We start from the raw sequence: 95,286 nt of genomic DNA on the forward strand, positions 1-95,286 counted from the left end.
CAAAGAGCTTGCTAAGAAAAAAGCAAAAGTTATTGGTAAAACCTTAGCTAAACCTCCCATATTTGGGATTGAAAGAGTATTTGTTCTTTCATAGAATGAGCCAGTAACAAAAAACATAGCTGCAGCGATAAGTCCGTGACTAATCATCTGAAGCATTGCTCCGCTTATTCCTAGAGCATCTACCGCTCCAATTCCTAATAGAACAAAACCCATATGACTGACTGAGCTACATGCAATTCTTCTTTTAACATTATCTTGCGCAAATGCATTTAGTGCTCCGTAAATTATATTAATGATTCCAAGAATAATTAATGCAGGTGCAATTTGAAGATGTATTTCAGGCAGTATTTGAACATTGAATCTTAAGAGAGCGTAGCCCCCCATTTTTAAAAGTATTCCTGCAAGTAACATTGAAACTGGTGCATTAGCTTCTCCATGTGCATCTGGTAACCAGGTGTGTAATGGAAAAATGGGAAGTTTTACTCCAAAACCAATTAAAAATCCTAGATAAGATAATAAGGCTAGGCTGCCTGTTACATGTTTATTCGTTAAATCGGTAATATTTAGAGTAAAAGTATCACCATTCAAAGCAATTGCTAAACCACTTATGAGTATTAATAAAGAAGCTAAAGCTGTATAAAGAATAAATTTTGTGGCCGCATATAATTTCTTTTTTCCTCCCCAAATAGCAATAAGAAGATATACAGGAACAAGTTCAAGTTCCCATGCCAAGAAAAATAATAGGAAATCTTGAGAAAGGAAAACTAATGCTTGTGCTGATGCTTGGACTAATAATAGAGCAAAATATAGATTAGATTTTTTCTTAATTTTCCAACTTGCGGCAGCGGATAAAAATGTAATTAACCCACTCAAAGCTACTAAAGGAGCAGATAATCCATCCACGCCAAGAGACCACTCTAAGCCTATTGAGGGTAACCAAGAAGTTCTTTCTACCAGTTGCAAAGTACTTTCTGAAGGATTGAACTTTTGAAAAAGGACGCCGATTATTAGTAAAAAATCTACAAATAAAAAACTTAATGAGATATTTCTAGGAAGTGTATTATCTTCTCCTTCCTTTGAACTCAAGAAGGGCATTATTAATGCCCCAATTAAAGGTAACAAAACAATTGATGATAACCAAGGAAAAGATTCTAAATTCATTTATGTAATGAATAATTTTTTTATTCTAGTTGAAGATGTACTAGCTTGAGACTATAACATTAAAAATGCCTAAGTAAAACTACCTACCAGAGATGACGCTAAATTGGCTGCCTGTTGTTTGAACGTTTAAGAATGGAGCTCTGCTAGCTACGCCTGACTTTTCCCATGCTTTTACCATAGCTTGACTAACATTTTTACCATTTTCTTTTTTACATAAAGCTAAGATACTCGGTCCAGCGCCACTAATTGCGCATCCTAGAGCACCTGCTTGTAGTGCGGCATCTTTAACTTCAAGTCCACCCTTAATAAGTTTCCATCTGTAGGGTTCATGCAGCTTATCAAACATTCCCTCTTTTATAAGTTCTTCATTCCCAGCTTTTAAGCCATTTAATAACAAAGTAAGTGCGCCCATGTTTGTCACTGCATCAGATATAGGAATATTCTTGGGCATAACCTTTCTTGCTTCACTTGTGCTTAGACGAATTGCGGGTATTGCTACAACAGCTTTTATTGAATCGTGCCAATCACATCTAATGATTCGCCATCTTTGAGAAGAAGACCTAGCTGTCAAACAAAGCCCACCCAGGAGAGAGGGGACTACGTTATCTGGATGACCCTCTATATCAATGGCAAGTTCAAGTAGTTTTTCTTTGGACAATGGGGAATCCATTATTGCATTTGCTCCTATTAGTCCTGCAACTATTGCTGTAGCACTGCTTCCAAGTCCCCGAGCAGGAGGCACCGCTAACTTTACTCTTGCTTCAAGTGCAAAGGGGTTTATATTAGCGCTATCCCAAACTTTCTGAGCAGCTCTAAAAACTAAGTTTTCAGGTCCTCCTCTTAAATGATTACCATCTGTACTTTCCATTATTAAATCGAATCTATCTCCACCACCTTCAATTCTTGTGAAAATAAATTCATTATACAAATCTAATGCTGCACCAAGACAATCGAACCCAGGCCCTAAATTAGCAGTTGTGGAAGGTACTGTTACTTTTATTTTTTTACCTACTTCAGGAATAGCCATTTTTTGTTACGAAGTTTTTAAAAGCATTTTTGCTCTACAGGCGGCACTAAAAAGTCCAAACTCTTCATCTAAAATTATTTTTATGGGTATTGTTTTAAGAATATCTTTTAATCTTCCCTTGTCGAAAAATTGTTTCATAAATAAATCTGATTTAAAGTTTTTAAGATGTTTTGGTGCGGTTCCTCCAGAAATCCATAACCCGCCAAAGCATAATTCTTGAAGAGCAACATCTCCCAATAAAGAAGCATAAGCGCCTAACCAAATCCTTTCAACTTCAATCATAAGCTGATCCCCCTTATTCGAAAGAGTACAAATTTTTTCTGGTAGTTCTTTTCTTAAAGCATCAGAATTTTTAATTTCTTCTAAATATTTTTGTAGAGGATGGTTTTGGGCATCAGGTTTGCTTAGTATCCATTCGGCAATTCTTGATAAACCAGTGCCGCTAATAATTCTCTCACAAGATATCCTTTCAACTTTAAGGTGATTCTTAAGCCAAATCTTTAATTCCCATTCTAATTTTGACTTTGGCGAGTATTCAACATGACCACCTTCACTAGCTAAAACTCTTACCTTTTTCCCTGATATTATTCCTCTTGCGATACCTAAACCAGTTCCAGCTCCAACAATGGCATGCAAATCCTCGTTGGCACCTTTAGTGTTTGATCCATTTTGGATAGTAAAATATTGATTTTTTTTTAAATAAGGTATTCCGTAAATTTGCACTGCGAAATCATTTATTAGCTCGCAGTTTTTAAAATTAAATTTGTTTTGTAATTCATTTCCAGATATGTCCCATGATAAATTTACTATTTTTGCGTTGTTGTTAGATAAAGGACCAGCTACTGCGAAACATGCAGAATAAGGATGAGCAATATTTTTGCATTGATTTTCTAGAAAATCTTCTAGGATTAGTTCTAAAGAATCCCATTCAGAAGATAAATATTTCTTTTTGAATATTAATCTCGGTGAATCATCATTTATATCTGTTTTAAATATTCCTAATAGAATCTTGGTACCTCCTAAATCACAAGCCAGAAAATTCATATATTTAAAATTATTCAGTTCTACCTTTTTTTTCTATTAGTTCATCCATTAATTTGTATAGATTAGGTAAATCTAAAATCCCTAAATTTGTTCCATCTAAAGCTCTTAATGCTACCGAATCAATTTCCTCTTCTTTATCCCCAATAACTGCAATTAATGGCACTCTCCCAAGAGTTGCTTCTCTGATTTTATATCCTATTTTCTCATTTCTAATATCAACTTTTGAACGATAACCATTAATGTTTATAAGTTCATTAAACCTTAAACATTTTTCATTATTTCTATCGGTAATGCTCAATAAAATTATTTGATAAGGGGCAAGCCAAATTGGGAATTTTGCCTCATATTGTTCAATTAAGATTCCGATAAATCTTTCAAAGGATCCTAAAATTGCTCTATGAAGCATTACTGGATTTCTTTTTTCATTATCAATATCTACATATGTTGCATCCAATCTAATAGGCATTGAGAAATCAACCTGAATAGTTCCGCACTGCCAGACTCTATTAAGACAATCTTTTAAAGAGAATTCTATTTTTGGTCCATAAAAAGCACCTTCTCCAGGTTGTAGCTCCCATTTAAGGTTCTTATTATCGAGAGCTTTTGTTAGGGCTTCTTCTGATTTATCCCAAATCTCTTCACTACCTACCTTTTTTTCAGGACGAGTTGATAATTTAATAATGATTTCATTAAAACCAAAAGTTTTATAAACCTCGAAAACAAGATCAATAAAAGTGGATACCTCTTCTTGGATTTGCTCTTCTGTGCAAAATATGTGCGCATCATCTTGAGTAAAGTTTCTTACTCTCATCAATCCGTGCAGTGCTCCAGAGGGCTCATTTCTGTGACAAGAACCGAATTCAGCAAGACGAATAGGTAAATCCTTATAACTTTTTAACCCTTGATTAAATACTTGAATATGGCATGGACAATTCATTGGTTTAATTGCATAAGTTCTATTTTCTGATGCGGTAGTGAACATATCGTCTCTAAATTTTTCCCAATGACCTGATTTTTCCCAAAGAGATTTATCAACAGCTTGTGGGGTTTTAATTTCTAAATAATCATTTTTTTTAAGTATTCCTCTTATGTATTTTTCCAGGACCTGGTAGATTGTCCATCCTTTAGGATGCCAAAAAATCATGCCTGGAGATTCTTCTTGTATATGAAAAAGTGAATGTTTTTTTCCAAGTTTTCTATGATCTCTTTTTTCCGCCTCTTCAATTCTTGTTAAATAATCTTTGAGTTCTTTTTCTTTAGCCCATGCAGTTCCATATATTCTCTGTAATGATTCATTCTCGCTATTACCTCTCCAGTATGAACCTGATAATTTAAGTAACTTAAAGTGTCTCAAATGTCTTGTATTAGGTACATGAGGCCCTCTACACATGTCGATATATTCTTCGTGTTTATATAAATTGATGAGACCCTCCTCAGGAATTTCATCAATTATTCTTAATTTAAAAGTCTCATCTCTTTCTTTAAAAGTTTTAATTGCCTCTTTTTTGGAAACTTGTAAAATTTCAACATCATAGTCTTTTTTTATTAATTTATTAATTCTATTTTCGATTTTTATTAAATCTTCAGGAGTAAATCTGTATTCAGAAAAAATATCGTAATAAAAACCATCTTCAATTACCGGCCCAATAGCCATTTTAATATTAGGGTATATTTGTTTAACTGCATGACCAATAAGGTGAGCAAAGGAATGTCTTATTATTTCAATTCCTTCTTTATCTTTTGATGTTATGATTACAACTTTGGAATCTCTACTTATAGGAATAGTTGCATCAAGAAGAACATCATTTACTTTCCCAGCAATTGTTGCTTTAGCTAATCCAGCCCCTATACTCTGAGCAATTTCTAAAATAGTTACAGATCTTTCGAACCCCTTTTTTGAACCATCAGGCAAGGTAATTATTGGCATAATTTATTTCTCCATTTCAAAGAACCCCAATTTTGATTTAACTCTTTTTAAAGTTTGATTTGCTAAATCCTCAGCTTTTTCTTTCCCTTCTTCAAGGATTTTATTCAATTGATAGGGATCATTAATTAATAATTTATATTTTTTCTGAATAGGCTCTAGTGATTCAATAAGTTGTTCAGTAATTAATTTTTTAAATGTCCCCCATCCAGTTTCTGAGAATTCGTTCTCACATTGAGAAATTTCTTTGCCAGATAATATTGAATAAATCATCAAAAGATTTTTAGATTCTGGTCTCTCAGGGTTGTTAAATTCTATTCCAGTAGAACTGTCGCTTTTTGCTCTTTTTATTTTTTTTGCGATTATTTCAGGATCATCTAATAAGTTAATACGACTGCCCTCATTAGGATCACTTTTGCTCATCTTTTTTGAACCATCAATTAAACTCATTATTTTTGATCCATTCTTCATGATTATTGGTTGAGGGATTTTTAAAATATTTTTATCCTTACTAAATCTGGCATTAATTCTCTGTTGTGCAATATCTCTGGCCAATTCAAGATGTTGTTTTTGATCCTCACCTACTGGTACAAAGTCAGCATCATATAGAAGAATGTCTGCAGCCATTAGGATCGGATAGTCAAATAATCCAATGGATACATTATTTCCCTGTTGTATGGATTTTTCTTTGAATTGAATCATTCTTTCCATCCAATTTATAGGAGTCATACAATTTAATATCCAACAAAGTTCTGAATGTGCAGAAATCTGACTTTGGACAAAAATTGAGCATATATTGGGATCTATGCCACAAGCGACATACAAAGCTGCAGTAGAGATAGTGTTCTGAGATAATTCTTTGGGATTATATGAAGCTGTGATTGCGTGCAAATCAACTACACATAGAAATGTTTCATATTGCTCTTGAAGCGTAACCCAATTGTTTATGGCCCCTAGCCAATTCCCAATATGTAAATCACCAGTTGGTTGAACTCCCGAAAGAATTCTTTTTTTATTTGCCATCCTCTTCTACTTCGCTAGATTGGATCTCTTCAGTTGATGTATTTTTTACAGGTCTTGCAAAAGGGTCAGGTGCTGCTTTTGTCTTCTCTTCATAAGGATTTTGTGATTGTCTATTCGGTGAAGAGTTTTTATTATTTTTTGCATATTCTGTGATTGATTCAATCAATTTTTCGTCTTTGATCATTTCGCTAAGTGTTCTAACAGAGAAACCCAGAACTGCAACGGTAGATCTTAATTGAAAGGTCTCTTGTATTGATTTAACAGCTTTCATTTCGTTATCACTTAATCTTATTCGGAATCCTCCTCCATCTCTTCTGTCGCGCGATCTATCTCTGAAATTAGATCTTTCATTGTTAGAACGACCTCTGTAATTTTCTTGTTCAGGATTATTGCTGAAATTTGAATTAGACATCTTGATGTTTCTTAATTTATTTAAATAATCTAATAACTTAGCATCTTGTGATGCAATAAATCTTTTTAAAAGCCTTAATTTCTTATCTTTTGATTAAAGACTTATGAAATTTTGCTTTTCTCATTCAAAACTTGCATTAAAATAAAATTAGAAAAATAAAGTATTGTGTTTGATATTAGTAAAGACAACCTTTTAAAGGATTTCATAAGGTTTCCAAAAAAAAATCTTTTTTTTATTTTATTACTATTAGGTTTTGGGGAATGGTTTGTCAGTGACTTAATTCATTTCGCAGGCGGCTCAGTAGGATTTTTTGCGTTGTGTTTGGGGGGATTTTTTTACTTGAAGAATGATAAGCCTAAATTTAATGAGCCAAATAATTTAGATGGTTGGATAAATCTATGTAATGAAGATTTAAATTTTTTTGAAGAACTTGAAGCAACAAATGAATTGGAGAAACAGAATTTAAAAAGACAAAAAATACTTGAATCGATTCTTAAAAGATGTGAAAAAGAAAAAATAAGTTGTATTGGACAAAAGGATTATCAAAGTTGTCATTCTGTTTTGAAAAGTCATTTTAAAGCAGATAAGTTTGACTTTGATTTATTCGGAAAACTGCCTAAATACAATTCATCTCAAGTTATTCCAGAAGAAGCTTTGAGGAGTGATGCAATTTTGTATTTTATAAACTTGCCTATGTCGGCAAATGATTTTTTGTGGCTAGAAAAGTTTCCTAAAAATATGCCTCTCTGGTTAGTGGCTTTAACTTCCAACGAAATAGAAGCCAAAAATCAGATAGAAGACCTAAAGTCTCAAATTTCAATTGACTTTATAAATAAAATCATTACTTTTGATGTGAATAAGAATGAAATAACGAATATTCCTTTTTCATTAAGGAAGTTTTTCATAAGTTCATCTAAAAATATTGAAAATACAAAAAAGAGGCTCTTGAAAGAACTTCATGTTGCCTGGCAATCTGAAATTGAAGGGATAAGAAGAATGCAGTTAAAAGGTATACAAAGAAAAAATCAAATTCTTGTCGCGACAACTGTTTTCTTATCTCCTATCCCATCAATTGATGTTATGGCAATGACAGTACTAAATTCATTAATGATTAAAGAAATAAAGTCTATATGGGGATGTAATTGGTCTCCTGAAATTTTAGATAAAATATCTAAAGAGATTTTAAAGACTGCAATTGCTCAGGGAGTTATTGAATGGAGTGGACAGACTCTAATTGGCATTACAAAATTACATGGACCAAATTGGCTTATTTCTGGAACATTTCAGGCTGTTAGCGCCGCTTATTTAACAAGAGTAGTATCCAGTTCTTTGGCTGATTTTATGGCAATAACAAAAGGAGTAGAAGAACCTGATTTGGATTTTATAAAGAAAAATTCTGAGAAAATTGTTGAAAAAGCTTTTGAAAAAGAAAGAATAAATTGGCAAGGATTTATTTCTGAGCTTAGAAAACCACTTATGAAACTATCTTTTAGTTCATAATTTAAAGATGAAAATTAATTATGAAAAAAAATATTCTTTTTTTAAGTTTGTTACTTCTGCTCTCTCTTTCTTCAGGCTCATGTAAGAGAATATCAAACAAAAATGAAAGCAAAGAAGTAATACTGGCAAGCTTTACTGTTTTGGCAGACATAATTAGCAATGTTGCTAAAGATGAGTTTATTGTTAGATCAATAACGAAACCTGGAGTCGAAGTTCATGGCTACCAACCAACCCCAAGCGATTTGGTAAATGCCTCTAGTGCTTTTGTTTTTATTGATAATGGTTTTGGATTCGAATTATGGGCTGAAAAATTTGTTTCTAATTTAAAAGTTAAAAGAATTACTGTCGCGGAAGATTTAGTTCCTATTTTTATCAGTGAAGATTTTTATAAAGGGAAACCCAATCCTCATGCCTGGATTTCTCCAAAAAGAGGGATCCTATACGTAGATATTCTGGTGGATTCTTTATCAGAATTGAGGCCATCTAAAAGAACATTATTTGAAAAAAATGGAAAAATATATAAAGATAAACTCTCTAAATTAGATAAAGAATTCTCACTTTTTATTTATATCTTAAATAAAGACAGGAGGTATCTAGTAAGTTGTGAAGGTGCTTTTTCATATTTAACAAATGATTATGGATTAGAGGAAGTTTATTTGTGGCCTGTGAATGCTGAGAGTCAAATTACTCCAAAAAGAATGACAAGAACAATCTCACTAGTAAAAGAAAAAAAAGTCCCATCTGTATTTTGTGAAAGTACTGTAAGTAACGAATCTCAAATGGTTGTTGCAAACGAAACTGGGGCTAATTTTGGAGGAAATCTTTTTGTTGATTCATTATCTGATGAAAGTGGCCCTGCTAGTTCATATATAAAAATGCTTGAGCATAATTTGAATTTAATTAAAAAAGGGCTTTTTTGAATTATGGAATCAATCAATTTTCAAAACTTTAGGATTGATGCAGAGAATATTTGTGTGGATTACAACGGTAAGGTGGCTTTGTATGATGCCAATTTAAGATTGAAGCCTGGCCAGATTTGTGGGTTAGTAGGGATGAACGGGGCTGGTAAAACAACTTTTTTTAATGCTTTAACTGGCTTTGTAAATATTTCAAAGGGAAAAATTAGAATAAATGGAGAGTCTGTAAGATCTGCTCAAAAAGATCAGACAATTGCTTATGTTCCTCAGAATGAGGGAATTGATAGTCAATTTCCAATAAGTGTTTGGGATGTGGTGATGATGGGACGATATGGTTCGATGAATATTTTTAGGTCTCCTAGAGAATCTGATGTTCAGGCGGTCAAAGATGCTATTGAGAGAGTTGATCTTTCTGATCATTTGTCTACACCTATTGGAAACTTATCTGGAGGTCAGAGAAAAAGAACTTTTTTAGCTAGAGCAATAGCTCAAAGAGCATCAATATTACTTCTTGATGAGCCTTTTTCAGGTGTTGATATAAGAACTGAGAAACTTATCTCAGAATTATTTATTCAATTTAAAAATGAAGGCAAAACTATATTATTATCAACGCACGATATGATTCATGTCCGTGAATTTTGTGACTTAGTTCTTTTAATAAATAAAACTGTTGTAGCTTATGGCGAGACCTCTGAAGTATTTACCCCTGAAAATATTACAACCACTTTTGGTGGGATTTCACCTGATTTCTTGTTTGGACCTGAATCCTAACTTTTAAATTATATGGAGCTCTGTTCTTTTTTAACTTTAGATTCTTTCATATCAGATCCTTTGACTCATGACTTTATGAGAAAAGCACTTCTTATGAGTTCGTTAGTTGCAGCTGTTTGTGGTTTTCTATCAAGTTATTTGACTCTTAAAGGATGGGCTTTAATGGGGGATGCCGTATCACATTCGGTAATGCCTGGTGTTGTGGTGGCTTATGCATTAGGTCTTCCTTTCTCATTGGGGGCATTTATTTTCGGAGTTGGTTCTGTCGCATTGATAGGGTTTATTAAGCAGAAATCTAGAGTTAAGGAAGATACTGTTATTGGGTTGGTATTTACTGGATTTTTCGCTCTTGGAATCGTATTGGTTTCCAAGATTAAAAGTAATATTGATCTGCACTCTATTCTTTTTGGTAGTCCATTAGGAATATCACTTTCAGATGTAAAACAAACTATATTCATTTCTTTATTGGTAGTAATCCTTTTATCAATTTTTAGAAAAGATTTAATGCTTTATTGCTTTGACCCAAGGCATGCAAAAACAGTTGGGATTAACGTATTTTTTCTTCATTATTTACTCCTCACATGCTTATCTTTAGCAGCTGTTGTGGGCTTGCAGTCTGTTGGAATTATTTTGGTAGTTGCAATGTTGATTACACCAGGGGCTACAGCATATCTACTTACGGATAAGTTTGATAATATGACAGTAATTTCAATATTAAGTGCAATTATTTCAAGTCTGATAGGAATCTATGTTAGTTTTTGGTTTGATCTTGAAACAGGTGGATCAATTGTCTTAGCACAAACTTTTATATTTTTATTTGCTTTTTTATTCGCTCCAAGATACGGAATATTTAAGTTAAAGAAATTATTTGCTGGTTATAAATGAAAGTGGTGGAAGAAACTTTAAATAAAAAGTGGAATTGGTGGCCATTATTCCCTTTATATCCTTATGGAGATAAGAAAACAATTTTAAGAGAATTAATTCCTAATCAAATATGGTCTTTGGAACAAATACAGGGACTTTATTATGTTGCGGTTCCAATAAGAATGACGGTAATAAAGGTTGATAATGGATTGATGCTAATAAATCCACTGCCACCGACAAAAGAATTAATAAATGAGTTGGAAAAATTAATCGCTATTCACGGCAACGTAAAAACAATAATTCTACCGAGTGCCTCTGGACTAGAACATAAAATTGGACTGCCAGCTCTTTCAAGAATTTTTAAAGATGCAGAAATTTGGCTTTGTCCTGGACAATGGAGTTTTCCCATAAATCTACCGCTAGATTTTTTAGGAATTCCATCAAAAAGATCAAGAATACTGATTGAGGAAGGTACTCCACATACAAACTCCTTTAAATGGTCTTCATTAGGTCCACTGAATTTAGGACTTGGAAGATATCAGGAGATAAGCTGTTTCCATTATCCTACGAAAACTCTTCATGTAACTGACGCAATAGTTGGAATAGACTCCACACCACCTGAGATATTTGATTTTGATCCAACTCCACTTCTTTTTCATTCTAGAGAGAGAGGAGATGAACCTTTGATTGACTCCATAGAACAAAGAAAAAAAGGATGGAAAAGGTTAGTCTTGTTTTCATCTTTTTTGAAACCAGGTAAATTAAATATTCCACCTTTAAAAAAAATATTTAAGTATTCATTCAAAAAAGATCTTAGAAATTGGAGATCTCATTTCGGTATTTATCCCTTTCTATGGGACGAAGATTGGGAATCCTCTCTTATTGAAATAATGGGTAAAGATACTCCTAAGATTCAAATTGCACCAGTTTTAAAAAAATTAATTTTTCCGCGTTCAAAAGAAGTTTTACTTAAGTGGTTAGAAATTATAAAGTCTAATGAAGATATAGAGTATTTAATCCCAGCTCATTTTACGGCGCCTATAAAATTTACAACAGAAGATTGTCAAAAATTAATTGATGAAATTAATTCCCAAAAGTGGGACAAACTTCCTGAGGATAATAAATTCTTGATGGGTTTGTATAAAAAGTTGTTTGAACTAGGAATAATTCCTGAAGAAGTAAATATTTAGAAACTGTTATTCCTCTATAGACATGTTTTCATCATTTTTAAGAGTTTGTTCCAGCTCTTTTCTTTGCTCCATTTGTCTTAAGAAATATCCTGTCATCATTGCAGAAGATAATAAATTAGCAATGTTGTCTTTTGAAGATGTTATTTTTACATCAAATTGATCTGAAGGAAGCATTCCAAGAAGACCTTGAACATTATGCCTAATAATTTCTTGAATATCTTCACTAGCTGATTTTGCTACTCTTTGCAAAACTTCTGGAGATTGTTTTTGTAAATATTGTATTAAATCATTTTCATCGTTTGGATCATTATTTTCAGTAGCAAGAAATTCTGGATTAAACATTTCTACAACTTCAAGATATAAGAACCCTACAACATCACGTACCCATTAATCTAAATTATTAAGGGCAGGGAACCGAATAGGTCCAATTTTATTAAACGGCCAATATCTAAAAATAGCTTTACCAATAACCTTTTTATATGGTAAAAATCCCCAAATATGCGAGTCCATACTGTTATTTCTATTATCTCCCATCACCCATAATGACTCTTCTGGGACAATAAAAGGCCCTATAGAATAATTAATATTTTTGTCAAAATCGTAATTTTTTTGAGCTATATCATTTAAGTAAAGGTTACCGTCTCTTACTTCTATCTTGTCTCCAGGTATTCCAATGACTCTTTTTATTAGTGCAGTATCTGCTTCATAACCAGCATTAATTAATTGCTCGGGAACGTTAAAAACAACTATTTTATTTTTTAATGTTGAAAGATTTGATTTGGATGTGATTTTTGGGGTTACTTTCTCAACAAGAATTTTATCTTGTATTTGAAGAGTTGGAAGCATTGAACCGGATGGGATCCATCTTGGCTCAATTACTTGCCATCGTATAATTAAAGCTACAGATATCCAGATTAAAAGATTTTTTAAATCCTTTAATATTGAATTTCTTTTTTCTTGAGTTGTAGACATGTTTTATTTAATTCAGTAATAAGGAAAACCCCAAAGCATTTATATAAATTATGACATCATCTATTGAATGCAAAAATTTTCTTAGAAGTTTACAACTTTTGAATCTTCTTATAAAAATAGGAGTTCAAAATTTAATAGTTTGTCCTGGTAGTAGATCAGCACCTTTAGCTATAGCTGCGGGAGAATTAAATAAATTAGGACTTGTAAATATTTTTAATTCAATAGATGAGAGATCTGCTGGATTTCACTCTCTTGGGATTTCTGCTGCATCAGGTAATCTTTCTTTAGTTATTACCACTTCTGGAACTGCCGTAAGTAACTTATTGCCTGCAGCAGTTGAGGCAGACCGATCTTGTAAAGGTATTATATTTCTTACTGCTGATAGACCCTTAAGATTAAAAAATTGTGGCGCTAATCAAACAGTCAATCAAGAAGATTTTTTGAGTTCAGTCTGCAGAAGAGTTTTAAGTACAAATCTAATTGGACTTCATGAAACACAAGAAAATGAAATCTTGAATTTAGTTCGAATTACTGAGAAACAAATATCAACCTTCCCTGGCCCTATTCATTTAAATATTCCTATTGATAAGCCTTTAGGTATTTCATTTTTTAATAAAAAAAATGTTTTAGAGGTTTTTGAGAGAATCTATTTAAAGAAAAAATATATACTCCAGGAAGTTGAAATAAAGTCTGATAAAAACAAATTCTTAGAAATTTCAAAAAGTTTAAATTTAGATGAATCTGGTATTATTTTGGTAGGTCCCTATCAAGGTTCCATAAATGATTTAACTTCTTTCAATAAATCTTTAGAAAGATTACAAGAAATCACTGGTTGGCCAGTATTTGCTGATCCTGTTTCAGGAGTTTATTCTGATTTAAGGGGATTAGTTGTGAATTGGGAATTAGTCTTAAGAAAAAATAAAAATTCTATAAATTGTCATCAGCTTTTGAGGCTTGGCCCTATGTCCTCCTCAATTGACTTGGAGAAGTTTTTAATAAACTTCGAAGGGATACAAATTCTTATAAAAGAAAAAAACTATAGAAAATTGGACCCTATAAAAAAATCATTTGAATATGATTTTGGGTTATCAAATTTTACTACTCTATTGTTAAAAGAATTTTCAATTAACGAAAAAAACAAAAAGTCCCTTACTCCGATGGCTCAAGATCTAATAGATGAAGGCGAGCAGATTAAAAAAATTTTAAAGGAGAAAATAACCCAAGATAACCAAATTACTGAGTATATGCTTGCAAATCTTGTTCCAAAACTTTGGCCAGCTGAAAATCCTATAATGCTCTCTGCGAGTAGCCCGATTAGAGATTGGCTTACATTTTCTGAGAATGGTACTTTAACAAGAAATTGTTTCAGCTTCAGAGGGGCTTCTGGTATAGACGGTACTTTATCTCTTGCATTAGGTATTTCTAGAATTAAAAAACCTCTACTTCTTGTGACTGGAGATTTGGCTTTTATTCATGATATAAACGGTTGGCTGATTGAAAATTCAACCGACATGAATTTAACAATTCTTCTGATAGATAATAATGGCGGAAATATTTTTAATCGTATTTATAAAGAAAATTTAAAAGAAGATGAATTAAAAAAACTTTTTCTTATGCCAAAAGAAATAAACTGGCCAAAACTCGCAGAGGGCTATCAAGTAAACTTTAAAAGTGTGGGAAATTTTAAAAAATTACGAGAGGCATTCGATTGGAGCATTTCTATCCAGAAATCTGCAATAATTAAAGTTGAAATTGACCCAGAAAATGAAATTTGTGAAAAAAATGCTCTGCTAGAAAAAATAATTGGCAGTTAAATTTATCATTTTCTATCTTTGAATAATTAGGTTTCATGAAAGTATTACCTGGTAAAACAATTTTAAATTGGTCAGAATGCAAATCTTATGATGATATATTGTTTCACAAATCAGATGATGGAATTGCAAGAATTGCAATTAATCGGCCTGAAAAAAGAAATGCATTTAGGCCGCAAACTGTAGATGAACTAATTGATGCATTCGATATCGTAAGAACTGATGAAACTATTGGCGTAGTTCTTTTTACAGGTGCGGGACCTGACCAGAAAGGTATTTATTCTTTTTGTTCTGGAGGTGATCAGAGTGTAAGGGGTAAAAATGGGTATAAAAATGATGAAGGGAAGCAAAGATTAAATGTACTTGAACTTCAAAGATTAATAAGAAGTTTACCTAAAGTAGTTATTGCCTTAGTTCCTGGTTTTGCAATTGGAGGAGGCCAGGTACTTCATTTAATTTGTGATCTCAGTATTGCCTCTGAAAATGCAATATTTGGTCAAACAGGTCCAAGAGTTGGTAGTTTTGATGCGGGTTTTGGATCTAGTTATTTAGCAAGACTTGTTGGTCAAAGAAAAGCAAAAGAAATTTGGTTTTTATGTAGAAAATATAATTCCAAGGAAGCTCTTAAAATGGGCTTGATAAATGCAATTACAAAGATTGAAGAATTAGAAGCTGAGGGTGTAATCTGGGCAAGAGAGATTTTACGAAATAGTCCAACTGCTATTCGTATTCTTAAAGCTTCATTCAATGCGGAAAATGATGGGATTGCAGGTATTCAAGAATTATCTGGATACACAACTCAGTTATTCTATTCGACTGAAGAAGCTCAAGAAGGTAGAGATGCTTTTCTTGAAAAGCGTCCACCAGACTTTTCTGAGTATAAGTGGACACCCTAGTTTATTTTTCAAAAGAACCTTTTTAAATAATTATCAATGAGAATTCTTCTTGCCGCTGCTGAATGTGCTCCAATGATCAAAGTTGGAGGTATGGGAGATGTGGTTGGTTCGTTGCCTCCATCTTTGATAAAACTTGGTCACGATGTAAGGGTAATAATTCCAGGATATGGAAAATTGTGGAGTCTTTTAGAGGTATCCAATGAACCAGTTTTTAGAGCAAATACAATGGGCACTGATTTTGCTGTATATGAAGCAAAACATCCCATTCATAATTATGTGATTTACCTAGTGGGTCATCCAACATTCGACTCTGACCAAATATATGGAGGTGAAAATGAGGACTGGCGCTTTACATTTTTTGCTAGTGCTACTGCAGAATTTGCCTGGAATTGTTGGAAACCTCAAGTTCTCCATTGCCATGATTGGCACACTGGAATGATCCCTGTGTGGATGCATCAGGATCCCGAAATTAGTACTGTCTTCACAATTCATAATTTAAAATACCAAGGACCTTGGAGGTGGAAACTTGAAAAAATGACTTGGTGTCCTTGGTATATGCATGGAGACCACACAATGGCTGCGGCAATGTTGTATGCAGATAGGGTCAATGCTGTTTCTCCGACTTATGCAGATGAGATTAAAACCCATGAATACGGGGAAAGCCTAGAAGGATTACTTAATTACATATCAGGTAAATTAAGGGGAATTCTTAATGGCATAGATCTTGATGAATGGAATCCAGCCAAAGATCCAGTTTTACCTGCAAAATTCAGTATTAAGAATTTAGAAAATAGGCTAGAAAATAAAAAAATTCTGCAGAGAGAAATGGGTCTAGAAGTTAATTCTAAAAAATATCTTTTAGGTATGGTAAGTAGGTTAGTTGATCAGAAAGGGGTTGACTTACTTTTACAAGTTTCAAGAAGACTATTGGCCTATACAGATTCTCAAATCGCTGTTTTAGGGACTGGAGATAGATATTTAGAGTCTGGATTATGGCAACTAGCATTAGATTACCCAGGAAGATTCTCAGTATTTCTTACCTATGATGATTCTTTATCAAGGCTTATCTATGGTGGCTCAGATGCATTCTTAATGCCAAGTAGATTTGAACCTTGTGGTATTAGTCAGCTCCTCGCCATGAGATATGGCTCTATTCCAATAGTAAGGCGAGTTGGAGGTTTGGTCGATACAGTTTTACCTCATGACCCAGAAAATAATAATGGCACTGGATTTTGCTTTGATCGCTTTGAACCTATAGATTTCTATACTTCTTTAGTAAGGTCATGGGAAGCATTTAGGCATAAAGATAGTTGGGAATTACTGCAAAAAAGAGCCATGAGTCAAGAGTTTAGTTGGCAAAGATCAGCTCTTGAATACGAAGTTATGTATAAGGATGTTTGCGGAATAAAAGAACCATCGCCAGATTTTGCTGAAGTTGAAAAATTTTCTTACGGTCAATCAGCTGATCCATCTTTAAAAAAAAGTATGACTTAATTTTTCAATGGAATTCTCTTTATCAGAATTAAACGATGTTTTGGGGGAAATTAAAAATCTGAGCGAGGTGAAAAGAGATTTTTTGAATTTTAAGAATATAAGTATTGATAGTAGAACTTTATTAAAAAACGATCTTTTTATAGCTATTAAGGGTAAAAATTTTGACGGACATAGTTTTCTTCCAGAGGTTTTAAATAAAGGAGTTAAATCTGTTGTAATTAAAAAAGGTATGCAGAGATTACTTCCTAGTAATTTTCCTTATTGGGTTGTAAATGACACAACAGAGGCATTTCAAAAATTAGCATTGCTAAAAAGAAAAAAATTAAATATTCCTATAGTTGCAATAACTGGCTCAGTGGGTAAAACAACAACAAAAGAAATGATTGGTGGGGTTTTAAATAAACTTGGAAGAATTAAATTATCTCATGCAAATTTCAATAATGAAATAGGAGTTGGCCTTACTATTCTTGCTGCAGATATAGAAGATAAAGTTTTAGTTCTTGAGATGGGAATGAGAGGTCCTGGACAGATCGAGAATTTATCTAAATATAGTAAACCCGATATTGCAGTTATTACTAACATTGGGACAGCTCATATTGGATTATTAGGCTCAAAAAAAAATATTACTTATGCAAAATGTGAAATTAGTAAGTTCTTAAATCCAGAAGGAGTTGTAATAATTCCAGCAGATGATCCATTCCTAGAAAAAGCTTTAAAAGAATTTTGGAAAGGTAGAGTAATAAAAGTAAAACTATTAAATATAGATAAGCAAAAAGAGAGTTTCAAGAAAGATGATAATTTGCGAGGATTTTATAATACTTCGAAAAAAACAATTTTAATTGAAGAAAATACCTTTGAAATTTCATTTGAGGGATTTCACAATGCTTCGAATTTCTTATTTGCTTATGCTGTTGCTAAAGAGCTAGGCATTGATTTTGCAAGTTTTAATAAATTTGATTTTGTAAGTTTAGGTGGAAGGAATAAAATTCTTAAATCAGTAAAAACAACAATATATGATGAATCATATAATGCTTCGCCAGAGTCAGTTAAAGCGTGCATTAAAAACCTGATCGAAAAACCGAGAAATAAATTTTTCATTTTTGGAAGTATGCAAGAATTGGGAAAAGAATCTGAAAAATATCACAAAGAAATATTCAACTTAATAAATAATTCAGATATAGAAAAATGTTTATTTATTTGCGAAAAAGAAAATGAAAAAATTTATACCAATTATCTAAAAGATAAAAAAAAATTCTTAGTTTTAAATAATATTAAAGATGTACCTAAAGAGATAAACAAATCTACAAAAATAGGTGATTCTATTCTTATAAAAGGGAGCAGATATTGGCAACTTGAAAAAATTATTGAATTAATTAACTAGATCAGGATTTCTTTTTTTTCCAATTCTCTATATTTACTTGCTTAGTTCTTGAGATCGCTAATGAATTATCTTTAGAATCTTTTGTGATCACTGAACCAGCGCCTGTTGTTACTGATTGCCCTAGATTTATTGGAGCTACAAAAACTGTGTTTGCTCCAATACTGGAATTTTTACCAATTTTTGTTTGATATTTTTTCTGTCCATCAAAATTTGCAGTAATAGTGCCTGCTCCAATATTTGTAGATCTTCCAATAATAGAATCACCAATATAACTTAGATGATTTACTTTAGATTCTTCCTCTAGCCGACTATTTTTGATCTCAACAAAATTGCCTATTTTGCTGTATGAAGATATTTTGGAATTAGGTCTTATATGACTATAAGGGCCAATTTTTATATGATCCATTATCTGAGAATCATAAATAGTAGAGTTTGAAATTTTACATTGTAATCCCACATTAGAATTCTCAATAAAAGTATTTGGACCGATAATGCAATGACTATTTATTTTCGTATTACCTCTTATATGTGTATTCGCCTCTATGATTACATCCTTACCAATTTCAGCTTCTTCACTAATTGAACAACTTGCTTTATTTATGAAAGTTACACCATTAAGCATATGCTTTTCTTTAATTGAATTCTGAATACATTCCTCGCACTCTGATAGTTGAATTCTGTTATTAATTCCTTGAAGCTCTCCATTATCTTCTACCTCGAGACTTAAGGAATTTTTTAGCAAGGATATTGTATCTGTTAAGTAAATCTCTTTTTGATTATTATTGCTTTGCAAAGTATTAATTATTTCTGACAAGTTACTCCAGTTAAAACAGTAAATACCTGCATTGATTAATGGGTTTTCTCTTTCAAGATCATTGCAATCTTTTTCTTCAACAATTCTCTCTATAAAATTCCCATTCAAAAAAACTCTGCCATATCCATGAGGATTTGTTTTCTTTGTCGTAATTAAAGAAACATCAGCATTTTCTGAATCGTGTAAAAACAAAAGTTTTTTTAGAGTACTTGGCCTAATGAGGGGGACATCGCCATTAAGCACTAAAAGTTTTCCTTCATGTTTCTTTACTTCTTTACAAAGTACTTGGATAGCATGACCGGTTCCTGATTGAGGTTCTTGAACAACAACCTGGATTTTTTTATCGTTTGGGATTGACTTTTGTACTTCTTTTGATTTGTGTCCAGTAATTATGAAAATTTTATCAGGTTTTAATTCGACACATGAATCAATTACTCTTTGTAGAAGACTTTTGCCAGAAATTTTATGTAAAACTTTTGGCAATGAGCTTTCCATCCTAGTGCCCTTTCCTGCCGCTAATATCGCAACACTTAACATGTTAATTTGAAATCCTAATTTAAATCTAACTCTTAACGGATAACTTCGTCATTCCCCACTTTTCTCTCCATTTATTTGTAGATAATAGATTTGAGAATAATTGTTCATCTAATCTTCTCCTGATTATGTCGCCTTTACTTGAGTTCAAATCTTGATCTCTATATGGAATACTAGCTTTAGTTAAGAGATGTTCTTCTTCCATTAAAGATAAATTTTCAAAATTGAAATTAGGTTTAAATTTATTCTTATCAAATTTTGATATTGCGACAGTTCCCTGACTCCAGGAAATTCTGTTTTTAAAAATTGGCTTAATAGTAAAAATTTCTAATCCAAGATTTCTTAATGTTTTTCTTACTGCCGCTGATGAAGAATAAGTTATTAAATAACCCTGAGGACTAAGATATTCTCTGACTTTAGATAAAAATTCAATTGTCCAAACTTGTGGGCATTTTTGAGGAGAAAAACCATCTAAATAAATCAGATCGAATTTAATAGAGGAAGGAATAATGTTGATTTTTTCTCTAGCGTCACCCCAAAAAATATTGCATTTAAAAAATTGATCCTCAAAATAATCTTTTCTATAAAGTGATGCAAATATTTTTTTGACTTTTGGATCCCATAATTTAAGGAAAGATTCATTTTTATGCGAATATTCAAGAGGCTTTTTATCAATCTCCAATGCATACAAATTTAAATAGGATTTTTGTTTAATTAATTCATCGCATAAAGAAGCGGAATTGTATCCTAAACCAAAACATATATCCAAAACATTAAGAGATTTGCCCTTAAATCTTTGCAAATTAGAAGTAGCTGTAAACTTTGACTTTGTTTCACCCAATGCGCCCAATAAACTATGGAAGTTCTCTTGAAAAAACACACTTCTTAAAGAGTAACTACCATCTTTAGTTAAAACTTCTATTAATTCAGACAAAAACTTTTTAGGCTAGTTAGTTAGTTTGGCCAGCTCTTCCCAAAAAGTGGGATACGAGACGCTAGCAGCATCAGACCTCATGATTTTTGAGGTACCTTTAGCAAGAAGAGAAGCAATAGCAAGACTCATTGCTACTCGATGATCTGTCTCACTATCTACCTCTGCAGAATGAAATTTTGATTGCCCGTTAATAATTAACCCATCCTCTTTTTCTGTTATTTCAGCGCCGAATTTTTGTAACTGCCGTGCCATGACTTTTAATCGATCTGTCTCCTTAACTCTTAGTTCTTGTGCATCCTTAATTTCAGAAACCCCATTACAAAAACAGGCAGCCACGGTAAGAATAGGAATTTCATCTATAAGTTTTGGAAGAATATCTCCTTCAATAGTGAATGATCTCAAATCATTTGCAGTCTTTACTTTAATAGATCCAATAGGTTCGCCTGCAATAATCGATTTATCTAAAATCTCATAATTGCACCCCATTGAATCCATTACATTTAAGATTCCAGTTCTAGTAGGATTTAATCCGACATTCTTAATTAAAACCTCTGAATTTGGAACAATAGATGCAGCAATCATCCAAAAAGAAGCAGAGCTTATGTCTCCAGGAATCAATATTCTCTGGCCAATTAAGTTACCCCCTGACTTGATAACTACATTCCTTCCTAATTCTCCTCTGATACTGATGTCTGCTCCAAATGCTTTTAACATTCTTTCAGTATGATCTCTTGAAGATGCTGGTTCAATAACAGAAGTAGTTCCAGAAGCATTGAGGCCTGCCAATAATATAGCTGATTTCACTTGAGCACTTGCCACTGGCGTTCCAATAACACATCCCTTAAGTTTCTTTCCATCAATTGAGATTGGAGCTTTGTTACCGCCTTCTCTTCCAGAAATTTTGCCACCCATCAAAGATAACGGTTTGCCAACTCTCCCCATTGGCCTTTCGTTAAGAGAAGCGTCTCCGGTTAAGATGAAATTCTTACCTTCTTGTGCGGCTAATAAACCCATTAATAATCTCATGGTGGTCCCCGAATTCCCACAATTTAGAATTTCTTTGGGCTCTTTTAATTCATCAAGACCCAATCCTGAAATAGTAAAAGGCTCATTTTCTTTTATTTCTGGTATATTTACACCTAATTTTCTAAGACAATCAGCAGTTGAAAGTGGATCTTCAGAATGTAAAAACCCCTCAATAGTCGTCTCACCCTTAGCAATACTTCCTATTATTAAAGCTCTATGAGAAATAGATTTGTCTCCAGGTACTTTTACTTTTCCTTTTAAATTAACTCCACCTTTTATTGTGCGGATATTGTTCATTTTCAAATTAAATACTTGATAAGATTTCTGTAAAAACAAATTAGTTATATATTATCAATAAGTTTGTTTTAAAAAAAAAATAATCAAATTAAGTAACTGTTTTCTATAATAGTGTAAGAAAAGGGACTTGATTATTAATCTTACCTATTATCACGTTGCAAAGGAAGTTCCGGAAATAAGTCCAGACATTGCAGTGGTCATTGATGTTTTAAGAGCTACGACCACAATTTCTTGGGCTTTAAAAAATGGAGCTGATTCAATACAAGTTTTTGCAGATTTAGATTTATTAAAAGAATCTGCAATTAAGTGGCAAACTGAAAAGAGACTAATGCTTGGAGAGAGAGGCGGAAAGAAAATTGAGGGCTTTGACTTAGGAAATTCTCCTTTATCAGTTACAAAAAAAGTTGTTGATGGTAAAAGACTTTTTATGAGTACGACTAATGGGACTAAATCATTACGAAAAGTTCAAAATGCTAAGCATTTATTTGCTATGGGTCTTCCAAATAGGAAAGCAGTTGCCGAAAAAATCATTTCATTAAAAAGTGAGAATGTTTTAATACTAGGTAGCGGTTGGGAAGGCTCTTATTCACTTGAGGATTCTTTAGCTGCTGGAGCTTTGGCCTCATACCTAAAAGAGAACTGTGATTTCGAAGTTAACATTCTAAATGATGAATTACAGGCAGCTTTGGCACTTTGGGATTTTTGGAAAAATGATATTTTAAAATGTTTAAAGACAGCAACTCATGGCAAAAGATTGACAAGTCTTGGAGATTATGAGGATGATTTTAAATGTTGCTCTGAACTTGATTGCTTAGATATTGTTCCAGCTCAAGTTGAAAGAGGTGTGATTCGTGCCTCATGATTTACGAATTGGTTCATTAGGAGTAAGGCCTTGACTGATTTTTTGGTAGCCGCATTGCAAATTACTAGTACTTCAAATGTTGAAGCAAATTTTACTGAAGCTGAAGAGCAAATCGAATTAGCATCCAGAAGAGGTGCTGAGTTAATAGGATTGCCTGAGAATTTTGCCTTTTTAGGAGGAGATGATGAAAAACTTAGATTAGCTTCTGAATTGTCGGAGAAGTGTGCAAATTTTCTAAAAACTATGTCACAAAGATATCAAGTATTTCTTTTGGGAGGAGGCTATCCTGTCCCTGCTGGTGATGATAGCCATACTTTTAATAGGTCCGCCTTATTTGGGAAAGATGGACAGATTTTAGCAAAATACGACAAGATTCATTTGTTTGATGTTGATTTGCCAGATGGAAATTTATACAAGGAATCATCAACTATTTTATCTGGGGCAGAGTATCCCCCTGTTGTAGATGTTCCAGGATTATGCAAAATAGGATTATCGATATGTTACGACGTTAGATTTCCTGAACTCTATAGATATTTGTCTTCTAATGGTGCAGAGCTAATTATGATTCCCGCAGCTTTTACAGCATTTACTGGAAAAGATCATTGGCAAATCCTTTTACAAGCAAGAGCAATCGAGAATACCGCATATGTAGTTGCTCCAGCTCAAACTGGGATTCATTATGGGAGAAGACAAAGTCATGGTCACGCAATGGTAATTGATCCTTGGGGTACAGTTTTATCTGATGCTGGGAAAACTCAGGGAGCTGCGATAGCACCAGCTGATAAAGAAAGAGTAAAGAAAATTAGGGAGCAGATGCCAAGCCTTAAACATAGGAAAAACAAATTGTTTTCAAACTAATGATAAAGTTTTTAGATAATAAACTTTTTCTTTGTTTATCCGTTTTTTTATTTTTAAATTCTTCAATACTCCCAGTTAAATCTTCTAGCGCTCTGGCGGCATGGGAGTTAAAAAAAAATGGTGTTTTAGAAATAAGAACTAAATCAAATACAAATTTAAAAGCATATTTTCAGAAAGCTAATCAAATATCTGGTGATAGATTCTGGATAGATTTCCCAGGAGAATTAAAAAATCCTAGAAATTTAAAAGGGAATGGTCCAATAAAAGAAATTAGATTAGGTAAACCAAATCAGGGGAAAACAAGACTTGTAATTGAATTTAAAGAAGAAACTTACTTGAATCCATTGACTTGGCGATTGGTTGGCTTAGACCAAAATAGGTGGAGAATAAAACTTTTTACACCAAAATATTCATTTGAAAAAATTGGTGAAGGTGTAGTTGCAAAAAGAGTAAGAAACTTAAATACAAAACCGAAGTCAAGTTATGTGAAGAAAAGTATGCATGATTACATGCAATTGCCAAATATAAAACAAAACAAATTTTCGGTCGTTCTTGATCCAGGTCACGGAGGACCTGATCCAGGAGCAATAGGAATAGGTGGTATGAGGGAGACGGATATTGTATTAGAGGTTTCGAAAATAGTAAAAAAGTTACTTTCTGAGAAAGGTGTCAAAGTATTCTTAACCAGAAAAAATGAAATTGATATGGACTTACCTCCTAGAGTTTCTTTCGCTAACAATACGGATGCTGATATCTTCGTAAGTATTCATGCTAATGCCTCTAGAGGAAAAAGAAAGGATATTAATGGTTTAGAAACCTTTTACTTTAGGGGCTGGAGAGGTAGATTACTTGCTAAAAGAATTCAAAAACAAATTCTAAGAGTTTCTCCTGGAAGTCCTGATCGAGGAGTTAAACAAGGTAGATTTTACGTAATTAAAAATACTAGGATGCCAGCAGTACTTGTTGAAATTGGTTTTTTAACAGGAAGATTAGATGCAAGAAGATTAGAAAAACCCGCCCATCGTAAAAGAATAGCTTATGCAATTGCAAAAGGTATCCTTGAATATCTTTCTAAAGTAGGGTGAAACTAAAAATAGGTATATTTGATAGCGGAATAGGTGGTTTTACTATCCTTAATCCTTTACTAAAAACTGTCAAAGAAGTTGAAGTTGTTTATTTGGCGGATACAAAAAGAATTCCTTTTGGAAATAAAAGTTCCAAAGAGATAAGAATCATTGCGAAAGAGATTTGTACTTTTTTTGAAGATAAGAATTTGGATGCACTATTAGTTGCTTGTAACACTACAAATGCATGTGCACTTGATATTTTAGAAAATAACTTAAAGATCCCTTGTTTTGATCTCATAAACTCAGTATCAGAGATAATTAATAAAAAAATAATTGGGGTCTTAGCAACAAAAACAACAGTTAGATCCTCTTATTACAAAATTGCTGTAAGTTCTAAAAAAGAGAATTTAAAAATATTTCAACAAGAATGTCCAGAATTTGTACCAGAAATCGAGAAAGAAAGGCTTGACTTTATTAAGTTAAATAATCTTTCTGAAATGTATTTAAAACCATTATTAAATGAAAATATTGAAGAATTAATACTAGGGTGTAGTCATTATCCTTTAATTTATAACTTTTTAAGAAAAAAAATAGATGCAAATATAAAAATTATTGATCCATCGGAAGCCTTAATAAAAAAATTTAGTGAATCTTTTAATATTCCAAAAACCGAGTACTACGAGAGTCTTTCTTTTGGTAATGTAGAATTCTTTGTTACTTCAGATAAAGAGGGATTTTTCAAAAAAGTAAAATTTTGGCTTGGAATTAATAAAGAAATTAGGTTGGTTAACCTCCGAACTAATGTTTGATTCCTTAATATAGAAAAGAGGTCAATCATGAATACAGTAACAGAGCTACTACAACCAGTTGAAAATGATCTTGATGATCTTATTCTCGAACTGAAAAATCTTATAGGTGCTGGTCATCCAATTCTTCAAGCTGCAGCAGAACACCTTTTTAGTGCTGGGGGAAAAAGGCTTAGACCTGGAATTGTTTTATTGATATCAAAAGCTATATCCCCTGACTTTAATCTTACAAATAAACATAAAAGGCTTGCCGAAATTACAGAAATGATTCATACAGCTTCATTAGTCCACGATGATGTTGTTGATGAAGCTTCTATAAGAAGAGGAGTCGATACAGTACATAGCAGATTCAATACCAGAGTGGCTGTTTTGGCAGGAGACTTTTTATTCGCACAAGCGAGTTGGCACCTAGCAAATCTTGATAATGTAAATGTAGTTAAATTACTTAGCAGAGTAATTATGGATTTAGCAGAAGGTGAAATTAAACAAAATTTAAATAGATTTGATTCGGCTCAATCTTTTTCCAAATACATCAATAAAAGCTATTGTAAAACAGCATCATTGATAGCAAATAGTACTAAAGCAGCTGGAGTTTTGAGTGATCTGTCTGATGAAAAATTAACCTCCTTGTACGATTTTGGCAAAAATATTGGTTTAGCTTTCCAAGTTGTGGATGACATTCTTGACTTTACAGGAAATGACAAACAACTTGGAAAACCTGCTGTTAGCGATCTTGCCAGTGGTTACCTTACTGCACCAGTTTTATATGCCCTAGAAGAAAATAAGAAATTGTCTGTTCTCATCAATAGAGAACTTGCTGAAAAAGATGATTTGGATGATGCCCTCGATATTATTATGAATTCTAAAGCCATCGAAAATTCCAGAAAACTAGCTGAGGATTTTGCAATGCTCTCTAAAGAAGCTATAGTTTGGCTTCCCGATTCAGACTACAAGAGAGCGTTAATGGCTCTCCCAGAATTTGTCCTAAGTCGTATTTATTAAACTTACAAAAAATAAATTATCCCAGCTAAATTAATATTAAAATTTTTGAAAACCTTAAATTTTTAGACTAAATTTATTAAGCATAAATTTAATTAATGTCATTAGATAAAAAAAATTCAATAAACAATATACTCAATGAAAAGAGAATATTCCCTCCATCAAAAGAATTTGCAGAAAACTCAAATATTAGTTCTCAAGAAGAATTACTGAGTCTAAAAAAACAAGCATCAGATAATCCTATTCAATTTTGGAAATCTTTTGCAAAATCTGAATTAGATTGGTTTGAGCCATTTCAAACTGTATTAGATAGCGAAAATGCGCCCTTTTTTAAATGGTTTAAAGAAGGGAAACTCAATATTACATATAATTGTTTAGATAGGCACATTAAAAGAGGGCTTGGAGGTAAGACTGCTCTTATATGGGAAGGTGAACCTGGAGATAGCAAAAAATATACCTATGAAGAACTTTTAAAAGAAGTATGCAAAGCTGCTAATGCATTAAAAGCGATTGGAGTAAAAAAAGGAGATTTGGTATGTATTTATATGCCAATGATTCCTGAGGCAATGTTTGCGATGTTAGCTTGTGCAAGAATTGGTGCACCTCATTCAGTTGTCTTTGGGGGATTTTCTTCAGAAGCTTTAAAAGATAGATTAATTGATGGCAATGCTAGATTTGTTGTTACTGCCGATGGTGGCTTTAGAAAAGATAAGGTAATTGAGCTTAAGCAAGCAGTCGATGCAGCAATTGAAAATGGTGCAGATAAAGTTGTTGAAAAAGTTGTTGTTGTTCAAAGAACTAAAAAAAATATTTCTATGGTTGATGATAGAGATTTTTGGTGGCACGAATTATTAAAAGATCAAAAAGATCAGTGTGAACCAGAAATAATGAACAGCGAAGATAGACTTTTTATTCTTTATACTTCAGGTTCTACTGGAAAACCAAAAGGTGTAGTTCACACTACAGGTGGTTATAATCTTTGGTCTCATCTGACATTTAAGTGGATTTTTGATTTAAAAGACGATGATATTTATTGGTGTACTGCCGATGTAGGCTGGATTACAGGCCATAGTTATATAGTTTATGGGCCTCTATCTAATGGAGCTACCACCTTAATGTATGAGGGGGTTCCAAGACCCTCAAACTTAGGTGCTTTTTGGGAAATTGTTCAGAAATATAAGGTCTCGATTTTTTACACTGCTCCAACAGCAATAAGAGCTTTTATGAAGTCTGGACGTGAAATACCTGACAAATATGATCTAGATAGTCTAAGACTTTTGGGAACTGTTGGAGAACCAATCAATCCTGAAGCATGGATGTGGTATAGAGATGTAATTGGAAAAAATACGTGCCCTATAGTGGATACTTGGTGGCAAACTGAAACTGGTGGTGTCATGATAAGTCCTTTGCCTGGAGTTGTTTCGACAAAGCCGGGATCGGCTACTTTCCCTCTGCCAGGTATCGAAGTTGAAATCGTCAATAAGAATGGAGATAAGGTTAAGGTGAACGAGGGTGGCTATTTAATTATTAAGAAACCATGGCCAGGAATGATGAGAACAATTCACGGAAACTCAGAGAGATATTTGGAGAGTTATTGGGAATATATTTCCTTTAAAGGAGAAAAAAATGTTTATTTTGCTGGAGATGGAGCACGCATTGATGAAGATGAATATATATGGATTATGGGAAGAGTTGATGATGTCATAAATGTTTCTGGCCATCGTTTAGGAACAATGGAAATAGAATCTGCTTTGGTAAGTCATAAATCAGTTGCAGAGTCTGCAGTCGTGGGCAGAAAAGATGATTTAAAAGGTGAAGTAATAGTTGCTTTTGTATCTCTAGAGAAAGAAGTGAACAGTTCTTTAGAATTAGTAGATAATTTAAAGAAACATGTTGTTAATGAAATTGGAATTATCGCAAAGCCCGAAAAAATTATAATTTCTGACTCTCTTCCGAAAACACGTAGTGGAAAAATTATGAGGCGAATTTTAAGATCTTTGGCTGCTGGAGAAAAAATAACTGGTGATATAAGCACTCTTGAAGATAGTTCTGTTTTGGAAAAGCTTAAAGAATTATCCTAATCAGATTCATCAATTAAATTGGAAATTTTTTTAATAGTATTCCTCTTGAATTCATCATCAGCCCAGTCTCCCAAAAAATTTTCTCTTAGACCTGCACTTGCGATTATAGTGTGTGTACCTTTTAACATGACTCCCTTAGAATTATCTTCTTTTCTTGCTTTCAGACAAGATAATAATTTATCTGTTTGATCTAATTCGTCTGAGTTGAATTTTATTAGGAAGTTATTTTTTTGATTATATGTTTTTTCAATTAATCGCAAAGTTCTTTCAGGGCTTGGACTGAATTCACTATTAAATTCTAATTTTTGAGAAATTTGTTTCAATAATGGAATTGATTTGTTAGCACTGAAGTTATTAAAACTAATTGATATGAATTTTTCGCAATTTCTTCCACCATCAGGCGAAATTAGATGAAGTTTACAGCCTAAACTATGACCAATTCTTATTGAAGGAATTGATGCTCCTATCCTCTTGGATAAAGATATTCGGCAATTTTTAAAATCCCTCCATGCTTTAATAGCAAGTTGTTGGTGATCAAATTGCGGAGTGTATTTGTATGCATGTACTGCATAGTTTTTATTAATTAAACTCTCTATGAATCTTCTATAGGTTAAATCTGGTTTAGAAGCCAGATAACTTCCACCAATAAATTCCACTATTTTTTTTGGACTAGAAGGCCAATAACAAAAATTGTTAAATTGATATTTTCTAAAAGTCATTTTTCGTGAACTAATAATGTTTCAAAAATATTTTCTAGTCATATTTCTAAATTTATATTAATTTAAGAGAAATTTTTATTAAATGCGTCAAGATAAATAAAAGTGTTTTCAGCTAATTGGAACTATTCAACAAAAAAGAATTAAATCAATTGGATATTCTTCAGGATCAAGTTATTAGTTATCCCTCTGGAGAGAGTGTTGCTAATCAAAATAAAAAAATTGAAAAAATTCTAATTCTCGATACTGAAACAACAGGCTTAGATGAAAATAAAGATGAAGTGATAGAGATAGGTTGTATTTTGTTTGATGTATCTTTTAAGTGCGTGCTTTCACAAGTTTCATTTTTATTCCCAGTTAATAATAATGAAGCCGAACATGTTAATGGTATATCTGCAGAAGTAACTAATATCTCTCAACCATGGGAAGATGGATTGAATTTCTTTCTGAAACTTGTTGATTGTTCGGATTTCATTGTTGCACATAATGTAGAGTTTGATAAGAAATGGTTTGGCAAAGGGAGATTGCCTAAGCTTAATAAAAAGTGGATATGTAGTTTAGAGGATATAAATTGGTCTTTTCAAAAATCACTAAAAACAAGACCCTCAGTAACTGATCTAGCCCTATCTTTTTCAATACCAGTTTGGAATTTACATAGAGCTTTGTCTGACTGTTTTTATATTTCTGAGGTATTTAAAAAATGCGATAATTTAGAGGAAGTTTTACTCAAAGCAACTGAACCACGGTTTTTATACAAGGCCTTAGTTAGTTACGAAGATAGATCTTTAGCTAAAAATGCTGGGTTCAGATGGAATAACCCTGTTCAAGGAGCTTGGGCAAGAAAATTAACTACTGACGAAGCAAAAAATCTTGATTTTGGAGTTGAGATCTTGAATTGATATTTAATGATTTTTTGACTAAGAAAATATTTAGTTCATTTTACAAGGCATCCATTTATTACCCATTTTATGAGCTCCATCACATCCATATTTTGAGGCGGCCTTTTCAGCTTCTTCTTTAGTTTTAAATAAATCTGATATCATATTTTCCTTATTTGAATTGGTAACATGTTTGGAATGATTATGATGATTGTTTTGAGAATTAGGTGAATACTCCCATATCCCCATAGTAGTAACCCCAGCAGAGATAATCCCCATGCCAACAACTGATAAATTCACTATTCCCATTGCTACAGCGCCAAAAGAGAATACACCCATTGGAACTACTCCAATACTTATTACTCCCATTGGCACTATTCCTACTGAAACTATACCAAGGGGTGCTATTCCAAAAGCAATTTTTTTTGGTTTTGTACCGCAATGTAGATTCTCTTTATTTTTATTAATTTCCAATAGTTTTTCTAAATGTTAAATTAAAATTGTCCCACAAAATAACCAATTAAAGATTAATTTCTACTTGAATTAAAAATTTTGAATTATTTTCTAGAACTTTGAATAACTTAAAAAATCTTAGAGGAACGGTAGATTTGCTGCCTGATCAATTAATAAAGTGGCAAAACGTTGAGAAAATTGTACTAGAACAGCTTGCAAGAGCATCTATCAATGAAATAAGAACACCAATACTCGAAATGACTGAATTATTTATAAGAGGAATTGGTGAAGAAACAGATGTTGTCAGTAAGGAAATGTATACATTTAAAGATAGAGGGGAGAGATCCTGCACTCTTAGGCCTGAAGGAACCGCCTCAGTTGCACGAGCGTTAATACAAAATGGCATGTTGTCTAATCATCCTCTTCAAAAACTTTGGTACATGGGGCCTATGTTTCGATATGAAAGACCTCAAGCAGGTAGGCAAAGACAGTTTCATCAGTTAGGTGTTGAGTTTATAGGATACGATTCAGTTAGAAGTGATGTTGAAATTATTGCTTTAGCTTGGGATATTTTAGGTAAATTAGGAATAAAAGAACTTAATCTTGAAATAAATACTTTGGGTGATCTTAATGATAGATTAAATTTTCAAAAATCCTTTTTAAAATGGCTAGAGATAAATAAAAATTCTCTAGATTTAGATTCTCAGAATAGGATTTGCAAAAATCCTTTAAGGATTTTGGACTCTAAGAATGTTCAAACACAAAAACTACTAGAGAATGCTCCAAAATTATTTAATTTTTTATCCGAAAAAAGTCGTAAAAGATATTCAAATTTAAAAAAAAATTTAGAGGTTTTAAAAATACCTTATGTCGAAAATTTTAAGCTTGTAAGAGGTTTAGATTACTATACCCATACAGCTTTTGAAATTACAAGTGGTTCTTTAGGCTCCCAAGCTACAGTTTGCGGAGGAGGAAGATACGACGATTTAATAAAACAAATGGGAGGGCCAAATACCCCTGCAATTGGATTCGCTATTGGTTTAGAAAGATTAATTTTACTCGCAGGAAGAGAGTTTGAAATTCCAAGAAATACTGATATCTATATCATTAATCAAGGCTTAATTGCTGAATCATTAGCAATGGATTTATCTAGAAAATTAAGAAATTATGATTTACTAGTTGAGTTAGATTTAAGTGGAGCTTCATTCTCTAAACAATTTAAGAAGGCAAATAAACTAAAACCCAAAAGTATTATTGTTATTGGTGATGATGAGGCAGTTAATGGAGAATTCATTATAAGACTCTTTGATCAATCAGGTAATAGAAATGAACAAGAAATTATATCTTTTGAAAATGATATTAAATTAGAAAACTGGATAAACAAAAACTTACTTTTAAATTAATGTTCTTGAAGATAGTGATAATTTTTATTTTCATATTTATTTTTTTTAATTTAAGAAACTTTCTTAAATTAAATAGAAAACAAAAAGTTTTCAATTCTAAAAAAATAACAACTTTCAATAAGAAGAATCTTAATAATTGGATGAATTTAACTAAAAAAGAAAGATATAACTTATCAAAACAAGATTCTGTAAAATACATGGATAAAAGAAAACTTTTATTAGACGAAATTAGAAAAGAATATAAAAAAATATCTAAAGAAAATTTTGAGGGTAACATTAAGAAAAAATAATTATGGAAAATTACTGGACTTCTATTAAACCTATAAATGGATTAAGACATTTTGTTTTGGTAAATGAGACTAAAGAAAAGGGAAATATTATTTTTTTGATGGTTTCTGTTCTTGATTCTGAGATTAATTTTAAAGTAACTTACGAAGAATTAATAAATGGTGGAAATTGGTACGAGGGATGGATCAATATTCCAAAGCTTCAATCGATTACTCAAGGATATTTTGATTATAAATCCAGCAAAAAAGAAGAAGGAATTGATGAGATATTTATTAATGAAGATTCTTTATTTAACATTTCATAATTTGATATAAATCTTTCAAATCTTTTTTCTTCATAAATACTGGGATTTTGTTACTTAATAATTATTTAAAAGTTTTACCCCTTTCAAAAAAATAAAATTAACGTTATCAAGGATTAATAATGTTTACTTAATTCAATGTTAGGGGTTAAATGGAGCTCATCTGAGTTGGCCGCTGAAAAATTAGGAATAACTGAAATTAAACTCTCTTCTTTCCGTGAAAATGGAATACTCAAGCCTGGAATTCATTGGAAGAGCTCCCCACTAGGTCAGAAAAAACCTTGGAACCCCAAAGCACTTTATAATATAAAAATGTGTAGGAAAATAATCAATAAATTTTATTTTGAAGAAAAATATAATATTGCTGCCTAATATCTTTTTTAAAAGTTATGTTAAAAATATTTAAAAACTCTACTCGATTAGATTCTCATCCTTGCAATCAATCAGAGTATTTTGCAAAGTTGGATATAAGTTGATCATATTGATATACTGTTTTGATTTTCTATAGGATTTTGCAGCCTTTTTGTAATGAACTTCCGATTTCATTTCTAGTGAAAATTTTCTAGAAGACTCTTGAGAAGTAGTCATAATATTAAATATCTTATTCCATATTTAATAATTGTTTGAAAATGAGGCAATAACCACAATGGTTTAATGAAACAAAACATCGTTATAATGTCAGCAAAATAAAATTTATCTAACTTATTTGAATATAAAAATACTGTTTTATTTGATAGAACTTATATCTCTAAGAATAATTTTTCTTCATTAAATCTACCTTTTTTGCTAATTGTTTGCCTTATGAAGATTTCTTGTTTAGTAATAGTTAGGATTACTAACCTTTACAATTTTGTTATGAATTCAACTGTTTGGTGAAATATAAAGTATTCTCAAAACGTTTAAGCTAATCAATTCCTAAATGCAAACCTATGGAAATCCAGATACTACCTATGGATGGTGGGCTGGTAATTCAGGTGTAGCAAATCGCTCGGGAAAATTTATTGCTGCTCACGTAGCTCATGCAGGATTAATTGTTTTCTGGGCGGGTGCATTCACCCTTTTTGAACTTTCACGATTTGACCCCAGCGTCCCAATGGGTCATCAACCTCTAATCGTTCTACCTCATTTAGCAACTCTTGGAATAGGGTTTGATGCTAATGGCGTTGCGATGGGAGATACTAAACCTGTTCTAGCGATAGCAATAGTTCACTTAGTTTCTTCTATGGTTTTAGCAGCAGGCGGACTTTTACACTCTTTACTTCTTCCTGGAAATCTAGAAGATTCTGAGGTAGCAAGAGCTAGAAAATTCAATATTGAATGGGATAATCCAGACAAATTGACATTTATTCTTGGTCACCATCTAATTATTCTAGGTTTTGCAGTTATCGCTTTTGTTGAATGGGCAAGGGTACATGGAATTTATGATCCAGCTATTGGTTCTGTAAGACAGGTTGAGTATGAATTAAATTTGGCCAAAATTTGGAATCACCAAACCGACTTTTTGACTATTGATAGTCTTGAAGAAGTAATGGGAGGTCATGCTTTCCTTGCTTTCGTTGAGATCACTGGTGGTGCTTGGCATATTGCTACTAAGCAAGTTGGTGAATTTACCAAGTTCAAAGGTAAAGGACTTCTTTCTGCAGAAGCTGTTTTATCATGGTCACTAGCTGGAATAGGCTGGATGGCTATTATCGCAGCTTTCTGGAGTGCTGCTAACACTACAGTTTATCCAACTGAATTCTTTGGTGAACCACTTGAATTGAAGTTTAGTATTTCTCCTTATTGGGTAGATACTGTTGATCTTCCTGATGGTGAGTACACTTCAAGAGCATGGTTAGCTAATGTTCATTACTATTTTGGATTCTTCTTTATTCAAGGTCATCTATGGCACGCTTTAAGAGCACTAGGCTTTGATTTCAAGAGAGTTACAAATGCTATCAGTAACATTGATAGTGCAACAGTTACTCTTAAAGATTAATTTTCAAATTTTATTATTAATATCAAAAGGCTCCTTTCATAGGGGCCTTTTTTATTTGAAAAATTTTGTTTATTAATTTAGATTTAGAATTAGATGTTTTTGAAATTATTGAATTTTTTTTCGATACAAAATAAAGATGTTTTTTCAAATTCTCTATTGATAAGTTTTTTGGGATTATTAATTATATTTTTTTTGTTGGTTTTTGGGAGGAAATTAAAACTTGCTGTTCAACTTGAGAGATTTGGATTGCCGATAGCAGTTATATCAGGAATTTTAGGTATATCTATAGGCCCTTTTGGAGCTATACACTTTTTGCCAAAAGAAACTATCAATGTTTGGAGTAATTTACCTACTCCTCTTTTATCATTAGTCTTCGCAACTTTAATGATGGGAAGACCTATCCCGAATATAAATGGTTTAGTTAAACCAATTTTTAATCAATTTTTATTAGCTCTTTCACTAGGTTTTGGACAATTTTTTGTGGGTGGCCTTGTTGTTAAATATTTTCTGCCTCCATCTATGGATGCAAATCCTCTAATGGGATGTTTAATAGAGGTAGGTTTTGAAGGTGGTCATGGAGCTGCATCAATAATCGGTGAAAGTTTTAATAAACTTGGTTTCCCAAATGGTTTAGATCTAGGTTTGGCTATGGCAACAATGGGTCTTTTATCCTCTTCACTATTGGGGAGCATATTTATTTTTCTTGGTAGAACTTTAGGTCTCTCAGATACTGAGGAAATTCTTGAACAAAAAGACACTCTAAAGGGAAAAAATAAGATAGGAATTTTTGCAGATTTAAGAATTTTTATAATAAATCTTGGATTCTCCGGTTTGGCAATTTCTTTTGGTGTTTTGCTACTTAAATTTTTAAGGTATATTTCAATTTCTTTTGGTGATTTTTCGAAGGAAATTATTTTTTCACTACCAGTATTCCCCTTTATTCTTATAGGTTCGCTCCTTATTAGATATGTATTAGAGAAAACCAAAAATACAGAATTTATTTCAAATATTCTGCAAAGGGAGATTGGTATTTTATCCACAGACTTATTGATTTTTACAGCTATGGCGAGTTTAGATATTGCAGTTGTCTTTGATAATTGGATACTTATTTTAGTGTTTACTATTTTCGGGTTATTTTGGAATTTAATCTGCATTGCTTTTTTTGCATACTTTATTTTTGATGATTATTGGTTTGAAAAAAGTTTGATAGAGTTTGGGAATTCTACAGGTGTAGTAGCTTCTGGGCTACTTCTTTTAAGGCTTGCAGATCCTAAAAATATTTCTAAGACTTTACCAATTTTTACGTCAAAACAGCTATTCGCTCAGTTAATTCTTTCTGGGGGACTATTCACAGTTCTCGCACCATTAATGATTTCTAAAATTGGGTTAGATTATTGGACAGAAATTTGTGCCCTAATTACATTCGCAATTCTTTTTATTGCATTGATTTTTAACAAAGTAGAGATGAAAAAGTTTCAATAATAACCCTAGAATGGTAAAAGCTTAAATTTTATTTTAATGTCATTTTCTCCCTACGATATTCCACCTCAAGAAAATAAAGGGAAGTGGTTTAGGAGTCATTTACTTGGAAGGGAAATCGAACTTGGTGAATTGTATAGTCTTGGATCAAATGATTTAGATTTGCTTATGGCGGAGACTGCAGAAATCAGGAGCGATCTTGATTTTAAGGAAAAAAATATAGGCAAATTTAGGACTGCAGGATATTTTTTGGAGTTAGCAAGAATAATTGAAAAAAGGAAGTTGTTAGAAAGTTAATTAGATGGGAAGTAATTTGCCTTAGAATATGGTCCCCATAATTCGTATTTATACATTAAGGATTTAAATTCTCTATTTTTCTCAAATGAATCTAACCAGTTTTTTATTGAGGATTCAAAATAATTTGTTCTTTTTTGACTTTCACAAGCGATTCTAAATTGTCTTACAAAAGGCCAAATAGACCAATCAGCGATTGTGGGGCTATCTCCAAAAAAGTATTTGTTTTCTGCAAGAAGTTGGTTCCATCTCTTTATAAATTTAATCGCATTTGTGAAATGAAATTCTTCATCATTATTCTTATATCTTGTGGCATATTTAAATCGATCTAAATGATATTTGAATTCGTTATCATTTTCATTAATTATTTCAAAAATTTCTTCCTTTTTGTTCTCAGGAAAATAAATTAATTTGATGTTTTCCTTTTTTGACTCTGAGAGAGCCCACAGAATGATTTCAAGACTCTCTTCAATAACTTCACTATTTTTTTTTATAAGTATTGGAACCGTTTTCGTTTTTGAATTATTTAAAAAATCTAGAGGTTTGTTTTTTAAATCAATTTCTCTTATCTCTACTTTTATTTCACAAATTAATATGGCCCATCTTGCACGAATTGCATATGGACATCTTCGAAATGAATATAAAATATCGTTTGTCATTTTGTAAAAACTTTTAATTTCCTTTACTCTTTTAGTATTATCTAAATAGGAATAATATTAATTTTACAACGCAAATGTCTGGATATGTTTACCTTATCAGAGTAGGAGACCTTTATAGAATTGGGAAAACGAATAATCTTGAAAAAAAAATTAAGAAATTAAAACCAGATGAATTATTAACATCAATTATGACAAAGGAGCCAGAAACTCTTGAAGCAAGATTACTAAGAAAATATAAGTCGCAAAGAATTCCTGAAACTGGTTATTTAAAACTTTCTAAAAGAGAAATTAGAGAATGCAAAAAGCAATTTGAATTAAAAGGAAGCTTACCTCATACTTTAGACGCTGAAGTTTCCATTACTCTATTTGCATCTTTTTTATTGTTTTCCTCAAGTTTCTTTATTTTAAATTATCTAAATTTTGGATTTGTAAAAGCTATAGCTTATTCTTTTGGCATGGCATCACTACCAATGGTTGTGTTATTTATTACGGGCAGTTTTGGTGGATATTTTTCTGAAGATTTATCTCTTTTTTCATTGTTAACTAATCGAATAAAAGGTTTATTTATAGCAATTGCAATGCTCTCAATGGCTTATTTAATTTTCAATTTAGGTTAAATTTCATAATTACAATTTAACGCAACTTCAAATGGTACTGATTGGGAAGGTAACTTCAGAATAGTTGAACATATTTCAGCAATATCTTCAGGCTGTGTCATGCTTAATTTGTCTAAGGAAGAGATATTTTGGGCCATTTCTGTATTAACCCAACTTGGGCAAATTGCTGAAATTCTAATATTTTTATCCCAACCTTTATTTTTCATTGTTTGGCATAATCCCATCAAAGCAAATTTTGAAGAAGAGTAAGCGGCTAAATCCCCTTTAGATCTTTTCCCACTCATTGAAACTAAAACAATAATCCTCCCCCTTCCTGAGGCGCATAAATGATCCCAAGAAAGCCTACACAAATTCCAAATTGCCAAAAAGTTGATATTTAGTGTATTTAAAATATCTTCTTCGTCACCATCATTGAATAAAAAAGGAACTTTCGATAATACTCCAGAACAATTTATAACTGAATCAAATCCTCCAAATTCATCTACAGTATTTTTTATCCAATTTTGGGCTGATATTTTGTTTAATGCATCATATTTGTTAATTATAATTCTCCCTTCAGGCCATTTTCTTGGATCAATAACACTCCCCTTTAGTGATTCTAGATTTCTAATGCCAACACTAATTCTGTTGCCTTCTTTTAATTCTTTATGTGCAATATTTAATCCAATACCTCTACTTGCTCCACTTATAAGTATTGTCCTCATTTTGAAACTATATATTTGGAAATATTATCCTAAGTAACATTTTAAACTCTCTACCATGCATAATCATCAGACCTTTCTTTACACTCCATGGAGCTTTTATAAACATTTTGAACATTGCATATACAATCTCTCTTAAGGAAAGAGTATCAGTTAGAAAACCATACCATTGATTTTTAGGTAGTTGGAAAAAACTGCCAAAAAATTCTCTCAAAAGTTTTTCGTCAAACCGCATGAGTTTTTCTAATCCAAATTGGTAAAGTGATTTCTTTCTAATTAATTCTTTTGACCATAAAGTTTCCCAACCTTTTCTTGCAATATGATAGGTACTCAGATTTTTGTTTTTAATTGCTTCTGATACTGCTTTTGCGACAAGTGGAGCTCTTCTTAAAACATTACCAATTAAGTATCCTGATGCAGGATGTACCATTGAAGCAGCACCACCATATCCAAGTATTTGTTGTTTGAAATCTGGTATTGGCATATTCATTGGTAGAAACAAACCCAGCTCTTCATGTTGCATGCTTGTAATAGATATATTTCGATAAGATAGCCTTTTCTCCAGTCTCTCTTTTAAATTTTCCATTGTTAGAGGATTTACTAAACCAAGAGATGTTTCCTCAAGAAAATATTTTCCATTTCCCATATCCATGGCATAAAGAAAAGTGGGCGGTTCTTTTCTTTGGTCTTCATTAAGGTGGTCATTTCTATAATCCATTAATACAAACTGCCCTTTTTTCAGCGGAGGTTTACTAAAATTACCCACTATTCCGTAACAAGTTTGTACTGCTAAAGGACCACAAGATTTTAATTTAAGAAAAACAGGATCATATCCTGTTGCATCTACTACTAATCTTGCAGAATAAGTATTGCCATCTTTTGTAGTTACTGTACTTTTATATTTTTCATAATGTATTTTGTTTGCAAAGCCTTGATGCCATTTAATAAATGACTTATTACATTCATTAAACCAAAAATTGTGGAGTTTCTTTTTATCAAATAGTCCATAATCTAGAAAATGCTCTGTGGCTTTGTTCTCATCGTCCTGTTCTTCTAAAGCGCCATGCCCAAAAAAACTTACAGTATTCTTCCATCTATATTCAAGCAAATCCTGAAGCCCAAGTTGATCAACTTCTTCCCCCCAAATACCATAAGTGTTAGGCCAAGGTTCATCTGGTCCATTTGGAGAAAGAACTTCAACATCTAATTTTTCCTTCCCCAAAGCTGATGCAATTGCCATGCCGGCAGGCCCTGCGCCCAAAACAAGAACATCTGGCATGCTTTCTTTTGACATTAAATATAAATTTTATGATTAAAGAAATTTATGGAACCAAATATAATTTCTCCTATTGTGTTTTTATATTCCATCCAGTACTTGTAACGAGAGTAGGTTAATAATAATCAAATTACTCAAATACTAGTGACTAAGTTTTCAGTGTTTTAACAATAATTTATAAGATTACAAAATAAAAAAAACTTTATTTATTTTTTTATTATAAAAAAAATATAGGAATTTAAATGATTAAAAATAAAAATATTTTAATTACTGGAGGTAATTCAGGTATAGGTTTTTTTGCCGTTATTAATTTACTGAAGACAAAAAATAATTTATATGTTGTAATAAAAAACGAATTAAGAAAGAATGAATTTCTCAAAAAAATTGAGAAGTTTTTTGATAAAAATTACCTTAGTAAATATTTGAATATTATTGAAAATTGTGATCTTTCAGATCTAGAGAATATTAAAAAAATTAAGGATTACTTTTTTAGTAGAAAGATTTTTTTAGATGTAGTTGTTTTAAATGCAGGATTGCAGTATACGGGTTCTTTTTACCCTAAAGTATCAAAACAAGGGATAGAACTAACTTTTGCGGTAAATCATCTTGCACATTTCTACTTGGTAAATATCCTAAAAGATTTTGTTAGAGATAAAGAAGAATCTAGAATCATTGTTACATCATCAGATGTTCACGACCCCAAAAGTTCAGGGGGCAATATAGGAAAGAAAGCCGGACTTAATAACCTTGTTGATTTCAGAAAAAAAGTAACTGGGCAATTTTTAAATTTTAATGCTGATGAAGCTTATAAAAATAGTAAGTTATGTAATATTTTGTTTGCTAAAGAACTTGAAAAAAAATTAAAAATGTCCTCCAGTAAAATTTCTGTAATTACTTGGGCTCCTGGTCTCGTAATACCAAATGATGATTCGGGTTTTTTTAGATACAGTAAACGTTTTAATCTCTTTGGATATTTAATTTTTTCTAAAGCTTCAAAAAATATTTTAGGAATTTCTGAAAGTATAGAAAATGCTGGAAAGATTCTTTCTAAGATTGTCCTTGATTTAAATTATAATAATATCGGTTTCATACATTTAAGTAATAAACTTATATCTTTTAAAAAACATAAATTAGTTGAAAGTAATGTTAGTTATGAAGCCAATAGTGCTGAATTGGCTTCAAAACTTTGGACTTTAAGTGAAGAGATTTGCGAATCATTTGGCTTTGTTACTTTCAATATTTAAGGTTTGTGTTGGGAATGCAAACTCAATATTATTAACTGCAAATTCCTCAATTATCTTTAAATTTATAGATTGTTGCGCTTCCATTGCGGCAAGATAATTATTGGTTGGTATGTAATAAACAAGTTCGAAATTAAGACTGAAGTCGCCAAAATCTGTGAAATGACATCTATCAAAAGACGCATTTTTTGTCTCTTCAACTATTTTCTTTATTATTATTGGAATCGACTTCATAAGTTTTGGAGAGGTTTCATAAACAACTCCTAATTTATGCACTAACCTTCTTTTTTCCATTTGTGCGTAATTTGAGATTATTCCATTTGTAAGTGCGCTATTGCTCATTACTATTACTTCTCCATTGATACTTCTTATCCTTGAGGATCTTACTCCGACTCTCTCAACCATTCCCAAGACAGCATCAGATTTTATAAACTCACCTTTTTGAAAAGGTTTATCAAGCAAAATTGTTATATATTCAAAAAACTCCTGAACTGGATCTTTCAAAGCTAATCCTGCTCCAATACCCCCTGCACTGAGTAAAGCCCAAATAGCAGTCATTTGAACACCTATATTTTGTAAGAAGAATATTGAACCAATAGTCCATGTCAACGCTTTTATTAAAGGAGTAAGTGAAGATATCATTGAACTGATTGAGGAATCATTAATTTTCGATGTCGATTCTGTCAAAGATCTGATTAAAACTTTGTTTAGAGCTTTTATGATGATTATCAATATAAATAATTTCAGAATATTCAATAAGACAGAGATAAAAGTTATTTCGTCAGCAAAACAAAAGTCAATTGAAAAATAAAATGATAGAAGAAAACCTATAGGTTTAATAATTCCAGAAACGACCTCAAAAATAAAATCATCAAAATTTGTTTTTGTACGTTTGGAGATCTTTTTGAAGAATATTTTTGAAAGTTTAGAAATTATTATCGACAATAAAATTCCAATAAAAAAAATAGATATTGCCAGAAGGAGGTTTTCAGTAACTAATTTCATATTCAAATAAAACTTAACAATTTATCTTTAATAAAATTTTAAATTATCTCTAGATAACAAGCCAGCCTTGATTTCCCTTTATCTAATTATTATATTTCTAATTTCTTTAAATTCTTTTCTATCCGCAGTTTTGCATAATTCAAAAATTATTGATTCTGTTGTTGTTAATATTGCTCCCTTCTGAGTCATTCTCTGTAATGCTATTTCATGATCTGCCCTATTTCGGCTGCTCATAGCATCTGATACGAGAACAACTTCAAATCCTTTTTGTAAACAATCTAAGACTGTTTGTTGAATACAAATATGCGTTTCGATACCACAAACTATCAAATTTTTAATTTCCTTATTTTTAAGTTCTTTTAAAAATTCTTGTATGTTAGCTAAGCTAAATTCCATTTTCTCAATTTTTTTAAATCCATTTTGGGGCAATAATTCAGGGATCGTTGCACCCAATTTGAATGGGTTCTGTTCAGATACAAAAATGTTTTCTTCTAAAATTTGGTAGGCATCTATTAGCTTTTTGATGTTTTTGATTATAGAGTCCTTATTAAATATTGCCCTTATAATTTTTTCTTGAACATCTATTATTAGTAAAGCATTCATTTTTGGTGGTAGTTTTTCAGAAAATTTTTCATGCCCTTCATCATTTGTATTTTAAGATATATTCAACATAGTATTTTGAAGAACTTTAGTAAACATTTTAAACCAAAAAGTTGTTTTACTCTCATCTAAAGTTATTATTGAGAATAGCCGTAGGTTAATTGTTGTCATTATCCTCTCAATACAATGTCATCACATCTCCTCTTGGCGATGGTTTACATAAAGATGGAAAGAGGTTAACTCCCCAAAGGCTTAAAGTTCTTAATTTATTTGAAAATATTGGTTCTGGAAAACATCTTAGTGCTGAAGAGGTTCATGAAAAGTTAGTTAAATCAAGTTCCAAAGTTTCACTCGCAACAATTTATAGAACTTTAAGACTTTTAGTACAAATGGGTTTGCTTCATGAATTAGAACTCAGTGAGGGCGGACACAGATATGAGTTGCTTAGCAACGAAACACCTGATCATCATCATTTAATTTGTATTAGGTGTGGAAGAACAGAAGAGTTCGAAAATGACGAAGTTTTAGAAGCAGGCAAAGTTGCAGCAAAAATTAATGGTTTTAAACTGATTGAATCCTCTTTAAACGTAAGAGCTATATGTCCTAATTGCATTTAGCAGATTTCAACTCAAAGTCTCTCCGCAACTTGTTCCATTCCTCTTTAAACGTAAGAGCTATATGACCTAAATGGATTTAGCAGATTTCAACTTAAAGTCCCTCCGCAACTTGATCCAGCTCCTGCAGTACAAGCAAAACAATGTTCTTTTACAGCCACCCTATAGTCAAAAGTTAATGAGTCATCTAATAGATCAAATAGTGTCTTTGGTCCTTTATTCTCTCGGAAATTTAGCTGTTGATTAAAGTCACAATCATAAATTTCTCCAAGCCAATTTACACTGATAGTTTTTTTACACATAAGATTTTCTAAATTATTTTTATTAAAATTTTCTTTTAGTAATTTGTAATAAGTATTTAGTTTCCCTTCTCTTCTTAGAAATTCTTCATATCTATTTATTGGCATATTAGTTATTGTATACAAGTTATTAAAAACAATATTATATTTTTCATATAGTATTTTTTTATAATCTTGTTCCAATTTTTTCTGAGAAGGAGGGAGAATTGGGCCTACAGGATTGTAAACAAGATTTAATTGCAATCCATTTTCTTTCTTTCCGTAGCCTAAATCATTAAGAATTTTTATAGCATTAATACTTTTTTCAAAAACCCCAAAACCCCTTTGAAAATCAACATTATTTTTTTCGTAACATGGTAGCGAAGCCGTAACTATTACTTTATTCTTTGCAAGAAATTGAGGAAGATCTTCATAACCTTCTTCAAAGAAAATCGTCAAATTACATCTGTCAATAATATCAAGTTGTTTTGTGCTCAAACTAGTTATTAGGTTTTTAAACTCTGGGTGAAGTTCTGGCGCTCCACCGGTAATATCTAAAGTCTTGATTTTATATTTTTCTATTATATTTGGAATAAGAGATATGATTTCATTTGACATCTTTTCTGTCCTTAGGGGACTTGAATTGACGTGACAATGCTTACAAGCCTGGTTGCATTTATAACCTATATTAATTTGCAATGTTTCTATAGGTTCTTTATATATTGAGGGGAATTTTTCTTTCATATATTATTTATAAATTGTCATTCGAAAATTAAAAAGTCAACTATTTTTTTTAAAGTTTGATCTCTTATTAGCAAGTTCAATAAACCAACTTATATATTCTTTAGGACCATTTTTAAAAACTATATCAAACTTTAAGTTGTCATAAATATCACTAATTCCTATTAAACCAGTTTTTTTTGTAGAAGGTCTTTCAACTTCACCAGAACTACTATCCACAAAAATTATTTTATTATTAATACCAAACTCATTACCTAATGTTTTTATAAATTCTAGAAAAGACCTATCACTTCCCCCTCTTAAATAACTTTTCTCATCATTATTTTTTTTTGATGTTACTGTGTCTCCAACTCCTACTATTAAAGGCATATCATCTATGTGAATAGACCTTTTGCATAAATCAATCTTTTCTCTTAAAGATTTTGGGGAATTTCTAAAATTAAAATTATCTCCAAAAGGAGCTTTGCCAGTTTTAGTCTCAATAAATTTATTTAATAGAAATAAAACTCCAGAATCTTTAACTGCTCCTTTTATAAGTAATTGTATGTCTGTTGATCCAATATCATCTTTAGAAGAAAGCTTAATTGTTTCTCTGCCATTTTTATTACCTAAATTTGGTGAAATATGAAGGAAAAATGAGTTTTTGAGTCCTTCGGATTCGGCTTTTAAGATGATTTTATTCATCATTTTTTCAAAACTAATTTGAATAAGCTTTCTTTTTTCAGAATCTTTGTTTACTAAATCAAATAGACTGTTGAAATTAATAGTTGGCGAGAAGCGTGTTTCACATATTGATTTTATTGCGTGAAAATTGATGTCTTCTTGGTTAAGTTCAGGGAAAATATTCTTTACTATTAAATCAAATTTTGGTTTTATTAAACTGGGTACTTTAGAAAGAAAATCCAGTTCTTTTTCTGAAACTCCTTCAAAACTTATTTCACCATCATTGTCTTGATACTCTACTCCACAGGCAGCTAAACCTCTTAAATATAGTTTTTGGTTTTTAGGCTCAGTAGCGCTACCTAAACTCCTTTCTATTATTCTGTTAACCCCTCTTTTACCTTCGTGTTCCCCACAAGTTAATACAAAGAATTCCTCAGCAAATTCTTTTACTGCATAGATATATTTAGATTCTAATTCTCTGGTCATTGGATCTTTAACTAAAGGGATACAAACCCCATCGATGTCTTGAATAAATAATATATTTTTAGAGGAAATTAATTGTTTTTGTACCTTTAAATTACTTGCCATATATTCCATATTTAAAATTCTTTCTTTTTTTATTTAATTATCTATATTTATAAAACTATAAAGTAAAAAATTCAATATATATAATAAATAATTTGCTATGGTCAAAAATTGCTTTAATGTGGAAAGATGTTGGTATTGGTAAGAAATTAAAAAAAATTATAAAGAATCTTCAAAATGCAGAATAATTTCATAGAAAATACAAATGATGAAAAATATTTTTATTCATTGATTGAAAATATAGAGAAGATCAAAGTTGGATTCTACAGTGTTGGTTTATATCCTGCATCATTAGCATACAATTGTGCTATGCATGGAAAATCAAATAATATTCTCTTAGCTCCTAGGGAAAATAGAGATTTGTTAGGTGCTTTCTCAAAAGATGTTCTTTCAGATATGAATAATGAGATTATTGAAAAGATTAAGAGAATGGGACATTATTCTACAGGGGGAAAAAGAAAGTCTTTTGATCTAGAATACCTTCTCTTGAAATGTGAGATAGTTATTCTTGCTTCAAACAGCAATCACATACAAGATGATGTAAAACATGCTTTAGAACTTAGAAAAACTTTAAAAAGAGAAAATGTGGTTCTTGGCTGTCTTGTTGGTTCCTTTTGTATTGATAATAAAAATAAAACCCCTTTTATTCTCTGTAATAAATATCCAAATTTAGCTTTTTTTACGGGATTTCATCGTCATGGAGCCCTAAGAAATCCTAATGATAGTTTTACTGCAAATTTCTGTCATCCTGATGCCCTAACTGCTTTAATAGGAGCGCGCATTTTAAATCAATTGTCGCCTAAGATTCAAGTTTCTCCAGGCGTCCATAATATTGAATGTCAATATATAAAATCAATAAAAAATATCTCATCTATATTTGCAGGTTTTGTAAATAACTTTCATTCCGATAAGCCAGGAATGTTACCTACAATTAATACGATTTTGTTAACTCAATGTTTAGATCAGGCCGCATCAGTTTCACTGCAAGTTAGAAAAGAAAATAAATTAGACAATAAATATCTTTCATTAAAAGAACTTGGATATGGTGAAGAAATAATTAGTGCAAAGGAAATAATTAATGATAAATTTTGTGAAAAAGGAGATTATACTTTTTCTCAATTAAATGCTGTTAAGGCTGATGTTTTAGGGAGCATGACCCTGCCAACTGAAGGAAAACCAACACGGAATTTTCAAGCAGGACAAGTTTTATCAGATATGCTTTTACAACTCAACAGATGTCCAAAAGATGTATCAGAATTCTTGAATTGGTGTGATAAATACTCTCTCAGCCAAGGAGGTTTAGAAGGTCTAAAATCTTTAAAATTTTGGCCAGACATTTATAAAGAATTCAAAATAAAAAATAATAATTGTTCTATGATAAATCTGATTTATTTATGCTTTAATGCAAATTCAGAAGAAAAAAAAGAAATTTATAAAGTTTTAATTAGCTCAGAAGAAATTACTAATTTTTGCCAAGAATCTGTGAAATCTGAATCATCTTTAGAACTAAATGAAAAATTAAAAGGAGATTATATTTTTAATGATATTGAAAACCTTTACAAGAAACTGTTTCTTGACAAAGAGGAAAAAGATCTTAAAAAAAATGAATATAGTAATCAAATTTCAAAAAAAAATCCAAGTTATATCAATGTATTGAAAATTATTAATAATTATTTTAAAAATTGATTATTTATTTAATTTAATAAAAAGCTAAGTTGTTCATTTATTTACTAATCTTGGTTGCGGGGTTAGAATTATTATGGTTTTAAAAGGTTTTTTTGAAAAAGGAATTATCACATCGTTCTCCTGAACTGAAAGCTCTTGGTTGGAATCAAGAAGACTTAACAAGATACGAAGATTTATGGGACTATAGTCAAAGATGGGGATTAATAAATTTAGAAAGAGAAGACAGACAGTTTTTAAAAAAAGCAGAAAAGTTACTCCCAAAGATCCAAAATAAAAAGATATCAATTAAAAAAACTATTGAAGAAAAATCATATTATTTATGGTTAAAATTTTACCTCGATGAAATTAATATTTTTAGTAATTCTAATCTTCCAAAAAATAAACATGGTGTTTGGACACTCTTAATTGAAGAGGAAATAAAACTTCTTAAGGAATTACAACCAGTTATGGGACTTCCAGATACTTTAAAAGCCAAAAATCTATTCGAAAATAGAAAGGAGCTCATAAATAAGGCTTTTAGCGAATTTGACGCTTTAAATAATCATAAGGCCTTCAATTTTGATGAGGTCTTAAATAACTCTGAAAAAGATGTTGGTAAGAATTGGAAATCAATTACTGAAAAAGATCCTGAGGCTAATAAAACTTTTCCAATAATTGAATCTGCAAATATTGAGAAACTGAGATCTGTGATAAAAGAGGATTTGAGTTTATATATGAAAGATAATTACCCCTCATTAAAAAAGGATTTATAAATATTTATCTTTTTTTTGTTTTTTTTTTGGACTTTTCTAAGTTAAATAGATAATAGGATTATTTAAAAAATTTTGAGCAACCAAAAGTTCGAGACACTTCAGTTACATGCAGGCCAAGTTCCTGATCCAACTACAAATTCTAGAGCAGTACCCATTTATCAAACTAGTTCCTATGTCTTTGATAATGCAGAGCATGGAGCGAACCTTTTTGGGTTAAAAGAATTTGGAAATATTTATACTCGACTTATGAACCCCACCACAGATGTCTTCGAAAAAAGAATGGCAGCTTTAGAGGGAGGAATGGCAGCACTTGCAACATCCTCAGGACAAGCTGCTCAATTCTTGGCAATCGTGAACTGCATGACAGCAGGGGATAATTTTGTCTCTACATCTTTTCTATATGGTGGTACCTATAATCAATTTAAAGTACAATTTCCAAGATTAGGAATAGAAGTTAAATTTGCAGACGGTGATAGTATCGATAGTTTTAGAAATAAAATTGATGATAAAACCAAAGCAATATATGTCGAATCAATGGGGAATCCTCGGTTCAACATTCCAGATTTTGATGGACTTTCTGCTTTGGCGAAGGAAAATGGAATTCCTTTAATAGTTGATAATACTCTTGGGGCTGGAGGTGCTTTAATAAGACCAATTGATTTTGGAGCCGATGTTGTTGTAGAAAGTGCAACGAAATGGATCGGTGGACATGGAACAAGTATAGGAGGGGTTATTGTTGATGCCGGAACGTTTGATTGGGGAAATGGCAAATTCCCACTAATGAGTGAGCCAAGCGCTGCTTATCATGGACTCGTTCATTGGGATGCTTTTGGTTTCGGTAGTGATATCTGCAAATCTTTGGGAGTACCTGATAATAGAAATATAGCTTTTGCGTTAAGAGCAAGACTTGAATGCCTGAGAGACTGGGGATCAGCTCAAAGTCCTTTTAATTCGTTTTTGTTATTGCAGGGTCTGGAAACACTAAGCTTAAGAATAGAAAGACAAACTTCTAATGCTCTTGAATTAGCAAAATGGTTGGATTCTAATTCCAATGTAAGTAGTGTTAATTACCCAGGCCTAGAATCTGATCCATATTACTCAAGTGCCAAAAAATATACTACTGGAAGGGGAATGGGTTGCATGCTTATGTTCTCTCTTAATGGGGGTTATGAAAATGCAGTAAAATTTATTGATTCCTTAAAATTAGCGAGTCACCTTGCTAATGTGGGGGATTCAAAAACATTAGTAATTCATCCGGCTTCAACAACTCATCAGCAATTATCTGAAGAAGAACAATTATCTGCAGGTGTTACCCCCACGATGGTAAGAGTTTCTGTAGGAATTGAGCATATTGATGATATAAAAGCAGATTTCGAACAAGCACTTTCACAAATTACATAGGAAAGGAGATTTATTGGCTTTAATAATTCCTAGCAACTATCACAAGATTAGTGATGTTGAGAAAAACCATATATCTTGGATCGAACCAGAATTGGCAAAAAGACAGGATATACGTCCTCTTAGGATTGGTATTTTAAATATCATGCCTCTTGGCAAGCAGTATGAATTTAACTTACTACATCCACTTGGTTTATCTCCTCTTCAAATTGAGCCAGTTTGGATAAAGCTTGAAACTCACTCTTATAAAACATGGGACCTTAATCATCTAAATAATCTATACATAACTTGGGAAGAAGCAAATAATCCAGATCCGTTAGATGGAGTCATTATTACTGGAGCACCTATTGAGCACCTAGCCTTTGAGGAGGTTAAATATTGGGATGAATTTGTGAAAATTGTAAATGAAGCCAGAAACTCTTGTGCAAGTACTCTTGGATTATGTTGGGCGGGATTTGCGCTGGCTTATTTGGCAGGGGTTGATAAGCAAGTTTTTGATAAGAAATTATTTGGGGTATTCCCTTTAAAAAGTCTTGTTCCTGGACACCCTTTGATGGGTACACAAGATGATGAATTTATATGTCCTCAAAGTAGATTTGCGGGATTACCAGATTTGGAAATGGAGAAGGCCCAAAAAGAAGGGAAATTGAATTTGTTAGCTTATGGAGAAAACGTCGGATATACAATATTTGAATCTAAAGATCAAAAACAACTTATGCATTTAGGCCATCCTGAATATACAGTGCACAGAATTATTAGTGAAATTGAGAGAGACAAAGAAAAGGGAGATGTTCCTCCTCCTAAAAATTTTGATCTAAATAGTTCAAAAACCGCTTGGAGATCTCATAGGAATTTGCTTTTTCAGCAATGGCTTTGGTTTTGTTATCAACAAGTTAGTCTTAATTAACTTGTTAATGGGCGCTTTCTATACCTCCTAGTCTTTCAAATAAGTTAAGACTTTCTTTATTCAATCCTACAATTTCAACTTTAGAACCACCATTCTGGAATTTTCTAATAATTTGCTCAAGAGCAACAACGCCACTTTGATCCCAAATATGTGCTAAAGACATATCAATTACAATATTTTCAGGATGTTCATGAATATCAAATCCTTGTAAAAAATAAATTTTACTTACAAAAAACAATTGTCCTTTTACTTTGTAGGTAGTCAAATTATTTTCTTTAGCTCTTGAAACAGTTATAACTTTTGCGACTTTTCTGCTGAAAAGAATTGCTGCTAATGCAACTCCTGCAATAACTCCAAGTGCAAGATTATGAGGTTTTGTAAGCATTGTAACTGCAAAAGTCATAAGCATTACTGCAGTATCACTTTTAGGTATCTTTCTAATATTTTTAAATCCATTTATATCTGCTGTACTTATTGCGATTGTTATCATGATTGCTACTAAAGCAGCCATTGGTATTGCTCCAATCCAAGACTTCAATAGGATAATCATAATTAGTAAAGATATACCTGAGGAGAGGGTTGATAATCTGGATTTGCCACCATTTTCTGTATTCATTACAGATTGCCCAACTAAAGCACATCCTGCCATGCCTCCAAATAAAGATGCCACAATATTTGCGATTCCTTGTCCTCTTGCTTCTTTATTTTTATTAGAACTTGTGTCAGTTACATCGTCTAAAATATCTTGAGTTAAAAAGGTTTCCATTAAACCCACGAGTGATATTGCAAGTGAAGTCGGTAAAATTATCCCAAATGTTTCAAGACTAAAAGGTACTTTCCCATTTTCTATTGATCCAAAAGGAAGAGAAATACTTGGTAATCCATCAGGTAATTTACCTAAATCGCTAACTGTTGGGACATCTAGATTAAAGAATATGCTTATAAGAGTAATTGCTACTATTGCGATAAGTTGAGATGGGACTACTTTTGTGATTTTTGGAAGCCCATAAATAATTACCAATCCTAGGATTACAAGAATCCAAACTACTAGAATCTGAGAATTAACTGGATATTGACTTATAGTTTGTTCAACTAATCCTTTTGATTCTTTAATACCTATTCCTAACTGAGGTAGTTGTGCTTGAAATATTAAAAGTGCCAGTGCATTTACAAATCCACTTAATACTCCTGTTGGCACGAATCGCATTTGGTAAGCAAGTCTTAAATATCCCCAAAGAATCTGGAATATTCCAGTTAATATTCCAGCTGCAATAAGATATGAGACTCCTAATCCAGGAGCTTGTGATTCTCCAAAAGAAACAAGTCCTGTCATTAAAAGAGCAGTTGAACCTGTGGCTGAAGTGATCATCCCCCTTCTTCCTCCAACAATCGCAATTGTTATAGATAAGCAAAATGCACCAAAAAGGCCAACTTTAGGATCTACACCAGCTATACCTGAAAAAGCAATTGCTTCTGGGATCATTGCAAAAGCAACAACTAAGCCAGAGAGAATATTTGACTTTGGATCATCTAACCAATTTTTAGATAAATATCTTGAGAAATTTGACATTTTAAGTTTCTTTATAATTAAGAAGTTACCTTATAAAGGTGGCAAAATACCTTGTGGGTCGAAAATATTCTTTAAATTTTTTAATTCATTCATTCTATTTCCAAAGGCTAATGTGATCTCTTCTTCATGAGAATTCAAATGATTATGCAATTGGGCTAAGTGAATATTTGGATAAAACCTTTTTAGCTTACTCCACGATTTATAAATCCATTCTAAAGCGACTTCTTTTTCTTGAAGATCATTTTTTTTCCACGATGCATATATCCATGGTTTCCAAGTACTTTTTCTATGAACAAAAAAGCTTGAGCCATGATTTAACTTTTTAGTCTTGCAACCTAATTGTTGAGAAGCAATATAACAGGAATTATTAGGTTTATTTTTTATTATTTCACTCAAACATTTTATGAAAATTGGGATATCATTTTTTAAATCTTCTCCAAGAAGACTAATTACCTCAGAATGGTTATTTGAATTCAGCTCATATAAATTCAATTCCTTTGGAAAAAAATTAATTTTATTAAAGTTCTCATAAAATTGTTTTTCTAAAGCGGGAAATTTGTCTAGAAGCATTAAGTATTCTTCTGTTCTTTTATCCTCTAAATTATTTTTGAGTTCAGCAAAAATATATATATAAATTTTTTGGGCATAAATCCATTGAAGACTAATATTTTCTGGAAATTCCTCTGATAGTTTTATTATTTCTGAAAGTTCATTTAGATTTACAAATCCTTCAATAACCTTTATTGGATTAGATTGGATAGTCTTAAGTTCAATTTCGGTAATAATTGAGAAGAAGGGTGCAGCGCCTTTAATTGCTTCCCAAATCAATTGCTCTTCTGGATTTATTTGATTTTTTTTTAAAGAGATAAATGTGCCATTTCCCAAGAAACCCTTTATTGATTCAATATTATCAATGGCTAACCCGTAGGCTCTACTGAGCGGGCTTACTCCGCCTGTAAGTATATAGCCTGCTCCAGGGAGTTTAGAAAGTCCGATTGGAAAACTTCGATTATGTTTTTGTAAATGATTTACTAGATCGCCCATTATTACTCCACCTCCAATTGTTACTAAATTGGTTTTTTTATCTAGGTGAATTTTGCTGTGATTTTTTCTTAGATCAAGAGTTGTAAAACCATTTTTTGCACAGCTTGAGGTTGTGCCTCCACTACATACGCAAAGATGCTCGAATTTTTCATTAGAATAGTTATCTTTATTAAATAAGGAGTTATCAAAGTCATAAATTAAATTCTTTAATTTTGCATCCTTTGAGTTGATATTTGGAACTTCAAGCAAATTATTTTTCACTACATGATATTGTTCTTTACTATTATGGTATAAGTAATAACTTGATTTTGGATAATTTGAATTCGAAGTTTAATAATCAAGTCGCGATACTTATCTGTGGACACGGGAGTAGAAATAAACTAGCCATTACTGAATTTCAAGAATTAACTAAGTTCATACAAAAAAGATATCCAAACCTTTTAGTTGAATATGGTTTTTTGGAATTCGCTAAACCTTCACTTGTTGATGCTCTAGACAAGTTGAGAGATCTTTCTATAAAAAAAGTAATTGCAATACCCGCAATGCTTTTCGCTGCTGGCCATGTAAAAAATGATATACCTAGTTTGCTTATGAATTATTCAAGTAAAACAGGTATTGAAATTATTTATGGAAGAGAATTAGGTATTAATAATTTAATGATTAGTGCAGCTTGTGAAAGGGTTAAAGATGTATTTAAACAAAATAATACTCTCAAACCTGAAGAATCATTATTAGTTGTTGTTGGTAGAGGTTCTTCTGACCCAGATGCAAATTCCAATGTTTCAAAAATTACGAGAATGATCGTAGAAGGTATTGGTTTAGGGTGGGGGGAAACAGTTTTTTCTGGAGTAACTTTCCCTCTTGTTGAACCTGGCTTGAAAAATGTTGTGAGACTTGGTTATAAAAATGTAATTATTTTCCCTTATTTCCTTTTCTCAGGTGTCCTTGTCACAAGAATAAAAAGGCAAAGTGATTTAGTTGCGATTAATAATCCAAATATTTCATTCATACATGCAAAATATCTTTCATCACAGTCTTATGTGGTCGATACTTTTGTAGAAAGGATTGAAGAGATTCTTAATAACGAAGGTAATAATTTTATGAATTGCTCAACTTGTAAATATAGATCAAATTTATTTGGCTTTGAAAAAGAAGTTGGAATGTTACAAGAAAGTCATCATGATCATGTAGAGGGCTTGGGGATCAGCTGTGATTTATGTGATCCTGAATGTAATGGTGCTTGTGAAATACAAAATCAAATCCCAACTCATAACCAAGAAAAATTAAACTCAGTAGTAGGTGATTACTTAGAACATGAACATGTAGAGGCTCATCAAAATGAACATGATCACCATCACCATAACCATAATATTTATCCAAACTCAAAACACCCTTTAGGACCTGTCACGCTTCGCTTGCCTAATAAAGACTAAATCTTAAGAAAACCCGTTGAAAATCAATGAATCAACTGTCTCTTTCTCGGCTTGGTCTTAATAGACTCAGTATATATAAGTATTCCTAATATAAAATCTTGAAAGTATTTTGAGCTTGATTTTCCACAATTTACAGGTTGTTTTCCACGTCCAAATCCACATTGGATTAGAACTGCCAGTATTTTTCAAAAAAAACAGGACTTCAACATTATTGTTGACTTTTCTTTGAGATCTATTCAATTTCCTTATTTAAAAAGGAAGTTTTTTAAAAATATACTTATAACATGAGTCTCATTTGATAATTTGAAAAGTTTTCTAGCAGATAATTTTTGATTTTTTTAGAAAAAAATATCATTATGGTTATGAAGAAAAATATAAATTTATGGATCAAATCAGCCAATCAAATTTAACTGATAAAAAGCTTGTCGAGTGCTCTTCAAATAAAGTCTCTTTAGAAACAGAGCTTTCAGAAACTCTTTATAACACTATGAAAGATTTCGTATTAAGTAACCCAACTTGGGACCAATATAAGCTTATAAATTCAGCATTAGCTACTTTTCTCGTTCAAAACGGATGTACAGATAATTCTGTCTCAGAAATTTATTTAAATCAATTATTTACACCTTCTAAGTCTTTTTAATATTTAAACAGGCTCTTCTACTCAAAGCCATCATTGTAAGTGTGGGGCTTTGCCAAGATGATGTGGGCCAGCATGCTCCATCTAGAACAAGTACATTCTTGCATCTCCATAATCGATTAAATTTATCAACTACGCTGTTTTCTTCATTCATCCCCATTGGTGCCCCCCCTACTTCATGAATGTAATATCCAGGAGGAGGAGGACTATCTGAAAATGCGATCAATTTTTTTGTTAATAAACTTCCTAATGGGATATTCATTAGTTCATTAATATTTTTTATTTCTCCATTTGCAGCTGTGATTGATTTTACTATTGTTTTTTCCATATGTTTAGCCATATTTAACTCATTTTCGCTCCATTCGAATTCAATGTAGGGAATTGGGATACCCCATTCATCTGTTTTTCTTGAGAGAGAAACTGAGTTTTTCTCTCTAGGTAGGACTTCGCCATGAGCTATAAGAAAGCCAATGGATGTATTTGTGTCTTTTTGCAAAAATTTAGGTATCCCTAATCGATCAATTGCCCCCCATATTCCATAACCTCTATGGAAATTTATGTCGTCAATTTTTGGTAAATTTGAACCGAATGGAATAAAGAAGCTGCCTGCACCAGAAAGATCGGGATTGATGTCTAATGGTTTTCCTGAGTTTTTTGTTTTTGGAACTGAAAAAAATCTACAGATAGATATATGGTCCATAAGGTATTTACCTAATTTCCCAGAATTATCTTTAAAACCTGAGCAATTTGATTTATATTCTGAGTTCAGTAGTATTCTGAGTGTTGAAATTGTTGATGCGCAAAGAAGAATTAAGTCACAATTCAATACTTCTTTGTGTCCATTTTCTAAGTTTACGATCGTTAGTTTTGATGCAAGTTCTGTTATCTTGTTAATCTCAAAAGATTCCACTAGGTGATTTGAAATTATTTGAACATTCCCAGTATCTAAAGCTTTTTTTAAAGTGCTACCTATACTAGATGATCTCGGCCATTTTTTATCTTTTACTGATGAATTACGGTCAAATCCTCTTGATTGTATAAATGGATAGTTTAATTTTGATTTAACTTTGCTGCCAAAAATATTTTCATTTTCTGTAAGAGGTATTTCACCAATATATTTACCGTTTGGGACTTCTTTAATGTCATCTTTTCGTCCATAGATGCCACAGAAATTTTCAATGAAATCATAGTGAGGGGACAATTCATCGTATGAAATAGGCCAGTTTGGTCCGAATCCGTCTTTTTTAGCAGGATGAAAATCTTCTGAGGAAAGTCTTAATGTTATACCTCCCCACGTTAATGATCTCCCCCCAAATTGTTTACCTTGGGTCCAAAGAAATGGCTTTTTTGGGGGGGAGTCATAAGGATGCTTCAATTCATTTGAATATAAGTCAGGATTATTTTTCCAATAACCAGGATGTTGGCATTGATTTGCATGTTTTTTTGTTAAAACTCCTGATAATCTTTTTAATGTACTTTTAGGCTCATGATTACTAGCTTCATGCCTTTTAACTTGAGGCCCTGCTTCTATTACTAAAACTTTTACCCCTTGCTCTGCCAATGTAAGTGCTGCTATTCCACCTGTAGCTCCAGAACCAACAACAATTGCATCATAAGGACTTATATCCAAAACCTAGTTCGTGATTTGTTATTTCAATAAATATAGCATTCAGTAAATAATAAATTTTTAGATTTCAGCTTAAGAAGTTAGAATTTATTGAAATACTACTCAAAAAATGAGATTTATAATTTTAACTGTTTTAATGATTGTTTTAACTCTCCCTTCTAGAAGCTTCGCTGCATTGGATTATGGTAAACAATCATTAATAGGTGCTGATTTTTCTGGATCTGATTTAAAAGGGGCAACTTTCTATTTGACCGATTTACAAGATGCAAATTTATCAGATTGCGAGCTTCAAAATGCTACTCTTTATGGTGCAAAATTGAAAGATACTAATTTAAGTAACTCCAATTTAAGAGAAGTAACTTTAGACTCAGCTATTTTAGATGGAACAGATTTATCAAATACTAACTTAGAGGATTCATTCGCTTATAGTACACAATTTGAAAATGTAAAAATCCAAGGCGCAGACTTCACGAATGTTTTTTTGCCAAAAGATATTGTTAGGAAATTTTGTGAAAATGCCTCAGGCACTAATCCAATTACAAATAGGAATACCAGAGAAACTCTAGAGTGCGATAATATCTAAATTTATGCACATACAAGTTCTTTTTTAATGTTTCTTTGTTTATAAAGTGTTCTTCCAACAGGCCAACCTAAAGTTGATAAATGTCTCATTAAATAACTTGAATATTTATAAGAGAGATTTTCTGAATATTTGATGCCAAGTTCTTTTAAGATGTTTGTTAACAAAATAAGATCTTTCTTATTGCCTTTTTTCATATCCAATAATATTAATGGATCACTTGATATTCTTTTTCTCAGAACCTCATTATTTTCAGCAAAACCAACTTTAAGTGAATTAAATTTATCAGAATAAAGAGTATAAATTATTCCATCTTTGAATTTATCTGAAGAAGTATCTACACTAATCCTTGATGATTTTAATGTTTTGTATCCTTTTATGATTTTTCTCTTATTCATAATTATTTGATTTCATTTTGGGCGATTTCGTATTTTTCTAATAGATTATTTACTTCTGCTAGTGCGATCCTCTTTTGACAAGCTGAGTCATATCTATTGATTGCTACTGAAGGTATCGAACCTTTACTTTTCATTTCCCTTATTCCTGTTTCTAAACACTGAAAAGCAACACTCGATAGATCTCGACCCTCGGCTGCAGCCCAAACCTTCAAAAGATAAGTAAGATTTGATGGAACTGAGATTTGTACTTTGTTTGAATTCGAAGTGTTTAATGCAATATCATCGAGACTAATTTCTTTCAAGGAAATAGTTTCTTTTACTTTTTTCTTCAAAGTTCTTACTTGGCTTATAGCGTCCTCTTTATTTTTAAGTTTTTGTTCTATTTCAAATAACTCTTCTTCAGAATTAATTAAAACTTCTAATGCCCACTTAGCATCATCTTTGGCAATAGAAGTACTATCAAGCCATTCATCTCTTAATTTTGACCAATTACTAGGCATGAGTTTTATAGGATAACTATAGAATAGATTAATCTGAATAGAATGTCTATATATTCTATTTAGAGTGTAATCAGATTTTAAAAGTTTTTATTTGGTTGTTCTTAATAGAATCTTTAATATTAGAAATAATGTTATTTACAATTTAAAACTTCATAAAATCTATGAAGAATGTTTTTGAGGTAATCTATTCTTATTTTTCCGGCAATTTAATAAGATTTATCAGATAATTCAGTTCTTATTTGTATTTGTTTTTCGTTTATTAAATTGAAAAGTTTCTGAGCTTTTAATTTCTTTCAATAAGTTCAATTTTATATCCATCCGGATCTTCAATAAAAGCTAAGACCGTAGTACTGTTTTTCATTATTTTAGGCTTTGTTGTTACTTTACAACCATTGTTTTCTAATCTTTGGCAAATAAGATGAATATCTTTTACTCCAATAGCTATATGACCATACTTATCTCCAAGCTCATAGTCATCCGACTTTTTATTCCAGTTATGAGTTAATTCAATTACTGTGTTGTCTTTTTCTGGACCGTAGCCAACAAATGCCAAAGTGAATTTTCCATGAGGATAATCCTTTTTTCTTAATAATTTCATTCCTAATCTATTTACGTAGAAATCAATGGATTTATCTAAATCACCAACTCTCAACATTGTATGTAGGATACGCATCTTAAGTTATGAACCTTAATCAATTATCTAATATTCAAAAGCTATATGCCAAAGTTGATATTTTGAGCCTAAGTATTTAATTAGTAAAGAAAAAATAGGTTAAAATGTAAATAATAAATCTAGGATATATTGAATCAGATATTTCAGAGACTCACATCTGCATTTATGTATACTCTGCCCTTAAAGGCATCAATACCTTTTGGATATTATTTATTTTATAAATATTCTTTTTTAAAAATACTGTTATTTCTAACTTTCCCAGTAGCAATAATTGAAAAATCATTACCTTTTGGAGGTTTTTTATTATTTATAATTTTGTTTGCTGGATTAGCAAGAAATCCAAAGGTTCCATATTTCGTTAGATATAACGTATGTCAAGCATTACTTATTGATATAGCTTTGATAATAATTTCATATCTTCTAAGAATATTTCCAATAGTTGAATTAGGCTCAATTATTTTTATATTAATATTTTGTATTTTTATTTATTCTATTTCTCAATGCATTTTTGGGGTTGAACCTGAAATACCCTTGATTAGTAAATCTGTAAGAATGCAAATTTAAATAGGATTTATAGTTTTAATTATTTCTTTCAGCACTCATTCAGAATAGATTCCCATCTTTGTTGACTCGCTCTTATTGATTGCATTGGTGGATTAGAACCCTCTATTTCAAAAGCCTTAATTAATGATTTATTAGCTAATAATCCTAGTCTTGCAGCCTCTCTTTGCCTGGAACATACTTTCTTTCTTGATCCCTCTTTTAGACTGTTTTCGATTTCTTTAAGAATCTGGCTAGCTTCATTCGATTTAGAATAAAAGTCATTCATATAAACATCAAGTGCTGTTTCAGCAATAATTTCTACTGGAGAGATGATTGTGACTAGGCACACTATAAAACTTACAAATACAAATATTTTCATAAGAAATTTAAGTAAATTTTTTGTCAGATCTTTTTAATACTAAATAAAAGGTAAGAACGCTTATTGTTCCAGATGGACCTATTAAAATATGCCAAAATTGATTGCCACTAATTGAGAGATTTGTTCCAAAGAAAGTTGTAAAAAAAATACCAAATATTGGATAAAGGATAAAGAGCCAATCTTTAAAAACTCTTTGCCAATTTATTATTAGAAAAATACTTATGATTATTTGAAAAAGAAGAGCAATTGTTTTATTAAATAAAATATATGAGATTATTGAACATAAAGAAATGCAAAAGTTAGTTGTTTGAATAAATTTATTTTTTATGACTGAAATGGATAAACATGTTAGGCCTAAAGATAAGAAAGAATAAAATAACCAATTAAACAAAGAGGAATGATCTACATAAATCCAGGATGTTTGTGTATGATCAATCATTTCAGCAATCGAAGCTAATCCTAAAAAAATAAAACCGAAAGGTATCAATTTGTGCTTACTTATATGTTTAAATTTAGTGAACGATCTAATTCCCAATAATATTGGGATAATTGCCGCTTGCAAATGGGCCAATAGTAAAATAAAAAAAAACAAAATAAATTCTCAAACTTAATTCATCTAAAATTCAAATAAAAAATAACTTTCAAGTTATCTTAGTAGAGAAAGATACCATTGCCCGATCACTACAATTAATATTGTAAGAACAAAAGGGAAAGCAGGATATCTTGTTTGGAAATTAGCTGGTGGCCAAGGCGACCAAGATATTAATCTTCCTTCAGGTTCCTTTGGAATAAACTTCTTTTTCGATTTTTTTGATTTTAAATTATCTGTGGCGAATCCTTTACTCATTACTAAATAAAATCTATTTTAACAAGATCCCAATAAAAGGGCGTTTATATAATCCGTATGACTTTAAATTACTTTTTAATAGAACGGAGGGGGTGTTATTAAATTTTTGTCCATAAGGGACAACATAGTACTGATAGCAACAACTTTCTCAAGAAAAGATAAATCTTCACCCAACATTTCACCCAACACTTTTTTAAGCAAAAATTTGTTGTTTTTTATCTAATTAAGAGGGTGCCATTTTCTTTTAACCATTTCTTATGCTCTTTATAAGAAGGATCAAACTTTTCAACTTCATGCCAAAACTTCGGTGAATGATTCGATTGGACCATATGACAAAGTTCATGAATAACGACATAGTCAACAATTGAATGTGGTGCTTTTATAAGGTGCCAATTAAAGGTTAATCTTCCTTTTTTATCGCAAGAACCCCATCTTGATTTATAGTTTTTGACTTTTATTTCTCTAGGAGAGACCCTAATAATTTCTGAATACTTAATGACTTTATCTTCCAATCTTTTGTATGCCTCTTGGATATACCATTTTTCGATATAAGTTTTAATTCTAAATTTTCTTACATCACCTTTTTCCGACGCTCGTACATTTGTAGAAAGATAATCACCATCTAATTTAGTTCCAACTCTTCCTCCTTCTACAACTTTTAACTTTAAATTCTTACCAAAAAGAGAAAAAGATTCGCCACTAACAAATTCTCTTTCTTTACTTTTTGGTCTGCTTTGTAATTGAACTACTTTATTTCTGATCCATCTTTTTTTGGTTTCTAAAATTTCTGCAATTTTTCCATCTCTTACTCTATTTGGGACTCTTATTTGAAGTTCATCTCCAATAATATGGAGTGCTGAGGTTTTTCTTTTGGATCGAAGAACTTCTACTTTTAATCCAAATAACTCCTTTGGAATTGCACTCATTTGAATTTCACCCTTGCAAGTTCCATAAATCTCTCAATAACTATTTTCCTAAGATCAGGATCATCAAATTCATCTTCAATCATTGCTCTTCTTATATTTCTCTGCATTGTTTTTATCTCATCTTGCTTTAAGAAGAAACCCACAATCTTTGATGATTCTTCAAATTGATTTACCAGTTTTTTAACTAGAGATAATATTCTTTCGTGAACTTCATCAGAGAAAGTTTCTTCTCCAAAAGATTTAACTACTTCGGCATTCAAAATATTGTAAAAAGCAAATTCAGTTTCATTTAATCCAAGATCTTTTGCTTTCTCACCTTTTTCTTTTTCTAAACCATCTCTAAAAAGTAAAAGTTGACGAACAAGTTCATCCCACTTCTCCTCATAATTTCCAATTATTTCGTTTAATCGTAAAGATAAAGATTGATAGTATTCTGGGTCATCATCAATTTTGAGTTTTATATGTGCCTTAATTGCATGTTCAATTTCTGATGCTTTAACTTCATCACCTTTTATCTCATCAATAGTATTAATAAACGATTCATCAAATAATTTCGTTGGAGGAACACGAGGATCAATTCCTGATGCAAAAACATGATCTTCGATTAATTTCTTAACTTTCTCACCAGAACCAAGAATATTTAATTGCTCATCTCGATATCTATTTCTTGCGCCAATTGCAATTTTCCCAAGCGATTTTAAATCTTTAATAAAAGGAGATGCTGCTTTATCGGGAAGAACAATTTCCATTTGTTTTGAGAAACTTCTAAAGTCAATTTCAAACTGCTGACGTTTTAAATCATCTTTCAAAAGTGAGATGCATTTTTCTAAATCTGAAATTTCAACATCTTTAAAATGATTTATCACTCTTGTATGTGTTGCCTCTAGTTTCGGAATCTCATCAGTTAAATTTCTCAGTGCACCTTTAACATCAGTTGCAGAGAAAACTTCCAATGCTTCTTTTAGATAATCCGTTAATCCATAGTAATCAACTATATAACCGATAAATTTCTTTGCCTTTGTTCGATTAACTCTTGCAATTGCCTGTAATAGAGAATGATCAGTTAATTTTCGATCTAGGTACATTACCTGACAAATAGGAGCATCAAATCCTGTAAGTAACATATCTTTTACGATCAAGATTGATAAAGAACTTTCAATTAATGGTTTCTTGAAATTCTCAATTGCTTTTTGATGCTCAGTTTTATTTGTCCATTGCATCATCTCAGGCGGATCATTATGATCTCCAGAAATAATTACAGCAGAATCAGGTGCATCAGGTATTTCATCTAATTTCTTTTTATAAGTAACTGCTGCTTCTCTACTAGAAGTCACAATCATAACTTTGAATCCGTTTGGCATTATCTTTTCTCGATAGTGTTCAACAAGATCAAGAGCAACCCATTCGATTCTTTTAGGTGCCTCTAAAACTGCACGTTCAGTTCCATACTTCTTCTTTATTGCATTCTTTTCTTCAGGAGTTTTATCTTTAAAATATCTTTCAAATAATGCATCTAAAGAATCACCAGTAACTTTGGTGATTGCTTCTCTTCCTTCATAAAGTATTTGTAAAGTTGCCCCATCTGCAACTGCTTGTTCAATAGTGTATTGATCAATATATGCTCCAAATTCATTAACTGTTTTTTGTGATGAAATTAAGGGTGTTCCTGTAAATGCAATCTTTGGTGCATTAGGCAATGCAGTATTAATAGCAGCACCTAAAGTTCCATATTGAGTCCTATGTGCCTCATCAGTTAAAACTATTATGCGATCTGAATCATTTAAACAAGAGAAATCCAAATCATCCTCTTCAAGTTTCTGAATAGTTGAAGTAACTAAATCTGATGAATCTTTGCGAAGTAATTCTTTTAATTCAGAAACAGATTTTGCATTTAAAACAGTTTCTCCTTGCGCTCCTCTAAATGTATTTGTGAGTTGCTTATCAAGTTGTGTTCTATCGGTAAGGAAAACTAATTTGTAATCACTTAATAAAGGATCTCGTCTTATTTTTTGGGTAAGAAAAACCATAGTTAATGACTTACCTGATCCTTGCGTATGCCAAATAACTCCTCCTTTTTGTTTTCGATCTCCTGCGGTTTTCAATCTTGAAATTGTCTTTTGAACTGCTCTAAATTGTTGATATCGTGAAATCTTTTTAATTTTTCTACCATCTTCTACTTCAAAGATCGTGAAGTTCTGAATAATATCTAAAAACTGTTGAGGTTTTAGTAAACCTTCAATAAGAATTTGTTGTGAATTTGGATTTTCTCCTATTGTAATTTTTTCTGTAGGGAAAGGATCTTTCCATTCCAAATAATATTCATAGGATGATGAAATTGTTCCAACTCTTGCGCCATCTCTGTGAGTTGAAATCATTACTTGGTTGTAATGAAATAGTTTCTGACATCCTTCATTATTTTCTGGATTTCTTAAATTTGCATAACGCAATAATTGATTAATTCCTGCCTCCATTGGATCAGTTATATATGGAGATTTACATTCGATAACTCCTAGAGGTAACCCATTAACAAAAAGAATAATATCAGGAATTATATTTTGTATTGGACCTTTAATCTTAAATTGATTAACGCAAAGGAATTCATTTTTTTGAATATTTTCAAAGTCGATTAATTTAACGGTTTGTCCTCTACGACCTTTACCAAGATCTTGTTCAACAGAAAAATATTGAGTTAATCGTTCCCATAACCATTGATTTGCCTCCATCAATGTAGAGGTTTGAATCACTGTGATATCACGAACAATCTTTCGCAGATTTTCTTCACTAATCCAAGGATTAATTCGTTTTATTGATTGCTCAAGATTTGGAGTAAGAACTACTTCTTTAAGAGATGAACGAATATCTGAAGTATCAGAAGCAAGATCTTTCCCATCTTTATAAAACCATCCAATTTTTTGGAGTTGATCCAGCGCTGGTTTTTCAACGTAAACGAATTCAGGTTGAGGCATGATTAGATATTGACTCTTTTGAGACCCGATATTAGATCTTCAGTAAGAGATCTTTTAAGCGATTTATAATGAGATAATCTTTGATAATTAGCAGAAATATTACGCTCGATAGTTTCTATAAACTCACCTATTTTAACTTGCTCATCTATTGGAGGAAGAGGAACTACTATACCTAATATTTGTTTTGCAGATAAATTTGCTTGTTTTGTTCCTGATCCAAATGCAAATAACTTTTCAAGATAAAAATCTGATCTCATAAGTTCACAAATAAATTTACTTGAATTCAAATTCTTTGGAACGATTTTTGCTACTCGTTGATTTAAAAGACCTTTCTGAAATGAATCTGGGACTTCAACAATATAACCATAATCTCTTTTACCTGCTGTTCCTGTCATTGACATTAATAAATCGCCAGAATTAACAACAAATTTTGGATACTGCTTAATAAAAGTTTTTGGCAGATAAACAGAGGAACGAGAGAAATGAAATTGATTGTTATATAGATTACCCATTCGCACACACAGAGAACCATTTTTCACAAAATTAGAACTTGAAAAAGCAAAACCTGTAATCATTTCAGCAATTTCCGAAAGAGGTCCAATCTTCCATCTATCAGGGATTATTCCAAAACTTTTATATTTACTGCTTAAAGTACTAATATCTTTTGCAAATAAATCATTAATAAACCCTTTTTTAAGATTTTGGAGTTTAGATAGTTGTTTTTGTATATTTTCTATTAGTTGCTCAACACAATATATTATATCTACAATCTTCTTCTGCTCAGGGAGTGAAGGGATAAGTATCCTCATTCTCTTCAATTGAGACATCGAAACTGCTGGTTGTGCAGTTGTATTAATAATATTTTTTAATGCACCAGATTGATAGAAATTTTCCATCAAATAGGCAAGATATTTTGGACAAATTAATGCTTTATTAGGTGTTATTTTTATACAGTTACCAGCAATGATACCTGTTGGATGATTTTCTGGAAGTAATGCAGAGGTGCCTGCTTTTGCTCCAATCTTTGCAATGACCAAATCACCTGCTGATACTGAACTTCTAATCTCCTTTTCATATTTAGTAATATCCACATATTTATATTCCTCTGCAAAGAACTTTCCTGTAGTGACAAATCCACTTTGTATAATTGGTATCCCTCTATCTCTATAATGGATTGATTTAAGATTGCTACCAAAAGGTCCATCAACTATTCCATATTTTCCGAATGCTATTTGACTAATTGAAAAAGAATCAAAACCTTTTTGATCATTATAGAAATCCATCTTATTAATTTTTTTCATAAAACACTATCCAATAAGATCATATTTAAACTGTCACCCTTCTAGTTCCTGATAGCAAATCTTGAGAAATTGATTGCTTAAGATGTTGGAGAGAATGAATAGATTTATCAACTGATTTGATTAATTTTTTTATTGAAGAAAGTGAATTAGCAATCTTTTTTTGAACATTAATTGGTGGAATCATAATTTGTACTTTGCCCAATGATTCTGCACTTATTCCCGCTCTAGTTGTGTACTTACTAAGAGATCTCATTTGGGAAAGTACTGCATTACTTCTAAAATAAAATGAAGAGAATTCTGGAACTAATAATGAATCATTTAATGGTCTACCTCTGATACAAAAACCATTAAATACCGCTGGAACAGATGTATTGTAAACAGCATTAAACCCTATTTCATCAGGCGTTTCAGAAGTTCTTGTAAAAAGAATATCTCCTCTTTTTAAACAAAACCTATCTTCCTCTGACGGTGTTAAAGAAACACATTCAGTTAAATCTTCTTCCTTAATAAGTCCGCCTGCATAAACATTTTTATATGAAACGAATGGTGTACCTACACCAAAATTTTCTTTACTCGTGTTTAAACCATTTTTAAATAACAATATTTTAGAGAGAAATACTCTTTCCCAATTTTCATCACCTTCCATTAACTCATCAATAAATGCTTTAAGTAAAAGATTATTCTTTTTATTAAGATCTCGCTTTTTAGAAATTAAATTATCAATCCCCGAAAGTATCTCGGCAATCTTCTTCTGCTCAAAAAGGGGGGGTAGGGAGCAAGGGATTTGAGAAAACTTTTCATATTTAAGGTTCCAGGTATCACTAACAAGTCCTTGTGACCTTTGCTTAAATAATAAAATCATTGCAGGATCTTTTAAAAGATAACTCGCAAATTTTGAATCTATCTTTTCTGTCGTAGAACAAACAGTATAAGCGGGACTAACTATACCTCTGTAAGACGATACTCCAGAAACTCCTTGCCACATTCTCATTGTGTTGTAAGCAATATCACCTTTATCGACTAGAAGATATTTTCCTTTATCTTTATTTGAGGTGTCTCTCCTTTCTAATGAATCACGCCTTATAATTCCATTCTCTCTTGTAACAGAGAGAAGTTCTTCTTCATGATGACCTTTCTGTTTTTTGTTTTTTAAAAGAGACCCAAGATTAGTATTATTCCAATTTTCTATATGTCTATTCATATTCCAATTCCTTAAGAAATCGATGCATCACTTTTTCAGATTCTTTAACTTCAAAATCAATTTGAGCAAGCGAAATACCATACTTATCCCACCATCTTTCAAACTGATCAATAATCGAATCAGAGGCATCCCCAAGAAATTGCCGAATTTGTGATTTATCTTTTACCTCGTCTTTGAACATCATGTATTTATCATCTTTATTAACTAAAACTGAACTAACATCAAATCCATCTAGTATTTCTTGTATATAATCATCCTGAATTTCTTTAATAGGAATCCCACCATTTAATATGCCCTTTACATCAAAATTTTCAGGGGGAGGTGATGTATCGGCATATCTCCTGATATTAAGATTATGATCGTTTTCTCTAATCTCATCTAGGGAAACAACTTTTGAGAACCTTTTGATTTCTTCGAAAGAATCAAAACAATTTATAATTCTTTCTATATCACGATCTCTTAAAATATTCTGATTTTTGTCTTCCTTATAATCAAGTTCAGCATTAATAAATAAAACCTTGCCTTTCTTTTTAGCATCTTTTTGCTTATTAATAATCAAAAGTGCTGCTGGAATTCCAGTTCCATAAAAAAGTGAAGAAGGAAGACCAACAACTGCTTCTAAAAGATCACTCTCCAGAATTCCTTTTCTAATTTCACCCTCTGATGAACCTCTAAAAAGAACACCATGAGGAACAACGACCCCCATAATTCCTTCATTATTTAATGAAGCAAGCATATGTTGAACAAATGCCAAGTCACCAGCATCCTTTGGAGGTAGTCCAAAGCGATATCTTCCATACCTATCATCTTCAGCGAGATCTCGACCCCACTTCTTTAATGAAAATGGAGGATTTGCAATTACGCGATCAAACCTCATTAACTCACCATTCTCAATATGTTGAGGATCACCAAGTGTGTCTCCTTTTCTAATATCTGCTCCTCGAACACCATGTAAAAACATATTCAATTTGCATATTGCCCAAGTACTTAAGTTCATCTCTTGACCGGACAACATAAGATTAGATGAATTCTCTCCATTTCTTGTTAGATAATTTCTTGTCTGGATTAACATTCCTCCTGATCCACAAGTGGGGTCATAAACTTTCATACCCGCCTTTGGTTTTATAAGTTCGACCAATAATCTCACAACCTCACTGGGTGTATAAAACTCTCCACCTTTTTTGCCTGCAGAATCCGCAAACATCTTGATGAGATATTCATATGCAGCACCAAGCAAATCAGGTCTATCAAAATCAGATTTTCTCAATCTATATTTTGAATAATGAGATAAAAGATCACTTAATTTTTGATCAGTAAGTTTATCTTTGATATTGAAATCAATGGAAACTAAAACCCCCTCAAGTGTTGGATTTTGCTCTTCAATTGCTTCAGTTGCTTTATTAAGTTCTGAACCAACATCATGTTTTATATTTTTAAGTTTTTTCCATCTTGCAACTTCAGGAATAAAGAATGTCTTGTCATATTCTTCTTGTTCTGAGGCGTATTGTTCTGCCTGCTGTTGAGTTTTACCTATACCTAAGTAATATTGAATAACATTTTCTCTCTCCTCATCAAAAGCATCAGACAAATGCTTCAGAAATAACATTCCAAATATATAATCTTTAAATTCAGAAGCATCTAAACTACCTCTCAAAATATCAGCACTTTCCCAAAGAAATGACTCAAGTTGGGAAAGAGTTAGTTTTTCATTTGTTTGAGGGGAAGAAACGCTCACTTAAAACCTATTTTTTAGTATTTTATCCTTCTTTTATTAGATGTCTTTTTTAATGCTTACAATTCAAGTTAATTTTGTTAGTTTTCAAGTTAAAGAGGAAATTAGATCATGATTACTAATAAGAGATACCAAAAGTTATTAATGCTTGCGACTACAGGTAAACCTTTAAATAAAGACGCTACTGAAGAAGAAAAGAAATTCTATGAAGAATGCAAACATGACTATAAAGTAATGCTTGAAACCGCTAAAAAACATGGAATAAAGAATCCCATAATGGAAATTCCCATTGAAGAAGATTTCTAATGAAAAGAGAACCTCCAATGATTGACGATACTTGGTACTTTCGAGGAAAGTTAATGGAGAATTGCTATCCCTTATTTGATGGAGAATATAGGTGGCATAAAATTCAAAACTGTCCAAGATGCAAAGCAAAGAAATCAATTAAACCTTGTATTTGGGGTATGCCAAGTGCAGAAGATGGCACCTCTGGTAAATATGCAATTATGGGATGCTCTTTAGAAATACCTTCAGCAAAATGGGCATGTCTGAAATGTGACTATAGAATTTATTACCCACCTGATTGTTTAGAAAGAGAACCAGATTGACTTGTGCAATAGAGATTATTTAAGGTTTATCCTTATATTTCTCTAATCAATCTCATTCACCCAACACTTTAGTTATTCACCCAACATTTCACCCAACACTAATTTGAAGATTGAATACATTCGTATATTCAATAAAATATAGATATCCCTTGAAAAGGACTTTATGGGTATATATGGGACTCTCTGGGACCAATTTCTGACGGAGGGGGTGGGATTCGAACCCACGGTGCCCTTGCAGACACGCTAGTTTTCAAGACTAGAGCCTTAAACCACTCGACCACCCCTCCAACGGGTTATTCAATTGTATCCGAACCATTAATATATATCATAAGAAGTCAGTCATAGTCAAGTAACTTACCTAATTGCAGGGGTTCTTAGGAGTTATAAAATGAAAACATTTTTTGGTTGACATAATATAGGTGTACTTGCACGGATTAGTACATAATAGTTAGAATTAGTCCACCGAGGTTAGTCCTCCAATAAAAACCATCCGAGCAATGGCTAATCCGTTTGAACTTTTAAAGGCAAAAGTTTCAGCAACCAATGACGTATTAAAAAGAAAAAAAGTTGGAGTAACTATATATATAAAGAAAGATGCGTTTGCCCTCAGGGCTTCACTTCCCTCAAAAGGTGGCCAATCTAATCAGAATATTCAACAATGGGTATCCATTGGATTGAAAGCTGACCAGAAAAATATAAAAGAGGCGGTAAGATTATCTGAAAAATTGGGAGAGGAGAAAAGGGCTGGATTATTTAAATGGAGTGATTGGGAGAAAAAAAATGAAGAATCTGTTGAGTTAATCAAAGAAAGTAGAAAAGCAGGAGATATTATCAAAAGATTTGAAGAGGACTTTTGGAGTGCTGAAGATAAGGACAGAAATAATAATCAAAACATGGCTGGGTGGAAACAGATTGAAGGTTATCTCTTACAGATGGAAAAACATAAAATTCTAAATTATGAAAATATTGTTGAACTTGCTAATAAAGCACCAACTGGATCAAAGAAAAAAGCGGATACTGCAAAACATTTTTTGCGATTAGCTAAGTTTGCAGAAATTCCTAATTTGAAAAAATTACAGGAATGGTCAACAGCTACTCAAAAAGCTTATAAAGATGATGCCAAGAAAAGATCCAGAAAAAGATTAAAAGATGAGGAATATTTATATCATGCTCGATTATTGAGAGAAGATCCAACATGGGGTTGGGCTTTAGCTGCTCAATTAGTTTTTGGTACAAGAACTTCAGAAATATGGAGTATCAAACCATTTGAAGAGTCTGGAAAGATTATGGCCGAAGTATTAACAGTTCCTAAAAGTGAACAACCTTCAGAGTGGAGAATTACACCAGCATTAAAACAGGAATGGGCAAGAACTTTAGATATTTTGAATATATATAAGGAATTTAGTATTGATAAAACTGAAGATTATGATTCGGCATTTTTAAAGTCATTAAATAGAAGATATACCAAATGGCTTGCTAAAAAAACTAATCAATCATTTCAGGCATATGACCTAAGACACGCTTATGGTTATCGAACTGCAAATATGAATATCAATACAGCATCAGCATCAAAATTTATGGGTCATTCTGAGGCTATTCATACAGCCACTTATCAAAAGGGATATGACAAACAAGATGTTTTGCAGACATTAAATTTATTAGACCAACAGTAACTACAGAAAAAAATAGTTAGTAATTGACAGTCCATTTAAAGTAATTCCTTAAGCAGAAGTATTCATTTCAAGATCCTTAACACAATTTTAAATACTATATCTTAGAAATGATTTTAGATTTTTTAATCAAATGAATACTTATTTTGTAACGGCTACTTTTAAAAATGTTGCTCTCATGGGTGCAGCTTACGATCTTTTTTTAAAGGTTGTTGAAGATGGAACTTTAAATGATGAGTTTGAAGGATTCAAGGTTTTGGGAAGGTATCATGCCTCCTACTCAAATAATGTTTATATTATTGTTCAAGCTTCAGCAGGTATAAAAATGACAGAACACTTTGCTCCTTGGAAAGTTAAGTTTGATATAGATTTTGATATCAAGCCAGTTATGACTGACGATGAAAAAGTTGCTGAGCATAAGCTTGTTGGTTCATTAATGGCAGCAGAACAGAGAATGGGATTCTCAGGTTAATTATTGTTTAAAATTCTAAACTTTGTTGAGAAATTTCAAAATTATCCTCCCAAAGTTTTTTTTAATTGACATAAATATTTCTTAAAAAGTTAAAAAATTTATTTCTTTCTTTAATCCTAATAGCTATGAAATAGTTTATTTAGAAATTCGTCGAATCAAGAGCTTTTTTCCCTAAAAATTTCCATTTCACTTTTTAATAACAGTTCTTTAGAATCATTGAAAATTTCGTCTGATATCAATTCTTTTTCCTTCAAAATAGAAAGTCTTTTAATTCCAGTTTCAATTGACATTCCTTTTTTCTTAACCATTTTATTTAATTCCTGAAAGATTTTTTGGATCATTAAACAAAACTTTTTTTAAACCTAAAATATATAAACAAACTCCAAAAATACTTAAAATAAAATCAACATAAATATATTGAGTCATAGTAATTTAATCTTTAACTCCTTTATAGCTGATCAGGAATGTTCATGATGTAATTAATTAAACCTAAAAGTAGATAATAATGATCAATAACAGAGTAAATTTAAACACTTTAAATGTATTGTTTTAATTACTTAAAAATCTATCAATAACTTCCCTTTCTAACTGAATAATTTAAACAATCTACCGAGCCTAATAATTCATCTGGATCTAATTATTTCATTTTTCTCAGCATATAATTTGTTTTCCCAATTTTATAAATATTTTTATTTCTTACAAAATAAACAAATCCAATAGCAGATAATTAAACATTAATTATTAATATATATAAATGAATAAATTTAATAATCTCGATTCACAAAAAAATTAATTAGTTTTAATTTACTTAATTAGTTTTTTTTTGTCTCACGCAGTAAAAATCTATGATACTTGTATTGGATGCACTCAATGTGTGAGAGCATGTCCACTTGATGTTTTAGAAATGGTTCCTTGGGATGGTTGTAAAGCAGGTCAAATAGCTTCTTCTCCTAGAACTGAAGATTGTGTTGGTTGTAAAAGATGTGAAACTGCGTGCCCAACTGATTTTTTAAGTATTAGAGTTTATCTTGGAGATGAAACTTCTAGAAGTATGGGGTTAGCGTATTAATCTTTTAAATATTTTTTTGATTAATAATTTTTCTCATTTAACTAGTAAATTATTTGTGATTGACTAAAAATATTTTTTATTGCTCTAAAAATTATCCTTAGTATTTGATGCTAAGTTCTTTTTTTTTTTTTTTTTTTTTTTTTTAATTTTTTCAATAAATCCTTGGAATCTTTTGAATAGTTTTTCATCGCTCTTTTTCCTTAGTATAAATAACGTCCCTTTATCACCTCTGCATATTCTTAGATCATTACTCAAGTAGGTAATATCTAACCATCCTTTTTGTTCTTTTTTTATTTCTGCTTAGGCTTTTACTTTGTTGAATCCTATTTGGGGACCTATTAATCCTGTATGAGTAAATTGAACTTCAACTCCAATATCGTTGATTGGTTTTAACTTGGCTATGATACAAGTCCCAACAATTGAATTAATACCTCTTGGTTTAAGCAAGTTCATGGCACTTGACTTTAAAGGATCCAAGATTTGTAGATTATCTACTAATGGCGAATAATTTAAGAATGGAGCATTAGAACTGCTCCATCTTAACTCCCATATTCCCTGCAATTTCTCAATATCTTTACTAAGAATGAAATTTGAATTGCTTTCAAGTTTTGCTGTTAATAATAAAATATCCTTTGAATATGGTTTATCAAAAAGTAATTTTATTAGCTTTTGTTCTGTCTCCATTATTTCATCTTAAGGATTAAGTACTTTCATTTCTGCTAATCAGACTTGATTGTCAATAAGAAAATTCCTTTTGATGAGTTTGAAGGAATCTACATTGCAATCAATTCTATAACTTCAATAAGCTACTGAGTTTTTGGTCGGTTGTACATCATTATGTAGCTAAGTTATCCGAAGAGAAGGAAATGACTGAAGAGAGACTTAAAAGTTTAACTAAAACTTATCCAAAGTACTATATACATGTATACATAGATATTTATGGTTGGACAAATAGGAAAAGGCAAATAATTCCATCATCTTCTTAAATACATTGAATTATACATTTATGTAACAGTTACGCGTACTTTTTTACTCTTTATGCCGGTTCATGCAATAAATCTCTTTACATTGGTTAATATTTTCGTTATATTTCTTAGCATTTATTGATTTTAAATTATGACTCCTAAAGCAGAAAGATTTAATGGATGGGCTGCAATGCTTGGCTTCGTAGCAGCTGTTGGTGCTTACGTTTCAACTGGGCAAATTATCCCTGGGATCTTTTAAAAATGAAACCAATTTCTTTTGAACTTTATGAAAAGCTTTTAAAGGCTTATGAATCATCTAAAAAAATTTTTTAATTTTACTTAAATCTTTTATTTCAACGATTTCTTCTTGAAGCCGATACTAACTACAAGATTCACAAAACTAATTTTAATTTCCAAAAAATATGAATTTAGGAATTCTTTTTCTCAAATTAAATACAACTGGAGTAATAACTTTATCTGAATTGGATTGGATTACAAATCATCAATCAGAATTTTCAAGGTTAGATATGGCACTAGTTTTAAAAATTGGTCGCTTAATGGATGAAGGAATAATAGAACTTGATTGTAGATTGCAAGCATAATTTACTTATATAAAATTATCACGAGCTTGCTTTTAATAATTTGGGCAAGCTTTTTTTATTTTCAATTTGCGATGAGTGTGTCTTATCCGCTAATTTTATTTCTAATAAATTATGGTTGGCTTCAGTTGTATCCCTGCAACTGCCTCATGACAACCATGTATTAGTCCTAGGACTGGCAATTTAATAATAGTCTCAAAATTTGGTCCTCTTTCCGAACCTAAAAGTTCATCAAACCGCCCTATGAATTTCAAGAAATTAGGAGGACAATATGGGCATAGATCTAGGAGGTCTAAATAAAACTATTCAATCAATTCACAATCCTAAAAAAGAATTTAAGAGACATTGATTATGCTAAGAAAAATAAGGTTAACTACTGAACTAGAGAATGCGAAGAACATCCAACTAATCCATATTGTTTAATCTATTGTGACTAACTAGTTATTCTCCTCTCTCGTGGAAGCAATAAGTGTTGAAAGTAATGTAAAAAGTTCTTATGAAATTAGCTGGTTTTGAAGAAATATAAAAAGTTAAAGAAGGTTTACTTTAAATTATATTTTTATAGTTTTTATGTTCTTATATTGGCTCATTTCTAAATCACTTTTTATCTTTTATCTATGTTTTGGTAAAAAACGATATTACATTGGTATAAAAAAGAAAGAAATTAAAATTATATAGGTGTAGATTTCTTTTTATTTGATAGTTATGCATTTATTTTTTGCGTTTACAGAAAATAATATTGATACTAAATTTTTTTTTAGTTCATTAATTGGTGTAGGAGTAACAGCTTTTTTCTTCTATTTAATATTTTGGTTAACTAATCAAAAGGCTATGTATAACCGCTCAAACAGGTTTACAAAGTAACAACAACATTAATATATTTAATGGGTAGATTTAGGACTTTAAATGGATAAAAGAGGAGCTAAAGGTTACTGGCTTTCTACGGCAAAAATAGTAAATCAGCAATTATTTGATGAATATGTAAGCAAAGTTATTCCATGGCTAAAAGAAGTTAATGGAGAAGTCTTTGCTAAAGATACAGAGCCACAAGGAAAAGAAAATACGGAAGATGCCAACCTAGCCGTTATTTGCGAATTTCCATCAATGAGGGCAGCCGTTGAGGCTTATGAATCTGAAGAATATAAAGAACTTTCAAAACTAAGGAAAGAAGCTACTGAAAATTCAACGTTTACAATTATGGAAGGTTTAGATGAAGCTGCAAAGCTTAGAAGAGCAATGGGTAAGTAAGTTTTTAAAGATTGACAGTCGATCTAAAATTGGAGGGATAAAAACCTCTTTTTGTATGGCTAAAAAAGAATTAAAAAAAGTTTTTAACTTAAACTCTTATGAATGGTGGAGAAATCATCGTAGGGTCGTAACCTTTGGTTTGTTCTTATCCATTTTTGCTTTTTATTTAGGGAACCCTTTTCATAAGGAAGCAAAAGTAAAGGATACCTGCGCAAAATTAAATTCAAGCTTCCAATTTACAGGCGATGAAGCGATGAAGAAGCTTAATCTCAAGGAAATAAAAAATTATAATAATCGCGAGTTAGCTAACTATTACTGCGAGAGATATTTAGGCATAAAATAAGAAAAATGAAATGCTTTCTACTCCTATTTCTAGCTTCTCTAGCTTTATGTATTTCTAACCTATGCAGTTAATCAGGCAAGTGATGTTTCAATAAGATTTCTCAAGACTTCTTTAGCGTTTAAAAGTGTGTCATTAAATAAAGACTGACCAATTGATATTGCTAAAGGAACACCTAATAAAAGACCACTAAAAACAATGATTATCAATAAACATGCACTCCTAATAAGCCATATGGTGAAAGGGTCAATAATTTTTGTATTGTTTTTCAGTTCTTCAACTGGTTGTTTAGCTTGATTTGTTGCAAACATTTTTAATTATTAAATTGTAGGACATTAAAATAAATCTAATTTCTAATCAAGCCAAATTTATACCATTTAATAGCCAATTATTTTATGGTGAAATAAATGAAAATCTTACTACTTACACCGCTATGTTAAATTCTGATAGGGCTAATGCATTAGCTAAGTGGATACAAAACTGGAAAAAAACTTATAATGGAAATCCAAAGTTAAATGAATGTATTACTTGGTTTGAGTGGAAATATGAAGATAAAGAGCTCTCACCAAGCGACAAGAGTTCAATCGCAACCATATTGAGATATAACTCGGAAGAATAATTATGTATGGAATAGCAATTACTTATGCGGTTATAAATTTGTTATTACTAGGTGGCTTTGCATATTTAACATTCAAAATGACCTCTAAAAAATGATTGGAAGTTTACCTAAATTAATTGCTCTTCTTATGGTTTTGCTACTTGTAGGTAGTACTTTTGTTGGTGGGATTATTTACTTTTTAAGATGAGTTATGACTATGTTTATAAGCTAATAATGATTGTATTCTTGGGACACTTAATCTAATTCAAAATCAAATCTTTTCGATGATGAAATCCTCAAATGATGAAGAAAAAGCTATCGATTAAATAGTAAAAATAATTCAAGATTTTCAATGCAATGATGAACTTAGTGAGAAATATAAAAGAGAGATTTTAGATTAAGATAAAATATATGATTGACAGTTGATATAAATTAAAGATAAAAGTTCCTTTTTATCTAAAACTTTATAAGCTTTTTAAGAAAATGTAAAAGAGCATAAAATATATTATTGAATATCTTTAAATGCATTTAATAACCAACTAAAAAAGTTAAGAGGATTTAAAAGATCTCTTATTTTAGATTTTAATTTGTATTCTGTAGGAATAATTAGTGCTAATAAAGTCCAAGTAACTACTTTAATGAAATTAAAAATTTCAAACAGTAAATCAATTTCCTCTTCTATTTCTGCATTTTCTAAAATTTCTCCGTTTTCATTGAGTATGTCTATCTCTTCTTCAAAAAACCACTCCTCTTTTCCATTAGATAGTTTTAAAATAACGCCAATACCTTTACCATCGGTGATTTTGAAATCAATTATTTGACATATTGATGAAATCTCAATTGCTTTTATACTTTCTTTCCCCAATCTTTTTTTGGCTAAATCAATTTTAATTTGAACGTTTGACCCTATTTGCGCTCTTTCATAAATTTTCATTTTTTAAGTAATTATACTTATTTGTAATATGAAATAGAGAATCAAATATCAATAAAAAAAGTAAGGGCTTTTAAATAATTTGAATCATTTGTACTTTTCAGATCAAAAAAATATTTATAGATTTTGTTATGAGAATACCTTGATAAAGATGGAAAGTTGTCAAATCATTTTTCTAAATCTTGCAATAGTTGGATTTATTTCTCAACTTTTCAAATATATATTATTTTTCAATCGAAACTTGGTCTCGAAAAGAGATAATGCTAAAGATTTTTTAGAAAAAATCTATAGCAAACCTTCTTCTTATGAGAGTTATATAAGAAATCTAAACTTTTAAATCTTTTGAGAGAACCTGAACAATTAATTATATTTTTAGATGGATTTGCCTTTCTAATTTTAATTGGTCTATTTATTCTTTTATTTAAAAGTAACAAATGGTTTAAAAGAAATAAAAAAACAAGTTAATCCAATTTCCAGTATCAAATATAATCTGAGGATAAATTGTAAAAAAATAAATAATGAATACCGCTGCAAAAATATTATTTTAGTGATCAAGGTCACCATTTTGAGTAGTTGATTTATACCAAGATCAAAATTGTTGGAATGATTTGTTAGGGTTTTGATCTAACAACAAAAAAGCAATGGAAGCCATTAATAAAATCCTACCTTTCGGTTTAAAAGTTCAGAAGTTAGTTCCATTTTTTATAGTTACTAAATTAGTTAGCTTCGCTGGGTTTGCAATCTTTATGATGAACCGCTAATGGAATCAGAAACTTTTAGAGTAATTTTATTAACTATATTTATTCCCTTCGCTGGATATAAAGTTTATAAATTTTTTAAGAAACTTTATAAATTATCAGAACCATCTTTTAAAGAAAAATTAGAAAAAATATTTAAAATTTGATTTAATTAACATCTATAAACTATTAAAAATTATTGTTTTAAAATTATCAAATTAAATAGTTATATATGTAAAATGATTTTTTGGAATTATACAGAATATACCTTAATTAATACTTATTTAACACATAAGTATTTTTACTCTTTAAAGTATTAAAACACTTTGGCATGCTGGTAATTCATTATAAAAATTACCTTTATGACAGAAAGAATAAATAGACAAATAAATAAAAATTTATTTAATGAAATAGATATTAATCTGCTTTTTGGGATGCAATGTACAGGGAATAATAAATTTCAGCAAAACTATTTGAATAAAATAAAATCTCAAACTGAATCTGCATTTATAAATAAAAAATTTAATAATTTTTAAAATTAACTTTATTTAATTATATAAAAATGTGCATTTATGTTAATTGCAAATGGGTCGATAGGTGAAGCACTTATCATGATTTAGAAAAATTCATGAAGTTAAACATCTAACTTATTTTCCAGATGTTAATGCTAAAAATCCATTTATACATATAAGCCTAGTTGAAGAAAAAATGGAAATTTTTTTTAATTGAATGGGATGTTAAATTTTGTTCTAGTTTTTATGAAGAAATTGGCAGGTGATCAAAAATCAAGCCTGGAACCAAGGTTCGTACGTAAAAGCATAAATATAGGAACTAAAAATTTAATTATTTTTTAAAAGAATTTTTTATTACTTCATGGTTAATTTTGATATTAAATAATAAAATTAAACATCAGATTGTGATAAGTATACAAAAAACTCACGGGTATAAATACCTAGTTAGAATGATAGTAAATTTTTTATTATTATGCTTATGAAATATTTTATTTATACAGCATTAAAACCTTACCAAAATATTTTTGAAATCCTAGAAAATCTTATGAGGATGGAAAAAATAATGGATACAAACAGTGAATATTGGAATTTACATAATAATAAGATCCCAAATTGGTTTTACAAAATGGTTACTATGATGGGTGTATCTGTATTCTTAGGTTTTTTGTTAATTTTAGTGGGATCTATTTAAAGTTTACATTTAATAATTAACTTGAAATTTATTATTTTGATGGATATTTTTAAAAATTAGTTAAATTGGTTGTTAAGGCCTGCATATTAAAGGTTTATAAAGATTTCCAGAGGTAAGATAATCTCCTAATTTGAGTGACAAAGCAATAACGGTTAAACCATGACCAATGCTTGGGCAACTTGGGAAAATACTTGCATCAGAAATATATAGATTATCAATGTCATGACACTTCCCATTCTTATTAACAACTGAAGTTTTTGGGTCATTTCCCATTTTGCAAGTACCACAGGAATAGCCAACTATGCTTAGGGGTGCTAATCCTCTGGGGTGCGCAGGTGTTTGAGTTATTGAAACTGAAAGCGGATTATTTTCAATAACTTTTAAAGTATCGAGCCACCTATAAACAAGTCGATCGTGTGCCTCAAGATTATTATGTATGTAATTAATTTTTACCCTATTATTTTGAATAGTTACGGCGTTTTCGGGATCAGGTAAGACTTCTGTCATGGCCCACCATGATATTGATCTTTTTGCTAAATTTTTTAATCCAAAGTCAGGTATAAATCTTGTTATTAAAGATAGTACTGGGGGAGATTCCGCAAAAAAAGCATCTCTGAGTACACCTCCTCCAGTTTGAATATGACCTAATGGGAAATTAACATTCTTATCTCCAAAGTAAAAATCATTTAATCCTAAAGATTTTGGAAAATATCCACTTGTGAGATTATTTGCTCTTTGAAGAATACAAGTCATTTGAATATTCATTAAATTTTTGCCAACCATATTTGAACTATTACCTAAACCATTAGGATGCGATGATGATTTTGAATTCAATAAAATTATTGGAGTATTAATTGCTCCAGCTGCAAGAATAACTACATCTGAGGAGAAAAGCCATTTATCGCCATCTATCTCTGCCTCAACGCCCTTAATTGATTTTCCGGAAGAGTTTACATCTAGTTTTAAAACTTTTGCGTTAGTTTTAATTTTAAGAAAATCTTGATTTGAATTATAAATGCCATAAAGTTGAGAATCTCCTTTTTGAAACATTGCACAATTATCAAAATCAATATCTTGAGAATTTTCAGGCCAGCTGATAGGTAAATAATAAGGATTAAATCCTTCTTCTAATAAAATATTTTCAATTTCCTTAAATAGAGGTTCAATAGATTTTGGAGGTTTTATATATCCCTTCGATCTGTAAGGCTCTGTTTTATCTATGCCTTGACTACCTTTTACATTATAAATTTCTTCTGCTTTTCCATAAAAAGGTTCAAGTTCATCATATGATATGGGCCACGATGGCGAAGTACCATCTTGTAAAACAAGTTCTTCAAAATCTTCAGTTCTCATCCTCTCTAAAACGGCACCCCAGATTTTGGTGTTTCCTCCTAACGCATATACTGTTTGAGGAGCAAAAGGATCTCCATCAGGGCCAAGCCAATTTTCCCCTTTGGGGTGATATCTTGTTTTTCTAAATAAATCAGTTCCTACAATATTTTGTTCTTCTAAAGGAAGTTGACCTCCCCTCTCTAGGACGAGAACCCATTTTCCCTCTCTTGATAATTGACGGGCTAAAGTCGCTCCACCTGCACCGCTTCCAATTATTATGAAATCATAATGATGATCATCAATAATCATATATTGAAAATTTTATAATTTTCATTTAAAAATAATAATACTAAATTTATTGCCACAAATAAATAAGACCGAATAATAGAATCCAAATCACATCAACAAAATGCCAAAAAAGACTTACTGATTCAACACCCATCTCTCCGCCTTCATAATTATCTGGAAGAAATGATCTTAATAACATAAGCCCCATTAGCAATATCCCTGTAATTACGTGTAGGCCATGGAAACCAGTAAGTAAATAAAACATTCCTCCAAATGCCCCACTTTGTAAACTGAAAGAGAGTTCAGACCACTCAACGTATTGACCATAAACAAAGTAACTTCCCATCAACATTGTTATGAACCAAATGATTCTGAAACCCCAAAGATTTTTCTTATGAAGAAATTTTTCTGCAAAGTAAATTACGAAACTTGAAGAAACTAAAATCACGGTATTTATAAGCGGCATTTTCACATCAATCCCATTGATCCCTTCGGGGTACCATACAGGTGCACTAATTTTAAGGACGCTGTAACCTACAAAAAAAGCAAAAAATATAATACTTTCTGAACATAAAAAAATAATAAATCCAGTTATATTATGACCGTCATGTTTTATATGACCTGGCTTATGATTTAAAGTTAAATCTTGGTTTTCTGTGAGCATTCTTTAATGTTTTTTGAGGGACTTTTCTATATAAAATTGTTCATCTTCAACAAATGGTTTATCTAGGCCATAGCAATATGGTTCATTTAAAACTGTTGGGATATCTTCTTCAAAATTTTCGTGAGGAGGTGGAGAGGGAAGTAGCCATTCTAAACCTATAGCTTTCCAAGGATTAGGAGGAGCTGATTTTCCTCTTACCCAAGAACTTACCATATTCAAGATAAAAGGAATAGAGGCAACGCCAAGAATAAAAGCTCCAATACTCGCTAGTACATTCCATATTGCAAATTCAGGATCATATGATGCAACTCTTCTAGGCATTCCCAATAAACCAGCCCAATGAAGTGGTAACCAATTTAAAGTCGCTCCTATAAAAGTAAGAGCAAAATGAACTTTCCCTAAACCTTCATAAAACATCCTTCCTGTAAATTTTGGGAACCAGTGATAGATAGCTGCAAATATTCCAAAAGCAATGGTATTAAAAATAATATAGTGAAAATGAGCAACCACAAAATATGTATTTCCAACATGTATATCTACTGGGACTGTTGCAAGCATTACTCCAGTAATACCTCCAAAGATAAAATTAAATAATCCCCCCAAACAAAAAAGCATCGGTGTAGTTAATCTGATATTTCCGCCCCATAATGTAGCTATCCATGCAAATACTTTTACACCTGTGGGGACAGCGATGAGCATAGTAGTAAACATAAATAAATTTCTCATCCACATGGGTGTACCTGTATAAAACATATGATGAACCCAAACAACTAAAGAAAGAATAGTTATCCCAAAAGAAGCTACAGCAACAAATTTATATCCAAAAAGAGGTTTTCTTGAGTAAACAGGAAAAAGTTCAGAAAATATCCCAAAGACAGGGAGAACCATCACATAAACAGCAGGATGAGAATAAAACCAGAAAAAATGCTGAAATAAAACGGGGTCTCCTCCTCCCTCAATCCTGAAAAAACTTGTTCCAAAAGTTAGATCAAAAAATAACATTATCGCACCACCAGTTAAGGCAGGCAATCCAAGTAATTGCAATAATTGAGCAGCTAAGACAGTCCAAATAAAAATTGGCATTTTGAAAAAACCCATTCCTGGTGCACGCATTCTTATTATTGTGGTGACAAAGTTGACAGCTCCAATGATGGAAGAAATCCCAGATAATGAAATTGCTATTATCCATAACATTTCACCATTTATAATTTTCCCTAAAGGATTCTGAATACTTATAGGTGGATATGACCACCAACCTGAAGAAGCTGGCCCACCAGGAACAAAGAAACTTAAAAGAAGTATTATTGAGAAAACTGGTACTAGCCAAAATGCTAAAGCATTGAGTTTTGGGAAAGCCATATCTGGCGCTCCTATCATCGGGGGTACTAATAAATTTGTTAAACCACTCAAAATGGGGAAAAGGAACAAAAAAAGCATTATTGTTCCGTGCATTGTATAAAGACCGTTGTAAACGGTTGGATCAAAAAGATCTGATGGAGGTGTTATTAACTCTCCTCTAATCAACATCGCTAAAAGACCACCTATTAATAAAAAAAATAGAGCTGTGACTATATATTGAATTCCAATTACTTTGGCATCTGTATTAAAACTAAAAAACCTTTTCCAATCATTTGGCCCCTTTGGATAAGGGTTTTTACTCTTAACTAATCTTGGATCATAATTAACGATTGTCATTGCAGATTTCAACTATCATGAGGCCGTGATTCAATGCCGGCATCATTAACTTTTGGATCAGGAGCGGGTTTTACTGTTGCCCAACCTCTATTACCATTTCTTAGCCTTTTCTGGTACAAATTGCCAGCAGGATTTAATCCATTTTGAAGTTCTTTTTTTACAGTCTCTTTAATCCATTTGTAAAAAATTTCTTCAGACTCTACGATTACATTTGTTTGGTTTTCTGAGAAATATGCGCCACTAAACATTGCATCTCTTAATCTAAATACTCCCTCTTTAGTTGGTGTTAGAGAATATGTAATTACACTTCCAGGAATAATATCTTGCTTTAATCTAAATGCTGGGACATAGAAGCTATGAATAACATCTTCTGTTATTAATCTAAAATTTGATTTTTTATCAACTGGCAAATGTAATTCAGAACTATGTATTCCATTTGGATAAACGAACTCCCAGTTCCATTGCCTCGAAATCACATCAATTGGTCCATAATCAAAAACTTTTTTTTCCTCAACGAAAGGGACTTCTGCTCCGTAATCATATTTTATTTTTGAACCTAAGTTTTCAAGTTTATAATTAACCCTCGTTGAGTATGTTGATATTCCCAAAACTAAAAGAAGAGGAACTATTGTCCAAATAATTTCAAGTTTTAGATTGCCCTCTAGAGGTTCTCCATTACTTTCATCATACTTGGGGGCTCTATTGAAAACTAAAATCCAAGCCATTGTCCCTGTACATCCTAGAAAGATAAAAGTACCAATAGTAGTTTCAAACGCAAAAAGATTATCTACATAATGTGAAGCTTCTGAAGCTTGTATTGGTAACCAACTATAGGACCAATATCCCATTAAGAGACTTAATCCGATGTTTAGTATTACTGCAATAATTATTATATAAGTTTTTGAAAAACCACTTTTCTTTATTCTTCTTATTTTAGTATTCATTGGAATATTTGATTAAGATCTTCTCCTCTTACAAGAAGTTGATCAGCTGTAATATGAACTCCAAAGTCGCTTGCAAGCCATGCTCCAAGACTTCCATGGAGGCCCATAATAACTAAGATTACGGAACCTAAAAATATATATGACCAAGAGACTTGTCTTCCAAAATCTTTTCTAAAAACAAATCTTTGATAACCTCTCCATATAGTCATTGAAATCATTATAAATAAAATAGCTACTCCTCCAACAGCATGCCAAAGCATAGTAGAAATAGCACTTTGTCCTAAAATACTTTTCACTTCAGGTATGGGAACTGCAAGTAACATTTCAAAAAAACCAGTTGCAACCGTAAAGAAAGTTATAAACGAGGCGGCAAGAACGTTATACCAACCAACATCATGAAATCCCACTCTTGTTACAGGAAAAGCAAAAAATCTTAGAATTCTTTTTTCAAAAGGATAAAAAGCTCCTGCGATATCAAAGAATATTCCAATAGCAAATAAACCTATAGTTAAATGAACAAGATTTGGATGTAATGGAATTTTATAAGGCAAATCATTCGGCCCTAATTTGTCTGATATTTCGCTAATTGGTGATTTTATTAAAAGACAGAAAAGGTAGTTAAAACATTTCAAACTACTTAATTCAGAAGAAAAATTATGATTAAAAATTATCATAATAATCCATCCCTAACAGCTTGAACGACGGGGACTGTGTGCAATCCATAAATCCAAACCAACATATCCCCCAAATAAACTTGCGTACAAACTAAGAGTGCTAAAACAATATCTATAAAAACAAACCCTTTTGATAGAACTTGAGGGTTACTTTGTCTTGATACATATCGCCACCCTGTGATAACCGAAAGTACCCCAGCTAATGACCATCCAATGGTGCTGTGGTAGTTCAAAACATCTCTAGATATTCCATATGGATTACTTAGCCCTGCTTCAATTTGACCAAATACAATAGCAATAAAAATAGCAATCGTAGCAACGGTTAAATTTAAAAAACTTACTTCAAATAAATTAGGTTTTTTGAAAATTATCCCAACAAAATCAAAGAAAACAGCACCTAAAGCCATCGCAATTACAAAATGAACTACAATAGGATGAATGACATCAATCCAAGGGAGATTTTTTTCGTTCAAGGCTGGAAGCAAACTTGAAAATAATGCAATTGTATTGATCAATATATTGCCCATAAAATCTAATATTGAAGGCTCATATTTGAAATTTATTTTCTATAGAAAATAGCTTCTTTTTCAAATTTATATGTAAATTTTTAGATAAGCAATAATTTTCGAAACCTTTTTATGTATTAAATTGCATGCAGAAAATATAACTTTATTTGAAAATCTTTTTTGCACTCAGATATATATCATTTATCTACTAAAAGATTTTTTATTAATAAAACAAAAAATAATTATATATTGTCTAATAATATAAAAAGGATCCAAAATTTATCAACAAATAAAAATTTTTTATCAGTTAAATATTACATCCTTTTGATAACTTGATTACAACACCATTTTTACTAAATTTATTAATTTAATAAATATACTTCGAAATATTGGAAATTATTATTGTTGGAATTGGTTTATTAATTGGTTTGATCCTTAGTTGGGTTATGAATTTACCAGGAGGAGATATTTTTATATGGATTTTCTGTCTTTTTCTTGGATTAAAGGTTGGAGAAATAATCCTCTCAGATGAAGATAAAGATGATGATGATGATGATCTAGGTGGAGGAATTTTAATCCCAGATTTTCAAGGAATATGATTTTGGATGAGGGGCTACTTATATATGACAAAGAATTCATGTCAATATAAAAGAAATAATAAAAATAGTTAGTTAAAATCTTTAAAACCTGAATAAAATATTTATTTTTAAATGTTATTAGTTATTTTTGCTATGAAATAAATAGAGTCAAATTTAATTATGAAAGCAAAAAAACTTAATGCAAAAACATTAAATTTTGATAATGTATCAAAAGATAAGATAATTTTTTTAGTTGTTTCAGGGTTGATTATTTTCTTTGCGAAAGCTGCTTATGATCTATATCTTCATAATCCTGCTTTTCATATGTTTATACAAAGTAAAGGAATATTTTTATAAATAAAAAATTTAAAAAAATTTATTCAAATCAAGTTTTTTAATATTTTATTAGCTAAAAATTTTCTATTTTAATATCATTTTATGTAGATGATTTTTTAGTACCTACATTAGATTTTGCCCAAACTTTTTTGACTATAGATTTATAATCTATGAAGTTTGAGACAATGGAAAGTAAGGCTTTTAATTAATTGCATTTGAGAAGCTTCGACTAATTATTAACATTATAAAATTTTGTTCATTAAGCATTATCAAATAATTATTTATAAGTAATTTTTAAAAGTAAATGATGTATTTTTAGCTATTTATTATGTAAAAGTTGTCCTTGACTCTTTTAGGAAATATTTTTATTGTCCTCATATGCATTCTTTATATTAAACAAATGTATCTCTTTGCAGTCTTGGGCTTTTTTGCTGCCTTTATTGCTTTTATGAAATTAGGATCCAATGATTTTGGTATTTCATCAAGTAAATCTCAATTAAAAGATCAAAAAACTTCTAAGTAAAAAATTATCATTTTATTATGGAAACTCTTTCTATTTTAAGCTTTTTTTTATTGGTAATTACTTTCTTTGTTAGAGGTAAAAATGATTTTGGTCTAAAACCTAAACCAAAAAAGGATTAATTATTTTTGAACTATCTTTTAGCAAGTCATCCAAATATAAATTAAGTTTTTTAATTTTTTAAATATCATTTATGAAATCATCAGAAGGATCCAATACACTAAGAAAAAAACTACAAAATAGTATTTTTAAATTTATTCTTATCTCAATAGGTATATCTGTAGTTATATTTTCTTATCAAAAAGACGGATTCTTTTTTGGGATTTAATAACTTATAGTCTCTTATTAAATATGGAGAAATGTTATTCTAATTGCTTAAATTTTAGAGGGTCTTAAATTCTTAGATAATTAATTCCTCCCCCTCAGTTTAAAGCGGATTATTACCACTAATAACTAACCCGTAATAAACGAGAACTCCAAGTAAAAGAAGAATAAACGCTATTTTGTTTGAGCTGTCTGAAATAATAAAAAAGTAATTTTAAACATTTTATATCAGGTAAAAAAAAATTTTTTATCTTTTGTATATTTATTATGTCTCAACTGCTACAGACAATAATAATTTTTAAATCCCTAACTCATAACTTATTTACTTTAAAATTCTTTTATAAATCATTAAAGTCTGATGTAATTATTTATTTTTAATATGGTTGCAGCTAATAGCGATCCTACACTCCTTTTTGTATTAGGAAGCATTGGTTTATTATTATTTGGTGCGATTGGTTATGGTATTTACACTACTATAGGACCTAAATCCGGCGAATTAAGAGATACTATTAAAGAACATGCAAGGATGCATGAGCTTGGAATTGCTCATGGACATAATAAAGGCGAAGCAAATCATACTCATTTAAAAGAAGTCCTAAAAAAGGAAAATAAAACTTCTACTGTTAATAAAGTCATAAATGAAAATCAGTCCAAAAGTATCAACTGAAAATCATTATTAAAAGCTTAGTAATTCAAAAAAGTAGAATGCTCATCCTTGTAAGCAGGATTGAATTATGGAGCTTATGAAATTTATCTTTTTTTTTCTTAATCAATTTTTTTAGTTTCCCTCCTCACCAAAATTATAAAATGGAGTGGCATCTTGAATTTTAATATTTACCCCCTCGATTTTGCTCTTAGAAACTTCTTTTAATTCTTTACTAGTAAATTGAAATCCATAGTGTGAAGCTATTAAGGCGATTTCATTAGCAGTAGCTGCACTTGAAACTTCATCGAGAAAAGTTTTATTTGTTTTTCATAAAATTCTTACACCTTCCAAATACGCTAAAATGTTGTTCTGGTTTGTGTACTTAAAAAAGAAAAATAGTAGAGTCTTTGCATATCTAAAGATTTCGTAAAATGCTATTGGTAAATAAATAAACAATGCAAAGTTTAAAAATAAAAAATAAATTTTTTTTATCTGCTTTCTCCTAATAATTAAATTGATTATTAATATAACTACGCTTGAGTTTAAAATAATATTAAAAGAAGATCCTGCAATTATATTTATTTTGCTACTACCAAATAATAGATTTAAATTTTTACCTATAAATAAAAGTATGTAACAGGATACTGTTGATTGGAGTGATGATAAAATTTTGAATCCAAATATGCTTTTTTGCGGAAAATCTAACTTAGAAATGAATTTCATTTATTTATTCTCGGAAACATTGATCTCCTATTAATAGAATTTTACTATATTTATTTTCTGCATTTCTTATTTTTAAAAGGGATTTAGGTTCCAAAGTTAAGATGGTCCCAATTGATACTTTCCCATCACTACCGTCTTTGATTATCTTAAAGAAGCACTTTCTTTTTTCAAAGTTCAATACACCTGGCCAAATTAATATGATTCCAATTGAAAAACCTGAAAAAAAATACAAACTATAAATAATAAAATTTATAATTGACTTTTTCTTACGCATAATTTTTATTATTATATAAATAAAACATAAATTGGGTAAAACTTCGAATAAATTTAATAATGAGATTCAAGAATTAAAAATGGGTCATCATATTTTCTAAATTGTTATGTTGTGTAAACAAAAATTAGGTAAAATTAAATTATTTTTAATTTAAACTTTATCTAAGTTCTAAAATAATATTAAATTAATATTTTTCTATTTAATTACAAAATTCTAACCAAAATGGAATCATTTAAAAAAGGAAGTAATAAAGAATTATTTAAAAAATATTTATATATATTTATAATGATTTTTTTAATGAATAATCTAAAAGCTTTTGGGTCAGGAAATAAATCATATGCGTTTCAAAATAATCAAAAAGAAACTGAACTAGAAGAAATTTATAAATTATATTCCATCCCTTATAGTGAATACGATGGGTTAGATGGCCAATTTAAAACTTTTTTTGGCTTATATTCACCAAAATCATTGATTAATAATTACCCAGATTTATCAATAATTGATACTTCAGATGCAATAAGAGAAGGATATATATTAAAAATAAATAATATGACAATTAATCAAACTAATTATAAAATTAAAAAAGAAGTATTAGTGGAAAATTGAGTTGAAGAAGATTAACTATATTATGGGAAATTTTTTAAAAATAAAAAAGATAAAAATTGCTATATTCTCATTCTTGATTCTGAATCAATTTCTAATTAATGCATATGCTTTTAATTTTAGGAAAATTGATTTGGAGAATTCAAATAGAAACAATTATCAGAAGAGAATTAAAAATTTCAAGAACTTATTTGCTGAAAAAATTAATGATGAAGATTCTTTTTCTACTAAAGAAATTGAAGAGATAGAGAAATTTGTAGAAGAAACTTTCGATTCAAACGATTCTGACATTTTTGTAAATCAAATTAAACCATTGAAAGAAATAAATAATGATAATGATTTATTAAAAAATGAAGGTATTAAAAAGGATATCAAATCTAAGCAAATACAAAAAAAAGACGAAAATTTTAATGATAAATCCAATGAAAGAAATGAAATAATTCAAACCTATTCTGAACAAAATAGTAAAAATTATTTACCTTTGCCTTCTCGAAGTATTATCTCAAGTAGTCAATTTAAAGTTCCATCAAGAGGATATTTAAATTTAAAGGGACCTCAGATTACCTTAAATCTTAAATCAGCAGATCCCATTGAGACATTAAAATTAATTGGTAAATTAGGTAACTATGGAATAGTTATTGTTGATAATAATATTTCAGAAAATAATGAGAATTCAGGTGGATCTAAAATTAGTGCAACTTTTAATGACGTAGATATTTCAGATGCGTTTAATAGTGTTTTGCTTTCTGCAGATTTACAGGCAATCTTAGAGAATAACATAATCTTTGTGGGGAAAGATATATTAACTAAGAGTTTAAGACCAAAAGTCTCAAAAACTTATCGACTTAATCAAGTAAATGCTGCCTCAGTTGCAGATTATTTATCTACTCTTGGAGCTCAAATTTCAAAGGTAATGTTAATAAGTGGTTCAATAGAGGGAACTGAAGTTGGAGATAGTTTCGTAAATAAAAAAGAAATTAATGATGATGCTATAAATTCATATGGAATAAAAGGAGGACCACTATCAGGATTAATAGGAACAGCAGATTTAAGATTGCAAACTATTACTTTAATAGGTTCAAAAGATCTTATTAAAACTGCAGAAAAATATTTAAAATCATTAGATGTTAGACATAGACAAGTAGCATTAAACATTAAAATAATTGATGTCACATTAACAAAAAATGATATTAAAAATAATATTTTTGAACTTAGAACTGGTGAAACAAGGATTATTAATAACAGCGGGCTAAGTTTGGTTACTGGAAATATGGATCCTTTTGAACCTTTAGGGTCTGAGAATATAAAAACTTTAAATCCTGGCGATATCATTCCTGTTCCTGAGGGCAATATTATGAATTGGTTAGAGGCTAAAATAGTTAACGAAAATGCAAAGATTTTAGCTTCTCCAACTTTGATTCTTGGTGAGAATCCAAATATTCTGTCTTCTGGAGCTGCTTCAGTAGATGAGGGACTTGATTCGGCATCAATTGGTAGGCCTTATAAAAATGAGGGATTTATAAAAGTTGGTGAAACAGTGGTTACCGGATTCACTCAAAGTAATGATGATGGAGTAGTTACATGTACAGCAGAGGAAGGAACTGCTGGCATTACTTTTGGAGCAAAGGTTGATAAGATCGACGATAATGGTTTTGTAACCTTTGCCTTAAGCCCTGCAATCTCTTCAGTCACAAGATCAGTTGAGATTTCGGGTTGTGGTATACAAAATACATTGAGCGTTAGGCAATTAGATACAGGTTCTATTAGAGTCAGAAATGGAGATACATTAATTCTTACTGGGGTTCTTCAAGACGCTGATAATATAACAACCTCTAAAGTTCCTATTTTGGGAGATATCCCCCTTCTTGGAAGCCTGTTTAGAAATAATTCAACTCAAAAAAGAAAAAGTGAATTAATTATTTTAGTCACTCCAAAAATCCTTAAAGATAAATGACTTTAATTCCAAGCTAGATTATTAAATGGTTAAAAATAACTTTAAACAAATTGATTTACTTCGAAAAAGAAGGAAAGTTAATAAATTATTTGATCCATATTTTGTTGATACTAAGCAATTTATTAAAAATGGAATTTTTTCTGGCTTAATTTTAATAGCTATTTCTCTAATTCTAGGGATCCCTTTCATTTTAAGAACTAAGATTATAGAAAATAAAAAAGATAAAATAAAAATTTTTAGTGATGAATATGATTTTCTTGAAAAGAAACTAGATCGAGAATCAATACAACTTAAAGATATTTCAAAATTTAATAATGACCTTAAAAATTCAATTATGGATATCAGTTCAAGTTCTGCTTTATTAAAGGAAATAACTTTAATTATTCCAAAAGATATCCAACTTTTAGAGTTTTCTTCTGAGGATGATTCTTTGATTATAAAAGCAAAATTATCCAATGATGAATATTTGAATACGCTCAATGCTTTCTTATTAAATTTAAGTAAATCCAATTTGATTAAATTTGAAGATATCGATTTAAAAGAAATAAGTGTTTCGGAAAGAAATTCTGAAGCAATAAGTTATCTAGTTGATATAAGAACCAAAGTTTCAAAAAATTATAGAGAAATTAATGAAAAATATTTAATCAAACTAGGGTCTTATGGATTATCTAATAGGTTAAATCTTTTGAAGGATATTGAAGAACCATTAACAAAAAAATAATATGTTTAATAAAGAAAGAAAAAATTTAATAACTCCAGAAAAAGCTGCTTCATTTATACCAGTTTTTATATCTTCGGGAATATCAATCTTATTGATTGTCTTTTTTGTAATTCCACAATACTTTAAATCAAATGAGGTTAATTTTGAATTAAATGGTTTAATTAAAAAAAAGAATGAATTAGATAACTTAAAATCTCAATATAAAATAATTAATAATAAATTTGAGAAATTAAATAAGGAAAAAACAAAAATAATAGAGCTAATTACTGGGAGATCAAATTTAGATACTTTATTAGCCGAATTAGGAAAACTAGGGAGGAAAAATAATATTGAGTTTTTATCTATAGCTCCTCAAGAAGTAGTCATTGCTGATGAAAATAATACACAAGAACAATTAAGTACCAATTCTAATCAAACCGATTTAGAAAATGATCCATTATTAGTTGAAGGGGTAAAAAAATATCTAATAGATTTTACTTTCAATACGGATTTTGTAAATTTACTTTCTTTTTTAAGAGATCTAGAATATAGAGATAATGCTGTTTTGTTAGATAATATTACTCTGAGTTTGAATTATCAGGATAATGATGATGGGGTAATTAAAAAAACTAGTAAAATGCTAGAAGTTAATCTTAGAACAATATTCTATGGTAAAAATTAACTTAAGTATTTTGATTAGTTTATTTCTTTAATTTACTATGAATTTTTTATACTTTGTACTTGGCTTGGCAATGATTTCAGGTATCTCAGCAATGATGAAGATTGGAAATAATATTAATAATTTGATGTTTTTAAGCACTTTTAAAGAAAGTGATTATATTCAATCAGATTTGCCAATTTATGATAGAAAGATTTTGGAAATTTTAAATAATTATTCGGGTCCTGATGTAGATGTTTGCTCATATATCAAGGAAAAATTAAGTGAAACTTTATATGAAAATGGAGAAGTTTTTTTATCTTCTGGGACACAAACGCCTTCATCAAATTCCTTATTTCTTGGTAGCTGCGTCTTAGTAAATAAGGATATTAATCATAGAGTTATAATAAAGAAAAATAATTTAGGATCTTTTAATCTGTTTTCATGTTATCTGAAAGATGAAACATTCTGTCCATATGAGGTAAATAAATGATCTCTTCATTGATTGGATCTGTAATAATGTCTGCAGTTACTGTAGCTATGCTTATCGCAATAAATTTTACTGATAAAGCCTTAATTAATGCTGGAAAATATCCTCTTACAAATGAAGAAAAGCGAATCTTAAAAACTGCAGGATTTAATGATGTAGATATTGACAATCTTAATCAGGACATAAAATCATTAAAATTTGATGAATAAATGATGAATAAAAAAGAATTAAAAAATGAAGGTATGACTCTTCCAGAATTAGTTTTAGCAGTTTTGCTTTTGGCAGCATTTACTGGAATAACAGTTATGGTTACTACTTATACTTCAAGGTTCTTTCAACCTTTGAATGAAGAAGCAAAAGAGGAATATATTTCAGCTGAAAAAGAATTTAGTGATAAATTAAATGATCATGCTCAAATAAATAAAACTATTGATTCTATTATAGATATTCTTTCTGAGCCTGGAATTGATAAAAGCTTCATCACAAATCTTGAGTGCTCATCTTTACCCTCAATGGAATGGAATATTCCATCAATTGATACTAAAGCAATACCTAAATCATATAAAATATGTATTAAATCAACTTCTCTATCAGAGAGTAATTACTCAGAACTTTCTAATGGTGGCAAACCAGGAATTTATATTTTATATTCCAAACCAGAGAATGGCGTCTCAATTAATTCAACTCCTGTACGGCGGATATTTTGTAGACCAAAACCTTTTTGTAAGGAGGTTATTTTTTAGACCTAATACTTTTTGAAAATTATGAACTCTGCAAAAACAACTAAGAAAAAATTAAGCGAATATCAAGTTGAAGACCTCAAGGAAATTTTTCTTGAAGTTTTAAAGAAAATTAGTAGTAAAATTATTTTGCTTGAAATAGGAAGTGATTTTATAAATATAGGGCTTGCTAAATCTCAAAAAAATAAACTTTACATTAAAAAAATTTTAAGGCAATCTCTTCCAGAAGAAGCGTTAGATAAGTCAATACCAACTGATCCGGTAAATTTTGGTTTTTTTCTAAAAGGAATTATGAATGAAAATAAATTTTATACGAATAGAGTTGCAGTTGTTCTCCCTTCAGATACTTGCTATACCAGATTAATTGAAATCCCAGAAGATATAGAGGAAAATAATTCTACTAGCTTTTTAGAGAATCCTAATTCTGGAATTCAAATACCTATATCTTTAGAAAACTCGGATTTTGAAATTAATTTAACTAACCTGCCTAAAAAAGAATTTAAAGATAAATTTTTTAATAAATATTTTTTAACTTCAATACCTAAAAAAAATCTAGATATCGTCCTTGAATCAATAAAAAATGCAAATCTAGAAATATGTTCTATTCAAATGAGTCATATGTGCATCGCTAACTTATTAAAGTTTGAAATAAATGATTTAAAGGAAGAAGAATTGATAATTTCAATAGATTTACTGGATGAATTTTCGCAATTTGTAATTTTTGATAGATCAGGTCCTTTATTTATTAAAAGATTAGCTTCTATAAAAAAATATCCTTCCATAGAGGAAATGAAGAAAATTAATACTTCTATTAATGATAAGAGTATTAATTCAAAAGATAAAAATAAATCGGAAAATTACCATGCACTATCAAAACTTGATTTGAAAGTCTTATTAAGAGAAATAAAGGAATCTTTTAATAGTTTCTTAAGAGATAATAATTTAAATAAAAAAGGAAAAATATTTTTATCTGGAAGAAATAGTCAACATCAGAATCTTGTGGAGTTGATTGGTAAACATTTAATGATGGATGTTGCTCTAATATCTCCCATAAATAATAATCTTCTCAAAGAATTTACATACAACCCTGATGAAATTAATCAATTTTCTATGTCGAGAATTGTAGGATTAGGCTTAAGTTTAATAAAGGATATAAGTTTCGCCGATGACACTTTAAATAGGGAATTTATAATCAAAGATTTTTACTTTAAAGATTTTAAAAAAGAAGAAAGTAAAAAAATTGAAGAAAGTAAGAATAATAAAGAAAGTAAGAATAATAAAGAAAGTAAGAATAATAAAGAAAGTAAGAATAATAAAGAAAGTAAAAATAATGAAAATTATACTATCACTAACTTAATGAATTCTCTAAATAAATTAAGCGCCGACAATACTAAGATAAAAGAAAAGGTTGAAACAAAAACCAAGAGTGAAGAAAAGAAAAAAGAATTACCACCATTACCGAATTTAAAAATAAAAGAAAAGTTTGAAACAAAAACCAAGAGTGAAGAAAAGAAAAAAGAATTACCACCATTACCGAATTTAAAAATAAAAGAAAAGTTTGAAACAAAAACCAAGAGTGAAGAAAAGAAAAAAGAATTACCACCATTACCGAATTTAAAAATAAAAGAAAAGTTTGAAACAAAAACTAAGAGTGAAGAAAAG

105 protein-coding genes and 1 tRNA gene are annotated in these 95,286 nt (G+C 30.8%); 57 read left to right on the top strand and 49 right to left on the bottom strand.

Features of this window, described 5'->3' with window-relative positions; translation table 11 throughout:
• The 6 genes from EU95_RS0109020 to EU95_RS03515 all read right to left on the bottom strand — a co-directional run.
• Positions 1 to 1,161, bottom strand: a 1,161-nt coding sequence (locus EU95_RS0109020; RefSeq protein WP_032522380.1) for an NAD(P)H-quinone oxidoreductase subunit 4, incomplete at its 3' end; no start/stop codon positions are given.
• Positions 1,162 to 1,240: 79 nt separating this feature from the next.
• Complete coding sequence (gene thrB / locus EU95_RS03535; protein ID WP_032522381.1) at positions 1,241 to 2,188, bottom strand: homoserine kinase; 948 nt, start codon at positions 2,186 to 2,188, stop codon at positions 1,241 to 1,243.
• Positions 2,189 to 2,194: 6 nt separating this feature from the next.
• A complete protein-coding gene (gene glk, locus EU95_RS03530) occupies positions 2,195 to 3,232 on the bottom strand; it encodes a glucokinase (RefSeq protein ID WP_032522382.1) in 1,038 nt (345 codons plus the stop codon).
• A 10-nt stretch (positions 3,233 to 3,242) separates the two neighbouring features.
• Positions 3,243 to 5,159: a threonine--tRNA ligase gene (gene thrS / locus EU95_RS03525; RefSeq protein WP_032522383.1), complete on the bottom strand. Its 1,917-nt coding sequence runs from the start codon at positions 5,157 to 5,159 to the stop codon at positions 3,243 to 3,245.
• 3 nt (positions 5,160 to 5,162) lie between these two features.
• Positions 5,163 to 6,179, bottom strand: a complete 1,017-nt coding sequence (trpS, locus tag EU95_RS03520; RefSeq protein WP_032522384.1) for a tryptophan--tRNA ligase — start codon at positions 6,177 to 6,179, stop codon at positions 5,163 to 5,165.
• Complete coding sequence (locus EU95_RS03515) at positions 6,169 to 6,591, bottom strand: hypothetical protein (RefSeq protein ID WP_032522385.1); 423 nt, start codon at positions 6,589 to 6,591, stop codon at positions 6,169 to 6,171. The genes trpS and EU95_RS03515 overlap by 11 nt, the downstream gene beginning before the upstream one ends.
• Positions 6,592 to 6,756: 165 nt before the next feature.
• On the opposite strand from EU95_RS03515, the gene EU95_RS03510 reads away from it, so the two are divergent.
• Genes EU95_RS03510 through EU95_RS03490 form a run of 5 tightly spaced genes read left to right on the top strand, consistent with a single transcriptional unit; the run spans position 6,757 to position 11,833 of the window.
• Entirely contained in the window at positions 6,757 to 8,091 is a 1,335-nt protein-coding gene (locus EU95_RS03510; protein ID WP_032522386.1) for a YcjF family protein, read from the top strand.
• 20 nt (positions 8,092 to 8,111) lie between these two features.
• Complete coding sequence (locus EU95_RS03505; protein ID WP_032522387.1) at positions 8,112 to 9,011, top strand: metal ABC transporter substrate-binding protein; 900 nt, start codon at positions 8,112 to 8,114, stop codon at positions 9,009 to 9,011.
• Positions 9,012 to 9,014: 3 nt separating this feature from the next.
• Positions 9,015 to 9,779: a metal ABC transporter ATP-binding protein gene (locus EU95_RS03500; protein ID WP_032522388.1), complete on the top strand. Its 765-nt coding sequence runs from the start codon at positions 9,015 to 9,017 to the stop codon at positions 9,777 to 9,779.
• 12 nt (positions 9,780 to 9,791) lie between these two features.
• Complete coding sequence (locus tag EU95_RS03495) at positions 9,792 to 10,664, top strand: metal ABC transporter permease (protein ID WP_032522389.1); 873 nt, start codon at positions 9,792 to 9,794, stop codon at positions 10,662 to 10,664.
• Positions 10,661 to 11,833 carry a DUF4336 domain-containing protein gene (locus EU95_RS03490; protein ID WP_032522390.1) on the top strand — a complete coding sequence of 391 codons (1,173 nt, stop codon included), beginning with the start codon at positions 10,661 to 10,663 and terminating at the stop codon, positions 11,831 to 11,833. Before EU95_RS03495 ends, EU95_RS03490 begins: the two co-directional genes overlap by 4 nt.
• A 6-nt stretch (positions 11,834 to 11,839) precedes the next feature.
• On the opposite strand, the gene EU95_RS03485 is transcribed toward EU95_RS03490, so the two are convergent.
• Positions 11,840 to 12,175, bottom strand: coding sequence for a DUF760 domain-containing protein (locus EU95_RS03485; RefSeq protein WP_012007422.1), 336 nt, complete (start codon positions 12,173 to 12,175; stop codon positions 11,840 to 11,842).
• A 45-nt stretch (positions 12,176 to 12,220) separates the two neighbouring features.
• On the bottom strand, positions 12,221 to 12,805 hold the full coding sequence (lepB, locus tag EU95_RS03480; RefSeq protein WP_032522391.1) for a signal peptidase I: 585 nt from the start codon (positions 12,803 to 12,805) through the stop codon (positions 12,221 to 12,223).
• Positions 12,806 to 12,855: 50 nt separating this feature from the next.
• On the opposite strand from lepB, the gene menD reads away from it, so the two are divergent.
• Genes menD through EU95_RS03460 form a run of 4 tightly spaced genes read left to right on the top strand, consistent with a single transcriptional unit; the run spans position 12,856 to position 18,387 of the window.
• Positions 12,856 to 14,619: a 2-succinyl-5-enolpyruvyl-6-hydroxy-3-cyclohexene-1-carboxylic-acid synthase gene (menD, locus tag EU95_RS03475; RefSeq protein ID WP_032522392.1), complete on the top strand. Its 1,764-nt coding sequence runs from the start codon at positions 12,856 to 12,858 to the stop codon at positions 14,617 to 14,619.
• 35 nt (positions 14,620 to 14,654) lie between these two features.
• Positions 14,655 to 15,512 (top strand): 1,4-dihydroxy-2-naphthoyl-CoA synthase, encoded by an 858-nt coding sequence (gene menB, locus EU95_RS03470; protein WP_032522393.1) that lies wholly within the window; start codon positions 14,655 to 14,657, stop codon positions 15,510 to 15,512.
• 36 nt (positions 15,513 to 15,548) lie between these two features.
• Positions 15,549 to 17,006 (top strand): glycogen synthase GlgA, encoded by a 1,458-nt coding sequence (gene glgA / locus EU95_RS03465; RefSeq protein WP_032522394.1) that lies wholly within the window; start codon positions 15,549 to 15,551, stop codon positions 17,004 to 17,006.
• Between the two features lie 7 nt (positions 17,007 to 17,013).
• On the top strand, positions 17,014 to 18,387 hold the full coding sequence (locus EU95_RS03460; RefSeq protein ID WP_032522395.1) for a UDP-N-acetylmuramoyl-tripeptide--D-alanyl-D-alanine ligase: 1,374 nt from the start codon (positions 17,014 to 17,016) through the stop codon (positions 18,385 to 18,387).
• Between the two features lies 1 nt (position 18,388).
• Here EU95_RS03460 and glmU read toward each other — a convergent pair whose 3' ends face one another.
• Genes glmU through aroA form a run of 3 tightly spaced genes read right to left on the bottom strand, consistent with a single transcriptional unit; the run spans position 18,389 to position 21,998 of the window.
• Complete coding sequence (gene glmU / locus EU95_RS03455) at positions 18,389 to 19,738, bottom strand: bifunctional UDP-N-acetylglucosamine diphosphorylase/glucosamine-1-phosphate N-acetyltransferase GlmU (RefSeq protein ID WP_032522396.1); 1,350 nt, start codon at positions 19,736 to 19,738, stop codon at positions 18,389 to 18,391.
• Between the two features lie 25 nt (positions 19,739 to 19,763).
• Positions 19,764 to 20,669 (bottom strand): tRNA (5-methylaminomethyl-2-thiouridine)(34)-methyltransferase MnmD, encoded by a 906-nt coding sequence (locus EU95_RS03450; protein ID WP_032522397.1) that lies wholly within the window; start codon positions 20,667 to 20,669, stop codon positions 19,764 to 19,766.
• 12 nt (positions 20,670 to 20,681) lie between these two features.
• Positions 20,682 to 21,998 carry a 3-phosphoshikimate 1-carboxyvinyltransferase gene (gene aroA, locus EU95_RS03445; RefSeq protein ID WP_193742486.1) on the bottom strand — a complete coding sequence of 439 codons (1,317 nt, stop codon included), beginning with the start codon at positions 21,996 to 21,998 and terminating at the stop codon, positions 20,682 to 20,684.
• A 127-nt stretch (positions 21,999 to 22,125) separates the two neighbouring features.
• Between aroA and EU95_RS03440 the strand changes: the two genes are divergently transcribed.
• The 6 genes from EU95_RS03440 to acs all read left to right on the top strand — a co-directional run bounded on the left by EU95_RS03440 (position 22,126) and on the right by acs (position 28,665).
• Positions 22,126 to 22,854 (top strand): 2-phosphosulfolactate phosphatase family protein, encoded by a 729-nt coding sequence (locus tag EU95_RS03440; protein ID WP_032522472.1) that lies wholly within the window; start codon positions 22,126 to 22,128, stop codon positions 22,852 to 22,854.
• Positions 22,855 to 22,884: 30 nt separating this feature from the next.
• On the top strand, positions 22,885 to 23,712 hold the full coding sequence (locus tag EU95_RS03435) for a carbon-nitrogen hydrolase family protein (RefSeq protein WP_032522398.1): 828 nt from the start codon (positions 22,885 to 22,887) through the stop codon (positions 23,710 to 23,712).
• Entirely contained in the window at positions 23,712 to 24,797 is a 1,086-nt protein-coding gene (locus EU95_RS03430) for an N-acetylmuramoyl-L-alanine amidase (RefSeq protein WP_032522399.1), read from the top strand. Before EU95_RS03435 ends, EU95_RS03430 begins: the two co-directional genes overlap by 1 nt.
• Positions 24,794 to 25,588, top strand: coding sequence for a glutamate racemase (murI, locus tag EU95_RS03425; protein WP_032522400.1), 795 nt, complete (start codon positions 24,794 to 24,796; stop codon positions 25,586 to 25,588). The genes EU95_RS03430 and murI overlap by 4 nt, the downstream gene beginning before the upstream one ends.
• Positions 25,589 to 25,615: 27 nt before the next feature.
• Positions 25,616 to 26,587, top strand: a complete 972-nt coding sequence (gene sds / locus EU95_RS03420; protein ID WP_032522401.1) for a solanesyl diphosphate synthase — start codon at positions 25,616 to 25,618, stop codon at positions 26,585 to 26,587.
• A gap of 95 nt (positions 26,588 to 26,682) precedes the next feature.
• Positions 26,683 to 28,665 (top strand): acetate--CoA ligase, encoded by a 1,983-nt coding sequence (acs, locus tag EU95_RS03415; RefSeq protein WP_032522402.1) that lies wholly within the window; start codon positions 26,683 to 26,685, stop codon positions 28,663 to 28,665.
• On the opposite strand, the gene EU95_RS03410 is transcribed toward acs, so the two are convergent.
• Positions 28,662 to 29,384, bottom strand: coding sequence for a DUF1350 family protein (locus tag EU95_RS03410; RefSeq protein ID WP_032522403.1), 723 nt, complete (start codon positions 29,382 to 29,384; stop codon positions 28,662 to 28,664). The genes acs and EU95_RS03410 overlap by 4 nt on opposite strands.
• A gap of 116 nt (positions 29,385 to 29,500) precedes the next feature.
• On the opposite strand from EU95_RS03410, the gene EU95_RS03405 reads away from it, so the two are divergent.
• A complete protein-coding gene (locus EU95_RS03405; protein WP_032522404.1) occupies positions 29,501 to 30,280 on the top strand; it encodes a 3'-5' exonuclease in 780 nt (259 codons plus the stop codon).
• Positions 30,281 to 30,310: 30 nt separating this feature from the next.
• Here the strand turns inward: EU95_RS03405 and EU95_RS03400 are convergent, their stop codons facing one another.
• Positions 30,311 to 30,733, bottom strand: a complete 423-nt coding sequence (locus EU95_RS03400; RefSeq protein WP_032522405.1) for a GLTT repeat protein — start codon at positions 30,731 to 30,733, stop codon at positions 30,311 to 30,313.
• A 98-nt stretch (positions 30,734 to 30,831) separates the two neighbouring features.
• On the opposite strand from EU95_RS03400, the gene hisS reads away from it, so the two are divergent.
• The 4 genes from hisS to EU95_RS03380 all read left to right on the top strand — a co-directional run bounded on the left by hisS (position 30,832) and on the right by EU95_RS03380 (position 33,076).
• Positions 30,832 to 32,115 carry a histidine--tRNA ligase gene (hisS, locus tag EU95_RS03395; RefSeq protein ID WP_032522406.1) on the top strand — a complete coding sequence of 428 codons (1,284 nt, stop codon included), beginning with the start codon at positions 30,832 to 30,834 and terminating at the stop codon, positions 32,113 to 32,115.
• Positions 32,116 to 32,255: 140 nt separating this feature from the next.
• The gene (locus EU95_RS10160; protein WP_241466728.1) at positions 32,256 to 32,405 is read left to right on the top strand and encodes a hypothetical protein; all 150 of its coding nucleotides are present in this window, start codon (positions 32,256 to 32,258) and stop codon (positions 32,403 to 32,405) included.
• Between the two features lie 2 nt (positions 32,406 to 32,407).
• Positions 32,408 to 32,707 (top strand): TIGR02450 family Trp-rich protein, encoded by a 300-nt coding sequence (locus EU95_RS03385; RefSeq protein ID WP_032522408.1) that lies wholly within the window; start codon positions 32,408 to 32,410, stop codon positions 32,705 to 32,707.
• Between the two features lie 135 nt (positions 32,708 to 32,842).
• Entirely contained in the window at positions 32,843 to 33,076 is a 234-nt protein-coding gene (locus tag EU95_RS03380; RefSeq protein ID WP_032522409.1) for a hypothetical protein, read from the top strand.
• A gap of 39 nt (positions 33,077 to 33,115) precedes the next feature.
• On the opposite strand, the gene EU95_RS09980 is transcribed toward EU95_RS03380, so the two are convergent.
• The gene (locus EU95_RS09980) at positions 33,116 to 33,292 is read right to left on the bottom strand and encodes a hypothetical protein (RefSeq protein ID WP_193742487.1); all 177 of its coding nucleotides are present in this window, start codon (positions 33,290 to 33,292) and stop codon (positions 33,116 to 33,118) included.
• 331 nt (positions 33,293 to 33,623) lie between these two features.
• On the opposite strand from EU95_RS09980, the gene EU95_RS03375 reads away from it, so the two are divergent.
• The 3 genes from EU95_RS03375 (at position 33,624) to EU95_RS03365 (ending at position 36,458) form a co-directional block, all read left to right on the top strand.
• Positions 33,624 to 34,682 carry a chlorophyll a/b binding light-harvesting protein gene (locus EU95_RS03375; protein ID WP_032522410.1) on the top strand — a complete coding sequence of 353 codons (1,059 nt, stop codon included), beginning with the start codon at positions 33,624 to 33,626 and terminating at the stop codon, positions 34,680 to 34,682.
• A gap of 93 nt (positions 34,683 to 34,775) precedes the next feature.
• Positions 34,776 to 36,164, top strand: a complete 1,389-nt coding sequence (locus tag EU95_RS03370) for a sodium:solute symporter (RefSeq protein WP_032522411.1) — start codon at positions 34,776 to 34,778, stop codon at positions 36,162 to 36,164.
• Between the two features lie 36 nt (positions 36,165 to 36,200).
• Entirely contained in the window at positions 36,201 to 36,458 is a 258-nt protein-coding gene (locus tag EU95_RS03365; RefSeq protein ID WP_032522412.1) for a hypothetical protein, read from the top strand.
• On the opposite strand, the gene EU95_RS03360 is transcribed toward EU95_RS03365, so the two are convergent.
• On the bottom strand, positions 36,455 to 37,114 hold the full coding sequence (locus EU95_RS03360; RefSeq protein WP_032522413.1) for a glutathione S-transferase: 660 nt from the start codon (positions 37,112 to 37,114) through the stop codon (positions 36,455 to 36,457). The two genes, EU95_RS03365 and EU95_RS03360, sit on opposite strands and share 4 nt — an antisense overlap.
• 74 nt (positions 37,115 to 37,188) lie before the next feature.
• Here EU95_RS03360 and EU95_RS03355 point away from each other — a divergent pair, with 74 nt between their 5' ends.
• Entirely contained in the window at positions 37,189 to 37,731 is a 543-nt protein-coding gene (locus EU95_RS03355; RefSeq protein WP_032522414.1) for a GIY-YIG nuclease family protein, read from the top strand.
• On the opposite strand, the gene EU95_RS03350 is transcribed toward EU95_RS03355, so the two are convergent.
• Together EU95_RS03350 and crtL are read right to left on the bottom strand one after the other, a co-directional pair.
• Positions 37,728 to 38,435, bottom strand: a complete 708-nt coding sequence (locus EU95_RS03350) for an SDR family NAD(P)-dependent oxidoreductase (protein ID WP_032522415.1) — start codon at positions 38,433 to 38,435, stop codon at positions 37,728 to 37,730. The two genes, EU95_RS03355 and EU95_RS03350, sit on opposite strands and share 4 nt — an antisense overlap.
• 7 nt (positions 38,436 to 38,442) lie before the next feature.
• Positions 38,443 to 39,726 (bottom strand): lycopene beta cyclase, encoded by a 1,284-nt coding sequence (crtL, locus tag EU95_RS03345; RefSeq protein ID WP_032522416.1) that lies wholly within the window; start codon positions 39,724 to 39,726, stop codon positions 38,443 to 38,445.
• A 224-nt stretch (positions 39,727 to 39,950) separates the two neighbouring features.
• On the opposite strand from crtL, the gene EU95_RS03340 reads away from it, so the two are divergent.
• Positions 39,951 to 40,952, top strand: a complete 1,002-nt coding sequence (locus EU95_RS03340; protein ID WP_032522417.1) for an SDR family NAD(P)-dependent oxidoreductase — start codon at positions 39,951 to 39,953, stop codon at positions 40,950 to 40,952.
• Here EU95_RS03340 and EU95_RS03335 read toward each other — a convergent pair.
• Both EU95_RS03335 and EU95_RS03330 read right to left on the bottom strand, forming a co-directional pair.
• Positions 40,923 to 41,954 (bottom strand): mechanosensitive ion channel family protein, encoded by a 1,032-nt coding sequence (locus EU95_RS03335; protein WP_032522418.1) that lies wholly within the window; start codon positions 41,952 to 41,954, stop codon positions 40,923 to 40,925. The two genes, EU95_RS03340 and EU95_RS03335, sit on opposite strands and share 30 nt — an antisense overlap.
• Before the next feature lie 78 nt (positions 41,955 to 42,032).
• Positions 42,033 to 42,557, bottom strand: a complete 525-nt coding sequence (locus EU95_RS03330; RefSeq protein ID WP_052046862.1) for a hydrolase — start codon at positions 42,555 to 42,557, stop codon at positions 42,033 to 42,035.
• A 161-nt stretch (positions 42,558 to 42,718) separates the two neighbouring features.
• Between EU95_RS03330 and EU95_RS03325 the strand changes: the two genes are divergently transcribed.
• On the top strand, positions 42,719 to 43,171 hold the full coding sequence (locus EU95_RS03325) for a Fur family transcriptional regulator (RefSeq protein WP_032522419.1): 453 nt from the start codon (positions 42,719 to 42,721) through the stop codon (positions 43,169 to 43,171).
• Between the two features lie 86 nt (positions 43,172 to 43,257).
• On the opposite strand, the gene arsS is transcribed toward EU95_RS03325, so the two are convergent.
• Both arsS and stpA read right to left on the bottom strand, forming a co-directional pair.
• Positions 43,258 to 44,190, bottom strand: a complete 933-nt coding sequence (gene arsS / locus EU95_RS03320; protein ID WP_032522420.1) for an arsenosugar biosynthesis radical SAM (seleno)protein ArsS — start codon at positions 44,188 to 44,190, stop codon at positions 43,258 to 43,260.
• Positions 44,191 to 44,226: 36 nt separating this feature from the next.
• On the bottom strand, positions 44,227 to 45,447 hold the full coding sequence (gene stpA, locus EU95_RS03315) for a glucosylglycerol 3-phosphatase (protein ID WP_032522421.1): 1,221 nt from the start codon (positions 45,445 to 45,447) through the stop codon (positions 44,227 to 44,229).
• 165 nt (positions 45,448 to 45,612) lie between these two features.
• On the opposite strand from stpA, the gene EU95_RS03310 reads away from it, so the two are divergent.
• From EU95_RS03310 to EU95_RS03295, 4 genes are all read left to right on the top strand, one after another.
• Positions 45,613 to 47,121 carry a hypothetical protein gene (locus EU95_RS03310; RefSeq protein WP_032522422.1) on the top strand — a complete coding sequence of 503 codons (1,509 nt, stop codon included), beginning with the start codon at positions 45,613 to 45,615 and terminating at the stop codon, positions 47,119 to 47,121.
• Between the two features lie 92 nt (positions 47,122 to 47,213).
• A complete protein-coding gene (locus EU95_RS03305; RefSeq protein ID WP_032522423.1) occupies positions 47,214 to 47,873 on the top strand; it encodes a hypothetical protein in 660 nt (219 codons plus the stop codon).
• A gap of 72 nt (positions 47,874 to 47,945) precedes the next feature.
• The gene (locus EU95_RS03300; RefSeq protein WP_032522424.1) at positions 47,946 to 49,274 is read left to right on the top strand and encodes an O-acetylhomoserine aminocarboxypropyltransferase/cysteine synthase family protein; all 1,329 of its coding nucleotides are present in this window, start codon (positions 47,946 to 47,948) and stop codon (positions 49,272 to 49,274) included.
• Between the two features lie 13 nt (positions 49,275 to 49,287).
• Positions 49,288 to 50,178, top strand: coding sequence for a homoserine O-succinyltransferase (locus tag EU95_RS03295; RefSeq protein ID WP_032522425.1), 891 nt, complete (start codon positions 49,288 to 49,290; stop codon positions 50,176 to 50,178).
• Between the two features lie 4 nt (positions 50,179 to 50,182).
• Here the strand turns inward: EU95_RS03295 and EU95_RS03290 are convergent, their stop codons facing one another.
• Both EU95_RS03290 and EU95_RS03285 read right to left on the bottom strand, forming a co-directional pair.
• Positions 50,183 to 51,748: a SulP family inorganic anion transporter gene (locus EU95_RS03290; protein WP_032522426.1), complete on the bottom strand. Its 1,566-nt coding sequence runs from the start codon at positions 51,746 to 51,748 to the stop codon at positions 50,183 to 50,185.
• Positions 51,749 to 51,778: 30 nt separating this feature from the next.
• A complete protein-coding gene (locus EU95_RS03285) occupies positions 51,779 to 53,053 on the bottom strand; it encodes an FAD-binding protein (protein WP_032522427.1) in 1,275 nt (424 codons plus the stop codon).
• Here EU95_RS03285 and EU95_RS0109025 point away from each other — a divergent pair.
• Both EU95_RS0109025 and EU95_RS03280 read left to right on the top strand, forming a co-directional pair.
• Positions 53,026 to 54,225 carry a sirohydrochlorin chelatase gene (locus EU95_RS0109025; protein WP_032522428.1) on the top strand — a complete coding sequence of 400 codons (1,200 nt, stop codon included), beginning with the start codon at positions 53,026 to 53,028 and terminating at the stop codon, positions 54,223 to 54,225. The genes EU95_RS03285 and EU95_RS0109025 overlap by 28 nt on opposite strands.
• A gap of 382 nt (positions 54,226 to 54,607) precedes the next feature.
• The gene (locus EU95_RS03280; protein ID WP_025900388.1) at positions 54,608 to 54,865 is read left to right on the top strand and encodes a DUF2811 domain-containing protein; all 258 of its coding nucleotides are present in this window, start codon (positions 54,608 to 54,610) and stop codon (positions 54,863 to 54,865) included.
• Here the strand turns inward: EU95_RS03280 and EU95_RS03275 are convergent.
• Positions 54,852 to 56,492 (bottom strand): GMC oxidoreductase, encoded by a 1,641-nt coding sequence (locus EU95_RS03275; protein WP_032522429.1) that lies wholly within the window; start codon positions 56,490 to 56,492, stop codon positions 54,852 to 54,854. The two genes, EU95_RS03280 and EU95_RS03275, sit on opposite strands and share 14 nt — an antisense overlap.
• Positions 56,493 to 56,598: 106 nt before the next feature.
• Between EU95_RS03275 and EU95_RS03270 the strand changes: the two genes are divergently transcribed.
• Positions 56,599 to 57,072, top strand: coding sequence for a pentapeptide repeat-containing protein (locus tag EU95_RS03270; protein ID WP_032522430.1), 474 nt, complete (start codon positions 56,599 to 56,601; stop codon positions 57,070 to 57,072).
• 2 nt (positions 57,073 to 57,074) lie between these two features.
• Here the strand turns inward: EU95_RS03270 and EU95_RS03265 are convergent, their stop codons facing one another.
• From EU95_RS03265 to gloA, 3 genes are all read right to left on the bottom strand, one after another.
• A complete protein-coding gene (locus tag EU95_RS03265; protein WP_032522431.1) occupies positions 57,075 to 57,467 on the bottom strand; it encodes a hypothetical protein in 393 nt (130 codons plus the stop codon).
• Between the two features lie 2 nt (positions 57,468 to 57,469).
• A complete protein-coding gene (locus EU95_RS03260; RefSeq protein ID WP_032522432.1) occupies positions 57,470 to 57,967 on the bottom strand; it encodes a VHS domain-containing protein in 498 nt (165 codons plus the stop codon).
• Between the two features lie 283 nt (positions 57,968 to 58,250).
• On the bottom strand, positions 58,251 to 58,640 hold the full coding sequence (gene gloA / locus EU95_RS03255) for a lactoylglutathione lyase (RefSeq protein ID WP_032522433.1): 390 nt from the start codon (positions 58,638 to 58,640) through the stop codon (positions 58,251 to 58,253).
• A 129-nt stretch (positions 58,641 to 58,769) separates the two neighbouring features.
• Between gloA and EU95_RS03250 the strand changes: the two genes are divergently transcribed.
• A complete protein-coding gene (locus tag EU95_RS03250) occupies positions 58,770 to 59,204 on the top strand; it encodes a Tic20 family protein (RefSeq protein ID WP_032522434.1) in 435 nt (144 codons plus the stop codon).
• Between the two features lie 28 nt (positions 59,205 to 59,232).
• Here EU95_RS03250 and EU95_RS03245 read toward each other — a convergent pair whose 3' ends face one another.
• From EU95_RS03245 to EU95_RS03215, 8 genes are all read right to left on the bottom strand, one after another.
• Positions 59,233 to 59,562, bottom strand: coding sequence for a hypothetical protein (locus EU95_RS03245; RefSeq protein WP_032522435.1), 330 nt, complete (start codon positions 59,560 to 59,562; stop codon positions 59,233 to 59,235).
• Positions 59,563 to 59,569: 7 nt separating this feature from the next.
• Positions 59,570 to 60,154 carry a hypothetical protein gene (locus tag EU95_RS03240; RefSeq protein ID WP_032522436.1) on the bottom strand — a complete coding sequence of 195 codons (585 nt, stop codon included), beginning with the start codon at positions 60,152 to 60,154 and terminating at the stop codon, positions 59,570 to 59,572.
• A gap of 54 nt (positions 60,155 to 60,208) precedes the next feature.
• Positions 60,209 to 60,409 carry a hypothetical protein gene (locus EU95_RS03235; RefSeq protein WP_032522437.1) on the bottom strand — a complete coding sequence of 67 codons (201 nt, stop codon included), beginning with the start codon at positions 60,407 to 60,409 and terminating at the stop codon, positions 60,209 to 60,211.
• A gap of 215 nt (positions 60,410 to 60,624) precedes the next feature.
• Complete coding sequence (locus tag EU95_RS03230; RefSeq protein ID WP_032522438.1) at positions 60,625 to 61,335, bottom strand: M48 family metallopeptidase; 711 nt, start codon at positions 61,333 to 61,335, stop codon at positions 60,625 to 60,627.
• Positions 61,332 to 64,301 carry a type I restriction endonuclease subunit R gene (locus EU95_RS03225; RefSeq protein ID WP_032522439.1) on the bottom strand — a complete coding sequence of 990 codons (2,970 nt, stop codon included), beginning with the start codon at positions 64,299 to 64,301 and terminating at the stop codon, positions 61,332 to 61,334. Before EU95_RS03225 ends, EU95_RS03230 begins: the two co-directional genes overlap by 4 nt.
• 2 nt (positions 64,302 to 64,303) lie before the next feature.
• Entirely contained in the window at positions 64,304 to 65,602 is a 1,299-nt protein-coding gene (locus tag EU95_RS03220) for a restriction endonuclease subunit S (RefSeq protein WP_032522440.1), read from the bottom strand.
• 25 nt (positions 65,603 to 65,627) lie between these two features.
• Positions 65,628 to 66,803: a restriction endonuclease subunit S gene (locus EU95_RS09350; RefSeq protein ID WP_052046863.1), complete on the bottom strand. Its 1,176-nt coding sequence runs from the start codon at positions 66,801 to 66,803 to the stop codon at positions 65,628 to 65,630.
• Positions 66,796 to 68,538: a type I restriction-modification system subunit M gene (locus tag EU95_RS03215; protein ID WP_032522441.1), complete on the bottom strand. Its 1,743-nt coding sequence runs from the start codon at positions 68,536 to 68,538 to the stop codon at positions 66,796 to 66,798. The genes EU95_RS09350 and EU95_RS03215 overlap by 8 nt, the downstream gene beginning before the upstream one ends.
• Before the next feature lie 108 nt (positions 68,539 to 68,646).
• On the opposite strand from EU95_RS03215, the gene EU95_RS03210 reads away from it, so the two are divergent.
• Together EU95_RS03210 and EU95_RS03205 are read left to right on the top strand one after the other, a co-directional pair.
• Entirely contained in the window at positions 68,647 to 68,841 is a 195-nt protein-coding gene (locus EU95_RS03210; RefSeq protein ID WP_032522442.1) for a hypothetical protein, read from the top strand.
• Positions 68,841 to 69,143 (top strand): hypothetical protein, encoded by a 303-nt coding sequence (locus EU95_RS03205; RefSeq protein WP_032522443.1) that lies wholly within the window; start codon positions 68,841 to 68,843, stop codon positions 69,141 to 69,143. Before EU95_RS03210 ends, EU95_RS03205 begins: the two co-directional genes overlap by 1 nt.
• 200 nt (positions 69,144 to 69,343) lie before the next feature.
• On the opposite strand, the gene EU95_RS03200 is transcribed toward EU95_RS03205, so the two are convergent.
• A tRNA-Ser gene (locus EU95_RS03200) sits at positions 69,344 to 69,430 on the bottom strand.
• Positions 69,431 to 69,640: 210 nt separating this feature from the next.
• Here EU95_RS03200 and EU95_RS03195 point away from each other — a divergent pair.
• Both EU95_RS03195 and EU95_RS03190 read left to right on the top strand, forming a co-directional pair.
• Positions 69,641 to 70,816 carry a hypothetical protein gene (locus tag EU95_RS03195; RefSeq protein ID WP_032522444.1) on the top strand — a complete coding sequence of 392 codons (1,176 nt, stop codon included), beginning with the start codon at positions 69,641 to 69,643 and terminating at the stop codon, positions 70,814 to 70,816.
• Positions 70,817 to 70,946: 130 nt separating this feature from the next.
• Positions 70,947 to 71,285 (top strand): DUF3303 domain-containing protein, encoded by a 339-nt coding sequence (locus EU95_RS03190; RefSeq protein ID WP_032522445.1) that lies wholly within the window; start codon positions 70,947 to 70,949, stop codon positions 71,283 to 71,285.
• 155 nt (positions 71,286 to 71,440) lie between these two features.
• Here EU95_RS03190 and EU95_RS09650 read toward each other — a convergent pair whose 3' ends face one another.
• A complete protein-coding gene (locus EU95_RS09650; protein ID WP_158462209.1) occupies positions 71,441 to 71,626 on the bottom strand; it encodes a hypothetical protein in 186 nt (61 codons plus the stop codon).
• A 482-nt stretch (positions 71,627 to 72,108) separates the two neighbouring features.
• Between EU95_RS09650 and psaC the strand changes: the two genes are divergently transcribed.
• Entirely contained in the window at positions 72,109 to 72,354 is a 246-nt protein-coding gene (psaC, locus tag EU95_RS0109035) for a photosystem I iron-sulfur center protein PsaC (RefSeq protein WP_007099573.1), read from the top strand.
• Positions 72,355 to 72,438: 84 nt separating this feature from the next.
• On the opposite strand, the gene EU95_RS10300 is transcribed toward psaC, so the two are convergent.
• Together EU95_RS10300 and EU95_RS10305 are read right to left on the bottom strand one after the other, a co-directional pair.
• Entirely contained in the window at positions 72,439 to 72,648 is a 210-nt protein-coding gene (locus tag EU95_RS10300; RefSeq protein WP_342665522.1) for a PAP/fibrillin family protein, read from the bottom strand.
• Positions 72,649 to 72,654: 6 nt separating this feature from the next.
• Positions 72,655 to 73,038, bottom strand: coding sequence for a hypothetical protein (locus tag EU95_RS10305; RefSeq protein WP_342665521.1), 384 nt, complete (start codon positions 73,036 to 73,038; stop codon positions 72,655 to 72,657).
• 432 nt (positions 73,039 to 73,470) lie between these two features.
• Here EU95_RS10305 and EU95_RS0109045 point away from each other — a divergent pair, with 432 nt between their 5' ends.
• Together EU95_RS0109045 and EU95_RS03185 are read left to right on the top strand one after the other, a co-directional pair.
• The gene (locus tag EU95_RS0109045) at positions 73,471 to 73,578 is read left to right on the top strand and encodes a high light inducible protein (RefSeq protein ID WP_032522446.1); all 108 of its coding nucleotides are present in this window, start codon (positions 73,471 to 73,473) and stop codon (positions 73,576 to 73,578) included.
• A gap of 163 nt (positions 73,579 to 73,741) precedes the next feature.
• Positions 73,742 to 73,921, top strand: a complete 180-nt coding sequence (locus EU95_RS03185) for a hypothetical protein (protein WP_032522447.1) — start codon at positions 73,742 to 73,744, stop codon at positions 73,919 to 73,921.
• Positions 73,922 to 74,022: 101 nt separating this feature from the next.
• Here EU95_RS03185 and EU95_RS09985 read toward each other — a convergent pair whose 3' ends face one another.
• On the bottom strand, positions 74,023 to 74,172 hold the full coding sequence (locus tag EU95_RS09985; RefSeq protein ID WP_193742489.1) for a hypothetical protein: 150 nt from the start codon (positions 74,170 to 74,172) through the stop codon (positions 74,023 to 74,025).
• A gap of 652 nt (positions 74,173 to 74,824) precedes the next feature.
• Between EU95_RS09985 and EU95_RS03180 the strand changes: the two genes are divergently transcribed.
• Positions 74,825 to 75,166: a DUF1330 domain-containing protein gene (locus tag EU95_RS03180; protein ID WP_032522448.1), complete on the top strand. Its 342-nt coding sequence runs from the start codon at positions 74,825 to 74,827 to the stop codon at positions 75,164 to 75,166.
• A complete protein-coding gene (locus EU95_RS03175; protein WP_241466731.1) occupies positions 75,129 to 75,509 on the top strand; it encodes a hypothetical protein in 381 nt (126 codons plus the stop codon). Before EU95_RS03180 ends, EU95_RS03175 begins: the two co-directional genes overlap by 38 nt.
• 71 nt (positions 75,510 to 75,580) lie before the next feature.
• Here the strand turns inward: EU95_RS03175 and EU95_RS03170 are convergent, their stop codons facing one another.
• Entirely contained in the window at positions 75,581 to 75,817 is a 237-nt protein-coding gene (locus EU95_RS03170) for a hypothetical protein (RefSeq protein WP_032522450.1), read from the bottom strand.
• Between the two features lie 122 nt (positions 75,818 to 75,939).
• Here EU95_RS03170 and EU95_RS03165 point away from each other — a divergent pair, with 122 nt between their 5' ends.
• Positions 75,940 to 76,125 (top strand): hypothetical protein, encoded by a 186-nt coding sequence (locus EU95_RS03165; protein WP_032522451.1) that lies wholly within the window; start codon positions 75,940 to 75,942, stop codon positions 76,123 to 76,125.
• Between the two features lie 484 nt (positions 76,126 to 76,609).
• Here EU95_RS03165 and petP read toward each other — a convergent pair whose 3' ends face one another.
• Positions 76,610 to 77,038, bottom strand: coding sequence for a cytochrome b6-f complex subunit PetP (gene petP / locus EU95_RS03160; RefSeq protein ID WP_032522452.1), 429 nt, complete (start codon positions 77,036 to 77,038; stop codon positions 76,610 to 76,612).
• Between the two features lie 1,096 nt (positions 77,039 to 78,134).
• On the opposite strand from petP, the gene EU95_RS09990 reads away from it, so the two are divergent.
• Both EU95_RS09990 and EU95_RS10110 read left to right on the top strand, forming a co-directional pair.
• Entirely contained in the window at positions 78,135 to 78,308 is a 174-nt protein-coding gene (locus EU95_RS09990) for a hypothetical protein (RefSeq protein WP_193742490.1), read from the top strand.
• A gap of 454 nt (positions 78,309 to 78,762) precedes the next feature.
• Positions 78,763 to 78,975: a hypothetical protein gene (locus EU95_RS10110; RefSeq protein ID WP_241466732.1), complete on the top strand. Its 213-nt coding sequence runs from the start codon at positions 78,763 to 78,765 to the stop codon at positions 78,973 to 78,975.
• 72 nt (positions 78,976 to 79,047) lie between these two features.
• Here the strand turns inward: EU95_RS10110 and EU95_RS03145 are convergent, their stop codons facing one another.
• Genes EU95_RS03145 through EU95_RS03120 form a run of 6 tightly spaced genes read right to left on the bottom strand, consistent with a single transcriptional unit; the run spans position 79,048 to position 85,099 of the window.
• Positions 79,048 to 80,616, bottom strand: coding sequence for a GMC oxidoreductase (locus tag EU95_RS03145; RefSeq protein WP_032522454.1), 1,569 nt, complete (start codon positions 80,614 to 80,616; stop codon positions 79,048 to 79,050).
• Positions 80,617 to 80,662: 46 nt separating this feature from the next.
• Positions 80,663 to 81,259 (bottom strand): cytochrome c oxidase subunit 3, encoded by a 597-nt coding sequence (locus EU95_RS03140; RefSeq protein ID WP_032522455.1) that lies wholly within the window; start codon positions 81,257 to 81,259, stop codon positions 80,663 to 80,665.
• Positions 81,260 to 81,262: 3 nt separating this feature from the next.
• The gene (locus tag EU95_RS03135; protein WP_032522476.1) at positions 81,263 to 82,954 is read right to left on the bottom strand and encodes a cytochrome c oxidase subunit I; all 1,692 of its coding nucleotides are present in this window, start codon (positions 82,952 to 82,954) and stop codon (positions 81,263 to 81,265) included.
• 8 nt (positions 82,955 to 82,962) lie between these two features.
• Positions 82,963 to 83,898: a cytochrome c oxidase subunit II gene (locus EU95_RS03130; RefSeq protein ID WP_032522456.1), complete on the bottom strand. Its 936-nt coding sequence runs from the start codon at positions 83,896 to 83,898 to the stop codon at positions 82,963 to 82,965.
• The gene (locus tag EU95_RS03125) at positions 83,895 to 84,572 is read right to left on the bottom strand and encodes a DUF2231 domain-containing protein (protein WP_032522457.1); all 678 of its coding nucleotides are present in this window, start codon (positions 84,570 to 84,572) and stop codon (positions 83,895 to 83,897) included. Before EU95_RS03125 ends, EU95_RS03130 begins: the two co-directional genes overlap by 4 nt.
• On the bottom strand, positions 84,569 to 85,099 hold the full coding sequence (locus tag EU95_RS03120; protein ID WP_032522458.1) for a DUF2231 domain-containing protein: 531 nt from the start codon (positions 85,097 to 85,099) through the stop codon (positions 84,569 to 84,571). The genes EU95_RS03125 and EU95_RS03120 overlap by 4 nt, the downstream gene beginning before the upstream one ends.
• A gap of 368 nt (positions 85,100 to 85,467) precedes the next feature.
• On the opposite strand from EU95_RS03120, the gene EU95_RS03115 reads away from it, so the two are divergent.
• The 3 genes from EU95_RS03115 to EU95_RS03110 all read left to right on the top strand — a co-directional run bounded on the left by EU95_RS03115 (position 85,468) and on the right by EU95_RS03110 (position 87,503).
• Positions 85,468 to 85,677 carry a hypothetical protein gene (locus EU95_RS03115; RefSeq protein WP_032522459.1) on the top strand — a complete coding sequence of 70 codons (210 nt, stop codon included), beginning with the start codon at positions 85,468 to 85,470 and terminating at the stop codon, positions 85,675 to 85,677.
• A gap of 159 nt (positions 85,678 to 85,836) precedes the next feature.
• Positions 85,837 to 86,013 carry a hypothetical protein gene (locus tag EU95_RS09995; protein WP_193742491.1) on the top strand — a complete coding sequence of 59 codons (177 nt, stop codon included), beginning with the start codon at positions 85,837 to 85,839 and terminating at the stop codon, positions 86,011 to 86,013.
• Between the two features lie 1,202 nt (positions 86,014 to 87,215).
• The gene (locus EU95_RS03110; protein WP_032522461.1) at positions 87,216 to 87,503 is read left to right on the top strand and encodes a photosystem II reaction center protein PsbN; all 288 of its coding nucleotides are present in this window, start codon (positions 87,216 to 87,218) and stop codon (positions 87,501 to 87,503) included.
• A gap of 706 nt (positions 87,504 to 88,209) precedes the next feature.
• Here EU95_RS03110 and EU95_RS03105 read toward each other — a convergent pair.
• Positions 88,210 to 88,479, bottom strand: a complete 270-nt coding sequence (locus EU95_RS03105; RefSeq protein WP_032522463.1) for a hypothetical protein — start codon at positions 88,477 to 88,479, stop codon at positions 88,210 to 88,212.
• Between the two features lie 297 nt (positions 88,480 to 88,776).
• Between EU95_RS03105 and EU95_RS03100 the strand changes: the two genes are divergently transcribed.
• The 8 genes from EU95_RS03100 to pilM all read left to right on the top strand — a co-directional run.
• Positions 88,777 to 89,085: a hypothetical protein gene (locus EU95_RS03100; RefSeq protein ID WP_158462210.1), complete on the top strand. Its 309-nt coding sequence runs from the start codon at positions 88,777 to 88,779 to the stop codon at positions 89,083 to 89,085.
• Between the two features lie 130 nt (positions 89,086 to 89,215).
• Entirely contained in the window at positions 89,216 to 91,036 is a 1,821-nt protein-coding gene (locus EU95_RS0109060; protein WP_206537479.1) for a type II secretion system protein GspD, read from the top strand.
• A 25-nt stretch (positions 91,037 to 91,061) separates the two neighbouring features.
• Positions 91,062 to 91,757: a PilN domain-containing protein gene (locus tag EU95_RS03095; protein ID WP_032522465.1), complete on the top strand. Its 696-nt coding sequence runs from the start codon at positions 91,062 to 91,064 to the stop codon at positions 91,755 to 91,757.
• A gap of 1 nt (position 91,758) precedes the next feature.
• The gene (locus EU95_RS03090; protein WP_032522466.1) at positions 91,759 to 92,418 is read left to right on the top strand and encodes a hypothetical protein; all 660 of its coding nucleotides are present in this window, start codon (positions 91,759 to 91,761) and stop codon (positions 92,416 to 92,418) included.
• A 37-nt stretch (positions 92,419 to 92,455) separates the two neighbouring features.
• Positions 92,456 to 92,887: a hypothetical protein gene (locus EU95_RS03085; protein WP_032522467.1), complete on the top strand. Its 432-nt coding sequence runs from the start codon at positions 92,456 to 92,458 to the stop codon at positions 92,885 to 92,887.
• Entirely contained in the window at positions 92,884 to 93,093 is a 210-nt protein-coding gene (locus tag EU95_RS03080; protein ID WP_032522468.1) for a hypothetical protein, read from the top strand. Before EU95_RS03085 ends, EU95_RS03080 begins: the two co-directional genes overlap by 4 nt.
• Complete coding sequence (locus tag EU95_RS03075; RefSeq protein WP_032522469.1) at positions 93,094 to 93,627, top strand: hypothetical protein; 534 nt, start codon at positions 93,094 to 93,096, stop codon at positions 93,625 to 93,627. It abuts the gene before it with no gap.
• A gap of 21 nt (positions 93,628 to 93,648) precedes the next feature.
• On the top strand, positions 93,649 to 95,286 hold a 1,638-nt coding region (gene pilM / locus EU95_RS0109065), incomplete at its 3' end, for a pilus assembly protein PilM (RefSeq protein ID WP_032522470.1).

Source organism: Prochlorococcus marinus str. MIT 9201, from assembly GCF_000759955.1.
Taxonomy (GTDB): Bacteria; Cyanobacteriota; Cyanobacteriia; order PCC-6307; family Cyanobiaceae; genus Prochlorococcus_A; species Prochlorococcus_A marinus_G.

Excerpts from the sequence above, each read along its gene's own strand:
- glgA (WP_032522394.1), top strand. The coding sequence starts at position 15,549 with ATGAGAATTCTTCTTGCCGCTGCTGAATGTGCTCCAATGATCAAAGTT.
- EU95_RS03380 (WP_032522409.1), top strand. The coding sequence starts at position 32,843 with ATGTTAGGGGTTAAATGGAGCTCATCTGAGTTGGCCGCTGAAAAATTA.
- thrS (WP_032522383.1), bottom strand. The coding sequence starts at position 5,159 with ATGCCAATAATTACCTTGCCTGATGGTTCAAAAAAGGGGTTCGAAAGA.
- petP (WP_032522452.1), bottom strand. The coding sequence starts at position 77,038 with ATGAAAATTTATGAAAGAGCGCAAATAGGGTCAAACGTTCAAATTAAA.
- EU95_RS10305 (WP_342665521.1), bottom strand. The coding sequence starts at position 73,038 with ATGGAGACAGAACAAAAGCTAATAAAATTACTTTTTGATAAACCATAT.
- stpA (WP_032522421.1), bottom strand. The coding sequence starts at position 45,447 with ATGGAATATATGGCAAGTAATTTAAAGGTACAAAAACAATTAATTTCC.
- EU95_RS03095 (WP_032522465.1), top strand. The coding sequence starts at position 91,062 with ATGGTTAAAAATAACTTTAAACAAATTGATTTACTTCGAAAAAGAAGG.
- EU95_RS03105 (WP_032522463.1), bottom strand. The coding sequence starts at position 88,479 with ATGCGTAAGAAAAAGTCAATTATAAATTTTATTATTTATAGTTTGTAT.
- EU95_RS03210 (WP_032522442.1), top strand. The coding sequence starts at position 68,647 with ATGATTACTAATAAGAGATACCAAAAGTTATTAATGCTTGCGACTACA.
- EU95_RS09980 (WP_193742487.1), bottom strand. The coding sequence starts at position 33,292 with ATGACTACTTCTCAAGAGTCTTCTAGAAAATTTTCACTAGAAATGAAA.
- EU95_RS03080 (WP_032522468.1), top strand. The coding sequence starts at position 92,884 with ATGATCTCTTCATTGATTGGATCTGTAATAATGTCTGCAGTTACTGTA.
- EU95_RS03460 (WP_032522395.1), top strand. The coding sequence starts at position 17,014 with ATGGAATTCTCTTTATCAGAATTAAACGATGTTTTGGGGGAAATTAAA.
- EU95_RS03235 (WP_032522437.1), bottom strand. The coding sequence starts at position 60,409 with ATGAGTAAAGGATTCGCCACAGATAATTTAAAATCAAAAAAATCGAAA.
- menB (WP_032522393.1), top strand. The coding sequence starts at position 14,655 with ATGAAAGTATTACCTGGTAAAACAATTTTAAATTGGTCAGAATGCAAA.
- EU95_RS03180 (WP_032522448.1), top strand. The coding sequence starts at position 74,825 with ATGGATAAAAGAGGAGCTAAAGGTTACTGGCTTTCTACGGCAAAAATA.
- EU95_RS03500 (WP_032522388.1), top strand. The coding sequence starts at position 9,015 with ATGGAATCAATCAATTTTCAAAACTTTAGGATTGATGCAGAGAATATT.
- EU95_RS03280 (WP_025900388.1), top strand. The coding sequence starts at position 54,608 with ATGGATCAAATCAGCCAATCAAATTTAACTGATAAAAAGCTTGTCGAG.
- EU95_RS03350 (WP_032522415.1), bottom strand. The coding sequence starts at position 38,435 with ATGAGGACAATACTTATAAGTGGAGCAAGTAGAGGTATTGGATTAAAT.
- EU95_RS03490 (WP_032522390.1), top strand. The coding sequence starts at position 10,661 with ATGAAAGTGGTGGAAGAAACTTTAAATAAAAAGTGGAATTGGTGGCCA.
- arsS (WP_032522420.1), bottom strand. The coding sequence starts at position 44,190 with ATGAAAGAAAAATTCCCCTCAATATATAAAGAACCTATAGAAACATTG.
- EU95_RS03270 (WP_032522430.1), top strand. The coding sequence starts at position 56,599 with ATGAGATTTATAATTTTAACTGTTTTAATGATTGTTTTAACTCTCCCT.
- EU95_RS03085 (WP_032522467.1), top strand. The coding sequence starts at position 92,456 with ATGAATTTTTTATACTTTGTACTTGGCTTGGCAATGATTTCAGGTATC.
- EU95_RS03355 (WP_032522414.1), top strand. The coding sequence starts at position 37,189 with ATGTCTGGATATGTTTACCTTATCAGAGTAGGAGACCTTTATAGAATT.
- EU95_RS03495 (WP_032522389.1), top strand. The coding sequence starts at position 9,792 with ATGGAGCTCTGTTCTTTTTTAACTTTAGATTCTTTCATATCAGATCCT.
- thrB (WP_032522381.1), bottom strand. The coding sequence starts at position 2,188 with ATGGCTATTCCTGAAGTAGGTAAAAAAATAAAAGTAACAGTACCTTCC.
- EU95_RS03185 (WP_032522447.1), top strand. The coding sequence starts at position 73,742 with ATGAATTTAGGAATTCTTTTTCTCAAATTAAATACAACTGGAGTAATA.
- trpS (WP_032522384.1), bottom strand. The coding sequence starts at position 6,179 with ATGGCAAATAAAAAAAGAATTCTTTCGGGAGTTCAACCAACTGGTGAT.
- glmU (WP_032522396.1), bottom strand. The coding sequence starts at position 19,738 with ATGTTAAGTGTTGCGATATTAGCGGCAGGAAAGGGCACTAGGATGGAA.
- EU95_RS03290 (WP_032522426.1), bottom strand. The coding sequence starts at position 51,748 with ATGTCAAATTTCTCAAGATATTTATCTAAAAATTGGTTAGATGATCCA.
- EU95_RS03165 (WP_032522451.1), top strand. The coding sequence starts at position 75,940 with ATGTTAAATTCTGATAGGGCTAATGCATTAGCTAAGTGGATACAAAAC.
- EU95_RS03090 (WP_032522466.1), top strand. The coding sequence starts at position 91,759 with ATGTTTAATAAAGAAAGAAAAAATTTAATAACTCCAGAAAAAGCTGCT.
- menD (WP_032522392.1), top strand. The coding sequence starts at position 12,856 with ATGACATCATCTATTGAATGCAAAAATTTTCTTAGAAGTTTACAACTT.
- EU95_RS03410 (WP_032522403.1), bottom strand. The coding sequence starts at position 29,384 with ATGACTTTTAGAAAATATCAATTTAACAATTTTTGTTATTGGCCTTCT.
- EU95_RS03225 (WP_032522439.1), bottom strand. The coding sequence starts at position 64,301 with ATGCCTCAACCTGAATTCGTTTACGTTGAAAAACCAGCGCTGGATCAA.
- EU95_RS03230 (WP_032522438.1), bottom strand. The coding sequence starts at position 61,335 with ATGAGTGCAATTCCAAAGGAGTTATTTGGATTAAAAGTAGAAGTTCTT.
- EU95_RS03515 (WP_032522385.1), bottom strand. The coding sequence starts at position 6,591 with ATGTCTAATTCAAATTTCAGCAATAATCCTGAACAAGAAAATTACAGA.
- EU95_RS03175 (WP_241466731.1), top strand. The coding sequence starts at position 75,129 with ATGAAGCTGCAAAGCTTAGAAGAGCAATGGGTAAGTAAGTTTTTAAAG.
- EU95_RS03195 (WP_032522444.1), top strand. The coding sequence starts at position 69,641 with ATGGCTAATCCGTTTGAACTTTTAAAGGCAAAAGTTTCAGCAACCAAT.
- EU95_RS03310 (WP_032522422.1), top strand. The coding sequence starts at position 45,613 with ATGCAGAATAATTTCATAGAAAATACAAATGATGAAAAATATTTTTAT.
- crtL (WP_032522416.1), bottom strand. The coding sequence starts at position 39,726 with ATGTCAAAAGAAAGCATGCCAGATGTTCTTGTTTTGGGCGCAGGGCCT.
- EU95_RS03385 (WP_032522408.1), top strand. The coding sequence starts at position 32,408 with ATGGAAAATTACTGGACTTCTATTAAACCTATAAATGGATTAAGACAT.
- lepB (WP_032522391.1), bottom strand. The coding sequence starts at position 12,805 with ATGTCTACAACTCAAGAAAAAAGAAATTCAATATTAAAGGATTTAAAA.
- glk (WP_032522382.1), bottom strand. The coding sequence starts at position 3,232 with ATGAATTTTCTGGCTTGTGATTTAGGAGGTACCAAGATTCTATTAGGA.
- EU95_RS03190 (WP_032522445.1), top strand. The coding sequence starts at position 70,947 with ATGAATACTTATTTTGTAACGGCTACTTTTAAAAATGTTGCTCTCATG.
- EU95_RS03430 (WP_032522399.1), top strand. The coding sequence starts at position 23,712 with ATGATAAAGTTTTTAGATAATAAACTTTTTCTTTGTTTATCCGTTTTT.
- EU95_RS03100 (WP_158462210.1), top strand. The coding sequence starts at position 88,777 with ATGAATAATCTAAAAGCTTTTGGGTCAGGAAATAAATCATATGCGTTT.
- EU95_RS03110 (WP_032522461.1), top strand. The coding sequence starts at position 87,216 with ATGGTTGCAGCTAATAGCGATCCTACACTCCTTTTTGTATTAGGAAGC.
- sds (WP_032522401.1), top strand. The coding sequence starts at position 25,616 with ATGAATACAGTAACAGAGCTACTACAACCAGTTGAAAATGATCTTGAT.
- acs (WP_032522402.1), top strand. The coding sequence starts at position 26,683 with ATGTCATTAGATAAAAAAAATTCAATAAACAATATACTCAATGAAAAG.
- EU95_RS03170 (WP_032522450.1), bottom strand. The coding sequence starts at position 75,817 with ATGTTTGCAACAAATCAAGCTAAACAACCAGTTGAAGAACTGAAAAAC.
- EU95_RS03375 (WP_032522410.1), top strand. The coding sequence starts at position 33,624 with ATGCAAACCTATGGAAATCCAGATACTACCTATGGATGGTGGGCTGGT.
- EU95_RS03205 (WP_032522443.1), top strand. The coding sequence starts at position 68,841 with ATGAAAAGAGAACCTCCAATGATTGACGATACTTGGTACTTTCGAGGA.
- gloA (WP_032522433.1), bottom strand. The coding sequence starts at position 58,640 with ATGCGTATCCTACATACAATGTTGAGAGTTGGTGATTTAGATAAATCC.
- EU95_RS03140 (WP_032522455.1), bottom strand. The coding sequence starts at position 81,259 with ATGCTCACAGAAAACCAAGATTTAACTTTAAATCATAAGCCAGGTCAT.
- EU95_RS03245 (WP_032522435.1), bottom strand. The coding sequence starts at position 59,562 with ATGAAAATATTTGTATTTGTAAGTTTTATAGTGTGCCTAGTCACAATC.
- EU95_RS03365 (WP_032522412.1), top strand. The coding sequence starts at position 36,201 with ATGTCATTTTCTCCCTACGATATTCCACCTCAAGAAAATAAAGGGAAG.
- EU95_RS03220 (WP_032522440.1), bottom strand. The coding sequence starts at position 65,602 with ATGAAAAAAATTAATAAGATGGATTTCTATAATGATCAAAAAGGTTTT.
- EU95_RS03330 (WP_052046862.1), bottom strand. The coding sequence starts at position 42,557 with ATGAATGCTTTACTAATAATAGATGTTCAAGAAAAAATTATAAGGGCA.
- EU95_RS09350 (WP_052046863.1), bottom strand. The coding sequence starts at position 66,803 with ATGAATAGACATATAGAAAATTGGAATAATACTAATCTTGGGTCTCTT.
- EU95_RS03360 (WP_032522413.1), bottom strand. The coding sequence starts at position 37,114 with ATGACAAACGATATTTTATATTCATTTCGAAGATGTCCATATGCAATT.
- EU95_RS03260 (WP_032522432.1), bottom strand. The coding sequence starts at position 57,967 with ATGCCTAGTAATTGGTCAAAATTAAGAGATGAATGGCTTGATAGTACT.
- EU95_RS03485 (WP_012007422.1), bottom strand. The coding sequence starts at position 12,175 with ATGTTTAATCCAGAATTTCTTGCTACTGAAAATAATGATCCAAACGAT.
- EU95_RS03120 (WP_032522458.1), bottom strand. The coding sequence starts at position 85,099 with ATGGGCAATATATTGATCAATACAATTGCATTATTTTCAAGTTTGCTT.
- EU95_RS03340 (WP_032522417.1), top strand. The coding sequence starts at position 39,951 with ATGATTAAAAATAAAAATATTTTAATTACTGGAGGTAATTCAGGTATA.
- EU95_RS03125 (WP_032522457.1), bottom strand. The coding sequence starts at position 84,572 with ATGATAATTTTTAATCATAATTTTTCTTCTGAATTAAGTAGTTTGAAA.
- EU95_RS03075 (WP_032522469.1), top strand. The coding sequence starts at position 93,094 with ATGATGAATAAAAAAGAATTAAAAAATGAAGGTATGACTCTTCCAGAA.
- EU95_RS10160 (WP_241466728.1), top strand. The coding sequence starts at position 32,256 with ATGAATTTAACTAAAAAAGAAAGATATAACTTATCAAAACAAGATTCT.
- EU95_RS03130 (WP_032522456.1), bottom strand. The coding sequence starts at position 83,898 with ATGAATACTAAAATAAGAAGAATAAAGAAAAGTGGTTTTTCAAAAACT.
- EU95_RS03505 (WP_032522387.1), top strand. The coding sequence starts at position 8,112 with ATGAAAAAAAATATTCTTTTTTTAAGTTTGTTACTTCTGCTCTCTCTT.
- EU95_RS03135 (WP_032522476.1), bottom strand. The coding sequence starts at position 82,954 with ATGACAATCGTTAATTATGATCCAAGATTAGTTAAGAGTAAAAACCCT.
- EU95_RS0109045 (WP_032522446.1), top strand. The coding sequence starts at position 73,471 with ATGACTCCTAAAGCAGAAAGATTTAATGGATGGGCTGCAATGCTTGGC.
- EU95_RS03370 (WP_032522411.1), top strand. The coding sequence starts at position 34,776 with ATGTTTTTGAAATTATTGAATTTTTTTTCGATACAAAATAAAGATGTT.
- EU95_RS09995 (WP_193742491.1), top strand. The coding sequence starts at position 85,837 with ATGAAAGCAAAAAAACTTAATGCAAAAACATTAAATTTTGATAATGTA.
- EU95_RS03145 (WP_032522454.1), bottom strand. The coding sequence starts at position 80,616 with ATGATTATTGATGATCATCATTATGATTTCATAATAATTGGAAGCGGT.
- EU95_RS09990 (WP_193742490.1), top strand. The coding sequence starts at position 78,135 with ATGACAGAAAGAATAAATAGACAAATAAATAAAAATTTATTTAATGAA.
- EU95_RS03335 (WP_032522418.1), bottom strand. The coding sequence starts at position 41,954 with ATGAAATTAGTTACTGAAAACCTCCTTCTGGCAATATCTATTTTTTTT.
- EU95_RS03265 (WP_032522431.1), bottom strand. The coding sequence starts at position 57,467 with ATGAATAAGAGAAAAATCATAAAAGGATACAAAACATTAAAATCATCA.
- EU95_RS09650 (WP_158462209.1), bottom strand. The coding sequence starts at position 71,626 with ATGATCCAAAAAATCTTTCAGGAATTAAATAAAATGGTTAAGAAAAAA.
- EU95_RS10110 (WP_241466732.1), top strand. The coding sequence starts at position 78,763 with ATGAAATATTTTATTTATACAGCATTAAAACCTTACCAAAATATTTTT.